Origin of the sequence: Candidatus Litorirhabdus singularis, assembly GCF_026262625.1 — a bacterium.
Taxonomy (GTDB): Bacteria; Pseudomonadota; Gammaproteobacteria; order Pseudomonadales; family Halieaceae; genus Litorirhabdus; species Litorirhabdus singularis.
In genome coordinates this window covers 1-115,343 of sequence record NZ_SHNN01000007.1, presented here as the reverse complement: position 1 = coordinate 115,343, position 115,343 = coordinate 1, and the positions used below count along the sequence as shown (strand labels likewise).

102 protein-coding genes, 1 tRNA gene and 1 riboswitch (1 of these 104 running past the window's edge) are annotated in these 115,343 nt (G+C 54.0%); of the genes, 43 read left to right on the top strand and 60 right to left on the bottom strand.

Annotated features, from left to right (window positions below; all coding sequences use genetic code 11):
- Together EYC98_RS21400 and EYC98_RS21395 are read left to right on the top strand one after the other, a co-directional pair.
- A protein-coding gene (locus EYC98_RS21400; protein WP_279247449.1) for a leukotoxin LktA family filamentous adhesin crosses the window boundary here: on the top strand, positions 1-12,682 show its 3' portion. 6,293 nt of this gene lie to the left of the window's left edge; 12,682 of the gene's 18,975 nt are visible here — the last part of the coding sequence; its start codon lies off the left edge, out of view; the stop codon is at positions 12,680-12,682.
- Positions 12,683-12,755: 73 nt separating this feature from the next.
- On the top strand, positions 12,756-14,444 hold the full coding sequence (locus EYC98_RS21395) for a ShlB/FhaC/HecB family hemolysin secretion/activation protein (RefSeq protein WP_279247448.1): 1,689 nt from the start codon (positions 12,756-12,758) through the stop codon (positions 14,442-14,444).
- A gap of 44 nt (positions 14,445-14,488) precedes the next feature.
- Here EYC98_RS21395 and EYC98_RS21390 read toward each other — a convergent pair whose 3' ends face one another.
- The 6 genes from EYC98_RS21390 to EYC98_RS21365 all read right to left on the bottom strand — a co-directional run bounded on the left by EYC98_RS21390 (position 14,489) and on the right by EYC98_RS21365 (position 19,747).
- On the bottom strand, positions 14,489-15,034 hold the full coding sequence (locus tag EYC98_RS21390) for a type II toxin-antitoxin system HipA family toxin (protein ID WP_279247447.1): 546 nt from the start codon (positions 15,032-15,034) through the stop codon (positions 14,489-14,491).
- Positions 15,035-15,077: 43 nt separating this feature from the next.
- Entirely contained in the window at positions 15,078-16,157 is a 1,080-nt protein-coding gene (locus EYC98_RS21385; RefSeq protein WP_279247446.1) for an integrase core domain-containing protein, read from the bottom strand.
- Positions 16,158-16,433: 276 nt separating this feature from the next.
- Positions 16,434-17,531 (bottom strand): tellurite resistance TerB family protein, encoded by a 1,098-nt coding sequence (locus tag EYC98_RS21380; RefSeq protein ID WP_279247445.1) that lies wholly within the window; start codon positions 17,529-17,531, stop codon positions 16,434-16,436.
- Positions 17,515-18,009, bottom strand: coding sequence for a hypothetical protein (locus EYC98_RS21375; RefSeq protein WP_279247444.1), 495 nt, complete (start codon positions 18,007-18,009; stop codon positions 17,515-17,517). The genes EYC98_RS21380 and EYC98_RS21375 overlap by 17 nt, the downstream gene beginning before the upstream one ends.
- 44 nt (positions 18,010-18,053) lie before the next feature.
- Complete coding sequence (locus EYC98_RS21370) at positions 18,054-18,482, bottom strand: hypothetical protein (RefSeq protein WP_279247443.1); 429 nt, start codon at positions 18,480-18,482, stop codon at positions 18,054-18,056.
- A 989-nt stretch (positions 18,483-19,471) separates the two neighbouring features.
- Positions 19,472-19,747: a hypothetical protein gene (locus EYC98_RS21365; RefSeq protein WP_279247442.1), complete on the bottom strand. Its 276-nt coding sequence runs from the start codon at positions 19,745-19,747 to the stop codon at positions 19,472-19,474.
- Between the two features lie 861 nt (positions 19,748-20,608).
- Here EYC98_RS21365 and EYC98_RS21360 point away from each other — a divergent pair.
- Both EYC98_RS21360 and EYC98_RS21355 read left to right on the top strand, forming a co-directional pair.
- Entirely contained in the window at positions 20,609-22,429 is a 1,821-nt protein-coding gene (locus tag EYC98_RS21360; RefSeq protein WP_279247441.1) for a tetratricopeptide repeat protein, read from the top strand.
- Entirely contained in the window at positions 22,416-23,438 is a 1,023-nt protein-coding gene (locus EYC98_RS21355; RefSeq protein WP_279247440.1) for a hypothetical protein, read from the top strand. The genes EYC98_RS21360 and EYC98_RS21355 overlap by 14 nt, the downstream gene beginning before the upstream one ends.
- A 395-nt stretch (positions 23,439-23,833) precedes the next feature.
- On the opposite strand, the gene EYC98_RS21350 is transcribed toward EYC98_RS21355, so the two are convergent.
- From EYC98_RS21350 to EYC98_RS21310, 9 genes are all read right to left on the bottom strand, one after another.
- A complete protein-coding gene (locus EYC98_RS21350; protein ID WP_279247439.1) occupies positions 23,834-24,148 on the bottom strand; it encodes a hypothetical protein in 315 nt (104 codons plus the stop codon).
- Between the two features lie 272 nt (positions 24,149-24,420).
- Positions 24,421-25,596, bottom strand: a complete 1,176-nt coding sequence (locus EYC98_RS21345) for a site-specific integrase (RefSeq protein WP_279247438.1) — start codon at positions 25,594-25,596, stop codon at positions 24,421-24,423.
- Positions 25,597-26,132: 536 nt separating this feature from the next.
- A complete protein-coding gene (locus EYC98_RS21340; protein WP_279247437.1) occupies positions 26,133-28,106 on the bottom strand; it encodes a PriCT-2 domain-containing protein in 1,974 nt (657 codons plus the stop codon).
- A 99-nt stretch (positions 28,107-28,205) separates the two neighbouring features.
- Positions 28,206-28,961 (bottom strand): hypothetical protein, encoded by a 756-nt coding sequence (locus EYC98_RS21335; protein WP_279247436.1) that lies wholly within the window; start codon positions 28,959-28,961, stop codon positions 28,206-28,208.
- A gap of 273 nt (positions 28,962-29,234) precedes the next feature.
- Positions 29,235-29,654, bottom strand: coding sequence for an antirestriction protein (locus tag EYC98_RS21330; protein WP_279247435.1), 420 nt, complete (start codon positions 29,652-29,654; stop codon positions 29,235-29,237).
- Between the two features lie 72 nt (positions 29,655-29,726).
- A complete protein-coding gene (locus EYC98_RS21325; protein ID WP_279247434.1) occupies positions 29,727-29,957 on the bottom strand; it encodes a hypothetical protein in 231 nt (76 codons plus the stop codon).
- Between the two features lie 29 nt (positions 29,958-29,986).
- A complete protein-coding gene (locus EYC98_RS21320) occupies positions 29,987-30,160 on the bottom strand; it encodes a hypothetical protein (RefSeq protein WP_279247433.1) in 174 nt (57 codons plus the stop codon).
- Positions 30,161-30,165: 5 nt separating this feature from the next.
- The gene (locus EYC98_RS21315; protein ID WP_279247432.1) at positions 30,166-30,339 is read right to left on the bottom strand and encodes a hypothetical protein; all 174 of its coding nucleotides are present in this window, start codon (positions 30,337-30,339) and stop codon (positions 30,166-30,168) included.
- A 191-nt stretch (positions 30,340-30,530) separates the two neighbouring features.
- Positions 30,531-31,052, bottom strand: coding sequence for a hypothetical protein (locus tag EYC98_RS21310; RefSeq protein WP_279247431.1), 522 nt, complete (start codon positions 31,050-31,052; stop codon positions 30,531-30,533).
- Positions 31,053-31,643: 591 nt separating this feature from the next.
- Between EYC98_RS21310 and EYC98_RS21305 the strand changes: the two genes are divergently transcribed.
- The 7 genes from EYC98_RS21305 to EYC98_RS21275 all read left to right on the top strand — a co-directional run bounded on the left by EYC98_RS21305 (position 31,644) and on the right by EYC98_RS21275 (position 37,486).
- Positions 31,644-32,429: a hypothetical protein gene (locus EYC98_RS21305; RefSeq protein WP_279247430.1), complete on the top strand. Its 786-nt coding sequence runs from the start codon at positions 31,644-31,646 to the stop codon at positions 32,427-32,429.
- Positions 32,430-32,518: 89 nt separating this feature from the next.
- A riboswitch (SAM-I-IV-variant riboswitch) is annotated at positions 32,519-32,622 on the top strand.
- A 270-nt stretch (positions 32,623-32,892) separates the two neighbouring features.
- On the top strand, positions 32,893-33,840 hold the full coding sequence (locus EYC98_RS21300) for a DUF3293 domain-containing protein (protein WP_279247429.1): 948 nt from the start codon (positions 32,893-32,895) through the stop codon (positions 33,838-33,840).
- 83 nt (positions 33,841-33,923) lie between these two features.
- Entirely contained in the window at positions 33,924-34,388 is a 465-nt protein-coding gene (locus tag EYC98_RS21295) for a GIY-YIG nuclease family protein (RefSeq protein ID WP_279247428.1), read from the top strand.
- 28 nt (positions 34,389-34,416) lie between these two features.
- Complete coding sequence (locus tag EYC98_RS21290; protein WP_279247427.1) at positions 34,417-35,094, top strand: thermonuclease family protein; 678 nt, start codon at positions 34,417-34,419, stop codon at positions 35,092-35,094.
- 42 nt (positions 35,095-35,136) lie between these two features.
- Entirely contained in the window at positions 35,137-35,280 is a 144-nt protein-coding gene (locus EYC98_RS21285) for a hypothetical protein (RefSeq protein WP_279247426.1), read from the top strand.
- Between the two features lie 52 nt (positions 35,281-35,332).
- Positions 35,333-36,712: a hypothetical protein gene (locus EYC98_RS21280; protein ID WP_279247425.1), complete on the top strand. Its 1,380-nt coding sequence runs from the start codon at positions 35,333-35,335 to the stop codon at positions 36,710-36,712.
- Positions 36,713-36,841: 129 nt separating this feature from the next.
- Positions 36,842-37,486 carry a DUF6988 family protein gene (locus tag EYC98_RS21275; protein ID WP_279247424.1) on the top strand — a complete coding sequence of 215 codons (645 nt, stop codon included), beginning with the start codon at positions 36,842-36,844 and terminating at the stop codon, positions 37,484-37,486.
- A gap of 146 nt (positions 37,487-37,632) precedes the next feature.
- On the opposite strand, the gene EYC98_RS21270 is transcribed toward EYC98_RS21275, so the two are convergent.
- From EYC98_RS21270 to EYC98_RS21835, 5 genes are all read right to left on the bottom strand, one after another.
- Entirely contained in the window at positions 37,633-38,478 is an 846-nt protein-coding gene (locus EYC98_RS21270; RefSeq protein ID WP_279247423.1) for a DNA/RNA non-specific endonuclease, read from the bottom strand.
- Between the two features lie 241 nt (positions 38,479-38,719).
- A complete protein-coding gene (locus tag EYC98_RS21265) occupies positions 38,720-39,292 on the bottom strand; it encodes a hypothetical protein (protein WP_279247422.1) in 573 nt (190 codons plus the stop codon).
- A 1-nt stretch (position 39,293) separates the two neighbouring features.
- A complete protein-coding gene (locus EYC98_RS21260) occupies positions 39,294-41,069 on the bottom strand; it encodes a coiled-coil domain-containing protein (RefSeq protein WP_279247421.1) in 1,776 nt (591 codons plus the stop codon).
- Between the two features lie 704 nt (positions 41,070-41,773).
- Complete coding sequence (locus EYC98_RS21255; RefSeq protein WP_279247420.1) at positions 41,774-42,703, bottom strand: hypothetical protein; 930 nt, start codon at positions 42,701-42,703, stop codon at positions 41,774-41,776.
- Between the two features lie 876 nt (positions 42,704-43,579).
- Positions 43,580-43,705 carry a carbon storage regulator gene (locus tag EYC98_RS21835; protein WP_420887208.1) on the bottom strand — a complete coding sequence of 42 codons (126 nt, stop codon included), beginning with the start codon at positions 43,703-43,705 and terminating at the stop codon, positions 43,580-43,582.
- A gap of 169 nt (positions 43,706-43,874) precedes the next feature.
- Between EYC98_RS21835 and EYC98_RS21250 the strand changes: the two genes are divergently transcribed.
- The 4 genes from EYC98_RS21250 to EYC98_RS21235 all read left to right on the top strand — a co-directional run bounded on the left by EYC98_RS21250 (position 43,875) and on the right by EYC98_RS21235 (position 46,975).
- Positions 43,875-44,510, top strand: a complete 636-nt coding sequence (locus tag EYC98_RS21250) for a VPLPA-CTERM sorting domain-containing protein (protein WP_279247419.1) — start codon at positions 43,875-43,877, stop codon at positions 44,508-44,510.
- A gap of 61 nt (positions 44,511-44,571) precedes the next feature.
- Positions 44,572-45,030 carry a VPLPA-CTERM sorting domain-containing protein gene (locus EYC98_RS21245; protein ID WP_279247418.1) on the top strand — a complete coding sequence of 153 codons (459 nt, stop codon included), beginning with the start codon at positions 44,572-44,574 and terminating at the stop codon, positions 45,028-45,030.
- 12 nt (positions 45,031-45,042) lie between these two features.
- The gene (locus EYC98_RS21240) at positions 45,043-45,669 is read left to right on the top strand and encodes a hypothetical protein (RefSeq protein ID WP_279247417.1); all 627 of its coding nucleotides are present in this window, start codon (positions 45,043-45,045) and stop codon (positions 45,667-45,669) included.
- Between the two features lie 97 nt (positions 45,670-45,766).
- On the top strand, positions 45,767-46,975 hold the full coding sequence (locus tag EYC98_RS21235; RefSeq protein ID WP_279247416.1) for a hypothetical protein: 1,209 nt from the start codon (positions 45,767-45,769) through the stop codon (positions 46,973-46,975).
- 56 nt (positions 46,976-47,031) lie between these two features.
- On the opposite strand, the gene EYC98_RS21230 is transcribed toward EYC98_RS21235, so the two are convergent.
- Positions 47,032-47,379, bottom strand: coding sequence for a hypothetical protein (locus tag EYC98_RS21230; protein WP_279247455.1), 348 nt, complete (start codon positions 47,377-47,379; stop codon positions 47,032-47,034).
- On the opposite strand from EYC98_RS21230, the gene EYC98_RS21675 reads away from it, so the two are divergent.
- The 3 genes from EYC98_RS21675 (at position 47,355) to EYC98_RS21215 (ending at position 49,980) form a co-directional block, all read left to right on the top strand.
- Entirely contained in the window at positions 47,355-47,717 is a 363-nt protein-coding gene (locus tag EYC98_RS21675; protein ID WP_320415572.1) for a helix-turn-helix transcriptional regulator, read from the top strand. The two genes, EYC98_RS21230 and EYC98_RS21675, sit on opposite strands and share 25 nt — an antisense overlap.
- A 176-nt stretch (positions 47,718-47,893) precedes the next feature.
- Positions 47,894-48,694 (top strand): HNH endonuclease, encoded by an 801-nt coding sequence (locus EYC98_RS21220; RefSeq protein ID WP_279247415.1) that lies wholly within the window; start codon positions 47,894-47,896, stop codon positions 48,692-48,694.
- A gap of 95 nt (positions 48,695-48,789) precedes the next feature.
- Positions 48,790-49,980 carry a hypothetical protein gene (locus tag EYC98_RS21215; RefSeq protein ID WP_279247414.1) on the top strand — a complete coding sequence of 397 codons (1,191 nt, stop codon included), beginning with the start codon at positions 48,790-48,792 and terminating at the stop codon, positions 49,978-49,980.
- A 156-nt stretch (positions 49,981-50,136) separates the two neighbouring features.
- Here EYC98_RS21215 and EYC98_RS21210 read toward each other — a convergent pair whose 3' ends face one another.
- From EYC98_RS21210 to EYC98_RS21195, 4 genes are all read right to left on the bottom strand, one after another.
- Entirely contained in the window at positions 50,137-50,508 is a 372-nt protein-coding gene (locus EYC98_RS21210) for a glutaredoxin family protein (RefSeq protein ID WP_279247413.1), read from the bottom strand.
- 119 nt (positions 50,509-50,627) lie between these two features.
- A tRNA-Ile gene (locus EYC98_RS21205) sits at positions 50,628-50,704 on the bottom strand.
- Positions 50,705-50,839: 135 nt separating this feature from the next.
- Entirely contained in the window at positions 50,840-51,763 is a 924-nt protein-coding gene (locus EYC98_RS21200) for an LLM class flavin-dependent oxidoreductase (RefSeq protein ID WP_279247412.1), read from the bottom strand.
- A gap of 72 nt (positions 51,764-51,835) precedes the next feature.
- Positions 51,836-53,023, bottom strand: coding sequence for an alpha/beta hydrolase family protein (locus EYC98_RS21195; RefSeq protein WP_279247411.1), 1,188 nt, complete (start codon positions 53,021-53,023; stop codon positions 51,836-51,838).
- Positions 53,024-53,224: 201 nt separating this feature from the next.
- Between EYC98_RS21195 and EYC98_RS21190 the strand changes: the two genes are divergently transcribed.
- Both EYC98_RS21190 and EYC98_RS21185 read left to right on the top strand, forming a co-directional pair.
- Positions 53,225-55,000 (top strand): ABC transporter ATP-binding protein, encoded by a 1,776-nt coding sequence (locus tag EYC98_RS21190; protein WP_279247410.1) that lies wholly within the window; start codon positions 53,225-53,227, stop codon positions 54,998-55,000.
- Entirely contained in the window at positions 54,997-56,832 is a 1,836-nt protein-coding gene (locus EYC98_RS21185; protein ID WP_279247409.1) for an ABC transporter ATP-binding protein, read from the top strand. Before EYC98_RS21190 ends, EYC98_RS21185 begins: the two co-directional genes overlap by 4 nt.
- Before the next feature lie 60 nt (positions 56,833-56,892).
- On the opposite strand, the gene EYC98_RS21180 is transcribed toward EYC98_RS21185, so the two are convergent.
- The 6 genes from EYC98_RS21180 to rpsU form a co-directional block, all read right to left on the bottom strand.
- On the bottom strand, positions 56,893-57,354 hold the full coding sequence (locus EYC98_RS21180) for a hypothetical protein (RefSeq protein WP_279247408.1): 462 nt from the start codon (positions 57,352-57,354) through the stop codon (positions 56,893-56,895).
- A 110-nt stretch (positions 57,355-57,464) separates the two neighbouring features.
- On the bottom strand, positions 57,465-58,679 hold the full coding sequence (locus tag EYC98_RS21175; RefSeq protein WP_279247407.1) for a phytanoyl-CoA dioxygenase family protein: 1,215 nt from the start codon (positions 58,677-58,679) through the stop codon (positions 57,465-57,467).
- A gap of 87 nt (positions 58,680-58,766) precedes the next feature.
- Positions 58,767-60,614: an RNA polymerase sigma factor RpoD gene (rpoD, locus tag EYC98_RS21170; RefSeq protein ID WP_279247406.1), complete on the bottom strand. Its 1,848-nt coding sequence runs from the start codon at positions 60,612-60,614 to the stop codon at positions 58,767-58,769.
- A 166-nt stretch (positions 60,615-60,780) separates the two neighbouring features.
- Positions 60,781-62,604 carry a DNA primase gene (dnaG, locus tag EYC98_RS21165; protein WP_279247405.1) on the bottom strand — a complete coding sequence of 608 codons (1,824 nt, stop codon included), beginning with the start codon at positions 62,602-62,604 and terminating at the stop codon, positions 60,781-60,783.
- 89 nt (positions 62,605-62,693) lie between these two features.
- The gene (locus tag EYC98_RS21160; RefSeq protein WP_279247404.1) at positions 62,694-63,146 is read right to left on the bottom strand and encodes a GatB/YqeY domain-containing protein; all 453 of its coding nucleotides are present in this window, start codon (positions 63,144-63,146) and stop codon (positions 62,694-62,696) included.
- A 15-nt stretch (positions 63,147-63,161) separates the two neighbouring features.
- Positions 63,162-63,377 carry a 30S ribosomal protein S21 gene (rpsU, locus tag EYC98_RS21155; protein ID WP_279247403.1) on the bottom strand — a complete coding sequence of 72 codons (216 nt, stop codon included), beginning with the start codon at positions 63,375-63,377 and terminating at the stop codon, positions 63,162-63,164.
- Positions 63,378-63,597: 220 nt separating this feature from the next.
- Between rpsU and tsaD the strand changes: the two genes are divergently transcribed.
- Genes tsaD through folK form a run of 3 tightly spaced genes read left to right on the top strand, consistent with a single transcriptional unit; the run spans position 63,598 to position 65,482 of the window.
- Complete coding sequence (gene tsaD / locus EYC98_RS21150) at positions 63,598-64,632, top strand: tRNA (adenosine(37)-N6)-threonylcarbamoyltransferase complex transferase subunit TsaD (RefSeq protein WP_279247402.1); 1,035 nt, start codon at positions 63,598-63,600, stop codon at positions 64,630-64,632.
- Position 64,633: 1 nt separating this feature from the next.
- The gene (folB, locus tag EYC98_RS21145) at positions 64,634-64,990 is read left to right on the top strand and encodes a dihydroneopterin aldolase (RefSeq protein ID WP_279247401.1); all 357 of its coding nucleotides are present in this window, start codon (positions 64,634-64,636) and stop codon (positions 64,988-64,990) included.
- Positions 64,991-65,482, top strand: a complete 492-nt coding sequence (gene folK, locus EYC98_RS21140; protein WP_279247400.1) for a 2-amino-4-hydroxy-6-hydroxymethyldihydropteridine diphosphokinase — start codon at positions 64,991-64,993, stop codon at positions 65,480-65,482.
- Here the strand turns inward: folK and EYC98_RS21135 are convergent.
- Genes EYC98_RS21135 through EYC98_RS21105 form a run of 7 tightly spaced genes read right to left on the bottom strand, consistent with a single transcriptional unit; the run spans position 65,466 to position 73,667 of the window.
- Positions 65,466-66,215, bottom strand: coding sequence for a pteridine reductase (locus EYC98_RS21135; RefSeq protein WP_279247399.1), 750 nt, complete (start codon positions 66,213-66,215; stop codon positions 65,466-65,468). The genes folK and EYC98_RS21135 overlap by 17 nt on opposite strands.
- A complete protein-coding gene (locus EYC98_RS21130) occupies positions 66,208-67,320 on the bottom strand; it encodes a tRNA nucleotidyltransferase/poly(A) polymerase-related protein (protein ID WP_279247398.1) in 1,113 nt (370 codons plus the stop codon). The genes EYC98_RS21135 and EYC98_RS21130 overlap by 8 nt, the downstream gene beginning before the upstream one ends.
- Positions 67,307-68,167 carry a symmetrical bis(5'-nucleosyl)-tetraphosphatase gene (locus EYC98_RS21125; RefSeq protein ID WP_320415571.1) on the bottom strand — a complete coding sequence of 287 codons (861 nt, stop codon included), beginning with the start codon at positions 68,165-68,167 and terminating at the stop codon, positions 67,307-67,309. The genes EYC98_RS21130 and EYC98_RS21125 overlap by 14 nt, the downstream gene beginning before the upstream one ends.
- Positions 68,160-68,951, bottom strand: coding sequence for a 16S rRNA (adenine(1518)-N(6)/adenine(1519)-N(6))-dimethyltransferase RsmA (gene rsmA / locus EYC98_RS21120; RefSeq protein ID WP_279247397.1), 792 nt, complete (start codon positions 68,949-68,951; stop codon positions 68,160-68,162). The genes EYC98_RS21125 and rsmA overlap by 8 nt, the downstream gene beginning before the upstream one ends.
- Positions 68,948-69,937, bottom strand: coding sequence for a 4-hydroxythreonine-4-phosphate dehydrogenase PdxA (gene pdxA / locus EYC98_RS21115; RefSeq protein WP_279247396.1), 990 nt, complete (start codon positions 69,935-69,937; stop codon positions 68,948-68,950). The genes rsmA and pdxA overlap by 4 nt, the downstream gene beginning before the upstream one ends.
- Positions 69,938-69,949: 12 nt before the next feature.
- On the bottom strand, positions 69,950-71,227 hold the full coding sequence (locus EYC98_RS21110) for a peptidylprolyl isomerase (RefSeq protein ID WP_279247395.1): 1,278 nt from the start codon (positions 71,225-71,227) through the stop codon (positions 69,950-69,952).
- The gene (locus tag EYC98_RS21105; protein WP_279247394.1) at positions 71,220-73,667 is read right to left on the bottom strand and encodes an LPS-assembly protein LptD; all 2,448 of its coding nucleotides are present in this window, start codon (positions 73,665-73,667) and stop codon (positions 71,220-71,222) included. Before EYC98_RS21105 ends, EYC98_RS21110 begins: the two co-directional genes overlap by 8 nt.
- A 103-nt stretch (positions 73,668-73,770) precedes the next feature.
- Here EYC98_RS21105 and EYC98_RS21100 point away from each other — a divergent pair, with 103 nt between their 5' ends.
- From EYC98_RS21100 to trpC, 7 genes are all read left to right on the top strand, one after another.
- Entirely contained in the window at positions 73,771-74,784 is a 1,014-nt protein-coding gene (locus EYC98_RS21100; RefSeq protein WP_279247393.1) for an aminoglycoside phosphotransferase family protein, read from the top strand.
- Positions 74,781-75,461, top strand: coding sequence for an N-acetylmuramate alpha-1-phosphate uridylyltransferase MurU (murU, locus tag EYC98_RS21095; RefSeq protein WP_279247392.1), 681 nt, complete (start codon positions 74,781-74,783; stop codon positions 75,459-75,461). The genes EYC98_RS21100 and murU overlap by 4 nt, the downstream gene beginning before the upstream one ends.
- A 29-nt stretch (positions 75,462-75,490) precedes the next feature.
- Positions 75,491-76,162, top strand: coding sequence for a ribulose-phosphate 3-epimerase (rpe, locus tag EYC98_RS21090; RefSeq protein WP_279247391.1), 672 nt, complete (start codon positions 75,491-75,493; stop codon positions 76,160-76,162).
- Between the two features lie 206 nt (positions 76,163-76,368).
- Entirely contained in the window at positions 76,369-77,877 is a 1,509-nt protein-coding gene (gene trpE / locus EYC98_RS21085; protein ID WP_279247390.1) for an anthranilate synthase component I, read from the top strand.
- 1 nt (position 77,878) lies between these two features.
- A complete protein-coding gene (locus tag EYC98_RS21080; protein WP_279247389.1) occupies positions 77,879-78,472 on the top strand; it encodes an anthranilate synthase component II in 594 nt (197 codons plus the stop codon).
- A 12-nt stretch (positions 78,473-78,484) separates the two neighbouring features.
- Positions 78,485-79,525: an anthranilate phosphoribosyltransferase gene (gene trpD, locus EYC98_RS21075; RefSeq protein ID WP_279247388.1), complete on the top strand. Its 1,041-nt coding sequence runs from the start codon at positions 78,485-78,487 to the stop codon at positions 79,523-79,525.
- Positions 79,522-80,325: an indole-3-glycerol phosphate synthase TrpC gene (gene trpC / locus EYC98_RS21070; RefSeq protein WP_279247387.1), complete on the top strand. Its 804-nt coding sequence runs from the start codon at positions 79,522-79,524 to the stop codon at positions 80,323-80,325. The genes trpD and trpC overlap by 4 nt, the downstream gene beginning before the upstream one ends.
- A gap of 26 nt (positions 80,326-80,351) precedes the next feature.
- On the opposite strand, the gene crp is transcribed toward trpC, so the two are convergent.
- Positions 80,352-80,984 carry a cAMP-activated global transcriptional regulator CRP gene (gene crp, locus EYC98_RS21065; RefSeq protein WP_279247386.1) on the bottom strand — a complete coding sequence of 211 codons (633 nt, stop codon included), beginning with the start codon at positions 80,982-80,984 and terminating at the stop codon, positions 80,352-80,354.
- A 128-nt stretch (positions 80,985-81,112) separates the two neighbouring features.
- Between crp and EYC98_RS21060 the strand changes: the two genes are divergently transcribed.
- Complete coding sequence (locus EYC98_RS21060; protein ID WP_279247385.1) at positions 81,113-81,538, top strand: OsmC family protein; 426 nt, start codon at positions 81,113-81,115, stop codon at positions 81,536-81,538.
- 12 nt (positions 81,539-81,550) lie between these two features.
- On the opposite strand, the gene coq7 is transcribed toward EYC98_RS21060, so the two are convergent.
- From coq7 to EYC98_RS21005, 11 genes are all read right to left on the bottom strand, one after another.
- Positions 81,551-82,195, bottom strand: a complete 645-nt coding sequence (gene coq7, locus EYC98_RS21055) for a 2-polyprenyl-3-methyl-6-methoxy-1,4-benzoquinone monooxygenase (RefSeq protein ID WP_478219255.1) — start codon at positions 82,193-82,195, stop codon at positions 81,551-81,553.
- Between the two features lie 20 nt (positions 82,196-82,215).
- Positions 82,216-83,514 (bottom strand): phosphoribosylamine--glycine ligase, encoded by a 1,299-nt coding sequence (purD, locus tag EYC98_RS21050; protein ID WP_279247384.1) that lies wholly within the window; start codon positions 83,512-83,514, stop codon positions 82,216-82,218.
- 17 nt (positions 83,515-83,531) lie between these two features.
- Positions 83,532-85,106, bottom strand: coding sequence for a bifunctional phosphoribosylaminoimidazolecarboxamide formyltransferase/IMP cyclohydrolase (gene purH / locus EYC98_RS21045; RefSeq protein WP_279247383.1), 1,575 nt, complete (start codon positions 85,104-85,106; stop codon positions 83,532-83,534).
- A gap of 38 nt (positions 85,107-85,144) precedes the next feature.
- Positions 85,145-85,474, bottom strand: coding sequence for a DNA-binding transcriptional regulator Fis (gene fis, locus EYC98_RS21040; RefSeq protein ID WP_478219254.1), 330 nt, complete (start codon positions 85,472-85,474; stop codon positions 85,145-85,147).
- On the bottom strand, positions 85,471-86,457 hold the full coding sequence (gene dusB / locus EYC98_RS21035; protein ID WP_279247382.1) for a tRNA dihydrouridine synthase DusB: 987 nt from the start codon (positions 86,455-86,457) through the stop codon (positions 85,471-85,473). Before dusB ends, fis begins: the two co-directional genes overlap by 4 nt.
- Positions 86,458-86,544: 87 nt before the next feature.
- A complete protein-coding gene (locus tag EYC98_RS21030; protein WP_279247381.1) occupies positions 86,545-87,204 on the bottom strand; it encodes a DUF3426 domain-containing protein in 660 nt (219 codons plus the stop codon).
- Positions 87,201-88,073: a 50S ribosomal protein L11 methyltransferase gene (prmA, locus tag EYC98_RS21025; RefSeq protein ID WP_279247380.1), complete on the bottom strand. Its 873-nt coding sequence runs from the start codon at positions 88,071-88,073 to the stop codon at positions 87,201-87,203. The genes EYC98_RS21030 and prmA overlap by 4 nt, the downstream gene beginning before the upstream one ends.
- A 13-nt stretch (positions 88,074-88,086) precedes the next feature.
- On the bottom strand, positions 88,087-89,427 hold the full coding sequence (gene accC / locus EYC98_RS21020; protein WP_279247450.1) for an acetyl-CoA carboxylase biotin carboxylase subunit: 1,341 nt from the start codon (positions 89,425-89,427) through the stop codon (positions 88,087-88,089).
- Positions 89,428-89,458: 31 nt separating this feature from the next.
- Positions 89,459-89,914 carry an acetyl-CoA carboxylase biotin carboxyl carrier protein gene (gene accB, locus EYC98_RS21015; RefSeq protein WP_279247379.1) on the bottom strand — a complete coding sequence of 152 codons (456 nt, stop codon included), beginning with the start codon at positions 89,912-89,914 and terminating at the stop codon, positions 89,459-89,461.
- Between the two features lie 13 nt (positions 89,915-89,927).
- A complete protein-coding gene (gene aroQ, locus EYC98_RS21010; protein ID WP_279247378.1) occupies positions 89,928-90,371 on the bottom strand; it encodes a type II 3-dehydroquinate dehydratase in 444 nt (147 codons plus the stop codon).
- Between the two features lie 252 nt (positions 90,372-90,623).
- Entirely contained in the window at positions 90,624-92,366 is a 1,743-nt protein-coding gene (locus EYC98_RS21005; RefSeq protein ID WP_279247377.1) for a protein-disulfide reductase DsbD family protein, read from the bottom strand.
- Between the two features lie 175 nt (positions 92,367-92,541).
- On the opposite strand from EYC98_RS21005, the gene EYC98_RS21000 reads away from it, so the two are divergent.
- On the top strand, positions 92,542-93,006 hold the full coding sequence (locus tag EYC98_RS21000) for a copper chaperone PCu(A)C (protein WP_279247376.1): 465 nt from the start codon (positions 92,542-92,544) through the stop codon (positions 93,004-93,006).
- A gap of 67 nt (positions 93,007-93,073) precedes the next feature.
- Entirely contained in the window at positions 93,074-94,117 is a 1,044-nt protein-coding gene (locus EYC98_RS20995) for a DUF2333 family protein (protein WP_279247375.1), read from the top strand.
- 8 nt (positions 94,118-94,125) lie between these two features.
- Here the strand turns inward: EYC98_RS20995 and EYC98_RS20990 are convergent, their stop codons facing one another.
- Positions 94,126-94,470, bottom strand: coding sequence for a pentapeptide repeat-containing protein (locus EYC98_RS20990; protein WP_279247374.1), 345 nt, complete (start codon positions 94,468-94,470; stop codon positions 94,126-94,128).
- 53 nt (positions 94,471-94,523) lie between these two features.
- Here EYC98_RS20990 and EYC98_RS20985 point away from each other — a divergent pair, with 53 nt between their 5' ends.
- Positions 94,524-96,887, top strand: a complete 2,364-nt coding sequence (locus tag EYC98_RS20985; protein ID WP_279247373.1) for a DNA polymerase II — start codon at positions 94,524-94,526, stop codon at positions 96,885-96,887.
- Between the two features lie 20 nt (positions 96,888-96,907).
- Here the strand turns inward: EYC98_RS20985 and EYC98_RS20980 are convergent, their stop codons facing one another.
- Positions 96,908-97,909, bottom strand: a complete 1,002-nt coding sequence (locus tag EYC98_RS20980) for an adenosine kinase (RefSeq protein WP_279247372.1) — start codon at positions 97,907-97,909, stop codon at positions 96,908-96,910.
- Between the two features lie 85 nt (positions 97,910-97,994).
- Between EYC98_RS20980 and mrcB the strand changes: the two genes are divergently transcribed.
- Complete coding sequence (gene mrcB, locus EYC98_RS20975) at positions 97,995-100,238, top strand: penicillin-binding protein 1B (protein ID WP_279247371.1); 2,244 nt, start codon at positions 97,995-97,997, stop codon at positions 100,236-100,238.
- Positions 100,217-100,594: a tetratricopeptide repeat protein gene (locus tag EYC98_RS20970; RefSeq protein ID WP_279247370.1), complete on the top strand. Its 378-nt coding sequence runs from the start codon at positions 100,217-100,219 to the stop codon at positions 100,592-100,594. The genes mrcB and EYC98_RS20970 overlap by 22 nt, the downstream gene beginning before the upstream one ends.
- Here EYC98_RS20970 and EYC98_RS20965 read toward each other — a convergent pair.
- A complete protein-coding gene (locus EYC98_RS20965; protein WP_279247369.1) occupies positions 100,591-102,054 on the bottom strand; it encodes an ATP-binding cassette domain-containing protein in 1,464 nt (487 codons plus the stop codon). The two genes, EYC98_RS20970 and EYC98_RS20965, sit on opposite strands and share 4 nt — an antisense overlap.
- A 71-nt stretch (positions 102,055-102,125) precedes the next feature.
- Here EYC98_RS20965 and EYC98_RS20960 point away from each other — a divergent pair, with 71 nt between their 5' ends.
- Positions 102,126-102,746, top strand: a complete 621-nt coding sequence (locus tag EYC98_RS20960; protein ID WP_279247368.1) for an NUDIX hydrolase — start codon at positions 102,126-102,128, stop codon at positions 102,744-102,746.
- Here the strand turns inward: EYC98_RS20960 and EYC98_RS20955 are convergent.
- From EYC98_RS20955 to EYC98_RS20935, 5 genes are all read right to left on the bottom strand, one after another.
- A complete protein-coding gene (locus tag EYC98_RS20955) occupies positions 102,743-103,351 on the bottom strand; it encodes a delta-aminolevulinic acid dehydratase (protein ID WP_279247367.1) in 609 nt (202 codons plus the stop codon). The two genes, EYC98_RS20960 and EYC98_RS20955, sit on opposite strands and share 4 nt — an antisense overlap.
- Before the next feature lie 4 nt (positions 103,352-103,355).
- The gene (gene hemB / locus EYC98_RS20950) at positions 103,356-104,366 is read right to left on the bottom strand and encodes a porphobilinogen synthase (RefSeq protein WP_279247366.1); all 1,011 of its coding nucleotides are present in this window, start codon (positions 104,364-104,366) and stop codon (positions 103,356-103,358) included.
- A gap of 11 nt (positions 104,367-104,377) precedes the next feature.
- The gene (gene hemL / locus EYC98_RS20945) at positions 104,378-105,667 is read right to left on the bottom strand and encodes a glutamate-1-semialdehyde 2,1-aminomutase (protein WP_279247365.1); all 1,290 of its coding nucleotides are present in this window, start codon (positions 105,665-105,667) and stop codon (positions 104,378-104,380) included.
- Between the two features lie 94 nt (positions 105,668-105,761).
- Positions 105,762-106,181 (bottom strand): CopD family protein, encoded by a 420-nt coding sequence (locus EYC98_RS20940; RefSeq protein WP_279247364.1) that lies wholly within the window; start codon positions 106,179-106,181, stop codon positions 105,762-105,764.
- A 9-nt stretch (positions 106,182-106,190) separates the two neighbouring features.
- Entirely contained in the window at positions 106,191-107,900 is a 1,710-nt protein-coding gene (locus tag EYC98_RS20935; RefSeq protein WP_279247363.1) for a chloride channel protein, read from the bottom strand.
- Positions 107,901-108,015: 115 nt separating this feature from the next.
- On the opposite strand from EYC98_RS20935, the gene argC reads away from it, so the two are divergent.
- From argC to EYC98_RS20910, 5 genes are all read left to right on the top strand, one after another.
- Positions 108,016-109,044: an N-acetyl-gamma-glutamyl-phosphate reductase gene (gene argC / locus EYC98_RS20930; protein WP_279247362.1), complete on the top strand. Its 1,029-nt coding sequence runs from the start codon at positions 108,016-108,018 to the stop codon at positions 109,042-109,044.
- Positions 109,044-109,757 (top strand): DUF6776 family protein, encoded by a 714-nt coding sequence (locus EYC98_RS20925; protein WP_279247361.1) that lies wholly within the window; start codon positions 109,044-109,046, stop codon positions 109,755-109,757. Before argC ends, EYC98_RS20925 begins: the two co-directional genes overlap by 1 nt.
- A 6-nt stretch (positions 109,758-109,763) precedes the next feature.
- The gene (locus EYC98_RS20920) at positions 109,764-110,198 is read left to right on the top strand and encodes a bactofilin family protein (protein ID WP_279247360.1); all 435 of its coding nucleotides are present in this window, start codon (positions 109,764-109,766) and stop codon (positions 110,196-110,198) included.
- Between the two features lie 71 nt (positions 110,199-110,269).
- Positions 110,270-110,623 (top strand): iron-sulfur cluster insertion protein ErpA, encoded by a 354-nt coding sequence (erpA, locus tag EYC98_RS20915; RefSeq protein WP_279247359.1) that lies wholly within the window; start codon positions 110,270-110,272, stop codon positions 110,621-110,623.
- Positions 110,580-111,071 carry a DsrE family protein gene (locus EYC98_RS20910; protein ID WP_279247358.1) on the top strand — a complete coding sequence of 164 codons (492 nt, stop codon included), beginning with the start codon at positions 110,580-110,582 and terminating at the stop codon, positions 111,069-111,071. The genes erpA and EYC98_RS20910 overlap by 44 nt, the downstream gene beginning before the upstream one ends.
- Positions 111,072-111,081: 10 nt before the next feature.
- On the opposite strand, the gene EYC98_RS20905 is transcribed toward EYC98_RS20910, so the two are convergent.
- Positions 111,082-112,191: an anhydro-N-acetylmuramic acid kinase gene (locus EYC98_RS20905; RefSeq protein WP_279247357.1), complete on the bottom strand. Its 1,110-nt coding sequence runs from the start codon at positions 112,189-112,191 to the stop codon at positions 111,082-111,084.
- A 6-nt stretch (positions 112,192-112,197) separates the two neighbouring features.
- Positions 112,198-113,625, bottom strand: coding sequence for a peptidoglycan DD-metalloendopeptidase family protein (locus tag EYC98_RS20900; RefSeq protein WP_279247356.1), 1,428 nt, complete (start codon positions 113,623-113,625; stop codon positions 112,198-112,200).
- A 153-nt stretch (positions 113,626-113,778) separates the two neighbouring features.
- Between EYC98_RS20900 and tyrS the strand changes: the two genes are divergently transcribed.
- On the top strand, positions 113,779-115,080 hold the full coding sequence (gene tyrS / locus EYC98_RS20895; protein ID WP_279247355.1) for a tyrosine--tRNA ligase: 1,302 nt from the start codon (positions 113,779-113,781) through the stop codon (positions 115,078-115,080).
- Positions 115,081-115,343 lie beyond the last annotated feature (263 nt).

Below are 115,343 nucleotides of genomic sequence, written 5' to 3'. Positions count from 1 at the left end.
TGCTGAAGTTGAGGCACAGAATGACATCAAGGTTATCGCCGATGCGAAGGAGACCGCTACCTCGGTAACGGCTGCCTTTGCCGGCGGCGGTAATGCCGGCGTCAGTGGTGCAGTGTCTGTAGTAGTGAACAGCAGTGACGTTTCTGCGGTCATTGCTGATGACGTGCACAATGACGCCACCAACAAGGCGACGGAAGTGCACGCCGGTGGCGATGTGATCGTGGATGCGGATGAGGCCTATCTTGGTGTCATGATCGCCGGTTCCGGTGCGGGTGGCGGTACTGCGGGTGTCGGTGGCTCTGTTGCTGTGAGCACATTGGTGAATTCGACCAAAGCACAGATCGGCGATAACGCTGTTGTGTCTGCTGGCGACAACGTGAAGGTCACCGCAGACGGAAAAGAATTTGTAACCACTGCCGTGATCAGCGGAGCGGGTGGTGGTACCGCAGGTGTTGCGGGAATGCTTTCGACCAATGTTCTGGTGACCCATACCGAGGCCTCCATTGGGGAAGGGGCTGATGTGGATGCGGGCACCGATGTCGATGTCACAGCGAGCGACGACACGCTTATCATCGGCGTGGCCGCCGGTGGCGCCGGTGGTGGTTCGGCGGGTGTTGGTGCGGGCATGGATGTCGGTGTCTTTGTCAAAAACACCAGCGCTTTTGTCGACGATGGCGCAACTGTGGATGCAGCGACAGGTGACATTACGCTTGATGCCCAGGCAACAGACCTGCATGTGTCGACTGCGGCCACGGGAGCCGGCGGCGGCTCTGCCGGGGTGAGTGGTTCGATCTCAACCAGTGTCATGGTCAATACCACCGAGGCCTACACAGTGGGCGACGCTGAGTTGTCAGCGGGTGATGACATAGCCATCAACGCACAGAACGATTCCACGACCGTCGCGACACTGGGCGCAGGCGCGGGCGGCGGTGCTGCCGGGGTAGCAGGCGCAGTGTCGGTGGTGGTCAATACCAATGCGACCAGGGCGTATACCGGAGCCGGCTCCAAACTGAATGCGCAGGATGACATCGACGTCACCGCTGCCTCCAAAGAAAATGTAATCACTACAGCGATTTCTGGCGCCGGTGGCGGCGCCGCTGGTGTTGCCGGGTCGGTGGGCATGAAGGTGCTGAGTACCACCACCCAGGCCTATGTGGGCAATGGCACGCAGGTGAACCAGAGGGCTGGATTTGACGGTGGCGCCGGGCAATCCCTGAATGTGTCCGCCGATGACCAGATCCTGATGGTGGGTTTGGCGGGATCGGGTGCAGGCGGCGGCGCTGCGGGAGTCGGCGTGGGCGCCGATGTGAATATCGTACGCAATTCCACAACCGCCTATATAGGCGATGGTTCCAATATTGATGTCGGTGGAGATGTCACTGTAAACGCAGATTCAGACAAGTATGTGAACAGCTTTGCCGGTGCGGGTGCCGGTGGCGGTGCCGCAGGGGTTGCTGTGGCAGTTTCTGTTGTGGCTGTTGGTGCACTGCTCGATAGCGATACGCAGGGCGGGCTGACTAACGAAGGGGAGAATGGCGAAGACGTTACCGTGCAGGGGTATGCCCAGCAGCAAACGTCGGGGGATATTCTTGGCGATTCACTGGGTGATTCCGAGCGTTCCGCCGCCACGAAAGACATCGTGACAGACGCCACCAGCAGGGTGTCGCTGGTGGATCCTGACGATACAACAGCGATTGATCTTGGCAATGTACAGGCCTTCATTGGCCCCAGTGCCCACGTCGATGCGGGTAACAACCTGGATGTCACCGCAACGGACAATACCATGGCCATTGTGGCAGATTTTGCGGGGGCCGGCGGCGGCGCGGCGGGTGTGGCCGGACTTATTGGGGTGGCGCTGGTGCACAACGATGCCGAGGCCTTCATCGCTGGCGGTGCGCAAACCAACGCAGCGGGTAAAACGAACGTAGAGGCGAGCACCAGGGAAGACGTGTTCATGGCCGGTATCTCGGGTGCCGGGGGCGGCGCAGCGGGTGTTGCAGGTGGCGCTATGTTGACGGTGGTGAACTCCGATACGGTTGCCTACATCGCCAATGACACGATGGTGAACCTCGGTCTGGGCAATGCCGATGCCGTGGTAGTGGTCGCCGACAGTGAAACCAATATCACCAATCTGGGCGCCACGGGCGGCGGTGCGGGAGCCGCTGGTGTAGGCGGTATCGCCGACGCGGTTGTTATCGTCAAGACAACGAAAGCGTCTATTGAGGATGATGCCAGGGTTCATGCTGATGAAGATGTTGCTATCGAGGCGGAATCTTCAGAGCAGGTAACCTCCGGCGCGGTAGCCATCTTCGGTGGTGGTGCCGCCGCGGTATCCGGCGTGGCGTCTGCGGTTGTGATCGCCAACGAGACAGAGGCGTACATCGGTGCTGACGCTACGGTCGATTCCGACGGCAACGTGAAACTGTCAGCGGTGGACGATGCACTGATTCTCAATCTGGGCGCGTCAGGCGCGGGGGCCGGCGCTGCCGGTGTGACCGGTGTGGTCAATGTCAATACGGTGACTAATAACACCAGTGCCTATATCAAAGACGGGGCCACCGTGAACGCGCGCGGTAATGCCGCCGGAACAGACGCCTATACCGGCAAGCTGACAGACACGGCTTCGGGCCTGGCACTGCCAAGCTGGGATCGCGCATTTGATGTCGATACCGATAATGACCCGGATACGGACAATACTATCGCAGCCAATGTCGACACCAGTCCCAATAGAAACACCGAGGAGGGGGCCGGGCAAAACAATATCGATACCTCTAATGGTATCAATACTAACGTCAGTAACGGCCTGGAAGGCGACGATGCCGCCAGTACCAGCCCCTCCATACCGGGTGTGGGTATCAACGAAAAAGAAACGATGACGGTTACCGGTCTTGCTGTAGCGGCAGTCTCCAATGAAAAAGTAGCCACTGTTGCTGCGAGCGTTGGCGGGGCTGGTGCGGCAGCGGTTGCCGGGGCTGCCATCGTGACGGTGATAGCGACTGAGACCAACGCGGGTATTGGTAGTAACGCGACCATCAACGACACCAGGGCCGGAGCGGGACAGTCTGTCTCCCTGCTGGCAGCGGATAACACCGACCTGGGTCATATTGGCGGCACTGTGACAGGCGCCGGCGCGGCGGCTGTCAGTGGTTCGGTTAATACGGCCATTGTTGCCAAGACCACAACTGCACGGGTGGCGAATGGCACCGATATTCTCGCCGGCGGTAGTGTCGGGGTAGACGCGATGTCGACAGAAAAAATCGATTTGTACACGGCCAACGTGTCTATAGCGGGCGCAGCCGGCGTCGGTGGTGCTGCCGGTGTTGCCGTTGTGAGTAACACAACGACCGCCGAGTTGCAGAACGAGACGAGTGTTGATGCCAGTGAAGACCTGGGTGTCAACGCAGTGAGTGACAGCGATATTAATATCGTGACGGTGAGTGGCTCTGGTGGTGTTGTCGGGGTATCAGGCGGCGCCTCGGTGGCAGTGATTAGCAACGATACGTTTGCCCGTGTTGGCGATAAATCCGAGCTGGATATCGGTGGCGATGCTGTCATTACTGCTGTATCGAAAGACAAGGCCAATACCGACACGGTCAGTGCGAGTGGCGGCGGCGTAGGCGTTGCAGGGGCGGTTTCTGTCAAGGTAATGACCGGTGAAACCACAGCCTCCCTCGGTGATCAGGTGATGTTCAACCAGGGTACGCAAATCGACAAGACCACACAGTCTATTTCCGTAGAGGGGAAAAACACCGTTGAACTCGATGGTATTGGTGGCTCGGCTGCGGCCGGTGGCGTCGGGGTTGGTGCGACTGCTGATATCAATATTGTGCGCAATTCCGTGGGCGCTCTGGTGGGGGATGGTTCCATGTTGCAAGCCGCAGGGGATATTTCTGTGGCAGCGGAGGCGGATAAAAATGTCGACTCCTTTACGATTGCGGCAGCAGGCGGTGCTGTTGGCGTTGGCGGCGCAACCAGTATTACGGTGATTGGCGCCGCGCTTGATGAGGACGCCCAGAATAGTGTTGGGGAGAACAACGAAACGGCCTCATACGCCGATGAAAAAATGACCGAAGACAAGACAACCGGCGCTATGGGCGACTCTGTCTACCTTAAAGACACCGAGTCGGATATTGCAGCGCGTACCAGCAGCCTGGGCGTGTCATCGGATATGAATGCAACCGTTTCCACCAATGACAGAACAATCGCTTCTGTGGGTGTCGGTGCCACGCTGGATGCAGGCAATACGCTTGCGATCAAGTCCACCGATTACACCACAGCAACGACAAAAACCGGCGGTGCTGCCGTGGGTTCTGTCGGTGTAGGCGGTGCTGTGGGTGTCACCACTATCACCAATACTACCGAGGCGGCGGTGGCTGAGGATGCGAACCTGAGCGGCGGGAATATGCTGACTATCGCCGCCAAAAATACTCAAAAAACCGATGAAGACACCCGCGTTATTGCCTTTGGCGGCGCGGCAGGTCTGGTGGGAATTGGTGCGGCCGTGGCTTACGTGGATACAGACAACACAGCCAGGGCAACAACAGGCAGTAATGTCACGGTATCCGATACACACACCGTGCGCATCATGGCGGAACAGGATGATGACATTCGCACCGAGGCGGTAGGAGCAGCGGCGGGCGCAGGCGCTGTCGGTGCCTCCCTGTCGCGATCGGGTCGTGATGGCACTGTTGAAGCCTCGCTTGGCGATGACAGTTCAGTGGTCAGCAATGTCGACAATGTCTTCATTGACGCTGACAGCTCAGGGCTGGTGAAAGCGAAAACAATCGCCGGGGCCGCCGGTACGACCTTTGCCGCATCCGGTGCAGTGGCCATTGCCCGCGATGACAGTGACATCACCGCTAAAACCGGGAACAGAGCTGAGGTGACTGTCTCTGATGCGATGAGATTGTCGGCCAGTAGCACGCCCGAAGTAGACGCCGAGAGTATCGGCGTCAGCGTTGCCGGTGGTATTAAAGTCGGTGCCTCTGTGGCTGATGCGGATTCCAGCCAAACCATCAAGGCCTACACCGGTGTGAGCAATATCATCAGCGCAAATACCCTGAGTATTAATGCGCGTCATGCTCGCAATGGCGCCAGTAATTCTGTCAGGGCGAAATCGGTGGGAGCCGGTGGTGGTTTGCTGGTGGGCCTGAATGCGACATCCGGCGATGCGAAAAGCATTATCAACATGGATAGCTACCTGGGCTCCGGCAGTACGGTGTCTATCCTGAACGATTTGATGGTTGGGGCTGATAACGACAGTCGACAGAGTGTCTACGTGACCGGTGTCAATGTAGGAGGGCTTCTTGCGGCCGGGTTCAATGAGGCAAGTGCAGAGTCCAACACGGTAGTGTTGGCACATGTAGACGACAATGCGGTGATTTCTGGCGGTAATGTAAGCATTGCTGCCGACAGTACAGACGACAATCAGGCTCAGTCCATTGCCGGTTCGGGTGGCATGGTGTCCGGCTCTGCCTCAGAGGCCGACACGAAGACGAGCAGTATTACCAAAGCCTATATTGCCGATGGCACCGCAGGTAAGGCAATCAATGTAGAGGCTATCGCTATTGCAGCGCAGCACCATTCGAAATTTAACGCTCAGGTTGACAGTACCAATGCCTCTCTCGTGGGCGCCAGTGGCGCGACTGCCAGCAATGTCAGTGACGCCACCGTGGAAGCGGGCTTTGGCGACGGCCTGACCGTAGGCGCGACGGCTGTAGATGTGGACGCTGGCAGCGAGGTTACCAAAACGTCCGGAGGCTGGACGGTGAATTCCGGTTCCGGTGGTCTGCTGGATCTGCCCGCCGCAAGCAGCACCACAAGCATCAGAAATTTCACCACCACCTCGGTTGGTGATGGCACGGAGATTACGCAGCTGGGCGATCGCAAAAATCCTGGCATGTTCGCCTTTGATGCACAGAACAAGGTGACCGCTGCCGACAAGGTGAGAATGAACGCCGGCGGTGCAATCGCCCTGGCAAAAGCCCGGTCAACGATAAGTGCCCTCACTAACCACGCCACGGTGAATATTGGCGCGGGATCGGAGCTCATGGCGCTGGGTGACATCGGCATGGGAGCCAAAGCCGATGCCGATATTTCCACCACAACTGCCGTGGATGTTTTTGGCCTGGCCGGTGAACCCTTCGGTGACGCGGTATCACGGTTTGGCGCGAACAACAGCATCAATGTTGAAGCGGGCGCCACAATTGTAGCGCTGCGGGATTTACACCTTGGCGCGGGCATGAATAGCGCCAGCGAAGAGAGCAACATTCACGTCGCGGCGCGCACAGATCTGTGGAATAACTCGGCGTTACCACTGCTGCATGACCCCGTGGCCGACACCTACGTCAATACCAGCAACAACATTCACGTGGCGGGACCGGCGGGGGCCGTCGCGGGTGCTGACGTGGCTGCGGCGCGTCATTTGTTCATGACCGCTACCCGGGGTAATACCACATTGTCAGGCGTGGGTATTGGCAAGGATATTTACAGCGAGACACTGGCGGCCATTGTGAATGGTATTGGTGGCATCTTTGGTGCGGAGGAGGTGTCCTTTGATCGCCACGGCGGTTCAGAAGTTGAGGTGTCTTCCACTAATGTCACTGTCGATGGCAGTGCAAGGGTGGGTATTCAATCCAGGCTGGAGCTTGAAATTGACGAAAATGGCGACATCACCCGCTGGATCAATGGTGAGGTGACCTACGATCTGGACGAGGGCATTCGTTTGGGTACAGCGGAGCAGATTAGCCTCTTTGGCGACATCCAGGCGCGTATCGATGCCCTGAAAGACCTGATCGCAGAATATGATACCAATGGGCAGAACACAGAAGGTGCACTCGCCGTGGCGGCGTACGAGGCAGAAATTGAGTTCCTTGAGCACAAACTGGTAGAGCTGGGCTATGTTGCAGCGGATGACCAGGGTGGCTTCAGTGGCTCCCAGAAGACAGAGCTGCAGCAAAAGAGGGATTTTATCGCTGCCAGCCCTGAAATAGAGGCGACCTATACCAGCGACAAAACTGACTTTGAAGGGGACCGAACAGTCTACGAACAGGCGAACGCGGGTTTGGTCACGCAGAATGAGGGTTTGCAAACTGACGTAGATACGCTTGCGGGCGAGGTCACTGTCCTGACGATTGCCAGGGCAGCTCTTGATCCGAACGATACAGATTATGCGACTGACTATGCGGCATACACCAACCAGATCAATACCAAGAATGGTGAGATAACCACGAAAAATGGCGCGATTTCTACCAACGAAGGCATCATCAGTACGAACAACACTGAAATTGTTAACCTCAATGGCCAGATTGCAGGTGTAGAGGCGGACCTTGTCACACTCGAGGGCCGGGTCACTACCACGAATGCCGAGATTGCAGCGATCGAAGCGGCCATCGCCAATGGTACCTATGTCGACAAGACAGCCGGCCCCCTGATCGATGTGGTGGTCATTGAAGATACCGTCGCACAGTTGGGCAATATCTATGTCAAAGGGGATAGCTTCGGCGGCGTGGGAGCGTTGTCGGCACCGGGTGACGCGGAAATTAAAATCACCAACCGGAGTAATAATTTCCTCAAACTGCATGATCTGATTATTCCCAGTACTGCCGGCGGCAAGGTCTTTTTCAACAATGTTGATGTGGTTGATAACGCGGCTGTCAATGCAATCAGTAACACGAACACCGCCAATTTCAATACCCTGTTGACGGCCGAGGGCAGCACCGCGCCGAATATAGAAGTCACCAGTACTTACGATCCACTGGATGCGTCCAATATTCAACGAGCGGCTGATTCGCTGGCCAGTGGGGAATACCCCCCGTATGCGAATATCGGGCCGGACATTATTGTGGTTGCGGGCGAGTCTGTTAACGAACTGACGCACATCAGTAACTCTCGAGGCTCTATCAAGGTCAAGAGCGCGGGCGGCAATATCCGTCTGGAAGAGAATACGCTGGTCAGCGGCGCGACGGTTGAAATCAAGACCAGAAATGGCGATTTCATACAAAGTTATACGGACGCTTTCAGCCATATAGTAGGCGGGGAGCCTTTAACTTTTACAGACGCTGATTCTGCTAGCAATACGTTGGCGAACATTTCCAAAAATACCGCTGAAGGCAGCGGCAGTGGCATCGTCGCCAATGGCAGTGTTCTCCTTGCAGCGCGTTACCTCAATATTAACGGCACGGTGCAAAGTGGCATTCCTGAGTGGGGTGTGGTCATTTCGGAAGGTGCCCAGGTCGATGTGCCCACCGTACCGGGATTACAGACGTTTACTCAGGCACGTGATTACTATGCGGCGCTAACTGATGCCCAGAAGGCAGAACCTGGCGCTGAGTACTTCCACGTCACTGGTGCCTCTGTGACGGGGCTTGATGCAGCCGCATCCGGGGAGTGGGAGCAAATTTCTGTCGAGTACAACGCTAAAGATGATCGCCTGGAACTGGGTGGTGTCGAGGTTAAAGGCGGCTATATACAGATTTTCGGCCAGGTGTTTAATACCAACGGTAACGCTGTAGCGGGCGAGGGTCGTCTGCGGGTGCTGGATGGTTACGGTGAAATTCAGGTTGATAACCGGACCACCAAAGCACTGTATTTGAATGCGCTGGATGCCGGCCAGGGTGTTGAAGGGAAGATCAGCATCACCAATGTGGAAGGCCTGAATGCGGACGGCAGTCCGAAGTTGAATACCACCATTTTTACCCGTAACGGCGCAGATCGATCGCAGCAGCTGATGTTTGACCCGGACGCTTACTTGGGCTCCGGTCATTTGCAGTACAGCATGACCAAGGGTACGGATGTTGGCGAGCAGAAGACGTATCTGTACCACAACAACAGTTGGTTTAATGTTGATGCACTGGGTACAGCCCAGATACTGGCATCCACGCTTATCAACTACCGCAACCTGTCTGACGACCCGCTGTCGAAGGGTGAGTACCTCAAGGTGGCGGGTACCGCCAGTTATAATACTCAGGGCATCGAAACGAAATCTGACACTGAGTTACTGTCCCTGTCGGTTGCTGAAGGCAGGAGTTGGGCGGATTGTAACTGGTGGACACTCTGCGCCAATGCAGATCACTATCAGGAATTTATTGTAACGACAGGCAGTAAAACCGTAGACACCTACAATATTAATGCGGGCAACCCCATTAGTATTGAATATATCGGCCACGATAATGGCATCGTTAACATCGCTTCCAGTGGTGATGTTTTGATCGCCGGCGGTGTCTACAACCGCAACGGTGACACGTCCATTACCAGTCGCGATGGCAGCATTCAGCAAATTACCGACTTTGCGACGGTGCAGGGCAATAGCATTGGTTTTGCAGCGGCAACCGGTATAGGCAGCATGGAGCAGGCCATTGACGTCGTTGGCCTGCAGGACACGTTCTCGGCAATAACGCAGATGGGTGATATTAATATCCATCAGGCGACCGGTGATATGGATGTCGTGAAAGTCGCAACAGGCAGTGGCCGTGTACTGCTGAATGTTGATGGCAATATCAACGGCACGGGTGTCGGAGCCGGCTTTGGTGCTGATATCAAGGGCGATCGCGTTGCACTGATTTCCCGCAATGGGGGTATCGGCACTGAGCGTACCCTGAATATCGAGACGGGTTATACCACTGACCTGCTCAAGCTGGCTGATACCGGTCTTGAGGCATTGGCGCGTAACAGTATCGATATAGAGAACCACGCCTCTGCAGGGAACGAAGATGGCCACCTGATGGTGGTGAGCGTTGAATCTCTCGCCGGCGATGTGAGTCTGAAAACCCCCGGCGCCATCATCGACAATAACCAGGTGGAGCGTACCGACACCCGGGCAATCGATGAGCTGGTGGCCCTGTGGGATGATATTGGACTGCGCGGTGACAGTGCCGATGCAAAAGATATCCGGGAAATAGAAATTCTCGAAGACAGTGTGACGGCCGAATACCGACGTTATTGGGAGACCCGTGGGGAGCAGGCGGGTATTGCGATTACTGACGATGCCTTCAAGGTTCTCGATGCAGAGGGCAACCTGACCAGCGAGATCAATTATGCCGCGTACAAGAACGCATTGAACAGCAGCAGCTATGATTCGAAGTATCAGGTTGCCTTGTCGACAGATCAGGAAAACGTGTTACGGGATCAGCTGGCATTGCGCGACAACGACCGCAACGGTGTGCCTAATACGCCGGACGAAGTTGATGCCCTGGTTCAGGGTTATATAGACGAAAGAACGAGTGAGTACCACGCGCAGCATGCACGCCTGTATGACCCGTCCAGTGACAATGCTGTGCAGGGGAATGTGGCCTCTATTTTCGAAGACGACTTCCGCTACGAGGCTGCTGAGAGCGAAATCGACAACCGCACCGAGGGTTCGCACTGGTCTGATTTCCAGTTGGCGGTAACCCTGTCTTCCAGCTTGTTGAAGGAGCTGACGGATACCGTCGCTGTGGTTGAAGAGCCGAATGTGATCGGCCGGAATGTGACCCTGGAGGCGGGGCAGGATATCGGTAATGTCAGGCCGGTTCTGGTTGATCTCAGCCGCAACGATGCGCTGGACTTCACCGTGGAAGAAAAAGCGGCGCTGGCCGCCGCTGAACGCGGTGATGTCGACGTGTACACGGATTATTTGACCATCAATCAGCGCGACGACGTGGATGTCGGCCAATTGGACGGTGGTAGCGTTTCGGCAGTAGCCGCCGGCGAAAACGGCAGTGACGGGGATGTCTACCTGGGGTCGGAAGGCGACCTGGCTCTGGATCGTATCGTGGCCGCCAACGAGATCCGGGTGAAAGTGGCCGGGGGCCTGATTAACGGCAATTCATCCATCGGCACACTGTTTGAAAACATCGTCGGTAAGCGCACCATTCTGGAAGCGGCCCATGGGGCTATCGGGTCAGTCGACAAGGCCATGATACTGCGGCTGGAAGAGGGCGCGCCGGTGACTGCGCGTGCGCGAGATGATATCTACCTGACTAACGTCGACGGGGATTTTTACATCGACACGCTGTATTCGCGCAGCAATATCACACTGGAATCCAATGACTCCATTGTTGATGCCTTTAGTGACGATGCACTGAATGTCCGCGCGGAAAATATCACCCTGACTGCCGGTAATGCTGTGGGGGCCGATGATAATGCCCTCGATGTACTGAACAGCGCTGAGGGTGAGGTGGTCGCCACATCCAATACCGGCGGCATCTACCTGCGCGTACCCAATAGCACTGGCAACTTTGGTCGCATCGATTCCGCTGACGAAGTCAGTCTGGCAGCGGCTTATGGCTACAGGATTTCAGATGCGGTGACAGGGCTGGCCAATATCAGTCTGTTGGCGGACGGTGAGGCAATCATTACCAGTACCGGTTCTGTCACTGGCCAGCTCGGGGATTTACAGGTCACGGGCACGGCACTGCGGGTAGAAGATGGCGGCTGGATGAATGCCGGTCTGGGACGGCTTGTCATGGACCTGGATGGGGATGCGATAGTGACCGGTCTTTACTCTGGTTACGCAGGGCCCGGGGCGATCGATATTCGAACCGGCGGCCGTGTGCTTGACGGCGGCGACACCCGCACTGACATTACCGCTTTAGCGGACAACAGCAGTGTGAGCATTCGCGCCGGGGGTGTCGGCAATGCGTCGGTCACCGAGGACGGCATCGTTGATACGCCCAATGCCCTGGAAGTTGATGTGCTGAGGGTTGAGCAGATAACCGCGGTCAATGATATCCATGTGAGTTCTGCCACAGGGCTGACAGCAGGCAGTATTGAAAGCCTGCAGGGCGGCGTTGACGTTCGGGTGACAGGAGGCAACGCGGCAGTCGAGAGCCTGCTGGCGCAGTATGACATCCTCCTTGAAGTGACAGGAGAGCAGGGGGGCTATACAGGCGATGTGATTGAGAGTCGAGAGGGCGGAGTGAAAGCGACGATCGACGGCGATATTCTTGTCGATCGTGTGCTGGCGAAGACTCATGTCGAGCTTGAGAGCAAATCTGGCGATGTCGGGCTGAGAGACGTCACTGGCAATTCGGTATCGCTGGCCAGCCTGCGCCAGGGTGGCCATGTGACCGTGGAAGAACTTGCTGTGGCGCAGTCACTGGCGCTGAAGGCTGACCATAGTCGTGTTGCATCCCTGACGCATACCGAGCCAACAGGTGTGCTGCGCCTTACCAGTGTCGGTAACAATGGTGGTATGGGTGACACGCTGTCCATGTTCGCCAGTCAAAATGGCAAGGTACTTGCGGATGATGTCGCGGTAGACCGGATGAACCTTGAGCTCAGTGGTAATCAGATCAAGTTCCGGGGTGTTCAGGTGGGCAGCAAAGCGGAGATAAAAACACCGTTGCATTCCGTGGTCATCGATAATACGGAGCCCAGAATCTACCCTGAAACAACATTGCAGGTCTCTGGCAAAGGCCCTCTTGATCTGGAGTTGTTTGCCGATCGCAGGGCGACAACAACAGGCAGAGTCATATTTTATGACCCCGAATACATTATTAATTCGTACAGTGGGTCTAACAGCCTTGATCGCGTTGTAGCAAACAACCTCAAGGTTCCCGAAGCCACCAATGAAATACTGCAACGGAATATCAGCCTGCTGCAGAGCTATATGCTGAAGGACGATGCCCTTGCGCACAGACAACGTTCAACGCTTGAGCTGATCAACTACAACGAAGACAACCTGGTGAATCTGGGTGAGTGATTTGGGGGCGGTTCAATGTTGCAAACAACGAGGCGGTCGAGTTCACTATTTTCTTACGGGGTGGGATCAGACAATGAGTAAAATAGCCTTTGCCTCGCTGGCCCTTGTGCTGGCCACTCTCACGGTGTATTCCAGTGGCTCCTGGGCCCAGGCTGCGGAACTGGAGCGTTCCCGGCAGATTCGGGAAGCGCGCGAGCAGGAACGCCGGCTGCAGGAAGAGCTGGAACGTCGCCGCAGTGCGGAGGACGAACCTGTCATTGTCGATCAGGAGCAGATGAAGGATCAGCCCGTCCCGGAGGGTGGCGAGGCGGTAAAAGTCACGGTAACGGAGTTTGTCACTGGCGACTCGGATATCCTGTCCAGCGCTGAGCTGGCGCAAATTCTCGACCCGCTGAAAGGCAAGACGGTAACACTGGCGGAGTTGTTTCAGGCAGTGGACCGGATCAACGCGCTGTACAAGGAAAAAGGATTTCTGGCGGCGAAGGCCCTGTTGCCGCCACAAACGGTAAAGGGCGGTGTGGTCAAAATCCAGTTGGTTGAGGGGCGGGTTGGCAGCATTGTTGTCGAGGGTAATGCCTATACCCGGGATAGCGTGGTTATTTCCCGTATCCAGAATCGACCGGGTGAGTTGGTGCAACTGGATCAGCTGGAAGAATCACTGTCAGACTTTAATATTATCAATAATGTCGCCTTGCGAGCGACGATCAAGCCCGGCGAAACGGTCGGCACCACGGACTACTTTATACAGGTGCAGGAGCCCAAGCGGCAGCAGGGCCTGTTCTTTGCCGATAACTCCGGTACGGACGATATCGGTGAGTACCGCGTGGGTTTTAACTACAGCAATAACGGCTTACTGGGCTATCTCGACCGGTTTACGCTGGGCTTTCATGCGGCAGAGGGGACCCTGTCCGGCTTTTCCGCTTACGATTTTCCGATTAATACGCTGGGTACGCGCATGTCGCTACTCTACGATATTTCAGCGATAGAGATCATCGATGGCGATCTGGAAGACCTCAATGTCGAAGGCGATTCCTGGAACGCCGGGGCGGAAATAAGGCACCCGTTTATTGTCGACCCCGATATGATCGTGAATGGCTTTGCGACCTATTATTACAAATCATCTTCGACCGAGTTTGATGGCGTGCAGCTGTTTGATACCACGGTAAAAACACTGTCGGCTGGCGGTGATGTGCAGGCATTTACGGCGAATGGATCGTGGTATATGCAGCACACGCTGACGTTTATCGATGGTGAGGACCTGCTCGAGAACGACGACTATTTTCGCTACAACCTGAGAGCGAACTGGTTGCACCTTTTTGCCAACAGCCACTCGATGAGTGTGCGTTTCTCGGGTCAGGCCAGTCAGGATGACCTGTTGCCTTCCTCCGAACAGTTCCAGATTGGTGGTGCGTACACGGTGCGCGGTTATGACGAGGGATTGTTGCGGGGCGACCAGGGTTATACCCTGAGTATGGAATATGACTTGCCGTTGCCATTTTTGCAAAGTGCTGTCGGCAATGACCCCTTTGCGGGTCGCTGGCGGCTGTTCACCTTTCTTGATCACGGCGGGGTCTTTCCGTACAAGGGTAACAACAAGGGAACAAACAGCGATGATTTCCTGACCAGTCTCGGAGGGGGTATCACTATCAATCTGTCGGAGCGATTACGCGGCAGGCTCAGCCTGGGGGTGCCCCTCTTCAGTCGCGATGACGGTGAAGATGACCCGTCACTGCATTTCTATCTGGAGACCGTTGCCTTTTAAAAGGGGGCTGCCCCCTTTTTGCCACCAGCCGTCGGGTGCCGGAACTATAGTTCAAGGCGATGAAATCTCTGTATCGATTCAGCCCATGTGGGAACGTCCGGGTCGTGCTCAGGCACAAAGGGCTTGCTGGTTTTGGGATCAAGAACCGGTTTGTTTTCGGGGACACCGGCCTGTTCGGCGAACTCAGGCCATCGCTTGACGGTATCTATCACAGTGGAAATGATTTTGGCTGCCTTTGACGGTTTGATGTCAGCATGTTCGGCCACGCGCAACAGGTCAGCCATTTCAAAGTTGTCTGTTTTCCCATTGACGGTCATCTGGTGTTTGCTGGTCCAGCCTGCACCATTGCAGTAGGTAATATCGTAAGCGGGCGACAGTGACCATTGGCCCTTGCGGTCCATCAGGAAGCTAATGTTTTTTGTGTGATCATCCTGGTTTCTGGCGACAACATTAAAAACCATTCTGCGAAAAAACTGCTCCATCTCGGGCGCAGAGAGCTTTAGATCTCTCATTACCCCGATGGCCTGCTCATAGGAGTAAGCACCTGAATCATTGAAGTCGAAGTGCGCCATCCCGCAGAGTGACTGCATATGCACTTTGTCTCCATCCTCCTGTCCCTGGCGAATTCGTATTTCAGGCCGCTACTGGTAGCTCAAACAAACCGCGGCAATGCTTTTCCCATCGGTAGTCGTTGATGTCGACGACCTTATTGCCCGCTGATTCTATGGGTGTCGCACCTTGCCGCCCAGAATGAGTCCGTTTCTCGTTGTAATAGCACTGATATTCCTGCAGCTTGTTCTCCAGGTCAGTCGCTGTCCAGAATAAGGTCTGATCAAGTAACTCTCGCCGAACGCTACCAATCAGTCTTTCCACAAATGGATGAGACATGGGCACATGTGGCAGCGATTTGATTTCATCAATATCAAGTACGCGAAGGTTGGCTTTCCATCGGTGATATTGAAAAAGCGGATCATTATCCGAGCTGAGATTTTTTGGCCAGTCGTGTCCAGATGTTGCTTCATTGAACATGCGGCAAAGAGCGGGTCCATCAACATTACCAGCATGCACACCAAAGCCGATGATCCTGCGGGTGTACTGGTCCATCACGACCATTACCCAGTGACTTTTCAGCACTATGGATTCGCAGCGGAATAGATCAAGGCTCCACAAGCTGTCTTTGGCGTTTCCGATAGTTGTAAGCCAGGACGGTCCACGATTGTTGGGATCTGGTTTTAAATGAACAGCGAGCACCCTGCGAACTGTGTCCTTGTCCAACTCAAGACCGAAAGCGCGGTTAATCTGCTGTGCAATTCTGGGGCAGCCGAATCGTGGGTTGCGTTGCTTCATCTCGACGATGGCATTGATGACTTCGGCTGACGGTCCCTTGGGTCCAGGCTTATGCTCACCGTCTGGTGAATACAGTAGTCGGTATTTTCGCTTTTTCAGTGCGTTGTGAAAGCGGAGGAGGGTAGATGGCTTGATTATAATGGCCGCTCTGACAATACGTTTAGGGTTCAGAAACAACGACCAAAAGCCGAGTATCGCACGATCCTGTGTTGATAGGTTGGGTGCTCTTTGTCTGGTTCTACTGTGAATTATCAGCTGCTGCTTTAGAAGTAGGTTCTCAGCGATGAGAGTTTTACCGCCACTAGGTCGAAGCAGCTTTGCGATGGTGGTGAGCAGTTGAAAAAGTAGGTAAATGACATCTTTCATGCTGTCCGAGAGTAATATCTGTCGGCGAAAGCCGCAATAGCTAACCTTCTGATACTATTGGAGAATTAGTATTTCGCCATGGACAGGTGAAGGGGGAGGTACCCCCTAGGGCGGGTGCGTCCAGGTCAGGGGTTACATTTGGCTGATTTCAGGAAGTTAACTTGTCAGTACCTTCTGATACTATTGGAGAATTAGTATTTCGCCATGGACAGTTTCCTTAACGTGTCAGTACCCATGCTCCACATGGCGATACGCGCTATTATCAGTCAGATCCACTCAGGTTGGTTTGTCCTCGTCTTTGGGCTTTAATCGATTCCAGAGAGATTTTGCCTTGGAGGCGGCGAACTCTCCTGCCTCTGAGGCAACTCTCTTACCCTCTTTCAACCCCGAGGAGGCAGCTTCACCAGTCATAGCCGCCATTTGACTGGCCTCAGTTAGGAGTACTTTTGCAGTGTCTGATTCCGACGCTTCCTGCAATAGCTTTTTGGAGTTTTTTAGAGCCAGTGAACCAGTGCTTATGAAGTAATCTGTTCCTGTGGAAATGCCCCTGGCGGCATTAGATAGCGCGTCCGTTACAACCGCTCCGGCACCGGCACTTTGAGCCTCCGAAATTAGCAGTCCGGTCATATAGTCAAGCTGCTCCTGCTCGTCTGCGTCGACAACTCCATCAGCTTCGATTACCTCGCGCAGATGAGTGACGAATCCCGACATTATTGCTTCTTTGTCACAATCTTTACTGTCAGCACAATAGACACCGAGTGATTCTGCCAAGCGTTCGTAGGATACACTATCTAGCTGTTCCTGATATTCTTCGACGAGCCGAGATACAAAGCCCGAGGAGTAACCCCAGGAGTCGGCAAAGTATGCCTCGATGGCTTTTCTCTCTGCGCTGGTCATCCCGCCGCCGGTATGCGCCATTTTTAGGCTAACCGGGAGCATCAGTTCGATGAGAGCCACTGCTATTACGTCTAGGGGAGTGTTGATGTATTTCGGAACTATAACTAAGCCAGTGTCCTTACTCTTCTCGAACATTCGGGTCACGCCAACGTAAGCTCCGCCTGAGATGACGCCGGCAGCGATCACCCAGCCTATTGGTGTTGCGGCGGTAAAGCCTATACCTATTGTCGATAGTGTGCTGGCCATAAATCCACTGCTGGCGAAGAATGTGCTCGCCACGGCACCGCTGGCAGCTACAGAAGAGGCCGTCGCTCCAACCCCAATAGCCTCACTGAACGTTGACATATGCTCTCTGGTTCTCAAGAGTCCATAGGCGCGTTCGCCTATTCCTAGCATGGCTTTGAATTTGAGAGGCTCCTGTACCAGAACCTCATTCCCTACCTCGAAGAATTCATCGAGTTCATTCGCCAGCGACATGGACTTCTCCGCTTAGCGGATTGAACATTGCCGACGCCGCCGCAATCTTTTGTCTTAGATTCTCGTCTCTGATATCGTTCATATATCCGGTTGCAAGGCCGAAGGCAGCCGCAATTGGTAAAACAAAAGCGCCCAGTAAACCTCCGATTAACGGAATAGCTGAGACTAGGGCGCCGACTAGTAGTCCTAATATCAATCCAAATGTCGCATTTGGGAATTTGGAGGCAATCAAGATAACGATCTCAACTATTCGCTTACCAACCCGAATTACCATCTCACCTAACTTGACAGCTTTGCTTAGTATTGACGCGATCAATGCCTTTGCGTCGGCTGATAAATCTAGATTGTCAATGTAGCCTTGAAGTTTTTCATCGCTGACTCTGTCTTTCGCAAGAGACTCCAGTTCCTTTAGGCTTTCATCAGAAATATCTACTTCGATTTTTTCTCCGCTAACCAAATCTTCCGCTATTGCCTTCATATGGTCTTCCTCATTCAGTAGACGTTCTTTTCGCAATTTTAGTTCTAGCCTTGAGATTGTAGCTTTAACCTATTATTTAGCAGAGTAGCCAGTAGTCCTGCAATGATGAGCGGCCCACCAGAAGCAAGGTATGGCAGCGCTGGTAGAGCCATCCCCGCGGACAGTAATAAAGATCCCAAAATAAAACATACGAGTGATAATTTGCTGAACCCTATCTGATCCCGCGCCCTCACAAGATCTTTCTTTGCGTTGTATCTTATAAGTATCGCCAACATAAGAGGAAATACAAGAATGCTCCCCAGGTTTGGAAGACTTTCCTGGTTCATATTGGCGCCCTTTGAAATCCAATACATCGCCTCTGTAAACTGTGCTCCAGAAACTAAGGCAAATAGCACAGCGACGTGTGGGAGTGTGTTCAGGCGGCTGAGGGCAGTGATGTCCTGTTTTATCCGCAAGCTCAGTGTTTTTATCATAATTTCTTCAGTCCTTGCATATGGTGCCGGGTGGGTACGCTTTTGACAAAGCGTGTTCATGCCCCTTCTCGATAGAGGTGCCTAAAAAGTTTGAGGCTCTGTAGGCGATTCCCGGGTTTTCGAGTAGTTCCGTTGCAGCTTATACCTTCAGTTTATGGTTAGCGTTTATCTTCATTTTTCTGGTGCTTTTAATGGTCCTGTGGAGCATCAGCCTCATCCGCGGGAGAAACCCTAGGTCCACTTGAGTCCTTGCTGCTCCCCCTTCTGCTCTTGCACCATTCACACATTAGAAAGTGATGCTGGCAAGTTCCCTCACGGTCATGCGCTGGCGCTACACAAGTCAGGTAAGGCTGACCGGAAGTACACTATTTGGCCGCAATTTTGTACTTATACATAAGGGTTTATCGCTTGTGAGTTCCACTTTTTCAGGGAAAATAAGTTAACTTGTCAGCACCCTACTAATCGATTTAAGAAACATGAATTACTCTCCGTAATAAAGTAATCCGTTATCGTACATACAACTCTTGTGATTATCGCCTTGAACCGCTAAGGCTGCACCCCAGCCTACCAGTAAGCCGTTTAGGCCTCCTGTGTAAAAACCGGCGCTTACTAGATCTCCTCCTTCATCGAAGGCCACCTGTCTGCAATGCTCATGTATGAGCTTTATGGTTTTTGCATCATCAGCCGTGTGAGACCTCAGGCTTTGATAATCGTAGTGGGATACGGGAGGCATAATGCCACCCCCCGTACAACCCGTTAGTATTGATATTAACGGCAGTATTATTGCGCTTCGGATGTATAACACCGGGCTAGTCTACCCCCTTGCTTTAAAAATCAACCGAAGGAACAAACTAGTCCTCTGAATCGACTGGTACTGGAAGCTGGAAAAAATCTGAAAATACTCCTAAGCCATTTGCATTGGGTTGGCTCAACAACAGTTTGTCAACTCGTAGGTCCCTCTGAAGATTCCATCAACCCACGCTATTAGGCTAATTAAAAATCGGTTTCAGTGTTTTGATTTGCGTCAAAATGTTTTTGACAAATTCAATGCACGAAATCGCTAGAATATGCTCATCAATACATATAGATGCCACCGATTGTTGTCCGATATCTTCAATGAAATCAATCAGGCGGACAGACAGGGTCTCCAGCACCAAGATCGCCTGACGAACCTGACGAACCTGACGAACCTGACGAACCTGACGAACCTGACGAACCTGACGAACCTGGTGCGTGGCTAGCGTTGTTTTATAAGCGTCTGACAAGCCGCCACCGGGGTTTTTCGATTGTTGTTGGGGCTTCGGGGCTGGCTTAGAGGATTGGCTCAGGGGTTTAATGCTGTCTGATTTTTCTTCACGCAGACTTGATGAGGTGTGGTTTGGGGAAAGGGGGGTAGTACCCCCTTAGGTGACTAGTTCAAGGGCGACAGATATGCGCCGATTTGCGACATGTATATGCATACACTGAGGAAGTCCTCGCTAGCAGGCGATATACTTTTTCCTGAATTGGTCTTGGGAGGCCAGACCATGGGAAGAATCGCTATACTTCGGATCGCAGCATTTTTGTTCCTATCTACCGTTTTCGTGTCCAGCTCGTTTGCCTCTGGTGTAATCGCTAAGTCTGGCAGTAAATGTCCGAGCGGGTATCGCAATGGGCAAGGGGCATACTGTTATAAGATATCAACCAAGAACTATAACAAGGTCCTCGCGAAGGCGGGCAGTAAATGTCCGTTTGGCTATCGCAATGGGAAAGGTGCTTATTGCTATGGAAGCGAGCGATCCAAGAATGTCCTGGTCAAGGAAGACGGCGGTTGTCCGACAGGATATCGGGATGGGGCAGGAAAGTACTGTTACGGAAGATAGCCTCAAAATTATTATGATTATTGAGTTTTTACGCCCGGCCTGTTTGCAGAAAAATTCGTACTTGTCGTTAGTTAGGTAATGCCGGCTATAGGTTCACTATTGTGAGTAGCGTTGATTTGGCTCAACTCTCGCCGGCAAGGTCTGAGCCATTATTAAAATTGGCGGGAAAGGCGAAAATGACGTTCTATCTCTGTTAGCAGAAAGAAATTTTTGGTAATAGGTTTGGCAGCGAAGTAACTGTTAGCGGAGTGGTGGGGAAGAGGTATGAAAATTGGCGGGCTAAGAATATTCATTTTTATCACAATGATTCTAATACCTTGCACATCTCAAGCGGAGGAGGAAGCTCGCAAGAATCTTCGTTGGGATGCAGGAGATCCGATTTTTGTCTCAAGCGAAGGTGGTTCTGAGCTTGCTATACGTTGTCCTCCGGTGACGGAAAGATGCCGATTTGAGCTTCTTGCGCCAGGTCAGGACTGTAAACAAAGCAAGACCTATAAGTGGACTTTGGTATCAGACAAAGGGAATCAGGACATTCAAGTTACATGTTTAGATGCGAGCGAACGATTACTGCTAGAGCCGTATGGCTCGATTGAAGACCTGGTCCGAAAAGCTAACTATGTTCAACTAGAAATTCCAACAGAGAAGAATGAATCATATTCGGCCAAATTTGAACTGGCTGGTTCATCGGCAGCGATTGAATTAGTGAAGGAATATCGTAGCCGCCCACACTGCAAAAAAATTCCAGATCAGAAATTGAGTTCAATTAAATCCCGTTTTCCAGCCTATCTTCGACCCGATAAGAAATTCACATTTTCGGAATTGTACCCAACACCATTCCATGACACCGACGAGTTCAACTATCTGCTAATAGGCGGTTCAATGGCTGCAGCGGCTGCTATTACATATGCTACTGCAGGAGTAGGGGCGCCAGCGGTTATCCCGGGAACGAGTGCTTTGATAGTGGCTGTAGGGGGCGGTAGTCAGGGCGCCTACATGGCCGGACTCTCGACCATCGGCAGTTTAGTAGGAAGTAATGCTATCGGTGGTGCAGCCGTCTTGAACGGTTTGGGTGCGGCTGTTGGTTTAAGTGCCACGGCCAAAAATGCCGCTGTTTTTGGTATAGCACTAAAGAGTATGACTGGGATTGGCTTGGCGGCTTATGACGGTATTTTGATCGCAGAAGACAAAAAAACGGGCGACCTAATATTGGTTTCTGAGCTTCGTATGCCAGAAGAAATTGATGGATCTGACTACGTAAAAAGCCTGGCGAAATCGATTAAAAATAACGAGAAAAAAATCGCTGAGGCTAGCAAAGAAAATGATCTGATCAGCGCTCGCGCTTATCTAGAATATCGCAAGGCTGATCTTTCAAATGCGGTTGAATTACTGGAGTGCATATTGCTCACAGAAAAATTTGGCCAGTCAGAGGTTACCCCGGAAGACCTTATACTGTTGTCGATAATGGCGCACAAGGCTGGAGATTTCGATGCTTTTCATCAGGCGGTTAAGGTGCTAGAAAAATCCCGCGGGAAGTACGAAAATACGTCTTTCATCGATTACCTTATCGCCAGTTCTTACTTTACTCAGGGGCAGTTAGACCAGGGCGCGAAATCCCTTCAGTCCTCGATTGGCGCAGAACCAGGTATTCCTGAGCCGACCACGCTTCAGCTGGTCTATCTTTCGCGGGATGGTGAAGCCTTCGCACAAAATGAATCAAGAATGTCCTCGTTGATCGGTTTACTCGAGAAGGATTTCAATGAGGATAGATATAATTCACCTCACACTAAAGCTTCTGTGTATTTCCGTCTGGGCACTATTTATCTTAGGTATGATCGGCCAGCCAAGGCGATTAGGTACTTCGAAAAGGCTCGGGAAAACCTCAGCGCCATCCAAGAGATGGAAGTGTTTGCTAGGTTTGTTGAGCAGAACTTTAAAAATGATATCGATGTATACATTGCAATTAGCTATGCAAAAGATGGGAAGGTAACGGTAGCTGAGAAAAAGATGAATGCTTTACTCGACTCACTGAAAGAAGACGACGAGCGTCGTAAAGTATATAGGAAACAATACGATGACAGTGTCTAGAGGATTCGCAGGGTTGATCATAGGATCAATCTTTTTGCTGAATTCCGCAGTCCTTGCCGTTGGTAGCCCGGCAGGGGCCGTAAAAATACTCAAAGTCCCCAAAGCCACTCATGGTTCTTTTCGAAGTAGAATTGGAACTGCGCCGCTATCCGCTATTCGGCTTTCTGATCTTCCAGTCAATAATGCGAGGGTCAACATTTCCCAGCTACTAAAAGTGGCTGTGAAGGAGGAGAGAGTTAATGAGATAGAAAGTATGGAGTATCTCAAGAGATTTCACGAGGTCAGCGAGCGGGGCGACGCCGTCCTTTTGGAATGTCTCAGACACGCTGGTTGTGATGTCTCTGCCTATGCCAAATCACCTGCATTGAAACCCGCGTCGTCAAATCAGCTCCATCTTATGCATTTGGCTAGGTGCCCAGAATGCAACTTCGAAAACTTAGCCAAACGGTCCGGTGATACAGCTGAAAGCATCATGGCGAGCTTCTATAGCCGTGGAGGTTGGATCAAGATAAAAGGGGAAGTAGGCGTTACAGGTATAGATGGATTGTTTGTGAAGTTCCGCGGTGATGGGGCTATTAGCGAGGTTTTGGTTGTTGAATCGAAATATAACACTTCCCAGTTAGCGCACACCTCACGCTCAGGCATGCAAATGTCGCCGGAATGGATAGAGGCCAAGGTTCGAAACCTCATCACATTTTCCGAGACGCAAGGAACGCCTGCTGATATCCGTAATTACGAGCAAGTTCTTGAGCACATAAAGGGGAAAAACTACCGAGCGCAGCTTTGGAAAGTTCTGGTAGATGGTGATCGCATCAATGTTGATAGGTATAAGGTTTTGGCTAAGGGCGAAGGCTTGGAAATTCAAAATCTAGACATGGAAGATGCGACCCGCGACCTGGGCCTCGCGAGCTATACGGTAGATATATTTCAGCCGAAAACTAAGATGGATACTATGTTTTCGAAGGCTTTTTGGTCGTCATTGGGCGAAGGTAATAGCGCTGTCCGATAATATGTCTGTTGCTGTTTTGCTACCGGCATTTCTCGAAGAACTGGTCTAGCTATTTGTCGGCCGAGTTGTATTGAAATTAGGCAGGCTTTTCCGATTGCTACCCTAATAGCTCAAGCTAGCGGTCAGATTTCATCGAAGATGCAAAAACATAGCCCAAGCTATATCGCTGCCCGCGCGTGATCAAACCAAACACCGACTTACCGCCCCAGCACCAATACCACCCGACGAACCTGACGAACCCGATGCCCTATCATCCTCAAAAGCGCTAGCGGTCCCGTGGCTGGCCATCGGCTGCGTCGAGAACGTCGATTAGCCTCCGTGGTTTAATCATCCCAGTCCGATTCCACACGTACTCGAATAAGCCATTACCACCCAAAGGGGGTAGTACCCCGGGGCTATTTGCCATAGTCCCAGTATCCGTTGTCAGCCATACAGCTCAATTGATGACTGCGTACCACCGATTGCCCGATGACAGTGCCAGCCAATAAACCATTCAGCCCGCCAGTAAGCAGCCCAATTTTGATGTATTGGCCGCTGCGGTGGTAGGCAGTCTGTAAGCAGGCTTCATGGACAGCCTCTACCTGAGCTCGGGTAACGGTGTTGAGCTGGTGATAGTCGAATCGATCGGCAGGCAGGGTGGTGCAGCCGCATAGCAGGGCTGTGGTGAACAGCAACGCTGATGATCGGGCAGTTAATGTTATTTCGCGCATAGTGATATCTCCTGGTTAATGGTTGGTTGGGTAAAACTGGTGTTGTGGCGCTGAATGAGTAGCTCTGGGCTTCTCTAACTCTGCTGGTGGATCGTTTGGCGATTGCCTATGGGGATGCTATGGGGTGGGTTTCTTTAGACCTGAGCAAGCTCTGGCATACAAGTTTGATAGCTGAGGGTGATTGAGCGCAGAAATTGGGAAGCGGAAAAAAAAAGAGTGTGGAAATTGCCACCCCACCCATACCCCTTGCGAGGCTGGATGAGGCGGCGGGGTCAGGAGCTGGCTTTGGCCTGCTCCAGGTGCTGGTCGACGCTGTTGGCCGCTTCCTGAAGACTTTGCGTCGACAGGTGGGCGTAGCGTTGGGTGATCTGCGGGTCGCTGTGGCCAAGGATATGCTGGACCTCATAAAGCGTCCTGCCGCTGTTGACGAGCATAGAGGCATAGTTATGCCGTAGATCATGCAAACGCAGTTTGGGCAGGTCGGCTGCATTGCGCAGTCGATCCCAGACCTTGGCGATAGTGGTGAGAGGTGCCTTGCGCCTGCTGCTGATGAACAGGTGGTTATGCTTACCCTTTGTACCCAGTTGATCCAGCACCTCCAGGGCTGCGTCGTTGAGCGGTATCGAGCGCCGTTTCTTGCTCTTCGCCGTTTCAGACCGGATGCCCCAGACTCGATTCTCGAGATTGATATCTGACCACTGGGCAGACAAGGCTTCATTAACCCGCGCCCCGGTATACAGCAGGAACGAAATGACCTGGCATACCGGACGATTGCTGTCCGTAGCCAGTACCTTGAGCAGTCGCTGCAACTCGTCATCGTCTAAAAACCGCTCGACCTTGTTGTCCGCCAGAAACAGCGGTACCCGAGTGGCTGGGTTCTTTTCCAGCAAGTTCCAGTCCACCGCCAGATTCAACGCATGCCGCAGAATCTTGATGTGATGGTCGGCTGTCGCTGGCTGCAGGCCCTCTGCCAGTACCGCATTGTGAAAAGTCATGATCTGATGCCGCGTCAGCCTGTTGAGCTTGAAGTGGCCCAGAGTAGGGCCGATGCGGAGTCTGATCATGGACTCGTCGTTCTTGATGGAGCGCTTGCGCGGTTGGACATAGGGTAAGTACTTATCATCCAAGAACTCCTGCAGGGTGATAGATTGCCGCTGTTGCCGCAGCTCAGCCTGCGGGTCACGGCCAAGAGCGATCTCAGCCTTCAGTCGTTTGGCCTCCCGACGCGCATCCGCCAACGATATCTCCGTAGAACGCCCGATCTTGGTATAAGCAGTTTTGCCTCCTGACTTGTATCGCAGCTTAAAAGTGCAAGCCCCCGGGCTGGTTGATTGAACATCTGCGATGAAGCCTGGAAGAGCTTGGTCACAGTACTCGGTGTGCGTTTTACCCTCCGGGCATTTCAGCCCGGTTTTGATGAATTTTTCTGTAAGGCTTACTTTGGGCATGGTTGGTCTCCTTCTGCTGATTGCAGGGTATCGGTTAGGGGTTTGTCGTCACCATGGATTGACGGGATACTTGATGGGATGAAAAAGTAGGTATTGTGTCGGGATTTGTTAAAGGTCTGGGTGGATACAAAAGGCACGAGGCCTGCGCCAGCCAGCCAGCTGAAGTATCGTCCAGCAAGTTTGTGGGACTGCGTGCTGTAGATCAGCCAGTCGGGCCCCATGATCTGCTTGAGAGTATAGATTGCACCTGGTATTAGATGAGGTGCTCTGGCAAAGGTAATGTTGACGACTGCTTGTTGGGCGGCGGTTAGCGGCGGGTGCTTACTTCCTGACATAGTTTTTCTCCAAAAAGGCGAAGTGATTACTCTGGGGTGATTTCTGTTGTGCTGACCAGCCTGCAGTGGCGTGCTAGTAAAAGGCACGTTGGGGTGATACACCTGACCCGCCAGCGAGGCCCGCACCTGTCGCGACGACGGGCCCTGGTGGCGGTGGTAGCGCTTCACGGAAATTGCGCTGCAGGATCCAGGTTTTCAGATTTACAGATCTGCGGTGTCTGGTAGCGGGGAGCTGTCAGACAGCAGCATTGCATACATTTTTACGCCGCGATCACCGACCGTGTACTGCCAATGGTGTAGCTTGGGATCGCTGCCCGAGTACTTCTCTATTACGCTCAGGACCTGTCTTTGGCTGACTCCGAGACGAGCCACCACCTGCTCTTTCAGTGCGGTTTTGGCCGTAGGCTCATCCGACAAAATTTGAGTGATACCGTCAATGATGGGCACCTCGCCAAGGTCAAATCGCTCCTTTGACTCGCGCAATTGCGCCAGTTCGGCGGCATCGACGGCCTCTACAGAATCCAGTAGTCCTTGGTAAGTCTGCCCCTCGGCTATGCTGTAGCGATAGCCAGCCTTATTGGCTACAGAGCCGCGGTTCTTCTCGTTGGTGAACTCCACAGTACGCCTGTCATCGGCATCTTCCATGATGTCCAGCATGTAGGCGCAGTCACAATCATCCTTGATATCACTGGTGCCAGCGTGAATCAGGCTGCCGTCGTAGCCCCGATTCTTGTTGACGTGCGCTAGGGTGAGTATTGTTCCGCCCTTGGCGGTGAATTCACGGGCGACATTGCCGAAACTGGTGGATTCGCGCTTATCCATTAAATCGGCAAATTTTTTGAGAGTGTCCAGCACTACAATGATCTCGCGTGCGTTATCCATATCTGCCAGAAGCTGAAGCTTCGCCTGTAGGTCCTGGCTGCGAAAGCCCTCGTACCCTGGCGCGAGCATATGAAACCCGTGTGACTCTGCCAGTTTGAGCTTTGCGGTCAAACCCTCATGGTTGTCATCAGCATTGATGTAGTACAGATTGTCGGGCTCGAACACTTGGTCCTTAATGCCTTGAATTAGTAGCGAAAGGACCAGTAGCGTCTTGCCAGTATTCGGTGGTGCGTAGATCACGGTCCATTGTCCCAATACAGCAAGCCTGCCAAGAAACAATTTGTGCGCCATCGATTCAAGCTCGAACTGCTGGCTTTTTCCCTGCAGGGTATGAGGACGCAGCGGGTGTTCATCCGGCGGGAGGGCAGCGGTGGGGTTGTTCAGGGCTTGGCACAGCGCTTCTGGGGCCACACCGGCATCGATGGCTTTATGCCGTAAGCTTCCCATAGTCAGTGGCGAACCGGCGCCGTTTGTGAAAGAGCGCCATTTTGTCTCCAGCTCACGACGATCTTTGTATTTAGCGCCCTGCATGCTCCAGTCATGGAAGAGTGTAAAGCCATCTTCGCTGCCCCTTGTTTCGTGGTGGATGGCCATGCCGACAGCGAGCCAGTCGTCGTAGCCAAAGTCTGGGTCCAGGGACGGCAACAGGATGGCTATCTGTTCTAGTACCTTATCCCGGTTAGCGCTGGGTGTCTGCGCCGTCTTCACGTTGGTCGGTAAATTATGACGGCCGTTGTGGACAGAGACTGCATCAATGAAGCCCTGCCGAGCCTCGGAAAGGTCACTTGCCGTTTTCGCTCTTCGAACCGCAATAGTTTTGCCGGTGCTCGGTGGCAAAACAATCATTCCCCGCCCGGTTTTTACATCGAGGCGACAGGGATGCGTAGTCGTATCATGCGAGTCTGATTTGGCTGTTGTCCCCGGGGCCCTTTTGAAATAGTAGTGCATGCCCTTGCGAGTTTTTACGGTCAGATCGCAGGTAGTACCCTCTTTGACCAGCAGGTTTTCGAATGCGGTGATCGCCTCCGGGCTGTCGGCGTCGTAGACAATAAGTTCGTCGCCGACAATGCAGGCTACTTCGTGATCGGGGTTTTGCTGCCAGTAGGACGAAATAGCATATTGATCTAGCTTTTCCAACCAGTCATCCCACGTAACTGCTGGCTTTTTCGATAGGGGGTAGATAGGGATTACGTTAAAGCCATCGGCGAACCATTGTTGTGCAGCTGACTCGAAATCGAGCGGAACATCAGCGCTGGTGTTGGCGTTCTGGGCGGTATCTTGCATTGTCATCATCGTGACTCCTAGTGAGGTGTTCACTACGGAGCTTGCACCAGATTTGTGGGCGAAACATATTTCGCCTGGCGAAAACGAATTTCGCCCAAAGCACTCTCTTTAGCCGTTCTTCTCCTGCTCTTTTAGCGATAGACCCTTACCGATATATTCGCGTATTGTCCGCTTATTCTGCCCGTTGATATTCTCCTCCTCGATGTCAGCGCCGATGGCCGTGGCGTTGGGCCTGTCGTCGTTTTTGCCATATTTATTCGCGGTTTTCTGCAGTGCTTCCGCCAGGGAAGCGATCGTGATGAGCAAGGATCGCTCTCGCTTTTTTCTTTCTACTGGTATTGATTCAACGGTAGGCTCCTGACTGCGCGGTGCGCTGACTGGTGCGCTGACTGGTGCGCTGACTGGTGCGCTGACTGGTGCGCTGACTGGTGGTGCCCACTCCGGCACTGATATACCAAAAGTGGTCAGAATCCAGTCATGCAGTGGATGAATTTTTAATGTCACTTTTCCAAGATCATCCGTGTTGTCCATAGCAATAACCAGCGGTGTTTCTTTCGATGATTCTCGGTGGGCAAGAAGCTGCCGTTCGAATTCATGCCAGAGTTGGTCGTGCAGTTTTTGTAGCGCGACCTTCAACGCGTAAAATGGGTCGAGTGCGTCAAAATTTGGCACAGAGAACCGCGCCCCTGGATTAATCCGGCTTGATTTGGCAGAGGTGGGGCTAGTCTTTTTTGGCAAGACCTTATCGGGTGGCGCCAGTGCATTTGAATCCATTTCATAGAGTTTTACTTCAACTATACGGTCAATAGCATCTTCAACTGCAATGGGATTGAGCACGTTGCTTCGGGTGTCGGGTGTGGTCACGTCGTTACTCCACTGTCGCTTGTGATTTGCTGAGTGTAACTGAAAGCGAGCCTGGGCTTGTAGTCATTATCGACGGTGTTAGAGCAGCTGACGCCGGGAGCAGAGCCAGTCGTTCACCAGGTGCAGGCATGGTGAGAGTCTGCAAACCTGAAAATCTGCAAACCTGATAATCTGTGTTATACACTTCACTGGCGCCATTGATACAAGGCGAGAGTGGACTGAGAATTACAGTTTTACAGGATTACAGGTTTTCAGAATCCCGGGGGGTAACTGCTAGTCTATGGCGGATAAGACGTTGGAAACTTCCGGGTGGTCGTACATGAATTCCCGTAGCATGTGATAGTGGTTGGCACACGTTCGGGCAAAGCTTTCCGGGCCGCCAAAAGACAGATGGCTGTACGCTGTAACGCAGACGACAATGCCCAGCGCATCAGCCGATAGCTGCCCTTGCCATTGGTTCATGCTGCTGACGGCGAAAGTCCGATCAGTATCGGGCGCCATATAAAAGCCGCCGTTGTCCAGAGTGTAAAACTCCCAGTAGCCGCCCTGATAATCCTCTGCCATATGGGCAGTGATGCCGTAGATAACTGGCTCGAGCTTTAGCGGCCAGTGCATGCCGAAGAGTTTCTCGGTGATGTCGAGGCGCTCGCTTTCAGGTACGTTGCTTCTTTTAACGCTGTTGATTGTTTCCATGATGGTGCTTCCTATAGGAGTGAGTAATGGGTAAGGCGTAAAGGGCAGCCGAAGCTGCCGGGTTAGGTGCGACTAGTTGAAGTTCGGGATCGTGCCGAGCTCCAACTGGCGCAGGTAAAGAAAAGTCATGAGGTATTCTTCAAGTAGTCCCGGTGCGAAGTGGTCGTGCTCACTGTCCAGAATCTGGATAGCCACCATCTCGCACCGATCGAACTCTTCTTGCGGGGTTGCGGGCTCGCCTGGAAGGCCTGCAACGATTTTTTCCAGGCGAGCGCGTACCTCCATCAGTGGATGGATCGTCATAGTGTTCTCCTCGTTTGTTGGTGTAGGTCTTACTGGTGGGGGGAGGGGATGCTGATATCGAAGTCAGTTTGCTCGGTGGGTTCGAGCCCCAAACCAGCCATCAGGCGGGCTTGATCGTTTACAGCATTGGCAAAGTCAGAATCTGCCACTTCCCAGCTATCGATCATAGCGATTGCATCTTGTAAGTAGTTTTCAAAATTCATAATGGTTACCTCTTCTGGTAGTAGTGAAATGCCCACACGCCTACAGCGCCGGTAACCAACAGCACGATGGCTATCGGGAACAGCGAGGCGAGGAAGGCGGTCAGGGAGAAGGCGAAGAGCCGGATTGAGCCAAAAAGAAAGCCCAAGCCGACTACGAGCAGTAGTGCCAGTGAAAGCATAATTAGTCCTTTTTTTCGAGTAAGTGGTTGAAAAGGTTGGGGAAACCCAGCATTGGGCAGTTGGTCCGTTATAGGCCCGTTATTGGGAATTGCCCGGAAAGCCGAAGTAATAAAGCGTTGCGCTTCAAGGGGTTATGGCTTCGTATCGGGAAAGACCATCCGACTGAGCTTCGGACGGTGGCAGTGGTGGCCTATTTTTTCTTGGCAGGAGCCTTCTTGCGGGGTAGGGCCTTCTGCTTGGCCTTGGCCTTAGATTTGGCCGCCGGCTTCTTCCTGGACGAGGACCGTTGTTGAAGCTGTAGCTGCTGTACGTCGGCCAGGAAGGGTTTGGGGTCGCAGGCCATATGCACACGTTTACGCTTTGGCAGTGGCTTCAGCAGCCCCTCAGCGCTCAGTGCTGCCAACAGGAACGCTGGCGTATTGACTGACTTACCTCGAAACAGTGGGCGCAGGGTCATGCTGTTGATGGGCTTGTCTTCAGGCCAGTCCTTGAAGGCCTGTTGTATGCCAGCAAAGCTCACCCACTCAGCAGAGAAGAACCCACCGCCCGTGTTAGCCGTGATCTTGAAATAGACGTCACCGTCATCGTCAGTGCCGATTTGGTAGGTAAGTTTTGCAGGTCCTTCCAGGGTCTTGCAGGTTGCCTCCTTGAGTGTGGTGGGGGTAGGGGACTCGGATTGAGTAACAGTTTTTGTAATGGGCTTCTTAGCCATAGTGAAAATCTCCAGTGTTGTAGTTGGTGTGATTTAAATCCAAAGACGAGAATCATCAGGACGATGGTCTCTATATTAGATACATGGTTTTCCTCAGTTTCTTGCGGGGTTTAATCGGGTCGGTTTGTTTCCTGACCAGGTGGTAGATGTTGTGTCAGGGCAAAGGGGGATATACCCCCCAAAATCAGAAGTCGATAGGCCTGCTGGCCGACAGCTACCCACTTCCGCCAGCCAGGTTTATACCTGTCGAACCTGAAGCCACGCAGGCTTATATAGTCGTCAGCATCCAGTCGCAGAAGAAGCGCAGAGATACCATCAAAATCCCGATGCTTTTCATCGGCTTAGTGAAGGGCGCAGCTCAATAGATCATTGGGATCGACAGTGGTGGCGGGGTTGGCGCGAGTTTGGCCTTTTACCAGAAGACTTGAGCGCCTGGTCAGGCGATTGGCTGAGTGGCCGGTAAGAATATTTTTATGACAATAATCATATTTATGGTGAATACCTGTGAGCCGCAACTGACACGCTCGAGAACTGCTTGTAGTATTACTCAGGTTCGGTAGTTTATTCAGCGATAAGCATGGAGCGCTTGGCATGGAAACAACTTTTTCGGAAGTACTTGGGACGTGGGATGAGCAACAGCTGTCTAATCTGGCCGTGTTGCTGGAACTCCCGCCCGGTAACTCTTCATTGGCTTCAATTGAAGAGCAGATCAAGTGGCTTTATCACTCGAAGGCACGTGCAAAGGTAAAGTCTGCCTTTGGGCAAGGGGCGGAATTTCTCAAATCAGTGGTTGCTAAAGAGCCAGTGAGTCAGCAGGTAGAACTTGAGTATAAGGTGCCTACCTACGACGAACTGATATATCAAGCGGCAGACAAATTGAAGGTCAATGACGGTCGACCTTCTTTAGAGGAGGCCGAAAAGTATATTTCGCATGCCGTCATAATTGAGGCGCTAACTAAGATGAGCCCTCGTGAAAGGATCAAGTTTTTCGAAACTCAGGTGAATCTCGGTGCCGTAGTTGATAAGGGCAACAACGTCGATGGCGGGCTAAAGGGTCCTATCAGTACACTGGCTGCATTAGGTGCAGCTCAGGCGGGCGGATTTTCACTATACGTGGCTTCGACAACTGCACTTGGCTTCGTCACACATGCAGTCGGAGTTACGCTACCTTTTGCGGTTTATACTGGTATGACTTCAACGATCGCGTTTGTGATTGGGCCCGCAGGATGGCTTGCGGCTGGAACCTGGCTTGCTTGGAATGCGACTGGGCCGGAGTGGAAGAAGCTCATTCCTGTGTTGCTCTACATTATTGTGAATCGTAGTGCTACAGAGCTAGGATTGGAGTCTGCTGGCGCTGAGGAGCCTCGTGCATCATGAGCAAATCAAAGGAAATTCAGAGCTTCCTATTAGAGCGTTGTAAGCCTGATTCGCGACTTGCCAAGCGTAAATCTATGTGTATACTCGGCTCCAAGCATCAAGAAGGACGAGGTCGTCCTGCCAACCTGCCTACCCGGGCAAGGTGGTTTTCCGAATCGGAGATGTGGCCTGCGAGGCAACCAATAGGGTCCCCGCTTTCCTCCTTTTTGATGCTCCCGATTAACCAATCAGGAGTATATTAATGAACACTTTTCATACCAAAATACACGCTCTTTTCTCGCAGGATGAGCTAGTTGTGCTCAAGCTCTTCTACTCAGGGGTGCATGCCAGGCTGTTAAGGAAGGAGCATACTGGGGAGCCATGGGAGATTGTCAGTCGACATCGAAAGCTACCGAAGGAGCTTTACGCAGCTTTGAATGATGAACTGGCTTTCGTAGAAGTAGTGACAAAGGGGGCGAAGTAGATGGTGAACCTCGATCTTTTCCGGGATACATCTGATGAAAACGATTCGGAGCCTAAGTCCGAGCCTAAGTCCGAGCCTAAGTCCGAGCCGAAGTCCGAGCTAGAGTTTTCTGAGATCACCGCGCGGCTGATTGAAGTTGGCCACGCTGCGATTGTAGGTGGCTTGGAATGGAGGGGGCGGTTGCAGGTTCTTAAGCCCTATCGGAATTGCAACTCATTGTTTTCACTGAGAGATAGAGGGGGAGACTTACTTCAAACTCTGGAGACGGCGGAACTCTGTGACTTGATACGCGGCCTCACGCTTGCTGAACGCGACTTGTGGTACCCACGTCTTCATTCGAACTCACCGGTCCAATTCTTTTGCATGTATCTTCGGGATCATCACACGCGAGAAGTTGTTGAGCCTATCGTCGATTGGGTTTACAGGGAGACAACGAATCCGTATCTACCTTTCGGGAGATCGTTTGGCTCCGATGCAGGCGTACATACTTATGCAGAATATTTGGTGTTCCGGGCTAGCGATCGTGCTCGCCTACCGCGAAAGCTGGTTGCAGCATACTTTGAGACCGACTTTGTTGTGGATCTGGAGGATGCACTCTGCACCGTACATGCTGGTAAAACGGTGCCGGATGAACTTACCCGCTTTGTTGAAGCCAAGAGTGCTACTTCATGGGCTATTGTTTCGGCCTACAACCCGTATTCTAAGGAGTTGGCTCCGTGGGAAAACAAGAGGCGTCACCAGAGGCTCAAGCAAGCGCTTTTGAATCGGCGGCTACAGCATTATCCAGCAGTAGGTCGCAGCCCTGATGAAGCCTGGGAAGAGCCGAGCTTTTTGGTGCTGGGTCTAAGCAGTGGGGAAGCAAGGGCCCTCGGAGTGGACTTTGAGCAGAATGCGGTGCTCTTTGGTAGAACCGAGGGTTATGTGGAAATGCTTTTCTGCAACCCATGAGCTCTACCGCGCTCTATGACATGCGGCATTAGGTATTCTATTCTTCGTTATGATGATTTTTCTGCAACGCAAGGACCCTGAGCATGCCTCAGAGTGAAATGCGCCTTATCAAGAGCGTACTGGAATACCTGCCGAGGGGTGATTGGCCAACTATCGATGCAGAAGTTCGTGGTTTCTACGTGCTATACAATCACAGAAAGCGCCGCGGTAATGATGACAACTTTGATTTCGTCTATGTTGGTATGGCGCAGAATAACGTCAGGGGAAGGCTCAAAAATCACGCGAACTCCTGGAAAAAATGGGGCGAATGGACGCACTTCTCTGTGTTTGAAGTCTGGGACAATATCAGCCTACAAGAGATCGGCGAGTTAGAGGGTTTGTTCCGGCACTTGTACCGGTGGGATAGCAAAGCGAATAGCCTGAACATACAGCGATCTTATAAGCCACTTCAGAGGCTGCGCAGGGCAACTCACACTGTTCAAGGGCGTAACCAATTCAGATGGGTTAAAAAGCATGATGGCACTAGGGGGCCAAAGGATCAGGCTTGAGAAAGCTCCAGCCTTTTCAGTCTATGTCATGAGCATCATCCGAGCTATCTCACTGGTTGCGCTAGTTATTGCCGCTAACCAGGCGCTCGCGGACATCACAGGCCGCGTAGTAGCAGTCACTGATGGCGACACCATCAAAGTCCTGGACGCTAACAACAATCAACACAAGATACGACTCACTGGCATTGATGCTCCCGAGAAGAATCAGGCGTTTGGTAATGCCTCCCGTAAAAACCTGAACTCCCTGCTCGCTGGTAAGCAGGTGCGAGTGGAATCAGACAAGACAGATCGCTATGGGCGTGTCCTGGGTAAGGTCTGGGTACAGCCGTCAGACTGCCCTAGCTGCGGTAAGACTCTGGATGCTAACTACGCTCAGGTCTTTTCCGGTATGGCGTGGTGGTATCGATACTATGCCAAGGACCAATCAGCAGAAGACCGGGGGCGCTATGAGTCAGCGGAGGACGAGGCTAGGAAACGTAAGCGGGGGTTGTGGGTCGATGCGAATCCAGTAGCACCCTGGGACTTCCGTAGAGGTGGTCGTGATACCAAGGTCAGTGATAGTGATCTGCCAGCAGGCTGCGGATCAAAGCGGTACTGTAAGGAAATGAATTCCTGCGAAGAGGCCAAGTTTTATCTGACTCAGTGTGGTCGGTCTTCCCTGGATGGGAACAATGATGGGATACCGTGTAATTCGTTGTGCAAATGATTGCGATAATAGTTGAACACTAGTCAGAAAGGAGCATTAGAAATGACTACTGAAATGAAAACCTACGTAGCTACAGACCAGCACGGCAATACTGTGCATGTGTCTGCCTACACTGAGTCAGAGGCAAGGCAGAAGGCCGAGGAGGCGCTTGGCTGGGGAAATGTGATCAGCTTTAGGCGAGTATAATGCTGGCCTAATCTTGCGGACGACATTGTGGCTGGGTAAATAAGGACAATCTATGAATTCGTACGAACTCCATCTTCGAAGAAAGGCAAGCCTGGCGCAGAAACTCGAGGCCGAAAGAGTCCCCAAGCGGGAGAAAGAGCGAGACGCAGAGGCGGCTAAGAACTTAGAGGAGGAGCGAAAGGCGATTGCTTTGCAGGCTGGATACAATGGCACCGCTACACACTCGCAGATTCGGGCGAGCAAGGGGATGTGCGCGTGTAAAGCTTGTATTGAATCAGGAAAAGCGCACTCCCCGCATTTGGTTGCAAGTTACAACGCTTCCAAACGCGACATGTTAACCCCCGACACTTACGTAAGGCCTCCGGCTGCCATTCCGGAAGATATGGAGAGTGTCGCAATTAGGACTTACGGAAAATTTTTCCCCGAGGGTCCCGAGTGTAGGATGGTGCAGTTGTCTGCTCTAGCAACGGGCGAGTTTAACGTGAATGTTTATACCGCATATCCCCCGGAGTATGAGGATGATGGTGGCGGATGGTATTGCAACGAGGGCAAGCCAAGCGAATGCTTTAGATTCAGGCATTACTTTGACGCACACAATAAGGTGCGCGAAGTGGCTAAAGGCTACATGGGTTGTCTTGAGCAGGATCTGGCGGACGCAGCGGCGCAGATAGGCGAAAAGCAAAATACACTTACTGCTTTGGAAAAAGCCGCAATAATGGAGGAGCAGGACCGAGAGGCTTATAGCTTGTTTGAGGGTGAACAGCGAGCCAGTCTTTATGATGAGTTTTCTAGAATTGATCAGGCTTCACCCTTATCTCCTGGCACAGAGCCATTCGTGGAGTCTTTAGAACAGGCTCCTCCTCCAGGGTTTGCTGTCGGGCCGACTTTGACCGACCCGACTAGTGTCGATGGACGCAGAAACGACGCATGGTGGCAGGAAAAGAAGATAAGGGAAGATTCAGCTCGTAAAGCTCTAGGAAATGTAAACGAGATTCCAAGTAATCTCGATTCGCGACCAGAGAATGAGCAAGAATACTTATCAGAGCATGAATACTTGTTAGAGCATGAATACTTGCTAGAAGAGCAGGCTAGACAAAGGGAGCGAGGCGCGAGACTGAAAAAAGAGCAACCGTTGATAGTAAAAGCAATTGAGATTGCAAAAAATTCCGATTCTTCTACATTAAGAGCTCTCGCAGAAGATATCAGCTTATCTATCGAGACTAGAAGAATTTACGTGCTTTTCTCGAGCGAGCGGCAAGTTGATAGCGCTCTGTATATTAAGGCCATAAGTAATCTCTTCTTAACTGCACCAGATAAACAGTTGAGGGGTATATGGGACGAGAGGCACGAGTTATACCCTGAGCTCGGTGAGATAGAAGAGGGTATTCTAAGGAATGCTTTGAGAGATCGCATCAAAGGCATTACTCCCTAATGGGTACTCGTTTCAATTTACACAGGCCGGCAGCTCTCCTCTGGATCGGAACAATGATTAAATTCCGGGTAATCCCTTGGTTGTTGCTATGCCTGCAATAAATGGCTTTTATGGTGAGTGACGAATAGAGTGGAACTTGGCGAATTACTAGACAGGTCGGATGAGTTTCAGGATCTACTCATTCGTACCTCGACTGACGCTCTCTTTGAAGAGTCAGAAAGATATAGGCTTAGTAGGTCGGCCTGTGATCTTGCCATGCAGCATGCGCTGAGTTTTAAGCTGTTGCTAGCGGATGAACTTTTTGCGTCTGCAATACCGTTGGTAAGACTCCAGTACGATCTAGTGGTTCGAGCATTTTGGATATTTTATGTAGCCACTGACAATCAAATTGGCAAGCTGGGAGCTGATCTTTCCAATAGCGCGATCAAACGCGCGGATAGACTCCCTGGATTATCCGAAATGATGAAGCAGCTAGAATCGGATGCGCCAAAGAATGCACAGCCTGTCGTGGCCCACCTTCTAGAGTTCAAAGAGTATTCCTGGAAGCCGCTTAGCTCATTTGTTCATGGTGGTATTCATGCGATAAACAGACATCGCAATGGATACTCCATTGAAATTGTCAGCGATCTAGTAAAAAACTCGAACGCCCTAAACCATCTTGCGGCGCGATTGGCGGCCGTTCTGGCAGGTGACAAAACACTTCTCGCTATGCTGAATGCTTGCTGGCGTGATTACATCGACTGCTTGCCGATCGATAAGCGTTTGATGGTCTGAGCTACAGTTTTTTTTCAGCGTTGACCAGTCCTCCAAGCGGTCTTCGGGAGGACTACATGCTTTCCAACTAAACTTACCAAGATCGTATAGTCATTTACTCAATAGCATGTGGGATCTTATTGCCTTGGCGATCGGTGACACTACAGTCAATCAGTAAACCAGTTGATATCGACCGCATTAAGCGAACTCGTCGCTGTTACCGATGGCAGTTGATTGAGGCCCGAGCGAGATCGCAAATTCGCTAAACTGACTACCTTACTCTCCCAGTCCGTGTTTCTAGTTGTGGTCTGCTCCATGATGACCCCGAAGACACTGGGTGCAGCGCCTTTGCAGTTAGTTTCAACCTTCGAGCAGGTCGCTATAACCTTCCAGAACCCAGAGGGAACTGCGTGAGGCTCATCGGTGTTAGGTAGATCATCCATAGCCGTTTCGTAGAGAGGGCCGGTGATGACCCAGACAGTATTACCTCGCTTCACGAATCTCCTGACAGCCTCCTCGAGGTCCTTCCAGGGGCCCTGGTTGAGCGCAGCTGCCTGAGGTGTGATGTTGGAATAGTAATTAACCGAAGACGCTTCTGCGGTGCCTTTGAATGAAGCTAATGGAGCCAGGTGGCCACGATCATATTTCAGTGGCTCTGAGTTTGCCCCCTTGTAGTCATCTGGGCCGCTCGGCTCCAGGGTTTCGTCTTCTTCGAGCCAAGGATCGGCTCGCCACTTTCTTGTTAGGTCGAGACTGCCCCAGACCTCTTCAGGTGTAAGCCGATAAGCAACCCAGTCAGCAAACTTAGTAGTCTCGTTAGCTGACATCGCGTAGGTGTCGCGAATGATTAGATCGCTGGAGGGAGATGTGCCGGTCGGCATCCCGTAAATGATGTGCTTGTTATGGATCTGCTCGTAGTTCTGGGCAGTCGAATTGGCTGATAGTAAGAGCAGAGCGCCCAGAAATATCGCGCGGAGTGTATACGCTTTTCCTAACATGTCCGTTTTACTCATGACTTTCTCCTGGGTCAATAATCAGGCTGCCATCTAGTGCGAGCAGGGTTATATCCGTAGTGATAACTCTCAGCAGGTCGGCATGCACAGGGTGAAATTTCGAATTTTCTGGTCAAGCACAGAAGCCTCTGATTACACACGCAACTGTTCAGGCTCTATTCAACCTCGGAAGGCACCTGCTGGGATTTCATTAAAACGAAAATTCGCAGTCAACCAACTGTTCGATGGCATACTGAATGGCTCACTGGAACCTACAGTAATCTCTGGCATAATCTAGCAAAAGAGCATTATCGGTTTGCGTAGTCAATACGCCAGCTCTGTCCTTTTTTGCTAGATCTACCATTACGGTTGAGTTTGATGGTGTTCCCTCCCGCTCGAGAACCTGGAGATAGCAGTATTGATTCTCCGGCTCTACAAAGTCCTGCTTGGTGAAAGTACGACCGGTCACAACGTACTCACCGCTCTGGGTGCCAACTTGCAGGAATACAGTGTATTTTTCATGTGCAGGGACCGAATAAACATCGTCGACCTGTGAGTTCTGTATTGTGCTTAGAGATTTAGTAATCTCGGGGTCGTAGGAAACCGGCTCGATTTTTTCTGTGACCACTTTGGTATATGAAAAGTCGGCTTGATATACCCTATAAGCCAAAATTATGATCAGAACTGCACAGCAGAATATTGCGAGCGCGACCATTTTGTTAATATGGACGCGAGAGCGAAGTACCTCTGATACTTGGGTGTGTTTAGCGAGCTCCGCCTCGATCGCTCTATCCACAGCGGAAAAATCTGAACGCGCTGAATCGAGGGATTGCATGTCAGACCTTACCCGATGAATTCTGTATGTTCAGGAGTTTTTCATCATTGGTATAGAATGGTACATGTACAATTTCCCGCTTGATGATCTCAACAGGAACTTCAGTTTTAACCACGCGGTCCACTGGCACTTCTTGCGTTACGTTTCGCACAACTTCCTTAATGATCGGCTTGCGCTGAACCCTTCGGCGCTGGACCATCAATCGCCGGGCAGAATCGATAAGTCTATGCATATCGTGTCCAAGCGACCTACGGCCCCTTGGAGCATAGTTTGGAAGCCTAGGGTCTCTTATGACCAAGGAGGCTGCTGCGAGCATAATCCCTGTCAAAGCTACGAGGGTCGCAAGGCTACCAAACCAAATCATTGCGATATTCATAACCTGGTCGCGTTTCAAGTCTGCTGCCGATTCTGTACCGTAAAACATTTGCGCTGTTCGATAGATCTGGTTATCCCCGACTCGCTGATTGATATCCTCTCGTAGAGTAAGCCTTTGGTCATTGAGGGTATCGATATCGGAATTCAAGTTGGATATCACAGCTGCATTGTCCGAGAGCTGAGCCAGCTCCCGCTCTCTGATCTCCTTGCTCTCTTTCAGCTGCTCGGCATACTTGTTGTCAATAAGCTTTAGTTCTTCGTCGTAACCGTTTAGCTGGCCTTGAATATCACCTTCACGGGTTCCAATGCTCTCGGTATAACTCTTGTTTAGTGTCCTAATCTCAGCCTGGACATCGGAGATCTGAGCATCATAACGCGCTGTAAGTTCTTGCTGCTCCTGGCGAGAGCTGCCTGAACTAGAGTTTACATTGCTGCGCGCAGACTCAAGTCGCTCGCGAGCTAGTTCTACCTTGCGGCTTTGGGTTGCAGTCTTCTCCTCGGCCGATTTTTTTGTGGCGGACTTCGAGAAAAAAGAAGCCTTATCAATTTCCTTGGCGGATTCGCTTTTGACTTCATCCAGCCTGATTTGTTCTCGTTCATAATCTTGCGCCAGCTGGCGGATTTCCGCTGAGCGGTCTTTCTCAGCTCTGTCACTTTCGGACGCTACTCTTTGCCTAAGTAAATCAAGCTCCTGTGCGCGCTCTGCACGAACGGATTGCAAGTCACTCTGCAGGCTGTCAATCTGAGACAATAGCCCTTCAGAATATTCCGTCTGAACACTGGCACGTATCTCCCGTTTCCTGTCCTCGGCTGTGCTCGCCCGACTCTGTCTTTCGCCAGACATCGAACGGTAGCGTTCGTCGTAGTCGCGCTCAATTTTCTCCGCGGTTAGCGTCGCGGCACGTTCGCGTCGCTTCTGCTTTTCAATTAGTGTTTCATCGGCCGTAACAAGCTGTTTCTGGAGGCTGTCTATGGAAAAGTTCAGCGCATTAAAGTTTCTCTCGAAACCATTCGCCGCTGATTCAAACGTAATAAAGGCAATGAAGAGAAGCGATATGAGAAATATGCTTTTCCACAACCTAGATGTCGTCTTGTAGAACGCTTCAACGAAAGGAATCTTGGTGATCTCAACCAAGGCTACCATTACAAACGGGACGGCCGCGATAAACATGTTTGTATAGTCAGCAAACCTTAGCTCACCGGCTTTTGCATGCTGCATCTCATCAAATGAAGTACCGAATTGCATCACGGCGATACCTAGACCGATTGCCACGGCGCAAATCTCTATCATCCAGGCGAAATAGTAAAGTCGCTTGCCAATAAACTTACGCTCCTCACTCACCTCTGCCAGAAAGCTAACTTCATCGTTCCCAACAGTTTCGTTTAGCTGCACTGAATCCAAAATTTTTCTCCATCTAGAGTTTTTTGCAGCTTCCCTTCGAAAGTCTGTTGAGCCTGGTTACAAAAAGTTGTTTGTTTCACGCTCACAGCCTACATGCACGAGGTAAATAGAAATATGGTTTTGCGCGCCAATCGCACGTCCATTGGCGACATTGTTCTGAGAGGCGCTAGTGAGCATAGATTTTTAGACTCGCATAAACCTCGCTGTTTCCTTTCTGGCGTCAACGGACTTATTCTATGGATTTCTTTCCGCTCAAAATTCCAACAGGCACGTAGCTGAGGTTGACTGTTGATGCGGTCTGAGAGTGAGCATGCTCGGACCAGGCTGCATCTCGGTGCGGACATCCTGGCGTTCACTTGGTCGCAGCTAGATTCGTCATCAACAGCCGCGCTCGGGCCCCGCACTGTTCAAGCAAGTGGACTCCATCGTCAGCAGAGGTCTGCCTTAGAGTCGGTCTCAGTAGGCATGTGAGTAGTTTCTTGTTCATAGCGTCCGTGCTCTCTTAGAACGAGGATTGAACACTACCAAAACCACGGAGTTTATACAAAATAGCGGTTTACAATATCTTGATCTACTCGCAACGCGCAAGAGTTGATGCTGTGCCACGCACAAAGTGTTCAGCCGCCCCGACAATCTCTGGAGTGCGCTGCATTTACTATCACAACAAGAACTAATATCGATTGATGTAGGAGGCCTAATAAGCGTCACCACTCTCCAATTTTTTCTAGAGATAATACCTTACGAGATTCATCAGGCATCAAGTAATCCCTTTCTGTAAACTCAACGAGTATCTTGTCGCATGAAGACCTCATGCTCCCCTCTACCCAACTTTGGCATACGCGCATCTTGAAAATATCGTTGCCAGCCCGCTCAACAATTTCATAAGTTATTTGATCTTGATCACCGGCAGGATAAGGTAAATTTGAAGCGATACACCCTCGCAATGATGCTCGATTCAAAAATATTGCTGCCACAGTATTATCGCCATTCAATTCGGTCATGAGTTGGCCAAAACAGCCAGCAGGAATCAGTCCCGCTGAAGTTGAAAATTTACCATCCGAAATTTTATAATCAAGTTCACTGCTGGAGTCCCAGTCTTTGCTTAACAGTCGATTTAGCCGCTTGAAACTACTTTCAATATTGGGCATTGTTAAGTCAATTACTTCTTTCGTAACTATTAGTGAACGCCCATCAGCGCGTCGATTAATCATCCTTTGGAAAGCCGCGCTCTCCAGAAATTCTTGTGCTAGCACCTTTTGTCCCGGAGATATCTTCTCAACCCCCAACGCTAGAACTTTGAAGCGTTCAGTCATTACAACTTCGCCTTGCTCCTCGCTGAGCCGTGCACTCTTGAACAACTCAAATTGATACTCCTGCGTTAACAACAGATTATTACTGAGATGCGTCGAAAACTGATTCACATCTTCATCAGTTTTCGCAATTTCTGCAATGGACGCCCAGAAATTTATGTGCATTTCCTCCGTAATATATCCATCTGCCTTCATGACAATCATCATAATAGCCTGAGCCTCGTCTGGGAGCTGCGCATATGAGGGCGCAGCACATAGAAGGGCAGTGAGAATAAAACCAAACAGAAACTTCTTAATTGTTTTTTCCTTTTGTAAAAAGGCCACAATAAACATCCCTACATCTTTTTAGCATGGCGGGCTGTGTGTTTAGTCAGTCAACGTGCAGCCTAAGTCCGCTAAATCAGTTACGGCGCATAACTCCGAGACTACCAGTGCGGCAAGTGTTGCCGCTATCATCTCGAGTAGTGCTCAGGCTATCTGTCCGCCACGTCTATCCAGTATTGCTCCGCGTTGTTCCCAGGCTATCTGTACGATAAGTGTTGCCGTGATTGTCGCGCGTAGTACCCAGACTGTCGGTGCGTCAAGTTACGGGCGTCAGTCCGAAGTGCAATGGAGAGTGTTATTGCCTACATCCCTGCAAGTAGACGTCTGCTGCTTTGGCTGCTGGCATATGACGGTACCGCTGGGAGAAGTCATAGGCGTTCCGCCACTCCTTACACAAGACGTAAAGCTGGCCTCATTTAATACCGAATAGATAGCAGTAGCGCTTTGCTTTCGCTGGGCGGCAACTTGTTCGGGCGCGGGGGCGTTGGCTTGTTCAATACGTTCTTTTTCTCGTTTCTCAGCGTATTCGGGGTGTTGTTGACTCACTATCCAGTTGTATCTGCCAGTTAAGCAACCATCAGACCCTTCTTTATGATTTGGAAATAGATTAGTGCAGTACTCTTCAGCCTCGCCCCAATAAACCGCTGTTTGGTCCATGGATGGGCCTTTGGGTGGTGCAGCACAAGCACCCGCAAGCAGACAGCTTAGCAGAGCGACAGCGAGTGTATTTATCGACCTCATGGCTTTGCCTTCTCCTTTCGCATTCCTATTTTCAGAGCGCATAAGCTACGCCTTGAACCGCAATGGCAACATGGCTGAGAGCGTCAGCAGCGAGGCCGAGAACGACAGTTAAGATATCCGGTATTAGGTGTGGATTCAATCGGTCAACGCAACCGCTTCCAGCAATTCTTCCCTGACAATCGCCACATCTTCAGGCGCATCAATGCCCAGCTTGACCTGATTGCCTGCACCGTCCTGAAGTACGTCACTGAATACACCGATGCTGTGCTGGCTGGACCCAAGTCTCTGTCAGGAAATCTTACAAACCCCCGTCTCCTACCAAGCCTTAACGGGCTAAGTTATTGATATGTATCAGTGGGCATAAATCTTGCATTGAGATGATGAATAGGCGCATATGAGTGCGTGCACTTTCAATCTTGAGGCATAAGAAATGAGAATAGCAAAGTCAATTTTACCCATTTCGCTGCTAGTTTTATTAATGACAGCTTCTTCTGTGCATGCTGCGCTGCAGTCTCGCCTAAATGGACAGGCCTATTACGATACGGATACCAATCTGACTTGGACAACTAATGCAAATATCTATGGAACGCCACCGCCAGATTCAGGGGGAGGAGGGCGCGCCACTTGGTATAACGCTATGGTATGGGTTGAAACTTTGAGAGTTGAGGGCGTGGGTGGTTGGCGTTTACCTATTTCCGACCCTGCATGTTACTCAGTAGAGGAGCTGTGCGCGGCGAGTGAACATTCGGTGCTTTACTACCAAACTCTCGGTAATTCGTACGGCGCCTTGGTAAACACTGGGCCATTCATTAATATTCAAACGACCTTCAGATACTGGACTGGAAGTCTAGACCCAGATTGGGGTGACAATTCCTATGGATTAAGCTATTTCATGTCTAGTGGCGAGCAGTGGAGGGACGTTAAGGCAGCCAATCTTTGGATGTGGGCGGTTCAATCAGGGGATGTTTCCAATGTCCCCATCCCCGCCGCAGCATGGCTCTTCGGCTCTGCGCTGATTGGGTTGGGTGCACTGAAGCGCAAGAAAGTAGCTACAAGTGCATCGTAAGTGTATAAGCGGTAGTTCATCGATATATTTCAGAATAATTGCAGTGGTGATTTTGCTTCTCTTGACGATAGAAGTACGTGCAGCCACCGTGGTTAGCAATGGGTTATACGTTGTTGGAATAACAAATTTTGAGTTCAATTCCGACACTTATAATGTCGTTTTTGAAAAAGGGTGCTTTACAGCATGCCTGAATGATGGGCTTTATCCGTTCTTCGGAGAGATAAGTTTGTCCGCAGAGGCTAGAGATCAGATCAATATCTTACTGGAGGGTGTTCACGCTTCAAGAGTAGGATCAACGGCCGGCGATGAGTACTTTATCCCTACTGGTAATTCGGGCCTCATCTGGGGAACGGTTGGTGGTGAAAAGACTGTTTTTGGCTGGGCTTCAAGATCAGGCAATGTAATACCTAATAGTCAAACGGTATCAGCTGCATTCCACGTCGTCCCGATCCCCGCCGCAGCATGGCTGTTTGCGTCGGCATTACTTGGGTTGGGTGTGCTGAAGCGAAAGGTAGGGTAGAGAGTTATGGTAGTGACAAAATTCAAGCGCAGTTTGGTATCTCTGGCGGTGCTCCTTATATCGACACACGCGAGCGCAGCTTTGTACGATCGTGGCAATGGGCTTATTTACGACGATGTTCTCAATGTTACCTGGTTACATGATGCAGACTTTGGTGCCGGCAGTTCTTCTGACGACGGCACTAGTATCTCGGATCGGCGATTTACGCACGCTTCTGCTTTGGCGTGGGCGCAGCAGTTAGTTTATTTGGGGCATAATAACTGGAGATTACCTAACGTCTTCTACTCTATCGATGGCGAGGTTTTGGGTGGAGAGATGAATCATCTCATGTATGAGACTCTTGGCTGGGTAGCTTCAAACTCTTATCCTGACATCTACATTGACGCGACTACTGGCCAGGAAAGGTCGATAGCTGCAACCAGTTTCGCTTGGTATGCTCAGGCAAAGCCCAACCCGTACTACACCTACACCTTTCAAAGTAATTACCAAGAAGTAGGCTTCCAGCCTACGATTGGAACCAATGCAAGCGCGTGGGCGGTCGCCGATGGTGATATTGGCGCCGTCCCGATCCCCGCCGCAGCATGGCTATTTGGCTCAGCTCTGATGGGGTTAGGTGCGCTGAAGCGCAAGAAAGCCTGATACAGACTGCGTTCTGCTAGCCCGCCAAGCAAGGGCTTTTTATTGGTCTGGACTCTATCTTTTCCGTATTGTGCGAACAGGAACAACAAGGAAGTAAATGATGAATGGATTTATCACTAAGCCCCTGATTATTATCTCTCTGGCAGCAGCAATGACGGGCTGCAAATTATCCGTTCTGGTTTCTTCGGGTGGCGCCGTTCAGTCGGGCTCTGGATCGATGAATTGCTCAGGTCCAGATTATTGTGAGTTTGAGATTACTGACCCAAATTTTAGCGAGGTATTTACAGCCGTTGCTAGACCAGGTTATGAGTTTGAAAAGTGGCAGCGTGGTTCAGGCTTCTATTGTGGTGATTCCACCGATCCTGTTTGCTCAATAAACATCGACGGTGGCTCACTAGGTGATGCAATTGTCGCAGGGTTTGGCAATGGCCATATCATGCCCGTATTCAAGAACGTTGGTATCGATACTGATGCTGACGGGGTTCGAAACGAATTAGATGATGATGACGATAATGATGGCACTCTTGATGGAGATGATCGTTGCCCTCTAGATGCCGAGGACCAATGCGCAAATGGTACGCCGAGTATGCCGTTTGTCTTGAGTTTGGGTACACCTAATCCATTACTGAGGGAAAAAATCTATAACTATTACAGTTATGGTGCAAAGGAAAATGAAAAGCTCATAATTCACGCAGAACTCGATGAGCCTATGAATGATACTGAAAAAGCTCGGTGTGGAGCATCGCCTGGTAGCGGAACCACGGCAAGCACCTATGATACACAAATTCATGTATACGATGATGCCCTCAGTCGAATTGGCGGAATCTGTGGTGAAAACCTGGTCTTTTCGTTCTCCGAAGCCGGTGATTACATAATTCAATTTGACTACCCAACAAACGCACCAGGTAACGCTTATGTTGCATCTATCTTGGGTTCATCTGCAATATCTGACCCCACCGGCGAAATAGGTACTCCTAGCGTACCGGCAAATTTAGAGCCCGGTGTAGAGCACCCTATTTCTGCGAACACTTTCTACAATTACTTTCAATATCAGGCGGGTACGAACGAGAGAATTATCTTGCAGGCCATACTAGATACACCGCTCTCAGGTCAGCAAAAGGCGCGATGTTCTGCGAACCCCGGATACGATACTCAAATTCGCGTTTACGATGCCAATATGGACTTAGTTGGTCTGGTCTGTGGTGAGACTTTAGATTTTACTTTCCCAGAGACCGGTACATACATTTTTCAGTTCAGTTACGCTGCGCAAAGCGCTGGATATTTTGTGGCTGCTATAGTTGATTAGAGCAAGGTCGATGGCGGCGTAAAACCGTGCCGGCTTGACGCTCAAGAGTCCTGCGGCTAACACCCACCCAGCACCACCACATCCCCCTGCATAACCGCCAACGCCACATCAGTAGCCACCACGCTCCTCAGGTCACCATCTTCATCACCATCGAGGTTGATGCAGAACCCCATCCAGAACTTGATCTGCTGAGCAGAGTTCCCTGCGTGCTGGAGGTATTGCTCGAGGGCTTCCTGGTGGCGCTGGACTTCACCTGCTTCGGCTTCCAGGTAGTCGAGGGTGAGTGTTGTTAGGTGGTTGATGGTCATGGTTTTGAGGATAGCAGTTGTAGGAGGTTTGGCTATGCTGGGTTTGTAGTCATACAACAGGAGCCAACCCCGTGCAGATTCAAAGCGAGATAACACTGAACATCCCTCAGCAGCTAATAGACCTGTTTGCTGCCCAAGTCGCTGATCAAGTTGTGGCAAGGATAAACAATCAGCGAGCAAGCGCCCCAGCTCAAGTGCCAAAACCGCCGAAACCAGCTAAACAAGATGATTACCCTGTCGAGGTGACGTTCCTGCGGCTGCCTGAGATCGTAAAGCGGGTAGGGCTGTGCAGGAGCTCTATCTACGCGAAGATGGCTGACGGTACGTTTCCGTTGTCTGTGAAGCTGGGGGGTAGGTCTGTGGCATGGCGGCGGGTGGATGTGGAAACGTGGGAGGCTGATCCGCTAGGTTATGGTGGCTGGCGACGGGGCTGAAGCAGCTTGGTCAGGGTGGTGAGCAGTTGAAAAAGTAGGTAAATAACATCTTTCATGCTGTCCGACAGTAATTTCTGTCGGTGAAAGCGGCAATAGCTAACCTTCTGATACTATTGGGAAATTACTAATTCGCCTTGCACAGGTTGGCGCTATTCGCAAAATGGGGATTGTAAACGATGAGTAGCTACGTATTTAAGTGGAACCCGAGCAAATGGCCTGTTGAGGAGTTTAAGGAATATGTGGCCCGAGCAAAGTCGGGAGAACAGCTACGTTTCAGCTGCGGCAACACTAGGAAGATCAAGCCTGGTGATGGTTTTTTCCTAATGAAAGTGGGGGAGGGTTATCGGGGCATAATCGGCGCGGGAACCGTCGCTAGCACACCGTATGAAAGTGAAAATTTTGAAGAGGATGAAGCGGGTAAACTAATACTCTATGTTGATTTGGATTTTGATTATCTTGGAGATCCAAGTAAGGCGCTTATAGTGGATAGCTCTGAATTGACGTTAGAACCCTTTACTTGCAACGCCTGGACAGTTCAAGGAACGGGGAAAACAGTTCCTGATCTAGTAGCAGAGTCTTTGAAGGCCCTTTTTGACCAGAGAATTGGAGTGAATCAGTTCGTCTTGGCCGACGAAATAAGTAATACGAAGGGGCTACCAGAAGGCGCAAGAACTAGCATTTTTGTAAACCGATATGAGCGGAACCCTGAGGCGAGGAAAAGGTGCTTGGAGCACCATGGTCACGAATGTAAAGTTTGTGGGGTCAGCTTCTGGAAGAGGTATGGTGAGATCGGTCGAAACTACATTCATGTTCATCACGTGGTACCACTTTCGACAGTTGGAGATGGGTACGAGGTGGATCCCGTAGCGGACTTGGTGCCAGTTTGTCCGAACTGCCATTCAATGCTACATAAAGGAAAGCCAAACCCTTACACAGTAGAAGAACTAAGAAAGATTTTTACGCAATACAATAGTTGAAATGTTTGGGCCTCTCGTTCCACAAAGTCCTGACGATAAACCTGCCAGTGTCTTGCTGGAGCGTATCCGGGCCAAACTAAGCTAAAAGGCTGTTTATGAAATCATCTACTCTACACGCTACTTTGACGGCCAAGGCCCTCTTCGATGAGGCTCACTCCCTTGTTGATTCCGGCAATGTCTATTCTTGCTCTGCGGGCTTAGTTTTGCTGCAGGATGCAGTTGAGTTAATTGTTTTAGGCCTCCTGGGCGAGATTGGTGTGGATGAGGCGAAAAACCTGGAAAAGAAAAGCTTTGATGAGCTTCTTGGCGAGCTAAAAAATACAGGCACACCGATGCCAAAGATAGGCACGGTAAAGGCGCTTAACAAGCAACGAGTTATAACCAAACACTATGGACAGTTGGCTCAACCCGACACAGTTAGGAACTATTTTGTTGCATCCAATATGTTGGTTGGAGCGGCGCTAAGGCACGTTCTGGGTAAATCTATTGACGAGATTTTGGTAACAGAGCTGTTGCCGGAATGTGAGGCAAAAACACTTTTAGACATGGCGATAGAGAAGAAAGATCAGGGAGACTACCTTGGGTGCCTTATAGATGTTCGGAGAGCTTTCTACGTCGAGTATGAACAGGAGTATGCAATACATCGATGGGCAGATGCGGAATCCAGTAGCGATGGCTTGTTTGCTGCACTTGCCCGAGGTGGTATGAAGGCGCCTTACTACACCAGGAGCAAGGATTGGATCGAGAAGAACGTCAAGACTCCAGGCGACTATGTACAAGTGGACTTGAACACCTTGCGTAGTGACTCTCTTGAGTGGGGCGTGAGTACCTCTCTCGTAGAGAATATTATGAGACTCACACCTCAGGTCTTTCGACCGGAAAAGGATTCCGAGTGGCGCGTTGAGTATGATCGACACTTTCCAGCAAATGAGGCAAATGAAGCTAACTGCAATTACTGTCTAGACGGTGCTATATCTATTCTTGGAAAGAAAAAAGAGCATGAGCAGGCGCGCCGTTGGCCGAGGCGGGAGCGATTTGATGCCCCTAAGACCATCTATATAGGTCGGTGTCTCTATAAGCTAGCTCGAGCTGATTCAGAGGTCGTGCACGAAATTCAGGAAGGATTTGTTTACAATGTAAGTATGTATGTGTCGGGCTTTTTGGAGGGAGAACAATTCCTTCATGTATCAGGAAATAGGCCCCCAAATGATGAAAATGAATATGGAAGTGATTTTGTTCGTGGTTACTTGCTTGACGAGGGGGACAATGAAGAGGACCCAGGGTGATTAGCATTTATTCAGTACTGGTTACGCGTTGTAACCCATCCCCCGGCATAGTCAGCCGCTCCAGACCGTAATAACTGGCTCTTCATCACTAACGGGGGAAACAGGCATCCATTAGACTGAGTTTGCGAAGATCCTGAATGGAGAGAATGCCAATCATTACCCCCCAACAGCAAACCGCCCCTCCAGATACCCCACAATATCCCCAGACTCATACAACCACTGAACCCCAGCCTCACCCTCATCAATCCGCAAACACGGCACCTTCAAGTCCCCACCACCAGCTAGCAATTCTGCCCGTGCAGTTTCACAGCGCTTGATATCACGGGTCTGGATATTCAGTTGTTGGCGTTTCATAGTCCGGCGCACCTTCACGCAGAAGGGGCAGGCGCGGTACTGGTACAGAGTCAGGCTGGCAGTTTGGTTGTCGATGGTGGCTTGCAGGGCTGCATCACGCTTGATGCTTCTGGGTGTAAATGCCCAGTTCAGCAATAGAATCAGTTGGCCGAGGATAAGGCGGATGAGGCGCATGGTGCTGTCCTGTCAGTCGCTATGAGTGACCAACCGACTCTGGGATCACAGGTGTTACCCCTGTGGCCAGCATAGTCGGATGCTCTAAGCAGTTATAACTCTATGATTTATATGAAAAATGGTGGGCCCGGAAGGACTTGAACCTTCGACCTGCCGATTATGAGTCGGATGCTCTAACCAGCTGAGCTACGGGCCCTTGTACGTTGCACAGCCAGAGTGTGTGCGAGAAGGCGCGATTATAAAGTAACTGCTGGCGGTGTCCATAGGCTGCTGTCGTTATGAGTCTGTGATATCCGTCTGACTGACGCTAGAAAACTGATTGATCTTCATCCTACGCGCTGAGTTCTGGTAGGACTTTGTCCGCAACTAGCTGCAAGGTTTCCCAACCCAGCTCGGGCGGGCAGCCGCCCACGAGGGGGTGCATCATTAAAGGTCCGGATTGCTCAATCATATCCAGAGCCTGCTGTGGGCTGAGGATACGATAAGCGGCATTTTGCTCGCGGATCTGATCCACCGTAGTGGCGAAACTGGTCACCGCAGTTCGGTCTTCTCCTTCCCACTCCCGATACATCTTTATATCGTGCAGCATGTGCGGCCCGATGTTGGCCCAGGCTTTATCCATGTCTTCGGCTACGAATACGCATTGCGCTGATCCTGGCTCGGGGACTGCGGCGGCACCGGGTTCATGCCCAGCATTGATAGAGGCCTCATTGAATACGTCGAGTAGCTCTGGAGTGCCGCCATTGGCAAAGAAGCCAAAGCCGAATTTGCCGGCGCGTCTAGCCGCCACCTTAGTATGTCCGCCATAGGCGATAGTAATGCCCGGTAGTGACTGAGGCTTGGGAGTGATCTGGATTTTGCGTCCCTCATGCTCAAATGATTCTCCGCTCAGGCCTTGTAATAACAGCGCAATTTTCTCCTCTATGATCTGTCCCCGGTCTGCCATGTTGACGCCAAACATGTCGTACTCTTCCTGCCGATAACCCAGCCCAATGATGTAGCTGACGCGGCCCTCAGACAGAATGTCGAGGACGGCCATGTCTTCCGCCAGTTTGATCGGATCATAGAAGTTGAGTAGCACCACACCTATCGAGATTGGCAGCGCTTGAGTATTGGCAGCGAAACTGGTGGCCAACAGTAATGGCGAGGGCAGGTAGTTATCCCATGCGGCGTGATGCTCAGAGATCATAGCCGTAACACAGCCGTTGCTCTCACCCCATTTGACCATGGCATTGGCTGCTTTGTACCGCTGCATGATCGCTACCCGATCATCCGTGGGTGCGCGCATATCGAAGCGTAGAATATACATCGCTGGTTTGAGCGCCCTTTACCGTTGTTTCAGGGCAATTTTAATTTTTGCGTTATAGATAACATCCGGCTCCGCTGCGGCCGCATTTTCGTCCAGGTACGCTTCATAGCCGCGTTCCTGAAATAAGTGCAGGCGGAAGAATGCAGCTGCGTAAAGGTTCTGCAAACGGACCGCTTTCTCGATGGGAAAGGCGTCTTCACTGCAAGTTTCCATGTAGGGACCGATCAAAGCGGCGGCGCCAATAATGGGCCAGATATCCATGGTAAGGCCGTTGTCTATCAGCCAGTTACCGATGCCACAGATATTGGCAAAGTGGGTATGGGTCGCGCCAATGATGTCGATCTGTATGACCTGCGGTGAGTTGACCAGAGACATGAAGGCAAAATCATTGTTCTCAATCGGCACAGAAGTATCCAGGGTGCCGCCCAACAGTAATACCGGTATCTCCACACCCGCCATATCTTCGGCGCTATAGGCGTCCAGAATTACACCGGAGATGGGCATTATTGCTTTGACGCGTGGATCGGCGGGGGTGTCTTCATAGCCGGCTGCAACGCCCATGGAGGTAAAGCCCCCGCCTGAATGGCCCAGTACGCCAATCCGCTCGGGGTTTATCGAGCCGCTGAACATCCCCATATCGGGGTCATTGAGTTCAAGCATCGAGTCGATGATAAAAGAGATGTCGGGCACTCTGTTGGCAGCGGCTACCGCGCCACTATCGCTGTTGTCGGAGCTGGTGTTACCGGTGTGTTCGGGCGCGACCACAACAAAGCCGTGGCTGGCCAGATGCTCCATTAGCGGAGTTGATTGGTCCTTGGTGCCGCCAAAGCCATGTGAAAATACGAGTAGGCCGCGTGTGGTTGAAGCATCGATGGGTATACCTTCAAACGCCATAGGTGACTCGATACCCGCATTACCCTGCAAGGGGTATATGGTTGCCATGGCACCTTCGGTATCGGCGGCATCAGCGGGGTACCAGATTTCGGCGGGTAAGACTCTGTTGCCGCGCAATTCATCAATAAAACTCATTGTGGTGTGGCCCACGGCGTAAATGCCGGTGGCGGCCGGGTCAGCCACTGGCACAGAGTTGTTGTTATCTGAGCATGCGCCAAGGCATAGCGTTAACGCCGCGGCTATAAGCAGGGTTACCGAGTTGACGTTAGTTGAAGATTCGCTGGGTGTGTGGCGGTAGATGAGTGAGCGCATGAATCACGGTTGTCCTGATGTTAAAGAGTCCCAGTGTATCCTTGAGATATTTGTAGTAGCAATCTTCTGTGGTGACATAGTTGGCCGTGGTCTGCAAAGTTGGCCGAGCTGGTTTCAGGAAAAAGCGATGGTTTTGGCCATCACGCGCTATAATAGCGTGCTCGCTACCCCGCTATTGACTGTAACCCCGACGGAATCATTTTGACCACTGCCAGAGAATCCAATTTCCGATTCTTCTCCAGCTATCTCCTACATCACAAGTGGGAGTATGGGCTGGGTATCGCTTTTATTTTTGCCACCAACTGGATAGCGGTCAATATTCCGCTTTATCTGGGTAAAAGCATCGACTTGCTAGGCGATGATACGCTGGTAGATCAGCAGGACGCGCTGATGCAGGCGATCGGTATGGTCATTGCATTGGCTTTAGTGATGGTGGTCACGCGCACGGTATCGCGCATTCTATTTTTCAACCCAGGTCGGGCCATCGAGCGTGAGTTTAAAGATGATGCGCTGGCACGGCTTACCAGTATGCAGCCGGATTTCTACCGCGAGCATGAAACGGGCACCCTGATTTCCATCGTTAATAATGATATCAATGGTGTGCGTGCGCTCGCGGGTATCGTTATGTTGCAGGTCTTCAATATTATTTTTGCGTTGTCGCTAACGCCGCTGAAGATGTTCCAGATATCACCGAGTCTGACTCTGTATTGCATATTTCCGGTGCTGATCACGTTTGCGATTGCGCACAAGGGTATCGCGTATATGCGTCTGATGATGCGGGCGCGCATGGGGGAGCTGCAGGAAATGTCGGCCTCTACGGTGGGGTTTCTGTCTGGCATTGAGGTTATCAAATCCAATCATATTCAGGGTTGGGCCGAAACAGCTTTTGCCGGCGAGAACGACAAGATTCTTGATCGTTCGCTGAAGCTGGCGCGAGTCCGCACGATTGTGCTGCCGGTTATCGCCTATACCGACCGATTGTTGAAAGTACTGATACTGGGTGTGGGCGGCAGTTACCTGATTAATCAGGATCTGTCGCTGGGCGATCTGACGGCGCTGCTGTCCTATGCGGCCTTGTTGGCCATGCCGTTTATATCATTAGGGTTGGTTTTCTCCGCCTGGCAGACCGGTATTGTCAGCCTTGAAAGCATGCGCCGTATTCTGGACCAGCCGCTGCACCCGCAGGATCAACAGCATAAGCAAGCGCCGCAGCGTGAGCAGTTGTTTTCTCACCAGCTGCGGGTAGAGAACTTGAGCTATACCTACCCTGGCAGTGCCTCGCCCGCGCTTACCGATATAAGTTTTGAGATTAAACCCGGCCAGACCGTGGGTGTGGTCGGTCAGGTGGGGGCGGGTAAAAGTACCCTGGTGAATTGCCTCAATCGTTATTTGGCTGTTGGCCCCGGTCAGGTTTTTCTGGACGGTGAGGATGTGACTGTTATGTCGCGCCAGGATTTACGTAGCGCGGTGCGTACGATCACTCAAGAGCCGTTTTTATTCTCCGACACCGTTAGTGAGAACGTCCGCTTTGGCGCGGCTGATCATGCTGAGGCGTTGTCGCTGGAGCAGGCATTGCATCAGGGAGATATGTTGGCCGAGGTCGAGCAGTTTCCCGAGCAAGAGCAAACGCTGGTGGGAGAGAAGGGCATTTTGTTGTCCGGTGGTCAAAAGCAGCGCCTGAGTCTCACCCGAGGGCTGTATACCCCCTGCAAGTTGCTGGTACTGGACAATGTGCTTTCGGCTGTAGATAACGAGACCGAACGTTTTCTGTTGGACCAGATCTTTAATCATGCGCGTGCCGCAGCCACCCTGATTGTGTCTCACCGCGCCAGCGTGCTCGAGCAGGTCGATACGATTTTGGTGATGGCCGATGGCAAAATTGTGGCTCAGGGCACACACGCAGAATTGCTGGAAATTTCCCCAGAGTATCGCCACAGCTGGCAGTTGCAGCAACAGGGCGATGGGGTGGATGCATGAGTAATCCAGCGACAGGCTCATCGACAGCACCGGTGACGGGGCATGCGCCTGAACCACCGGTTCAGGCACGTATCAAGTGGTCGGCCCTGACGCGTTTTTTGGGCCACTTTCTGCCCTATCGGCGTCAGGTGATTCTGGGACTGTGCCTGATTCCAGTGTCGGTGACGTTCAGTATCATGTTCCCCTGGTTGATTATGCAGGTGATCGATGAGCAACTGGTGCCCGGCCGCAGTGAAGGGTTATTGCTGATGTGCGGTGCGCTGGCGGCAGTACTGGTGGGCAACTATATTGCCGACGCGGTGTTCAGTTATTCACTGCAGTCGGCGGCCCAATACGCCATTCGTGATATTCGCGGCGAGATGTTCCGCCGCGTGCTGCAGTTTCCAAGGCACTATTTTGACAGAACGCCAATGGGGGTGACGTTGACGCGTCTCACCAGTGATTTGGAGGCAATCAGTGAATCCTTTGCTCAGGGATTACTGAGCATGATCAGGGATGTATTGGTCACTCTGGCTCTGCTGGTGTTTCTGATGTTCATCAGTTGGAAGCTGACGCTGGTACTGCTGCTGATAGGCCCGCTAATTTACTATATTACCGAGGTGTTGCGCCGCAGGCTGCGCGATTCCTATTTGCAAGCGCGGGTAGTGCTGTCAGAGGGAACCGGCTATTTGCAGGAGTGTTTGTCCGGTATCAAGACAGTGCAGCTGTACAATGCCGAGGCGGATGTGCAGCAACGCTATGCCACCTACACCAAAGATTTTTATCACGCCCAGTCGCGCTCTAACCTGTATGACTCGTCGCTCTATTCACTGATTGAGGGCATCACCACGGTCAGTATGGGGCTCATCATTTGGTACGGCTCTAAGGAGATACTGGCAGCCAGTCTTACGGTGGGTGTGTTGGTGGGTTTCATCAGTACACTGGACAAAATATTTGTTCCCATCCGTGACTTCACCTCGCAAATGGCGGCTATTCAGCGCGCGTTTGCCGCCTTTGATCATATTGAAGACATTTACCAACAAGACACAGAGTCAGAAGACGATGTCTTGATTGCACGCCTGAGCCCTGCCGAGCAAGCGCAGCTGCTGCGGTTTGACAGCGTAGTGTTTGAGCAGGTGAGCTTTCGTTATACGCAGGCTGGGCCCTATGTGTTGCGTGGGGTTAGCTTTAGTCTGAATAAGGGCGACAAGATTGCGCTGGTAGGTAGCACTGGCTCGGGCAAGTCCACCATTATGCGTTTACTGACCCGTACTTACGTCAATTACGAGGGCTCCATCAAGCTTAATGGCGTAGAGCTAAATCGTATTCCCAAGCCAGAAGTTGCCAAATTTTTCTCGCTGATGCAGCAGGAAGTATTTCTGTTCAATGAAAGCATAGAGTTCAATATTGGTTTGCAGCGTGAAACCAATGAGGCTGACTTTGTGCAGTCGGCAGCGCGTTACGTGTATGCAGATGCGTTCATTGAGCGCCTGCCGGGTCAGTATCAGTTTGTGTTACAGGGTAATGGTGACAACCTGTCCGCTGGGCAGGCGCAGTTGATTGCTTTCGCGCGCGCCATTGCTGGCGGCAGTGAAGTGGTGATGCTGGACGAGGCGACCAGCTCGGTTGATTCGGTCACCGAAGAGCTTATCCAAAAAGCCATTGACCATGTGTTCGAAGACAAGACGGTTATCGCCATTGCGCACCGTCTCAGTACAATCGCTCACTCAGACCAGATTCTGGTGCTGGACCAGGGGGTTATTATCGAGCGAGGCACGCATGCGGCACTAATGGCAGAAGCGGGTTTCTATGCCAATCTGGTACGGCATCTGGATCAGGAACCTGAGCACTAGTCCGGCCAGGGCGCTGGATCACCGGCAGCGTGATGTTGTCAGCCGTGGCTGTGCCTGATTTTAAAAGTGGTAGCCGAGGGCGAGCCCGAGTAGCCAGGTGCTGTCGCCGTTCTCTATCATATCAACCGAGGCTTCAGGGGCCAGAGACCAGTGGCCGCCAATATTAAATTCGTAACCGCCGCCCAGACGCCAGAGGTATTTTTCTTTGCTGCCATGCCATTCATAGCCAGGCCCGGTAAAAATACGCCAGTGGCCGCCCGGGTGAATGCTCAGGGGTAATATGACGGCCTGATTACGCACGGCATCTTCTCCCAGCTCTTCATACACTGCGCCAATGCCCAGCTTCGCGCTAAAGCGGTACTCGTACTCGAGGCCCGCCATCGAAGTGTTCTCGTCGTGATCACTTTTCTTTTCGACGCCGCCCGCAAGCACCACTGCCAGGTGATGGTAGGGTATGTCGCCCGCTGCAAGGGCTGTTTTTGAAGTTAGTACCAGAATCAACAGGAAGAGCTTTACGTACATAAGAGACACCCTGATAGCGGTTGTTTACCTGCCGAAGATACCGCACAGGCGATAGAGTGATGACGTAACTGAAGCGCGCCCCGCAGAATAACACGGGTAGGTGTTCAGCTCTATGAGCCCGCCCCGGCAATGCGATCCTGCACATCGGTGAGTTTGGCGCGCGCCTGGCGTTGCTGCGAGCGCGGTGGAGCCGGCACGCTATCACCGGGCAGTGGTGGCAGCTGAAAGGAGGTATAGACCACCTGTCGGGTGCGCTTGCTGGGGCTATGTGCGCGATGCAAGGTGTCGCTGCAATGGACCGTGATGTCGCCAGTCAGGGTTTCCAGTTTCACCGGCGCTAAATCGAGACTGGGGTCCAGTCGGGCAATTTGTACGTTGGCCCGGTGAGAGCCCGGGACAACGCCGAGGGCGCCACTGGCGCTATCAGCTCCGGTCACTGAGATACCAACGGTCAGGCCGTTGCACTGCAAGCTGTGACCGCCCTGGCCGCAATCCTTGTGCCAGGGTAGATCGGACAGCCCCTTGCGAATATGCAGGGGTTTGAGCAGGCCTTCGGCGCTCATGTTGCTGCCGTCGTGGCCATCGTCGGTCAGCGCTGCCAGCCATTGCAGGCGCTCGTCGTGCAATAGCTTCTGCAACATATCGGATTGCTCGTTGAACCAGAGTACGCGTACCGCTTGTTGTTTGCCGCTGGCGTCCTCCGCCCACCAGGAAGCACCATCATCCGGTGTGGCTCGCGATAGCGCACGATCCAGGTCAGTGCTGACCTGTGCCATCTCGGCGCCCGAGAACACCGACTGGATATGCAAAAAACCAGCCTCCTGCAATTGGTGTTGCATGGCACTGCGATCATCATCAAGGGTGAACTTGCGGGTGGTATCCAGAGAGTTGCCGTGTTGGTCGTGTAAGCTTATGGCGCCGGGCTCATGCACTGGACGGCCATCCAACAGGGCTCTGAACACCGGTTCCCAACTGATCCAGTGCTCAAAGTCGCCGCGGGTTATCTTGACCAGCGATTGCATGGCCAGGCCCATGGTGGTGCTTTGATCCTGCAGTAGCTTAGAGAGTGCCTCAGCTGACAGCTCAGCTTTAATGCAGTCACTATCATCACGCTCACTCAGCTCCAGGCGGTCGCCGTGTACCCGCAAGGTCAGGCCACGGTCGGCAACTTGCAGGCGTAAGCCAGTAATACTTCTGCTGGTGATGCCGCGCGCTGCTAAGCGGCTGTTGCGAGCGACGGCAGCTGGCAATACCTGTTCGAAGGCTTCCTCAATGCCAATCTGACGCAGGTCGATATGGCGGCGGGTGCGACAATCGATAGACATAAAAAAAGGCTCCGCATAAGGGGAGCCTTCAGTATAGCCAGGATAAACCGTTATTCGCCAGTGGCGGGCAACGGCTGTGGGCCAGGATTACTCGTCGAGGAAGCTGCGCAGATGATCAGAGCGCGAGGGATGACGCAGTTTGCGCAATGCCTTGGCTTCGATCTGACGAATACGCTCACGCGTTACGTCAAACTGCTTGCCCACTTCTTCCAGAGTATGGTCGGTATTCATATCGATGCCAAAACGCATACGCAGCACCTTGGCTTCACGCGCAGTCAGCCCTGCCAAGACATCTTTAGTGGCTTCATGCAGGCCAGAGCCTGTTGCAGAATCTACGGGTGATGCGATGGTGGCGTCTTCAATGAAATCACCCAGGTGCGAATCTTCGTCATCACCGATAGGGGTTTCCATGGAAATAGGCTCTTTGGCAATCTTCAGCACTTTGCGAATCTTGTCCTCAGGCATTTCCATGCGTTCGCCCAATTCTTCAGGCGTTGGCTCGCGGCCCATCTCCTGCAGCATCTGACGGCTGATACGGTTGAGTTTGTTGATGGTCTCAATCATATGCACCGGAATACGAATGGTGCGGGCCTGGTCAGCAATAGAGCGGGTAATGGCCTGACGAATCCACCAGGTAGCATAGGTTGAAAATTTGTAACCGCGGCGATATTCAAACTTGTCGACCGCTTTCATCAGGCCAATGTTGCCTTCCTGAATAAGATCGAGGAACTGTAGGCCGCGGTTGGTGTACTTCTTGGCGATGGAGATAACCAGGCGCAGGTTAGCCTCAACCATTTCTTTCTTGGCACGACGGGCCATAGCTTCGCCCATGGACATGCGGCGATTGATTTCCTTGATTTCCGCCACAGTCAGGCCGGTGCGGCTCTCCAGCATGGCGATTTTGCGTTGTGCACGCAGAATGATGTCTTTTTGCGCCATCATTTTTACTGCGTAATCTTTTTTGCTACGTGCGTATTTGGTGATCCACTTCAGGTCGCCTTCGCTGCCTTGAAAGCTCTTGATGAACTCGGCGCGAGGCATACCGCTATAGCGCACGACGGTGCGCATGATTTCACGCTCCTGATCACGGACACCGCTCAGTACGGCGCGTGCCGTTTCTGTCATGGGGTCAAAAACTCTAGGAGTCAGCTTGAGGAACTTGAACAGCTCACCCAGCTTTTCCAGGTCCTTAATAGCAGTTTTGCCACTGCGACCTTCTTTGGCGATCGACTTCTCGGCCTTGTTATAGGCGCGCTTAATGGCAGTAAAGCGTTTCTTGGCTTCTACCGGATCTGGTCCGGTGTCTGGCTCGTCCTCATCATCGTCATCGGCTTCAGGTTTATTGCCGGCGGCTTCCGCAGCAGCTGCAGCAGCAGCGGCAGCAGCGGCGACTTCCTGGGCAGAAGGCACGTGGTCGGCCGGGTCCAGGTAGCCGATCAGAATATCGGGCAGCTTGCGCTCTTCGGTCGCAACCTTGTCATACTCGTCGATAATCGATTGCACCGAACCGGGGAAATGCGCCAGCGCGGCCATGAGCTCGCGGATGCCTTCTTCGATACGTTTGGCAATGACAATCTCACCCTCACGGGTCAGCAGTTCCACCGTGCCCATCTCGCGCATATACATACGCACGGGGTCGGTGGTGCGGCCGGCTTCGGTCTCTACCGCGGCCAGTGCTGCTGCAGCTTCCGCTGCAGCGATGTCGTCGGCAGAACTATCGCCTTCGGTCATCAGCAGGGTATCGGCGTCTGGGGCAACCTCAAACACCTGAATGCCCATGTCGTTGATCATCTGGATGATATCTTCGACCTGATCCGGGTCAGAGATATCTTCAGGCAGGTGGTCATTGACCTCGGCATAGGTCAGGTAGCCCTGTTCCTTGCCCTTGGCAATAAGTTCCTTGAGACGGGATTGTTGCTGAACCGCGTCGTTCATTAAGTAATTACCTATGTAGTTGGAACACGATGCCCCTGCACTGTTCGCAGGTGAAAGGCCAAAAAAAATTAGCCGCGAAGTATAACCGATAAACACTAGCCGCGACTACTAAATAACGTACTACTGCTTAGAATAATGAATTGCCTGAAAGTTCGTTATGGCAGGCCTATTTGCCCCGTTTTTGGTCCAGTTGCTGCTTTTCCTGCAATGCGCGAACAATTTCCAGCTTTTCCAGATCGCTGATATCAGCGTAGTTCCTGTCCCGGAGTTTGTCGACTCGCGCGCCTAAAATTTGCCGTTTTGGGTGTTGGATAAGTAACTCAATGGTGTCGCTAAACTGTTTTTCAATGCCTGCGGCCGGAATTAACCTTTCCTGACCTGCCAGTTGGTTCAGTACCTCGCCGGCATCGCTGCCATACCAGTGCCCCAAAATCATGGCTGTAGTCGAGTCCGGGCGCCGCTGTAGCAATTCGAGTACCTCGACCAGCAGGGCTATATCGGTACCTGCCAGCTGTTTGAGGGCCGAATAATCGCCGGCTTGTTGGGCGATATCGGGTTTGTGTAACAACAGGGCCATAGCAGACTGCGCCAGGTTGCTAAACCCTTGGGGTTGTTGGTGCAGCACAGGGCGTTGGCGTGGCTTGCTGGACTCTGGAGGCGCCTGAGCCTGTTTCTGTGCCGGAACAGGAGTCGGCGCTGGTATGTCTACCAGCGCCTGCAGGGCGCCTTGTTCGAGCCCGGTGCGTTCGGCCAGGGCCTGAAACATCAATTGTCTGAAGACACCGTTGGGTAATTTTGAGAGTAGCGGTGCGGCCAGTTTGCTCAGGCGTGCGCGGCCGTCCATGCTGTCGATATCAAGCCCCTGACCGACACTTTCAAACAGATACTGTTCCAACGGCATGGCCTGTTCCACCAGTTGTAGAAAATGCTCGGCACCGCGGTCACGCACCAGAGTATCCGGGTCCTCGCCTTCTGGCAGGAACAAAAACTTGGCCTGACGGCCGTCTTGCATCGCCGGTAGCGCAGACTCCAGCGCCCGCGTGGCGGCTTTGCGTCCAGCCTCGTCGCCGTCGAAGCAAAACACAACTTCCGAACAGCGCCGGTATATTTTTTCCAGATGTGCGGTGCTGGTTGCGGTACCGAGTGTTGCCACGGCCCACGTGATACCGTGCTGGCCCAGGGCAATGACGTCCATGTAGCCTTCGACGACTACAATTCGCTGTAGCTGGCGATTGAGCTTTTGGGCATGGTATAGCCCGTACAACTCACGCCCCTTGTGAAATATCTCGGTTTCCGGGGAATTGAGATATTTGGGTTTGTCATCCCCCAGTACTCGTCCGCCGAAAGCGATAACGCGACCACGCTGATCGCGAATGGGAAAGACCACCCGGTTGCGGAAGCGGTCATAGACCCGCCCGTCTTCGTTTTTTATCACCATGCCGGCCTGCTGCAGCTGCAGCTTGCGTTCTTCGCTGGTGCCCAGCGTGCTAAGCAGGTTATCCCAGCCCGGCGGAGCAAAGCCCATGTCATACTGTTTGGCGACCTGACCGGTAAGGCCACGGCCTTTCAGATAAGCGACGGCCTGGTCTCGCTCGGGGTGGCTGCGCAGCTGCTTCTGGTAGTAGGAGGCGGCTTCTTCCAGCAGTGGGTAGAGCTCGCGCTGGCCCTTATCGACCTTTTGATTGCTTTCTTCCCTGGGCACCTGCATGCCGCAGGCGTCGGCCAGACTTTCCACGGCTCGCGGAAACTCCATGTTCTCGTAGTCCATGAGAAAGCCCAGGGAGTTGCCGCCAGCGCCGCAGCCAAAGCAGTAGTAGAACTGCTTTTCAGGGTTGACGCTGAAAGAGGGGGTTTTCTCATCGTGGAAGGGGCATCGTGCTGAGTAGTTCTTGCCGGTTTTTTTGAGCTTTACCCGGCGATCAATGACCTCGACGATATCGGCTCGGTCGAGCAAGTCGTCAATGAAAGATTGGGGTATACGTCCGGCCATAATCTATTCTAGCCCACTATGCCGGAGCATGGGGTTGGGTGTAGGAGGGAAATGTGTTTTAACTGGCCGAAAGTGCATCGGTCCAGAGGTCAGGCTAGTCGATCCTTAACCAGCTTGCTAACCTGGCCGATGTCGGCGCGGCCTTGCAGCTGCGGCTTGAGCTGTCCCATCACGGGGCCCATCCCTTGCATATCGGTAGCGCCAGTGCTGGCAATAGCAGCATCGATTAAGGCCAGAACATCCGCTTCAGACAATTGCTGCGGCAGAAACTCTTGAATAACGCCAATTTCGTAGTTTTCCTGGTCGGCCAGATCGGTGCGCTCTGCGTCGGTGTATTGCTGAGCTGAGTCGCGTCGCTGCTTGACCATTTTGTCGAGTACGGCCAGAGCGCGCTGATCGTCGACGCTAATGCGTTCGTCAACTTCTATGCGTTTGAATTCCGCCTGCATGAGGCGAATAGTGCTCAAACGTGGCTTGTCCTTGGCTCTCATGGCAGCCTTCATGGCTGCCTTGATTGTCTCGGTGAGGGAGGTATCACTCATGCGGGCAGGCGAGCTCTAGTAAAGACGAACGCGCTTTTTGTTTTCCCGTGAGACTTTCTTGGCATGACGCTTGACGGCAGCGGCAGCGGCGCGCTTACGCACAGTCGTCGGCTTTTCGTAGTGCTCACGCTTGCGTACTTCGGCGAGAACACCGGCTTTTTCGCAAGAGCGCTTGAAGCGGCGCAGCGCGATATCAAAAGGTTCATTTTCCTTGATCTTGATTGATGGCATTAAAGCGTTACCTGTCTTGGCTTTTCGTTGTGTTTGAATGTTTCCCTGCAGGCCACTAAATTCGGGGTCTACAGGCTTAAAGGGCGCGCATTTTATACCTTAATTGCCGATATTGCAAAGCCCCCTTGAGGGTGAAGGGGAAGGCAGCGCGCCGGTTTATCGGATTGTAGCCAGCCGGAGCCTCCATTATCATGCCCACTTTGTAAAACTGAGGCCTCCCATGCTGGTACTGGGGATAGAAACATCCTGTGATGAGACCGGGGTTGCGTTATACGACAGCGATCGTGGCTTGCTGGCTGACGCATTATACAGCCAGGTTGCCGTGCATGAGGAATACGGTGGCGTGGTGCCGGAGCTGGCTTCGCGTGACCATGTGCGCAAGGCGCTGCCACTGATTGAGGAAGTCATTAGCAAAGCTGGCGTGGGGCGTGGTGAGATTTCAGCGGTGGCGTATACCGCCGGCCCTGGACTGGTAGGCGCTTTGATGGTCGGAGCCACTCTGGCCCGCGGTCTGGCCATGGGCTGGGGTATTCCGGCGCTGGGTATTCATCACATGGAGGGGCATTTACTGGCTCCTATGCTGGAGCCAGACAAACCCGCTTACCCTTTTATTGCGCTGCTGGTATCTGGCGGTCACACCCAGTTGGTGCGCGTTGATGGACTGGGTGAATACAAACTGCTGGGTGAATCACTGGACGATGCGGCGGGTGAAGCCTTTGATAAGGTGGCAAAAATGTTGGGAGAGCCTTATCCGGGTGGACCGCATGTCGCGCGGCTGGCTGAGTCGGGTGATCCGGCCCGCTTTACCTTTCCGCGGCCCATGGTGAATCGCCCGGGGTTAGATTTCAGCTTCAGTGGCCTGAAAACGTTTACGCTCAATACCCTGGCGCAAAATGGGGGTCGCGATAATGTGGATCAGCAAACTCGCGCAGATATTGCCTGTGCGTTTCAGTTAGCGGTGGTTGATACGCTGGTTATCAAGTGTCGCAGAGCCCTGCAGCAAGAGCAGCTGCAGCGGCTGGTTATCGCCGGCGGTGTCAGCGCCAATACTGAGCTACGTGAGCGCCTGAGTGCGGCTCTGGCCAAGATACAGGCCAGGGTTTATTACCCGGCATTGCGTTTTTGCACCGATAACGGAGCGATGATTGCTTACGCCGGTTGTCAGCGTTTGTTGGCAGGGGACACCGAGCGCGCGGATACGGCCGTGCGTCCGCGTTGGCCCATGGACGAGCTCGCGGCACCCGGAGCAGCATAGTATGGATATTATTTATATATCTCAGTTGCGTATCGATACCTATATCGGTGTGCACGAATGGGAGCAGCAACAGCGGCAAACCGTTGTTATCGACCTGGAGTTGGGCAGTGATGTAGCGCACACGGCAGCTACTGATGACCTGAGCACCACCGCCGATTACGCGGCGATCAGCGCGCGTCTGTTAAACATGATTGAGAATCAGCATTTTCGCCTTTTGGAAACGCTCGCCGAACAGATAGCGCAGGTATTACAGGAGGAATTTGGAGTGCCCTGGCTGCAATTGCGCTTGGGCAAACCTGGTGCGGTGCCTCAGGCCGACGATGTCGGCGTTATTATTGAACGTGGTGAGCAGTCCTAAGTGGCCCTGATTTCCCTGAATGTGGGCAGTAATATCGATCGCGAGAACCAGCTGCGTGCTGGCGTGAAGGCATTGCGGGCGAAGTTTGGTGAGCTGCAGCTGTCCTCGGTCTATGAAAGTGCAGCGGTCGGTTTCAGTGGTGAGGCGTTTTTGAATCTGGGTGTCGTGCTATCGAGCTCACTGCCGTTGGCAGAGCTGGCAAGCTGGTTGCGCGAGTTAGAGTATGCCCATGGTAGGCCCGCAGATGCCGGCCCGCGCAGTGCCCGCACATTGGATATTGATATTCTGACGTTCGATGACTTGGTGGGCCGGTTTGGTAAGGTGGAATTGCCACGGCCAGAAATACTGTTTAATGCTCACGTATTGGGTCCCATGGCCGAATTGCAGCCTGCGGTTTTACATCCTGTGGAGGGCATTAGCTACGCCCGTTTGTGGGAGCAGTACGAGTACCAGGGGCGGGTTCGTACCATACCGTTTAACTGGCAGGGGTGAGACTGGCTCCTCCATCTACAGCCAGTATTTGGCCGGTAACATAGGGCGCTTCAGCCGCCAGAAATAGCACACAACGGGCGATATCCTCACACTCCCCGAGGCGACCCAACGGAATAGCCCGCAGTAGGCTTTCGCGCTCCGCCTCGCTCATCTCTGCATCACCTGGCTCTGGCCACAGGATGGCGCCGGGCGCGACGCCGTTGACTCTTACTGCCGGTGCCAATTCCAGCGCCAGCTGTCGCGTGAGGCTGGCAAGACCATTTTTCGCGGTATTATACAGGGCGTAACCGGGCTGCGGACGTGCGGCGAAGGCGTCGATAATGTTGACGATGTTGCCACGGTTCTGGCCCAAAACAGGCGCCAGCGCCTGACTCAGTAACCAGGGTGCGCGTAAATTGGTATGCATCAGAATATCCCAGTTTGTGGGGTTGGCCTGATCCTGAGGCGTCGGTAAATAGACGGATGCATTGTTGACTAACAACCGCAGGCGGGAGTGGTCAATCTGTTCAGTTAGCTTGGCGATCTGGTCGCTTTCGGCCAGGTCTGCCTTGACCAGCGAGCATGAGTCAGGACGCAGTGCGTTTAATTGGGCAGCGAGGGCAGTGGCGCTCTCGCTGGAGCTGCGGTAGTGCAGCACCAGGTCATAATCGGCCTGATGCAGTTGCCTGCAAATAGCAGCGCCTATGCGCTGTGCCGCGCCGGTTATCAAGGCCAGGGGATTGCGCTCAGGCATCTTGCCTGCCTGCCGGCTGGGCCAGTAATTGTAGGCGACGAGCACGTATCTTGGCGCCTATTTCAGCACCTGCCACCCCCTCTTTAAGCCATTGTGCAGTATCAATGCGATGGCAGATTTTACGTGCCTCCAGCAGTCTGCTGGCGAGGACTGCACTCAGTCCATGGCAAATGACACAGCAGCCGATGAAGTCCTCAAAGCGTTGCTCACGGCGCCATGCATCGCTGCTTTCCAGCAACTGCAATATGGCCTCTGGGTCGGTGGCGGCGTTGACGGTTGGGCCCAGATTACCGCATAACTCGGCGAGCTCACGGTGTTGTTTGGGGCTACCCAGTTGACGGCAGATACTGCCAATAAGGTCACCAGGCAGGTTGCCCAGCAAGCAGGCAAAGCGCTCGGAGGAGCTGCTGCCCTGTGCTGCAGCTGTCTGCAGATTTGACAGGTGATGTTGCTCTAATGGCCATTGTGGCACCAGTGCCTGTAGGGCCCCGCAGTCCTGTAATGTGGTGAAAAAGATGTGTGGAGATTGCTCGCCCATTGAACGCTCAAGCTCCTGCCAGATGCGTTCAGTAGGCAAATGCTCTAACTCGCCACTGGCAGCAATGGTACACATGAGTTCCTGGGTTTCGGAGGCAATGGTGAAGCCAAGATGGTGAAAGCGTGCGGCAAAGCGGGCCACTCTGAGTACTCGCAGCGGGTCTTCCACAAACGCCGCAGAGACGTGGCGCAGCAGGCGTTGCTGCAGGTCCTGCTGGCCGCCATAGGGGTCGTACAGGTTTCCTGCGCTGTCTTGGGCGATGGCATTGATCGTCAGGTCACGGCGCGACAGATCTTGTTCCAGCGTCACATCGGTGTCGCTGTAGCAGGTGAAACCATTGTAGCCATGGCCGCTTTTACGCTCGGTGCGCGCCAGGGCATATTCTTCCTTGGTGTCGGGATGCAGATAGACCGGAAAGTCTTTTCCAATCTGGCTATATCCGGCATCCAGCATTTGTTGGGGGGTGGCGCCGACTACGACCCAGTCTTGATCACCACGCGGCTGGCCCAGCAGACTGTCGCGGACAGCGCCTCCCACTAGATAGACGTCCAGCTCAGCTGCAGTCACAGCGGTGCCATTGCTGAGTGTCCAGACAGTACATGCTCAATGTGTTTCCCCATACGCAACCGGTGTCGGTAGCATACAGGTTTTCGCCAACGGCCCTGCCGTCAAGCGCGGCCCAATGGCCGAAGATGATGCGGGTATCGCGAGTGCGCCTGTCCATGTGGTCGAACCAGGGGCCGACGATTTTGCCGGGGTCGGGGGTGGCACCTTTACTTGTCAGGTCTAGCCCGCCGTCGGCGTCTATAAAGCGCATCCGTGTCAGGTAATTGGTAATCAGGCGCAGTCGCGGCATACCGCTAAGACAGTCATCCCAGGTGTTGGGCACGTCGCCATACATAGACGCAAGGAATTGGCGATAGTCAGCGCCGCGCAGCGCCGCCTCTACCTCTTGTGCGCAGCCCTGAGCCTGCGCCAAATCCCACATCGGCGGAATACCAGCATGCACCATGGTATAGCCCTGTTCGGTGTGCAGCAGGGGTTGTTGGCGTAACCAGTTCAGCAACTTGTCACGGTCGGGTGCTACCAAAATTTTATGCAGGGTATCGCCCGCGCTCATGGGGCGCAGGCCGTTCGCCACCGCCAGTAGATGCAGGTCATGGTTACCCAGCACACAGGTGATTTGTTTGCGGTGTTTATAGAGGTAGCGCAGCGTCTTGAGGGACTTGGGTCCGCGATTAACCAGGTCACCAACCAACCACAAGCGGTCGCGGGACCAGCTGAACCCAGCGTCCTTGAGCAAACACTTGAGCGGCTTGATGCAGCCCTGTAAATCGCCTACCGCGTACGTCGCCATATTGTTTTGTAGGTTGTCCTTTTGATTGTCCTGGGCCTGCTCGCAGGCACTAGTCATTAGGCTCCAGCAAAGCACTGATCGCCAGAAACTGGTCCAGGCTGAGAGTCTCGGCCCTGGCGCCAGGTTCGATGCCTACGGACTCCAATTGTTGCACGCTGACCAGGTCACGCAAAGTGTTGCGTAAGGTTTTACGGCGTTGCGCAAAGGCGGTGCTGACCACCCGGCGCAAGCGGGCTTCAGTAATAGCGTCGGTGCTGCCAGCGGGCTTTGGTTGCAATCTGACGATGGCCGACTGCACCTTTGGTGCCGGACTAAACGCGTGAGGTGGCACTTCAAACAGCGAATCAACCTGGCAATGGTATTGCGCCATAACGCCGAGTTTCCCCCAGGCTTTACTGCCCGGGCTGGCGGACAGGCGTTTGACCACTTCCAGTTGCAGCATGAAGTGCATATCAGTGATCAACCCGACGTACTGCAAAAGATGGAAAATAAGCGGTGTGGAAATATTGTAGGGCAGGTTGCCAACCACGCGCAGGGGTTGCTGTGCTTGCTGCAATTGAGCGTAATCAAAGCTCAGGGCATCGGCACTGTGAACAGTGAGGTTGTCGGCGTTGGCGAAGCGTTGCTGTAGCAGAGGCACCAGGTCGCGGTCCAGCTCAATCACATCGAGCTGTCCGGCGCTGTCCACCAGTTCAGTGGTCAGCGCTCCCTTGCCGGGCCCAATTTCAACCACATGCTGGTCAGGCCGCGGGTTGATGGCGCGGGCTATCTGGCGGATCACGCCTGCGTCGGTCAGAAAATTCTGGCCGAATCGTTTACGCGCGCGATGTTTGTCGCTCATGTTACCGCGCCCGCAGTGACCATCTCGCTGGCGACGCTGAGTGCATAATGTAGCGAGCCGCTGTCGATCTGACCGCTGCCGGCCAGGTCGAGCGCGGTGCCGTGGTCAACTGATGTGCGCACTATGGGTAGGCCTAGCGTAATGTTGACTGCATTGCCGAAACCGGCGTATTTGAGTACTGGCAGTCCCTGGTCGTGATACATGGCAAGTACCGCATCGCATGTTTTCAACACTTTGGGATTAAAAGCAGTGTCGGCAGGCAGCGGGCCGCGTACATCCATGCCGCCGGCGCGCAACTCGTTTAGTGCAGGTTCGATGATGGTTTGCTCCTCAGTGCCCAAATGGCCATCCTCTCCAGCGTGGGGGTTTAGGCCCAGTACCGCAATGACAGGGTTGGGCAGCCCAAACCGGGTCTGTAAATCCCGATGCAAAATTTCGCAGACGCTGGTCAGCTCGGCCGCGGTGATTGCAGCGGGCACTGCCTTCAACGGCAGATGCGTTGTCACCAGAGCAACGCGCAGGCCCTCGGTAGCAAGCATCATCACTACTTTTGGGGTGGCGGTCAGCTCTGCCAGATATTCAGTATGCCCACTAAAAGGAATACCGGCGGCGTTAATGACCGACTTTTGCACCGGAGCGGTGACCATGGCATCAAAGTGGCCCAGCTCAATACCGGTTACTGCGCTTTGTAAGGTCTGCAGCACATAGTTCGCATTGGCGCTATTGAGCTGTCCGGCCACGCAAGGGGCCGCGAGAGGCACGTGCAGAACCTGCAGTGAGCCGGCTACAGACGCTGTGTGTGGCGCGGCCGGGTCAAACTCCTGCAGAGTCACCGTAATGCCTAGCTGGGCGGCTCGTTGCTGCAGGAGCGAGCGGTCGCCGATAGCGACAATATGATCGTTCTGCGCTGTCCGACTCAGCAGCAGCGCAAGGTCGGGACCAATGCCGGCGGGTTCGCCGGTGGTCAGGGCCAGACGGGCTATCACCGGCGTTGCCAGTTACTTGATGTCCACAAAGGCTTCATCGCGAATTTTACGCAGCCAGGCATCGAGTTCCTCCTGGTATTTGCGTTGATGCAAAACTTCACGGGCCCGGTTCATGGCTACAATTTCCGTCATATCCTCCTGACGGCGGTCCTCTACCTGGAGAATGTGCCAGCCAAACTGAGTTCTGAAGGGCTCCGATACTGCACCAATCTCAACATTTTGCACCATCTGTTCAAACTCTGGCACCATCTGGCCGGGGTTGGTCCAGCCGAGCTCGCCACCTTCCTGGGCAGAACCAATATCTTCAGAGTTGGCCCGCGCCAGTTCGGCAAAGTCAGCACCATCTATGATCTGCCGGCGGAGTCTGGCGACAAACTCGCGCGTCTGTTCGTCGTTGCGAATAGTCGACGGCTTGACCAGAATATGGCGAACCTTGTTTTGCCCAACAATGGTTGTGCCGCCGCGCTTTTCCGCCATGATGACGAGGTGAAAGCCGCTGGCGCTGCGAATAGGCGGTGAAGATTGACCTATTTGCAGCGTTGGTGCGACCTCGGCAAACAGGCTGGGGACTTCATCGCTTTTACGCCATCCCAGATCACCGCCTGTGAACAGGTAGGGTTCTCCACTGCTGGCAATAACCGGCCCAAATTCCTCGCCTGCCTTGATGCGTTGATAGAGCTTTTCAACATGCGCTTTGGCGGCGGCTTCGTTTAGTGAGCTGCCCTCGGGTATGGGCAGTAACGCGTGAATCAGATGGTACTGCTCCGCTGTTAGAACCTCGCCTTCCTCAGACTCCAGATAGTTGAGTGCTTCCTGTTCGGTAATTTGAATACGCTGATTGACGTTTCCCGATTGGACCCGCTGTAGAATCAATTCACGTTCAATGCTGTTGCGCATGGAAGTATAGGATTGCCCCTGCGCCTCCAGCTGAACTCGAAATTGCTCAACGCTCATACGGTTTTGCGCTGCCACCCTGGCCACTGCATCGTTGAGTTGGGCATCGCCGATGCGCACGCCAGCCCGCGCCGCCATTTGCAATTGGATGCTTTCCAGCACCAGGCGGTCCAGGGTTTCACGCACCAGTAGGTTCTGGTCCGGTAACTCCTGCTGCTGCGCCTCCAGATTAGCGCGCACCCGGTTCAGGCGCTCGCGCAGTTCGCTGGACATAATGACATCGTCCTCAACAATAGCCACCACTGAGTCCAATGGCTGAAAGTCGGCACTGCTGGCCATGGCTGTACAACAAAATGCGATTGCCAGCGCCGCTTGACGCCACGTTTTCCTAATCATCTTCACTCTCATAGCCACGAATAAACTCTTCCAATACTTTGGTTACACGGGTGCCAACGCCACCTAGCCCTTTGAGCTGGAACTCGACGTAGGTTGCCTGTTTGGTCTCTACGTCACTACCTACGACAGTAGAGCCGCTAACTTGGTTCAGGCTGCGCTGATGCACTAGCCGCAGACGCCAGCAGCAATCATTATACTCTATGCCAAAGATGTCATTGATACTGTCCTTCTCGTCAAGGTCATACAGGGCTTGGAAGAATACCCCCCAGTTGTCTGCTATCGGCAGATAAGTAGAGAAATCGACCTGACTGATGTCTTGATTGGCATTGACGACACCGGTATCGTTGGCGCGCCGAAAACTATAGCCCAGGTTAAAAATACGGCCCTTGGGCGCCATATAACTGACGCGGGCGTTGGTCTGGTCAAGCTCGTTGGTGTTGGTGTTAAATAGCCACGACGAGTCGAAAGAGAGGGCGTTGGTAGGCTCCATGCCAAACTGGGCAGCAATTGAAGAGCTGCCCTCCATGTTATCTATTTCCGGTGTGCCATCATTGACCAGACGGTCATCGAAGTAATGAATCTGACCGATGCTGGCACGCAGTGTTTGATTGCCCGTTTCCTGATCAATAAGACGAGTGGTTATGCCCACCGAAACCTGATTGGCGTCGTCGATACGGTCATAACCGGCAAAACGGGTGTCGCGAAACAGCTGGCCGTAGCTGAAGGTCAGCTCGCGAGTGTCAAAGTTAGGTAAATCATCCTGTTCTTCGTAGTCAGCCCACAGGTAAAACACCTGTGGCTCGAGTGTATGCAGGAATCGCTTGCCGCCCCAGTCCATGTCTCGCTCAAAAAACAGACTGCCATCGATACTGGCCAGCGGTGCGCCTACGCTGGGGTTGTTGTCTTCGCCGTCGTTGAGGAACTGTTTATCGAGGTTGTAGTTTATGTGTCGATACTTGATGGTGGGGGTGAGGTTGCCCCAGATCCAGCTCATCGGGTAATTGACGCCGGCCTCATTGAAAAGTCGCTCGCCGGTTTGCAGAGTCTGGTGATCGAAGGCGGTTAACCGGCTCTTGAACAGCACATTCGGGCTGAAATCCTTTTGCCTGCGAACGTGGTCCAACGCAATTTCCGGGAGCTTCTTGTAGGGTTTGTTGACGATGTCCTTGTCGATGGTCTGGAATTGCTGAAACCGGATTTCGGCTTCCCAGTTGTCGCCCAGGTAGTTCATGCGTGCCAGCTGATCGAGGTGAGTGTTCTGGCGTACGTCCAGCGAAGAGGTGCCGATGTCGGCCAGATAATCGATATCACTGATTTCGGTATAGTCGATTTCAGAGCGCCAGCGGTCATTGACAAGACCGCGCTGGTCTATAGAGCCTAGCCAGCGGTCGCCACTGGTCCCCGGGTTCTCGTCCTTATAGCGCTTATCACCGTCGATATAACTGACACCAAAGTCCCACAGTCCAAGCCAAGTGCCCAGATAGCGAGCCTGCACCTCAGCCTGCGCGCCACGATCGGCGATCAAGCGCGGGGTGAGCAAAAGGTCGTAGTTGGGCGCCAGATTTAAATAGTAGGGCACGGCAAAATCAACCCCACCACTGGAGTCGCGCCCAAATTCTGGCCAGAGGAAGCCACTTTTGCGCCGATCATCGATCGGAAACTGCAGATAGGGGAAATAGAATACCGGAGTGCCTTTCAATTCCAGGCGAGCCGAGCGCGCGGTGCCAGTGCCAGCCTCAGTATCCAGCTCTAGCTCTTTACTGATCAGCGACCAGAACTCGGCGCTTGGTGGGCAGTAGCTGTAGGCTGCCGACTCCAGCTCAATAATTTCATCGGCGCGACGATAGATTTGCTCGGCGCTGCCCCTGCCGTGCTGCTCGTGCATCAGAAAGTGGCCGTTATCCAGCCTGGCCTCGCCGGTATTGGTATCCACCCACGCGCTTTCGCCGCGCAATAAGGCCCCCGGCTCGCGAAACTCTACATTGCCATTCATAGTGCCGGTGCCGTTGCTGCGATCGTACTCGGCCCGGTCAGAGCGCAACTGGCGATAGCCCTGATTCAGGCTTACATCGCCTTCCAGGCGCACCAGATTGCCTTGTAGTTCAGAGCTGTCGGCGCTGCCGAGAATTTCCTGCGTGCTGGGGTCTATCGATGTGTCCACTGCTGCGAGCGGATCAACGTAGGCGCCGCCGCAATGCATCGCGCGCGCCTGCTTTTGATTTTCTGGCAGTAGCTGATAGGCGACCCAGTCAAGCGTATCGGGTTGCATCTGAGCGCTGGATGTCGGCGCCGCGGCGCCGCAGCTTGCCGTGTTCGGTTCACAATCGACGGGCATCGTTTGCGCGGCCAGGGCTGGAGCCCACAGCGTCAGAGCCAGCAATATGCCGCGGGTCATACAATGACGACGGTAAGCGATGGTGAATAATGCGCCCGGATTCATGAACAGGTAATGTATTTGTGCTGCTGTCAGTGGATAATTGGCGGATGATAAAGCATTACGGGCTGGCTTGCCCGCGAATAATGATGGCGGGGAGTTCACCTTAATGGATACGCGAGAGCGTGAGCTGCACGGTTGGGTGCTGGCTGCTTTGAACCTGGATGCACGTGGCACTGACTGGCAGCCGGTGGCTGGTGATGCCAGCGCCCGTCGTTATTTCAGGTTACGGCATGAAAAGCGTGCCTGGATAGCGGTAGATGCGCCGCCTGCCAGTGAGAAAAACCGCGAATTTCTGGCGGTTCGAGAGCTGCTGGCTAACGCCAACGTGCGCGTGCCAGAGTTGCTCGACAGTACGCTGGAACAGGGCTATCTATTGCTGGAGGATCTTGGCGAGCAGCTGCTGTTACCGATGCTTACGCCGGCTACCGTAGATGGCCATTATCAGCAGGCACTGCAGGTGCTGGCCTCAATTCAGTCGATCGATACCGCTGCCGCTGCCGCGAAACTGCCAGCGTATGATAGTGCGGTGTTGGCGGAGGAACTGCAGCGCTTCCCGGAGTGGTTTGTAGAGGGGCTATTGCAGATAACCGTGACAAGCGCTTGGTCTGCACAGCTGCAAGATTTTTTCCAGATTCTAATTGAGAGCGCCGCCGGGCAACCGCAGGTGGTGGTGCACCGCGATTTTCACAGCCGCAATCTCATGCCCCAGGACGACGGCTCACTGGGGGTGATTGATTTTCAGGATGCAGTGTTGGGCCCGGTCTGTTACGACCTGGTGTCGCTGCTGCGCGACTGCTATATCCGCTGGCCCGCCCCACAGGTGCGTGGTTGGGCGCTGGATTACTATCACCAGAGCTCGCAGACGAGTCGTGTATCTGATGAGCAGTTCATGCGCTGGTTTGATCTGATAGGGCTGCAGCGTCACCTGAAAGTGCTGGGTAATTTTTCACGGCTGGCCCTGCGTGACCAACGCGATACTTATCTGTCTGATATTCCTATGGTGTTGGACTACGTCGTCGAGGTGCTCGCGGTATATCCCGAGTTTGAGTGGTTAAACGACTGGTTTCGGGTTGAGGTGCAGCCCAGGGTGCTAGCACAAGTGTGGGAAGCGTCCCCATGAAAGCGATGATTCTTGCCGCCGGGCTGGGTGAGCGCATGCGCCCACTTACCGACCTTACGCCCAAACCCCTGTTGCCCGTGGGCGGCAAGCCACTGATTCAGTGGCATATAGAAAACCTGGTGGCGGCGGGTTTTACTAATGTTGTGATCAATACCTCCCACCTGGGCGAGCAGATAGAAGCCTTTTTGGGCGACGGCGGTAGCTGGGGTTGCCAGATTGAATACTCGCGTGAAGCGCAGCCGCTGGAGACTGCCGGCGGTATTGTGCAGGCGCTGCCGCTGTTGGGCGCCGGGCCATTTGCCCTGGTCAACGGCGATGTCTGGTGCGACTACCCTTTATCGCATCTGCGTGACTTGCCAATGGCAGCAGCGCATTTGGCGCATCTGGTGCTGGTAGACAACCCGGCGCATCACGATGGTGATTTTGTTCTTGAAGGTGATGCGGTGCGTTTGGTGGAGCAGCCGGGTGGAGCGCCAGCGTTGACCTACGCCGGTATTGCCGTCTATCGACCCGAGTTTTTCGCTGGTACTGCGCCTGGTAAGCTGCCGCTGCGGCCCCTGTTAGATGCGGCAATTGCCGCCAGCGCCGTCAGCGGAGAGCATTTTAGTGGGCGCTGGACCGATGTCGGTACTCCCCAGCGACTCAAGGAACTGGATGCAAGTCTGAGCATCCTTTAGAATGCCGCATTTTCCGGAGCGCCCTGCCCATGTCTGATTTCAAGATTGCCCCGTCCATTTTGTCCGCTGATTTTGCCCGTCTGGGGGCAGAAGTAGATGATGTACTGGCAGCGGGTGCCGACATTGTTCACTTTGATGTAATGGATAATCACTACGTGCCCAACCTGACTATCGGCCCCATGGTCTGTAAAGCACTGCGCCAGCATGGAGTGACCGCCGAGATTGATGTGCATTTGATGGTCACCCCTGTGGATGCGTTGATCGAGCAGTTTGCAGATGCCGGAGCCAGCTACATTACCTTCCATCCGGATGCTTCCACTCATGTTGACCGCTCGCTGCAGATGATCCGTGCGGCGGGTTGTAAGGCGGGTTTGGTGTTCAATCCCGCGGCGGGGCTGGATGCGCTCAAGTATGTGATGGACAAGGTCGATATGATTCTGCTGATGTCAGTCAACCCTGGCTTTGGTGGGCAGAAGTTTATTCCGTCGACGCTGGACAAGCTGCGCGAAGCGCGGGCTCTTATCGAGGCCAGTGGTCTGGATATTCGGCTGGAAATTGATGGCGGCGTAACAACGGCCAATATTGCTGAGATTGCTGCGGCGGGCGCCGATACCTTTGTCGCCGGTTCTGCGATCTTTAATCAGGAAGATTATGTGGCGGTGATTAATGAAATGCGCGCGCAGCTCGCAACGGTAGGCTAGATACCTTCAGTTTCGGTTTGGCGTAACAGCGCGCTGGGGTTACACTATAGCTCTGGGCAACTTGGAGATAGCTGTGTTTACAGCGATATATACAAAAATCGGCGCTCTGTCGATGCGTAAGGGTACTTGCTGGCGATGGTAGCCGGAGACTGCTAACGACCTTTTTTCGTATTTGTATGTAATAGAATTATCTTTGAGGAAATCTCATGACCCCGCAAGAATTTGCCGCACTGGCTGCGCAGAACTATACCCGTATACCCTTGAGCCGCGAAGTACTGGCTGATTTTGAGACGCCCCTGAGCGCCTATCTCAAGCTCGGCGCTGGTGCTTATTCCTATCTGTTTGAATCGGTACATGGCGGCGAAAAATGGGGCCGCTACTCTATTATAGGAACACCCTCGCGCTGTTTTCTGCGCGTCTGTGGCTATCAGGTGGAAGTGGTAGAGGATGGTGTTGTCGTAGAATCCTCAGAGGTTGAAGATCCGCTGGCCTTTGTGGAATCCTTCCAACAGCGCTTTAGGATTCCGGAGGTGAGCGGGTTGCCGGTTTTTCACGGTGGGCTGGTGGGTTACTTCGCCTATGACACGGTGCGTTACGTGGAAAAGCGCCTGCGTGACAGCGCACCGCCAGACCCGCTGGGTAATCCCGATATCCTGCTTATGTTGTCTGATGAGGTGCTGGTATTTGATAATCTGGCCGGTACTCTGCGGCTGATCGTCAATGCCGACCCGCGGCTGGAAAACGCCTATGAGCGCGCGCTGCAACGTCTCGATGAGTTGGTAGAGCTGTTGCGTACTCCGCTGCCGGCGCCGGCACCTATAGATCTGGCTGCCGCAGATGCCGAGGTGTCCCGCACGGTAATACCAGAAAGTGAGTTCCGTTCAGATTTCAGCGTCGCTGAGTATGAGGCTGGGGTCGATAAGATTAAGGACTACGTACTCGCCGGCGATGTTATGCAAGTAGTGCCGTCGCAGCGTTTCAGCGTGCCTTTCAGTCAGCCGCCGATAGACCTGTACCGCGCTCTGCGTAATCTCAATCCTTCTCCCTATATGTTTTTCCTTAATCTGGGCGATTTCCATATTGTCGGTTCTTCGCCGGAGATTCTGGCTCGCCTTGAGGACGGCGTCGTCACCGTGCGGCCTATTGCCGGGACCCGGCATCGTGGCAGTGACGAGGCCGAGGACCAGCGTCTGGAAGCAGAGTTGCTGGCTGATCCCAAAGAGTGCGCCGAGCATCTGATGCTAATTGACCTGGGGCGTAATGACGTCGGTCGTATTGCCGAGATTGGCAGCGTTGAGCTGACTGATAAAATGGTCGTCGAGAAGTATTCCCATGTGATGCACATTGTTTCCAATGTCACAGGCAACCTGAAGCCGGGTAAGACCGCGGTCGACGTATTGCGTGCGACGCTGCCCGCCGGCACTCTTAGCGGCGCGCCCAAAATTCGCGCCATGGAAATTATCGACGAATTGGAGCCAGTTAAGCGCGGCGTCTACGGCGGCGCGGTTGGCTACATCTCCTGGCAGGGTGATATGGACACTGCGATTGCGATTCGAACCGCAGTGATCAAGAACGATACACTCTATATTCAGGCAGGTGGCGGCGTGGTGGCCGACTCCGACCCGCATTCTGAATATCAGGAGACCATGAATAAGTCGCGCGCTGTGTTCAGGGCTGCCGCTATGGTGAAGTCCGCTGCGCAGGAGGCACATTAATATGTTGCTGATGATAGATAATTACGACTCCTTTACCTATAACGTGGTTCAGTATCTGGGTGAGTTGGGCGCCGAGGTGCAAGTGGTGCGCAACGATGAGATTACGGTGGCCGAAATTGCTGCGCTGAACCCGGAGCGCATTGTGATTTCCCCGGGGCCGTGCACGCCCAATGAGGCCGGCATTTCGATGGCTACTATTGAGCAGTTTGCCGGACAGATTCCCCTGCTTGGGATTTGTCTGGGGCATCAGAGTATCGGTCAGGTATTCGGTGGCAAGGTGGTCAGGGCCAGGCAAGTGATGCACGGCAAGACTTCGCCGATTTTTCATCGCGGTCAGGGAGTGTTCGAGGGTTTGAGCAATCCACTGGAAGCGACCCGTTATCACTCGCTGATTGTCGAGCGCGAGTCGCTGCCAGACTGCCTTGAAGTGACTGCATGGACTCAGACCGAGGACGGCGGTGTTGATGAAATCATGGGTTTGCGTCACCGTGAGCTGGATGTCGAGGGGGTGCAGTTTCATCCCGAGTCGATTCTTACCGCTCATGGACATGACCTGCTGCGTAACTTTCTCAAGCGCGGCGCAGCTACAGACTAGGAGAGCGGTACCATGGATATCCGACAAGCATTGGCGCAGCTGGTAGAGGGGCAGGATTTGGCTGCCGCCGATATGCGCGACGTTATGACCGAGGTTATGGGCGGTGAAGCGACTCCGGCGCAGATCGCCGGCTTTCTGGTAGCGCTGCGTATAAAAGGCGAAACGATTGATGAGATTACCGCTGCGGTAGAAGTCATGCGTTCTTTGGCGGCGCCGGTCGCTGTGCAGGGCCCGCATCTGGTCGATATCGTAGGCACCGGTGGCGATGGGGCCGATCTGTTTAATGTCTCGACTGCTGCAGCCTTTGTGGCCGCCGCTGCAGGGGCGCAGGTTGCCAAGCATGGCAATCGATCAGCCTCGAGTGCCTGTGGCAGCTCCGACTTGTTAGAAGCGCTGGGAGTGCCATTAGACTTGTCGCCTGCTGCGATTGCTCGTTGTATCGAGTCGGTGGGGATGGGTTTTATGTTTGCTCCCGCACACCATCCTGCGATGCGGCATGCGGTAGGGCCGCGTCGAGAAATGGGTTTACGCACTGTGTTTAACATGTTGGGGCCGATGACCAACCCCGCGGCAGTCAAGCGACAATTGATTGGCGTCTATGCGCCTGAGCTGTGCCGGCCGATGGCGGAAGTGCTCAAGCGACTGGGGAGTGAACATATTATGGTGGTGCACGCTGCCGACGGTCTCGATGAAATTAGTCTGGCGCAGCCAACAACCGTGGTAGAACTGCGTGATGGCAGTATCTCCGAATACACGATTCGTCCCGAAGATTTTGGTATAGCCAGTCAAAGTCTGGAGGGTTTGAGCGTCACCACGGTGGAGGAATCCATGGCGCTGATCCGCGCTGCGCTTGCCGGTGAGCAAACGGGTGCTGCGGGCAAAGCTGCTGCCATGATAGCGCTGAATGCGGGCGCCGCTATTTATGTGAGCGGTGTAGCAGCCACCTTGGCTGACGGCACGCAGATGGCAGAGGACGCCATGGCCAGCGGCGTGGCTGCCGAGAAAATTAAGGAGCTGGTAGAGTTTACCCAGCTGGCAGGGGCCGCTTCGTGAGCTCGACGCCAACTATATTAAAGAAAATTATTGCCCGTAAATGGGAAGAAGTAGCGGCACGGCAATCGCAGGTGAGCCTGGCGGCGCTTGAATCGCGTGCCTCAGAACAGGGGCCGGTGCGCGGGTTTAATGTGGCGCTGCAAACCTGCGCCGGGCAGGGTCGCGCGGCCGTTATTGCCGAGGTGAAGAAAGCCTCGCCCAGTAAAGGCGTGATTCGTGAAAACTTTCAACCAGCGGAGATTGCGCAAAGCTACGAGCAGGGCGGCGCGGCGTGTCTGTCGGTACTCACCGATGTCGACTTTTTTATGGGCAGTGACGACTACCTGCAGCAGGCGCGTGCCGCCTGTGATTTACCAGTGATTCGCAAAGACTTTATGGTTGATAGTTATCAGGTGGTCGAAGCTCGGGCACTGGGTGCCGATTGTATTTTGCTGATTGTGGCGGCGCTGGATGATGGTCAGATGCGTGAGCTTGATCAGACGGCGAGAGAGTGTGGCCTTGATGTGCTGGTTGAGGTGCATGACCGGGCTGAGCTAGAGCGGGCACTGGAGCTGAATAATCCGCTGGTCGGCATCAATAATCGTGATTTACACACGTTTGAAACCAGCTTAAACACGACCTACGCGCTGTTGCCGCATATTCCTGAAGAGCGCATGGTGGTCACCGAAAGTGGTATTCATACTGTGGCAGATGTTGCTGCCATGCAGGCCCAAGGCGTGCACGGGTTTTTGGTAGGCGAGGCCTTCATGCGGGCTAGTGAGCCCGGTGAGCGACTGGCGGAGATGTTTTTCAGCTCATAACGGTATGAGCGGGTATCGGGGCCGCTTTAGCGGGTGCCGTAAACCACCATGGTTTTACCCGCCACAGCCACCAGACCCTGTTCTTCCAGTGTTTTAAGAACTCTACCCGCCATTTCTCGGGAGCAGCCGACGATGCGGCCCAGTTCCTGGCGTGTGATTTTAATCTGCATACCGTCCGGGTGCGTCATGGCATCCGGTTGCGCGGCCAGGTCGAGCAGGGTGTGGGCGACGCGGCCAGTCACATCGACAAACGCCAAGTCCGACAGTTTGCGAGTGGTGGTGCGCAGTCGGTCAGACATCTGACGGCCGATAGAGAACAGAATATCCGGGAACTGACTGCGAATCTGATGAAAGCGCTCATAGCTAATTTCGGCCACTTCACATTGGGTCTTGGCCTGAATCAGCGCGCTGCGTGGCTCATCGTGATAAAGCCCCATCTCGCCAAAGAAATCGCCAGGGTTGAGATAACTCACTACCATCTCATGATTGTCGTCGGCTTCCACGATGACAGAGACCGAGCCGTCGATAATGAAGAACAGCGAGGTGCTGGGCTCGCCCGGTAAAATAATCTGGGCTTTGGCCTTGTAGTCTTTACGTTGGCAATAACGCAAAAATTCTTCGATGGTAGGTAGCTTTTCCAAGATGTGCGGTCTGATCACTGCGGAATTTCCTACTGACGTGGCTTTATTGTGACACTGATTCTAGCGCAGCTGGCGCGAAGTAAAAAGCAGAACATTGTGATAAGCTCGCGGGCGTTTTCTGGATACAAAAGTGACGGGTAAGTAGCATGCAAGCGGTAGTGAAGTGGGTGGACGGTGCCATGTTTATTGGCGAAGCAGGCAGCGGCCATAGTGTCGTTATGGATGGTCCGGAGGATCAGGGTGGTCGTAACCTGGGGGTGCGCCCGATGGAGATGCTGCTCTTGGGTATGGGCGGTTGCTCAACCTTTGACGTGATGTCGATGCTGCGTAAATCACGGCAAAAAGTGGTTGATTGCCGGGTTGAACTAAGCGCCGAGAGGGCGGATGCAGTGCCAGCCGTATTTACCCGCATTCACCTGAAGTTTGTAGTGGTCGGAGAAGGCCTGAAGGAAACGCAGGTGGCGCGTGCGGTGCAGCTGTCGGCAGAAAAATACTGTTCGGCATCTATCATGATGGAGAGCGCTGGTGTTGAAGTCACGCACAGTTACAGCATTGAAGAATTTAGTGCGTAAACAGAAAGCCGCCTACAAGCGGTAGCTGGCCCCAGTCATCACTTTAGCCACATGGGTCATTAACTGCTTTACCGGGCTGGGTAAGTGAGCCCCGCCAGCTTCCAACGCCTGGCTGCCGTGCCTTTCTTCATCGGCCAGCATCTGCACTATTATTTGCCGTGACTTGATGTCTGCTTCGGGCAGCTTCTCCAGATGCTCGCGCAAATGGTCGCAAACCCGCTCTTCAGTGGCGGCTACAAAACCGAGGCTCCATTTGTCCCCCGCCAGACCTGCGGCAGCACCCATCAGAAAAGACATGCCATAAAATGCCGGGTTGAGCAGGCTGGTATGACTGCCCAGTTGTTGCAGGCGTTCTTCGCACCAGACCAGATGATCAATTTCTTCACTGGCGGCCTGCTCCATGTCGGCGCGAACTTCTGGTAGATCAGCAGTCAGCGCCTGGCCCTGGTACAGCGCTTGGGCGCAGACTTCGCCAGTATGATTGACGCGCATCAACCCCGCGACATGTTGCCGTTGCCCGGCATCCAGTTCGGTGTCTTCAGTATCCTGCGCAGGCGAGGGCCGCATGGCTTGATTACTGCTATCACTGAGTGTGCGCAATACGCTATCAGCGCGTTCAATGAATCTATCCAGTGGTGTCAGTCTTCGTTGCATCATGACGCCATTATAGTCGACTCTTACTCACTATTACCGGTGGCCTCGCGGGCCATGGCGCGCCAGCCTATATCGGTGCGGTAGAAGGCGCCGTCCCAGTCTATGGTTTTAACGCCGGCATAGGCGCGTTGCTGCGCTTGGGCCAGGGTGTCGCCTACCGCGGTTACGCACAACACGCGGCCGCCACTGGTCACTGTGGTGCCGTCTTCGCTGCGGGTGCCGGCGTGAAAGACTTTGCAATCAGTTTGGGTATCGGCGTCCAGCCCACTAATAGCCTTGCCAGATTCATAGCTCTCGGGATAACCACCAGCGGCCATGACCACGCCCAGAGCCGGGCGCGGGTCCCACTCGGTTTTGGCCTGGTCGAGGGTGCCATCAAGTGCTGCATTACAGAGCTGACCGAGGTCAGACTGCAGCCGCATCATGATGGGCTGGGTTTCCGGATCGCCAAAGCGGCAGTTGTACTCAATCACTCGCGGTGCACCACTGGCATCAATCATCAGGCCTGCGTACAGAAACCCGGTATACGAATTACCCTCAGCTGCCATGCCGCGTAGCGTTGGCATTATCACCTCATCCATCACCCGTTGGTGGATCTCGGCTGTGACCACGGGCGCGGGAGAGTAAGCCCCCATGCCGCCAGTATTGGGACCGGTGTCGCCTTCGCCAACCCGCTTATGATCCTGGCTGGTGGCCATGGGTAAAGCATGTACGCCGTCGGCAATCACAATAAAGCTGGCTTCTTCACCGGCGAGGAATTCCTCTATCACCACCCTGCAGCCAGCATCGCCAAAACGGTTGCCAGCCAGCATGTCATGGACTGCGTCCTCAGCTTGCTGCAAGGTCTCGGCGACAATAACGCCCTTGCCCGCCGCCAGGCCATCGGCCTTGACCACAATGGGCGCACCTTGTTCCCGGAGATAGGCCAGAGCGGGTTCCAATTCAGTAAAGTTAGCGTAGGTGCCAGTGGGAATAGCGTGACGTGCCAGAAAATCTTTGGTGAATGCCTTTGAGCCTTCGAGTTGAGCGGCGCCCTTACTGGGCCCGAAGCAACGCAAGTCGCGATCCGCAAAATAGTCGACCACGCCATCTACCAATGGCTGCTCGGGTCCGACAATGGTCAGCTCGACGCCGTTTGCCTCGGCAAAATCCGCGAGCGCAGCAAAATCGTTGACCGCGATAGGAATGTTTTTCATACCCGGTTCTGCGGCGGTGCCGGCATTGCCGGGGGCGATGTAAACCGTGTCCACGCTAGCGGCTTGCGCCGCCTTCCAGGCCAGGGCGTGCTCACGCCCGCCACCACCGATGATCAAAATGTTCATAGTCGGCTCCGTATGAATTAGTGGCGGAAGTGGCGCATGCCAGTAAATACCATCACCATGCCGTGTTCATTGGCAGCGCTGATGACTTCTTCATCGCGAATCGATCCGCCGGGCTGGATTACCGCAGCGATGCCAACACTACCAGCATTGTCTATGCCGTCGCGAAACGGGAAAAACGCGTCAGAGGCCATGACTGAACCTTTGACCTGAAGTCCTGCGTGCTCCGCTTTGATGGCGGCGATGCGGGCCGAGTTGATGCGACTCATCTGACCGGCGCCAACACCTATGGTTTGGCCCTCATGAGCGTAGACAATGGCATTAGACTTGACGAACTTGGCGACCTTCCAGGCGAACAGCAGATCATCCAGTTGCGCTGCAGAAGGCTGCAGCTCACTGACAATTTTGAGGTCGTCTGCGCCTACCATACCCAGGTCACGACTCTGCACCAACAGGCCACCGTTGACACGTTTGTAGTCCAGCGCCGGTTCGGATGGCCCCCATTCCCCGCAGGCCAACACGCGGACGTTCTGCTTGGCTGAGGTTACGGCAAGGGCCGCCTCTGAAATACTGGGCGCAATAATCACCTCGACAAACTGCTTGGCCACAATGGCTTCGGCGGTCGCTGCATCCAACTCACGATTGAAGGCAATAATGCCGCCAAAAGCCGATTCAGGGTCGGTGGCAAATGCGCGTTCATAGGCCGCTCCAATGGAGTCGGCTACCGCGACGCCGCAGGGATTGGCATGTTTTACAATGACGCAGGCTGGCGCGGAGAAGCCCTTGACGCACTCGAGTGCGGCATCGGTATCGGCAACATTGTTGTAGGACAGCGCCTTGCCCTGTAGCTGGTTTGCAGTCGCTATGCCTACCTCGCGTGGTGCAAGCTCCTTATAAAAAGCGGCCTGCTGATGCGGGTTCTCGCCGTAGCGCATTTCCTGTACGCGGTGAAACTGGGTGTTATAGGTGCGCGGGAACTGCTCGCCGCCACCTTCTACCAGCCGGCCGAAATAGTTGGCTATGGCGCCGTCGTAGGCGGCTGTGTGTTCATAGGCACGAATAGCCAGGTCGAAGCGTGTTTGATAGGAAGTGGCGCCGTCATGGCTGTCCATTTCTTCAAGAATACGGGTGTAATCTTCGGCATTCACCACGATATTAACGAACTGATGATTCTTTGCCGCGGCGCGCACCATGGTCGGCCCGCCGATGTCGATATTCTCGATAGCGTCTTCCAGACTGCAATCGGGATTTGCCACGGTTTTCTCGAAGGGGTACAAATTGACGATGACCATATCGATGGTATCGATACCGTGCTCTGCGAGTACTGCGTCATCCTGACCGCGGCGGGCGAGAATGCCCCCATGCACTTTTGGGTGCAGTGTTTTGACACGACCATCCATCATCTCTGGGAAGCCCGTGTAGTCAGAGACCTCGGTGACATCGACGTCGTTTTCCTGCAGCAGCCGATAGGTGCCACCGGTGGACAGCAGTTCGACATTGCGCTGGCGCAGGGCGCGCGCAAATTCTACGATACCGGTTTTGTCAGAGACACTGATAAGCGCCCGTTTGATTGCAATATTGTTGCTCTGGTTCATGGTCTAAGGATGCTCTGGAATGGATACGGTGGCAGTGGTTACTCGGCTGATTCGTCCAGCAAGCCGCACTGTTTGAGTTTTTTGCGCAAGGTGCCGCGGTTCAAACCCAACATGCGTGATGCCTTGGTCTGATTGCCGCGCGTATAGTTCATGATTTCTTCCAACAGGGGGGCTTCGACCTCTGCCAGCACCATTTGATAGACATCTGTTGCCAGCTGGCCATCTAACTGCGACAGGTACTCTCGCACTGATCGAGTGACACTGTTGCGCAGCTGTGAATGACGGTTGGGGCTGTCTACGACGGGCGCGGTAGTGTCTCGCGCAATAGCGTCTGTGTTCCGCGTGAGCATCGGTTCTCCGATAGTCATGCTGCTAACTCCTTGTAAATTCTGGTATGAAAGTGGGCGCGAACGTTGTCTAGTTGCTCAGTGGCGCTAGTGAGCTGATTAAAGTGTTGTTTGAATGCCGCCTGCAGCGGATCTTTCTGCAGATACCAGCCTAGATGTTTGCGGGCAATGCGGACACCGCTGTATTCACCGTAGTAGTCATGTAAGTGTGTCAGGTGGCGTAGCAGTATGTCGCGTTGTTGCTCGGGGGTGGGGTCCGGTAGCAGGGTTCCGTGTTCCAGAAAGTGCGCTACTTGCCCGCATAACCAGGGCCGCCCCTGTGCCGCGCGGCCGATCATGACGCCGTCTGCACCCGTAAAAGTGCGTACGGCTGCCGCTTTCTGCGGGCTGTCGATATCACCATTGGCGAACACCGGGATGTTGCTGCTTTGACAAATTTTAGCGATGGTTTCGTATTCCACAGCGCCCGTGAACCTGCAGCTGCGGGTGCGCCCGTGTATTGCCAGGGCGGCGATGCCGCTGTCTTCAGCAATACGCGCAATGCTTTCAGCGTTGCGCTCAGTAGGTGACCAGCCAGTGCGAATTTTAAGCGTTACCGGAACCTCAACTGCTGCTACCACGCTGGACAGTATATTGCCGACCAGTACTTCGTCGCGCAGCAGGGCAGAGCCGGCGGCTTTGCGGCAGACTTTTTTGGCCGGGCAGCCCATATTGATATCGATGATTTGGGCGCCGGCTGCGACATTATGCTGCGCCGCCAGCGCCATCATTGCAGGATCACTGCCAGCGATCTGTACCGAGCGAGGTTCGCTCTCGTCCTTGTGTACGCGACGCTGACTGGATTTACGGCTGTTCCACAGCTGGCTGTCGCTGGATAGCATCTCCGAGACGACGAGGCCTGCACCGAGCTCTTTGCAAAGTAGGCGGAAGGGCAAATCAGTGACCCCCGCCATGGGCGCGAGTGCAACCGGGTTTGCCAGCTTGTAAGGACCTATTTGGAGCATGTAGGTGGTATATGTTCAGTGGCGCGAAGGGCCGGCTATTCTACTCGCTCGACTGCTGCCCGAAAAGCGCAATTGCACAATTATTCATCAATTTTCGCTGACGGCCGCTGGTACCACCGTGAGCGCATAATTGACCGCGCGGGCGCCGGGGTTGATAAGGCTCAGGCTAATTTGTACCCGTGTGCGTGGGGCCATGCCGGCGGCATCCGGTATATAGGGCAGATATTCGCCGGCCACAAAGCGGCGTTGTGCAGTCGCTTCACCGTACCGCGTGTCAAACCGCAGTAGGAGATCCGGGTAGGGTTGGTTGTCGACACTGTTGTTGATTAGCACGCTGTCCAGCTGCAGTGCATTTTCCAGATCCGGGTGCTGCCGGACAATAAGCTGTTTGATAGTGACTGTGTCAGCGCTGGAGCTCGTGGCGGGCCGCAGGTTGTGCCAAGCCACCTGTCCGCCTAGCGCCAATAACAAAATGAGTCCCAGCAGTTTCAGGCTGGCGGGCAGGGTGGGCTCCAGCGCTGGCGGGTCCGCTGCCTCCATCGGCGTCACAGTGATGCCTGTAAAGTCGGGTTCCGGGTCGTCACTGCCAATCCGGGGTGCGATAAAACCTACTTCGCCGGTGCCAGCGTCAAACACCTGCAGGCATTCGCCGCAGCGCACCTGACCCGCGGCCGTGCGCAATTGCTTGTCATTCACTTCCAGCTCTCGGTGGCAGCGGGGGCAGCTGGTCTGTACTAGCCGGTTCACTGACGCTGGCCGTATAAAACCACCCAGCCATCCTGTTCTCGCAGAACGCTAAGGTTCAGCCAAGGCTGATAGGCTACAACCAGCTCATTGACCTGTTCGGCGAGTATTCCCGACAGCAGCATTTCGCCCTCTGGCTCCAGTAGTTCGCACAGTGTGGGCGCTAACTGGCACAGCGGGCCTGCCAGAATATTGGCTACCATAAGCGGCGCCGGGGCGATGCTTAGTCCGGGCAGGCCGACTTCGATACGGTGTGGGTCGACGTGATTGCACTCGGCGTTGTTGCGGGTGGCTTGGACAGCCTGCGGGTCGGTGTCGATGCCAGTAACGGTGGCAGCGCCCAGTAGCAATGCAGCAATAGCAAGAATGCCGGAGCCGCAGCCGTAATCAATGACCTGTTTGCCGTGCAGCTCCATGTCTGCCAGTGCTGCCACGCACATGGCGGTGGTGGGATGGGTGCCAGTGCCAAAGGCTAGGCCGGGGTCGAGCATGACGTTGATGGCAGCCGGGTCGGGTGGCGTCAGCCAGCTGGGGCAGATCCATACCTGGGGTGTTATTTGCAGCGGCTGATAGTGCTGCATCCACTCCCGTTCCCAGTCTTTGTCCTCGAGAATTTCGGCACGATAGTGGCTGGCTTCCCGCAGTGTCTGTGGCAATTCTTGCCACAATGCCTGCGTATCAGTATCGGCAGGGAACAGACCGGTAATCCGGGTCTCGCTCCATAGTGGAGCCTGTTCCAGATCTTTATCGAACAGTGGCTGGTCAGCGTTATCCTGCAGCGTAACGGCGACAGCTCCCAGGGCCAGCAACTCCTCTTCATACTGCGGGGCGAGGCTGGCGCTGCTATCGATTCTCAGTTGGAGCCAGGACACCGAAATCGCCGACTCAAGTCTCGAGTTTCTTTTCGAGATAGTGAATGCTGACGCCACCTTTGCGGAACTCGCTATCTCTTACCAGATCTCGATGCAGATCAGCATTGGTCCTGATGCCTTCTATGACCAGCTCGTCCAGCGCCTGACGCATGCGGTTGAGAGCTGTTTCGCGGTCCTCACCGTAGGTGATCAGTTTGGCGATCAGGGAGTCATAGTGAGGGGGCACGCTGTAGCCGCCGTAGAGGTGTGAATCGACGCGAATACCGTTGCCGCCGGGTGCGTGGAAGTGGGTGACCTTGCCGGGGCTGGGCATAAAAGTGCGCGCGTCCTCAGCGTTGATGCGGCACTCAAACGAATGACCACTCAGCTTTATGTCCTCTTGGCTAACCGATAGCGGCATGCCGCTGGCGATACGCAGTTGTTCCTTGACGATATCCATGCCGGAAATCATTTCGGTAACCGGGTGCTCCACCTGAACACGGGTATTCATCTCAATGAAGTAAAAACCGCCGTCTTCATAGAGGAACTCAAAGGTGCCGGCGCCACGGTAATCAATGGCAATGCAGGCATCGACGCAGGCTTTGTAAACACCCTCGCGGACGTCCTCGGGAATATCTGGTGCCGGCGCTTCCTCCAAAACTTTTTGGTGCCGACGCTGCAGTGAGCAGTCGCGGTCGCCCAGATGTATGGCGTGGCCCTGGCCGTCTGCAAGCACCTGAACCTCGACATGCCGGGGTCTCTGTAAAAATTTCTCCAGATAAACCACATCGCTACCGAAGGCAGCGCCTGCTTCTGACTGGGTCAGTTGAATGGAGTTAGCCAGCGCTGCCTCAGTGTGAACAACGCGCATGCCGCGACCACCACCGCCTGCCGCAGCCTTGATGATAACCGGGTAGCCTATGCCGCGAGCGATTTCCATGGAGCGTTCATGATCGTCATCCAAAGGGCCATCGGAGCCCGGCACCGTCGGCACACCGGCTCTTTTCATGGCCTGGATGGCTGACACCTTATCGCCCATCAGGCGAATCGTGTCGGCGCGAGGGCCAATAAAAATGAAGCCGCTCTTCTCGACTTGTTCGGCGAAATCCGCGTTTTCTGCCAAAAAGCCATAGCCCGGGTGAATGCCAGCAGCGTCGGTGACCTCGGCTGCAGATATAATAGCGGGGATATTCAGGTAACTCTCAGACGAGGGTGCGGGTCCGATGCAGACCGACTCATCGGCGAGGCGTACGTGCAGCAAGGAGGCATCTGCCTGGGAGTGGACGGCGACTGTCTTAATGCCGAGTTCTTTGCAGGCGCGCAAGATGCGAAGGGCAATCTCACCGCGGTTGGCGATAACAACTTTATCGAGCAGGGCCATAACTGTGTCCTCTAACGGTTGCGTTTCAGACAATTGTTACGAGCGGCTGATCGAATTCAACGGCTTGACCATTCTCCACCAGGATACTTTCTACCACACCGGCCTTGTCCGCTTCGATTTGATTCATCATCTTCATGGCTTCGATGATGCAGATTACGTCGCCAACCTGGACGGACTGTCCAACCTCCACAAATGAGGGGGAGGTGGGTGCTGGCGAGCGATAAAATGTGCCTACCATCGGCGACTTGAGTGCATGTCCGGCGCTGATCGCGGGTGCTGCAACTGGTGCTTCTGGTGCTGCGGCAATCGGCGCGGGTGCTGCCACTGGCATTGGCGCAGCCATCGGATGTGCCATCAGATGTTGCATATTGGCACCATTGCGGCTGATGCGGACAGATTCCTCACCCTCTTTTATTTCAATCTCATCGATGTTGGATTCTTCCAGCAACTCGATCAGCTTTTTTACTTTACGAATATCCATGTCAGCTCTCTTATTAGGCGTCTTGAAGTTTTTGAATAATAGCGCTCAAAGCTAGTTGATAGCCTTGAGCTCCGAGACCGCAGATGACTCCCTCGGCGGCATCAGAGAAATAGGAATGTCGGCGGAAGTCTTCGCGCCGGTGAATATTGGACAGATGTACTTCGATAAATGGGATCGCCACGGCCGCGAGCGCATCGCGAATAGCAACGCTGGTATGCGTATAGGCAGCGGGGTTGATAATGATGAAGTTGACGCCCTCATGACGCGCCTCTTGAATGCGCTCCACCAATTCGTACTCGGCGTTACTCTGCATGGAAAGCAGGTGATGGCCAGCGGCATGAGCGTCCTGCTCAAGTGCAGCATTAATATCAGCGAGGGTCTCGCTGCCGTAGATATCGGGTTCACGTTCTCCCAACAAATTCAGATTGGGGCCGTGTAGTACCAGTATTGTAGCCATCCGCGGTACCTTCTCATGCCTCGGGTGAGGTGCAGCAATGAGAGCATTGTGCATGATTTGATTGGCAGCGTCTACGGCCTCCGCTTAATATCAGCACGTTAAAGTATGATGGCGGCGTTTTCGCAGAATATGGCCACTTTTATGCCGTATTGACGAACTTGGCGACGATTTCGGCGAGAATCTGGCAAAATCGGCTAAAAACAGTAAAGAATGCTAAATATGGACGAAAATAGTGACAACTTCGGCGAAAATCTAATTTATGCGCTCGAGCGCTTCGATCACTGTCGCAGGGGTGAGTAGCTGCGGCAGAATTTCCGGTTTTTGGGGCTGCTTGGGATCGTAAACCAGATACAGTGGGATGCCGGTGCGACCGTGACTGGCCAGATAATCGGCGATTGCGGGATCATAATTGGTCCAGTCTGCTTTCAGGTAGACGATACCGCGGCTGGCAAAGGCGTCCTGCACCGCATCGGTAGACAGGGCGATGCGCTCGTTGGCGATGCAGGTGATACACCAGTCTGCCGTGACATTCACAAATACCGGCTGCCCGGCTCCCATCAATTGTTGTAAGTAAGCCTGCGAAAATTGGTTGCTGTTGGCAGCAGCAGGCTTGGTTGACTCGGGTGCCCGGTTAACCAGCGGACTGGCAATGGCCGACAGCGCCAGCACCGTGAACAGAGCGCTAAATAGACGCGGCCAGCCGGCATAGCGCCACAGCCACAGGCCCAGGGCCAGCAGCAACATACCAGCCAGTAATATACTGATGCCATTGACCCCGGTCTGGCGCCCGACTACCCACAATAACCAGATCGCAGTGGCGTATAAGGGAAATGCCAAGATTTGCTTGAAAGTCTCCATCCAGGCACCGGGTTTGGGCATGGCCTGGCGCAAACGCTGGCTGTAACTGAGTGCTAGTAATGGAGCGGCCATGCCCGCGCCTAATGCGCCAAACACCAACAAAGCAATCGGAGCTGGCTGAGTCACGGCAAACCCAAGGGCGACGCCCATAAAGGGAGCGGTACAGGGGCTGGCCACCACAGTGGCCAGAACGCCAGTGAAAAATGACCCTGCGTAGCCGCCCTTATCGGCCAATTTACTACCCGTTCCCATCATGCCAGAACCCAGCTCGACGAGCCCTGAGAGTGCCAGTGCCATTGTAAAAAACAGGAAGGCGAGCGCGGCAACAAAGCGCGGTGATTGTAGTTGGAAGCCCCAGCCGATGGCTGACCCCGCCTGTTGCAGGCCAATTAATAGTGCGCCTACCAGAAGAAAGCTGGCGACCACACCCACTGCATAGACCCAGCCATGGGTATGGCGCGTTGAATCGTCGCCGGTGGCAAAGCTGTATACCTTGAGCGACAGCACGGGGAACACGCAGGGCATAAGATTAAGGATGCTGCCGCCGGCAAAAGCCAGCAAGACCATGGTCAGTATTTGTAATAATGACGCGGGCGCCGCTGTGGTCAGCGGTGCCCCAGGTGCAGCAGTCTTGCGGGTGCGTGGTGCGGGTTCCAGTGGCGCGATTTGAGCGGATTGCAGGCCTACACTGAAGCGCTCGGTTTGCGGGGGGTAGCAGAGCCCGGCGTCGGCGCAGCCCTGACTAGTCACGGTGAGTATGCCGGAGCTCGCCGCATTGCCAAGTTGCAGAGTAATATCGGCGTTGTGATAGTAGACTTCAGAGAGGCCAAAGTACTCGTCATCACGCTCTATCCCTTTGGGAAACGTCACTTCCAGTGGGATGCTTTGGTCATCCTGCTCAAATTTGAAATCGAAGCGCTTTTTGTACAGGTAGTACTCGGGGGCGATCTGCCAATAGAGGCGCAGAGATTGCGGAGAGCTGACTTCCAGAGACAGCTGATAGGCCTCTTCTACCGGCAAAAAATCGATCTGGGTAGCGCCGTCCAGACTCACACTGCTGCTCAGCTGTAAATCATTGGCCGCGGCGTTGAGAGGCAGTGCGAGCAGCAATAGCGTGAGTACAATGTGGCGCAACATAGTGTTTTTCCAGAGGATGGGTGGTGTTTGACAGCGCTCAGCCGTGAAGTTTCAAAGTGCCGCTATATAGGGAGTATTGTATCAGTGAACCGCAGCGGTTGATGTTATAGTGTCGCACTCTTTAAACGCTTGGCAAAATGAGCCGAGCCGGTTTTTTTCAGTGACAGGATCAGGTGTGAGACAGACAAACTTTTGGCGCGGGTTGGCTTTGGTTTTCATTTTATTGGCGGCGGGTGTCCGCGCCGGTGAGGCGATTACGGTGAGCGATGCCTGGATGCGTGAAATGCCACCAGTGGTACCCAATGCGGCGCTGTATATGACACTAACGAATAGTGGTGCGCAGCCGCGGCGAGTGTTGGCGTTGGAAGCCGACTGGGCTCGGTCTCTGGAATTTCATGAGTCACGCCAAGTGGACGGTATGTGGCAAATGCAGGCGCTTGACGCGCTTGATATTGGCCCGGGTGAGGAGCAGCTATTGGCCCCGGGTGGTGTTCATATTATGGTGTTTGGTGTGCACAGCATGCCACGCGCTGGCGATCGGGTTAGCGTACGTTTGTTAATGGACCAGGGACAGACCCTTGAGGTTGAGATTGAAGTCAGGGCGGGAGCGGATGCCTCGCACGCTCATCAACATCACTAGAATTGCGGCTTGATGCGCTGTCTGCAAAGCGCTGTTAGCCGCCTGAGAAATACATAGGAGAATAAGCATGAGTCAGCTGACGATAAAGGAACGGTTGGCGTCCATTGGGGACCGCGTGTCGGAATCACGGGGGATCACCCGCTGGCTCGCGATTGGCCTGGGCGTCTATTTGTTGCTAGCAACGGTGGTCGGCATGTATTGGAGCATAACGCCGAGCCGGTTTGATGTGGTGGCGCGCAGCGAGGTTTATGTAGCTGCCAGCGGTGGCCGTGTGGTTACCGGTTCCGTGACTACCGCGGCGCTGATGGGGGTGATGGAAACACTACTGGATAAGCCCGGTGGGTTTCTGCGCAATGACATGTTTCCACCTGGACTGTGGCTCGACAATATGCCGAACTGGGAATACGGCGTATTGATTCAGGTGCGCGACCTGGCACGTGCCATGCGCGAGGTGCACAGCCGCTCGCAATCGCAATCCAAGGAGGACCAGGATCTGTCGGCAGCCGAGCCGATGTTCAATTTCTCCGCCGATAGTTGGGCGCTGCCACAATCGGAAGGCGAGTATCGCAGGGGGCTAAAGCACGTGCACAGCTATTATGATCGCTTGTCCGATGCCAGCGACCGCGACGCCCAGTTTTATGCCCGCGCCGACAATTTGCGCTATTGGTTGAGCACGGTGGAATCGCGGCTGGGGAGTCTTTCCCAGCGCTTGAGCACGAGTGTGGGCCAGCGCCGGCTAAATACAGATCTGGCTGGCGATGTATCGTCGAATCAGTCTACCTATGCGCCATCAGAGGAAGATCTAAAGACGCCCTGGCTTGAAATTGATGATGTTTTTTACGAGGCGCGCGGAGCATCTTGGGCGCTGATCCATTTTTTGAAGGCAGCGGAAGTAGATTTTGCCGATGTTCTGGAGGGCAAGAATGCCCGAGTATCACTGCAGCAAATTGTGCGCGAACTGGAAGCGACACAGGAGCTAGTCTTTAGCCCCATGATTCTTAATGGCAGTGGCTTTGGCTTGGTCGCCAATCACTCATTGGTGATGGCGTCATATATTAGCCGGGCCAACGCAGCCATTATTGATCTGCGCCGCTTGTTGGAAGACGGGTAAAGCGGCGTTCAGACGTGCTTGTAGCGGAGCCGGGTGCCGGTTTCCAGCGACAGGCGTATCTCTTCGGCGCTGAGCGCCTCGGGAAAGTAGGTGCCCGAGACCTTGGCGTCGATCAGGCTGGCGCCTTCCAGATTAGACTGGCGAAAATCAATGCCGCGCAGGTCGGTGTTGCGAAAATAGGAGTCGCGGAAATCCAGCCCTTGCGCCTCCATATTGCGCAAGTCCCTGCCGCGGTAATCGCCACTGCGCAGGTTGTCGGCGTTCATGGTATTGCGCTGTTCATTAAATTCTTTGATGTCTTCATTGCGCAGCAATTGGTAGAGCGGGTCATCGCTGATTGTAGGCTTGCCCATGGATTGTTTGCTCGTGTGGTAGTGAACGGTGCACATAGAGTAACGGAGCTTGCGTGACAAGCAAAGCTGAACCCACGATCAAAGATCAGTTCGGGTTTATTCTGACGCGCAACTGGCGCGATACCGAGCGGGGCGTCGAGCTGGAGTATTGGCTCAGCACTGACTCCGGGCCGCAGTGTGTGCGCATACCCGAGCAGGAGGTGGTGTTTTTTTTGGCGAGCACTCAGGTCACCAGGGCGAGTAAGCTGCTAGCGCCTGATATTGCCCACAGTATCCGCGAGCTGGACTTGCAAGATTTCACTCGGCAAGCGGTGGTTGGCGTATATTTTAGCAGCCAACGCATGTTGCGCCGAGCCCGCGATCGCCTGGAGGCGGCGGGTCTGGAACCTCTTGAGGCAGATATCAACCCCGCAGCACGCTATCTGATGGAGCGTTTTATCGCCGGCTCGCTGGGTTTTCATGCCGACGGGGCCCAGACCCGACTGCGGGCGCATGACTGGCAGCCGCGCTTACGTATGGTTTCGGTTGATATCGAAACTGCCATGCAAGGTGTGCAGCTGTTCTCAATAGGGGTATATGCGCGTGATGGCGATGAGGTCATAGGCAAAGTTTTTATGCGCGGTGAAGGCGCCAGCGTGGATTTTGTTGAAACCTATCCCGATGAGCAGTCACTGCTTGCGGCCTTCTGTGACTGGTTGGCGGATTACGACCCGGATGTTTTGATTGGCTGGAATGTGGTCAATTTTGATCTTTGGTTCTTACAGCGACTGGCGGACAAGCTGGGCGCTCGCTTGCCGCTGGGGCGCAATCGCACCAGTGTGCACTGGCGGCAGGTCAATGATGATAGTGAGCGCAGGATTGCTAGCATCCCGGGCCGGGTGGTGCTCGATGGTATCGAACTGCTGCGCACGGCCACTTATCGTTTTGAAAGCTTCTCGCTGGAGTATGTGTCCCGTGAGTTACTGGATGATGGCAAGCTGCTGCATGGCAGCGGCCGCGGCGCTGAAATTACGGAACTGTTCCATCGGGACAAAGACGCGCTGGCCGAGTACAACCTGCACGACTGTGAGCTGGTGTGGGAGGTATTCGAGAAGACAGATTTGCTCAATTTCGCGATTGCGCGCAGCCAGATGACCGGTCTCAATATGGATCGCCAGGGCGGCTCGGTGGCAGCCTTTGATTTCCTCTATTTGCCGCGCCTGCATCGTGGCGGCTTTGTGGCGCCCAATGCGAGTCCCCAGCTACAGGCGAGCCCGGGGGGCTTCGTGTTGGACTCTACGCCAGGTATTTATCGGCATGTGCTGGTACTGGATTTTAAGAGCCTGTACCCCAGTATTATTCGGACCTTTTGCATTGATCCGCTAGGGATGGCCTTGGGGCTGACTAATGAGGGTGAGGGCGAAGCTAACGGTGTCGACAAGAAGACGATTGCGGGTTTTGATGGTGCAGAATTTGATCGAAGCCGACACCTGCTGCCAGAAATAATTCGTCAGCTTTGGCAGCGGCGTGACGAGGCTAAGGCTTGCGGTGATAGCGCTCAGTCCCAGGCTATTAAAATCATAATGAATTCCTTTTACGGTGTACTGGGTACACCGGGTTGCCGTTTCTTCGACAGTCGTCTCGCCAGCTCTATCACTCGTCGCGGCCATGAAATTATTCAGCAGACCGCGGAGCGGATCGAGAGTCTGGGTGAGCGCGTGATCTACGGGGATACCGATTCGGTATTTGTCTGGCTGCAAGGGGTTGAGACAGAGCCACAGGCTCAGCAGCGCGGGCGCGAGTTACAGCAGCAGTTGAACCAGTGGTGGACCCAGCGCGTGGCTGACGAGCACGGCGTGGAGTGTGTGCTGGAACTCGAGTTTGAAACCCACTACGAGAGTTTTCTGATGCCGACGGTGCGCGGCTCGGATAAAGGTAGCAAGAAACGTTACGCCGGCGTGGTCCGGGATAACGGGTTGCCGCGTCTGGTGTTTAAAGGTCTGGAGAATGTGCGCACGGACTGGACACGGCTGGCTCGAGATTTTCAAATGGAGCTGTATCGCAGGGTATTTTTTGATGAGCCCTATATTGACTATGTAAAGCAGGTGAGCGCCCAGCTAATGGCAGGCGAGCTCGATGGTGAGCTGGTTTATCGCAAACGTCTGCGGCGTAAACTGGATACCTATGAGCGTAATATTCCACCGCACGTGCAGGCCGCCCTGATAGCGCGTGAGCGCGGTCTGGCCGCCACGGCACGTGGCGACTGGGTAGAATATGTAATTACTGCGCAGGGTCCGGAGCCAGCCAGCGACGCGCAGGGTGCGCTGGACTATCAGCATTACCGTGAGCGGCAATTAGCGCCGGTAGCTGACGGCGTGCTGCACTTTCTGGGTACATCCTTCGCCGCCATTACCGACCAGCAAATTTCGCTGTTCTAGTAATCCCTGTAACCGCTGACTCAGCTGAAAAATTCGCCAATCAGTTCGTCGTGCTCAACCGCGCTCAGACGCGGACCAAAGCGGCTGACCACACGTGCAGCTGCGAGGCTGGCAAAATTTCCCGCCACACGGTGATCGTGACCTGCTCCCAGCGCATACAGGAAGGCACCGGCAAACATGTCGCCAGCGCCGTTACTGTCAACCGCGGTAACGCTATGCCCGGCAATTTCAAAGGAGGCTTCGCCATCGTGGATGAGTGCGCCGCGAGCGCCTAGCGTGATAACGAAACTGTCGGCTACCTGCTTGAGTGCTTCCGCCGTAGCTTCCAGGTCATCGCTGCCGGCCCAGGTCATGGCTTCCTGTTCATTGCAGAACAGCAGGTGCAATTTCTGTTCCCCGAGCATCTCTTGCATGCCATCGCGGAAAAACTCGACCATGCCCGGGTCTGAGAAACTCAGCACGGTTTTGACACCGGCAGTTTCAGCGATGTTGCGGGCTTCTACTGCGGCCGCGCGGGCCGTATCAGAGGTGACCAGGTAGCCTTCCAGATACAGGTATTCAGAATCACGTATCGCATCCGCATTCAGTTCACTGGTGGCCATAGTGCCACTGATGCCCAGAAATGAGTTCATGCTGCGCTCTGCATCCGGTGAAATCAGCACCAGACAGCGACCTGTGGTGCCCGTTTCGCGATCATGCTCCCAGTTGTGATCGACGCCTGCCGCCTCCAGGTCTTGCAGGTAAAAATCGCCATTATCGTCGTTGGCGACCTTGCAGGAGTAGAACGCGCTGCCGCCGAAGCGGGTAGTCGCAATGACTGTATTGGCGGCGCTACCACCACTGGCGCGCTTGGCTGCAACCATGTGCCCCTCAAGATGATCGCTGAGCTCCTGTTGCCGCGTCTCATCTACCAGAGTCATTAGCCCTTTTTCGACACCCATGGCGGCCAATTCCTGATCTTCCACCTGAATCTCTGTATCCACCAGTGCATTGCCGACACCATATACCGTATATTTTTTCACTGTCGCGCCTTCTACCGTTGCTTTAAAGGGGCGCTATTATGCGCAAAGCCTGAGTTGACTGCCACTCTCATGTACACTCTGCTGGATGAAAACGCTGCGCCAAATACTGTCCAAATTGCTGCTGGTAGCGCTGGTGTTGGTACTGGGCCTGCTGATTTACCTCGACGCGCTGGTCAGCACCACCTTTGCAGATCGCAAATGGGAGATTCCCGCCCGCGTCTACAGTCGGCCGTTGGAGTTGTTTCCCGGGCTGCGGTTGGCCAAGGAAGAGTTGCACTATGAGCTGAGCCTGCTGGGCTATCGGAAAGTGACGCGCCTGACCCAACCCGGTCAGTGGGTGGAGGGGCGCAACCGCCTGGATTTTTATGGGCGTAGTTTTCGCTTTCCCGATGAAATGGTACCGGCAGCGCGTCTGGAGGTAAGATTTTCCGGCAATAGAGTGACGTCGATCCGCTCTGCTGGCCGCGCCCTGGAATTGGTGCGCCTGGAGCCCGTGCATATCGGCGGTATTTATCCCCGGCACCGCGAAGACCGTTTGCTGTTGCAGTTGGACAAGGTGCCCAAGACTATGGTCGCGGGCCTGCTGGCGATGGAAGATCGTCAGTTTTACAGCCACTGGGGTATCTCAGTCACCGGCATACTGCGCGCTATGCAAGCCAACTATCAGGCCGGCCGGGTAGTGCAGGGTGGTAGCACTATTACCCAGCAGCTAGTGAAAAACTACTACTTAAGCAGTGAGCGGAGCCTGTGGCGGAAATCGCGAGAGGCGCTGATGGCGTTGCTGCTTGAGTTCCACTTTGACAAGTCCGAGATCCTCGAAGGCTATATCAATGAGGTGTTTCTAAGTCAGGACGGCCCGCGTGCGATACACGGCTTCGGGCTTGCCAGCGAATACTTCTTCGATCGTTCGCTGGCGGAGCTGGGTATTCACCAGCAGGCTTTGTTGGTAGGGATGGTCAAAGGCCCTTCGCTCTACAATCCATTGCGTAACCCGGAACGCGCGCTCGCGCGTCGCAATACGGTGCTCGATGTGATGTACCAGCAAGGTATTATCAATGATGTTGAGCAGACGGTGTCAAAGGCAATGCCGTTAGCACTGAGTCAGCGTACCCGGGTGGTGAATAGCTACCCCGCTTACCTGGCGTTGGTGCGGCGTCAGCTGCGACAGGATTACCACGAGCAAGACCTTGGCTCGCTGGGACTCAGCATTTTTACGGGCTTTGACCCGCTGCTGCAGAGGCAGGCAGAGCGCAGTGTGGAGGCGGTGCTGCCGCGATTACCCGGTGGTGAGCAGTTGGAGACTGCCATGGTGGTAACCAGTTTTGATAACGGGGAAGTGAAAGCACTGTTGGGTGGTCGCAAGCCGCGTTATGCCGGCTTTAATCGGGCTTTGGATGCGGTACGCCCGGTAGGCTCGCTGATTAAGCCAGCGGTTTATTTGACCGCGCTGCAGGACCCCGCGAAATATACATTAGCCACCCCGCTTAGTGATGCGCCCGTAACTGTGGCCAGCGCAGTAGGTGACGATTGGCAGCCGCGTAACTTTGACCGGCAGTCCCATGGTGACCCGCTGCTGCACAAGGCGCTGGCGCAGTCCTATAATCAGGCCACCGCTCGCTTGGGTATGCAGGTAGGCATTGAGGAAGTACTGGATACGTTGCGCCGCTTGGGCGTGGAACGGCGACAACCGGCAGTACCGGCGCTGATGCTGGGTGCAGGTGGATTGGCACCGGTAGATATTGCCGCTATGTATCAGACGATTGCGGCGGGCGGCTTTCGACTTCCATTGCATACTATTCGCGATGTAGTAGATGCGCGCGGCACAGTAGTGCAACGTTTCCCGTTGCACTACGAACGTGAGGTTTCCATACAGGCGATTCATCTGCTGCACTACGCGCTGCGTGAGGTTATGGAGGAGGGTACCGGCAAAAGCGTCCGTCGTTCTCTGCCCCGTGACTTTGCCGTGGCGGGTAAAACCGGTACCACCAATGATAACCGCGATTCCTGGTTTGCCGGCTTCAGCGGTGATTTGATGGCGGTATCCTGGGTCGGTAGGGATGACAACGGCGGTACTGGCTTGACTGGCGCTACCGGCGCTCTAAAAATCTGGGCTGATTTTATGAGTACCGCCAGTCGTGTGCCTTTGGCTTATCGTGTGCCCGAGGGAATTGAGCATTACTGGATTGACCCCGCCAGCGGCCAACTGTCTGCCGAAGATTGTGAAGGTGCCCGCTTAATGCCGTTTATTAGCGGCAGTCAGCCACAAAAGCGGGTAAATTGTGCGCAACGCAAAGACAGGGTGATGGAATGGTTTCGCGATTTATTTTGACACTGGGTGTGGCCGCATTGGTGAGCGCCTGCGCAGGGCCTTCAGTGCAGGCTCCCGCGCCGGAGCCAGCTGCCAGCAAAGAGCCCGAGGTCCGCGAGCAGACGCAATCGCAGGGCGGGGCCAGCCAGTCGTTATTGACGGAAGCTCGTCAGGCCAGACTCGATGGCGCTTTTGATAAAGCCGAGGGGCTGTTGCTGCGAGCGCAGCGTATTGACCCGCGCAATGGTGTGGTTTACCTGGAAATGGCGCGCCTGTATGCGACTACGGGTGCTACCGAAGAAGCGCGCAGAATTGCAGAGCGAGGTTTGTTGTATTGCACGGGTAGTACTTGCGAGGAATTACGCGAGGTACTCTAACGGCAGACCACGTCAAAGCCGTCGCTGCCCGGTACAAACGTAACCTGCTGATTGATACAGGCGGGCATCTCGCCACTGGAGTGGCTGACATAAATCACCTGAGTGTCAGAATTGTTGGCAATGTGGTCTATCGCTCGCAATACGGTTCGTCTATGAGGGCCGTCCAGTCCCAGGCAGGGTTCATCAAGAATTAATATCTGTGGCGATTTAACCATGGCGCGGGCCAGCAGGACCATGCGTTGTACGCCGAACGATAAACTGTCGAAAGATTCACGCTCATAAGTTCCGAGGCCCAGCGCCTGCAGCCAGTCGCTGGCGGTCTGGCGCTGTTGATCGCCCCAGTCATCATAAAGTCCAACGGTATCAAAAAAGCCTGATACCACGACCTCCAAAGCTTTCATGCCGCGGGCGAAGTTAAGGTGCAGCTTGGTATCGACCAGGCCGAATTTCTGTTTGATATCCCAGACACTTTCGCCGCTGCCGCGCAGCACGCCGAAGAGGGTAATGTCCTGTCCGTAGGCCTTGTGGTTGTCGCCGGTGACCAGACTGAGCAAGGTGGTTTTGCCGCAACCATTGGGGCCTGAAACACAACAATGCTGACCGTGGGCAAAGGTCCATTCCACATTGTGTAGAACGCGCACTCCGTCATAACTGACATTGACGGAGTGCAGGTCCAGTAGTGGCGCGTCAGGCGCAACGCTATAGGCGCGCTGTGCCGGCGCTGGCAAATTGCCGAGGTCTGCCTGTGGCGGGTTGAGCACAGCCTCGACCGCAGCACTGGCGAGCACCGTTTCGCGTTCGCCGCTGGCAATGATGCTGCCTTCGTTGAGTGCAAGAATATGGCTGACGCCCTTGGGCAGGTCTTCAGCCTGACGACACAGCAACATAACGCGCAGTGGGGAGGCCAGCAGGTCCTCTATCAACGTGCTCATCTCAGCCTGACTCTGAATATCCAATCCATCCAGTGGACTATCCAGAATCAATAAATCGGGGCCGCTGAGTATCGCGCGTAGCAGGAGCGTCTTGCGCATTTCGCCGGTGGAAATAAAGCGTATGCCGCGCTGCAAAATATGTTCAATACGGAGCCGCTGTGCCCATTTACTGAACTCGCCGCTGGCGTGTTCGCCGTTGAGAATAGCTTGCTCTACCGTGGTACCGGGGTCGTGCGCATCGGCGCGCATTTCCGAGTCGTCGAAGCGGTCGTCACGCGCACACAAGGCTTGCTGTTGCTCGAAACAAACGTAGGCGATAGTGTTCAGGTCGGCACTGGTGTGCAGTTCACCACTGGTTATGCGCAACTGCTTGCTGAGTAACTTGGCCAGCGTGGTCTTGCCGCTGCCATTCGGTCCCAGGCAGGCCCACTGCTCACCAGGCAACCATTGCCAGCTGATATCGTGCAGTACCGGTAAAGCGCGATAACTGTAGTTGAGCTTGCTGGCATTGAGGAAAAAAGCTGTCATGAGGGTCGCTATACTTGTGTCTGGTGATGCGCAATGGCTTAATAATCGGCCCAGCGTTGCCTGAGAACTTTGTGACTGCCGTCAATCTCGCCACTATCGAACATAAACTGTCCCGCTACAAGCACCGCAAAAAGCTGGCTCGGCCACTGCTTAAACGGTCTGCGGTGGCAATGATTCTGCGCGAAGATGAATCTGGCTTGCGCATTCTAATGATTAAACGCGCCGAACGCGATGGCGATCCCTGGTCTGGGCATATGGCCTTCCCAGGGGGCCGTATGGAACAGATAGACCGACATGGCTACGATGTTGCCGTGCGTGAAACCGAAGAAGAGATTGGGTTGGCTCTGACCAGTGAAGATCGCTGTATTGGCCGTTTCTCGGAAATAATGACCCATGCGCAATTACGTCGGCGCCCTATGGTGGTCAGCCCCTACGTGTTTCGTCTCGATCGCCACGCCACCTTTGAGCCTAATTATGAGGTGGCTGAGGTGGTTTGGATTCCCATGGATTACCTGCTTGACCTGGGTAATCGTGAGCGCATGGTCTGGAATCGTGGCAAGGTGGAAATTCCGCTGAGTTGTTATATGTACAACGGCTACCGAATCTGGGGGTTGTCGCTGATGATGATCGATGAAATGCTGGCTATGTTAGGCCGCAAACCGGGTTTGGCTGCCAGGGGTGGACGCCGCTAGCGCTGTTGGCGCAGAAAGCTGCGAGTGTCCAGCTGTAGTCGTTGCAGTTCCGGGTCCAGCTCACTGGCTTGTTTGAGCGCGTCAGCATCGATTTCGCCGGCAACGAAGGCGGCCACTAGCTCACTCAGTACGGGTGACATTTTTGGATTGTGTTCCCAGCGGGTGCCGCTGGCTAGATTCCCCGTTACCACCTCACCGTGCAGACTCAGCCAATAGCCGCCGCAACTGGAAAGCGTGTAATCGCCGACTCGGCCATAGCTGATATTGGGGGTGGAAGGGTTGAAACCGCCTGGCACCTGCTCATCAATACGTTGCAGCGCCATAACCCAGCTGCTCTCGAGCGGGAACTGCTCGACTTCAGGCCGGCACAACTCGCCGCTGTTCAGCCAAACCCTGATAGTGGGCTGATAATTGGTGCCACGCCAGGTTTCGGAGTGTTCAATATCGATAGAGTTACCCTGACTGGCAATCACCTGCCCGGTGACGACCAGGTCGGTGTGCTGTTGCACGCGGGTAAAAGGCCCCTGCCAGATGCACTCACACTCGGCCTGAGCTGCAGATGCAGAGCCTAGCAGACAGAGCCATAGCAGGTGGCGCGGTGTCATAGGCTCAGCCTTGCAGAGCCTGCGCCGCGGACTTGGCGAAGTACGTTAGTACCGCGTCGCAGCCGGCACGCTTGAAGGCGATCAGTGATTCCAGCATGACTGGCTCTGCCTCCAGCCAACCGTTGGCGAAAGCCGCCTGGTGCATCGCGTACTCACCGCTGACCTGATAGGCAAAAGTAGGTACCTGCAGCTCGTCTTTAACCCGGCGAATGATGTCGAGGTAGGGCATGCCGGGTTTGATCATGATCATGTCGGCGCCCTCTGCCAGGTCGAGGGCGCACTCATGCAGGGCCTCATCACTGTTGGCAGGGTCCATTTGGTAGCTGAACTTATTGCCACCTTTGATGTTGTCCGAGGATCCTACCGCGTCGCGGAACGGACCATAATAGGCCGAGGCATATTTGGCAGCATAGGACAGAATCAAGGTATTACTGTGATGCTCTGTCTCTAGCGCCTGACGGATGGCGCCGATACGACCGTCCATCATGTCTGAGGGTGCGACAATATCTACGCCGGCGTCTGCGTGGGACAGCGCTTGCCGCACCAGCGCTTCGCTGGTGGTATCGTTCAGCACGTAGCCGGCGTCATCGATAATGCCGTCCTGGCCATGGGTGGTATAGGGATCGAGAGCGACATCGGTGATGATGCTCAGGTCTGGTACGGCGTCTTTCAAGCTGCGAACGGCGCGTTGGACCAGCCCGTCCGGGTGCCAGGCCTGTTCTGCAAGAAGTGATTTGTGTTTGCCATCGATAACCGGGAACAAGGCGATAGCGGGTATGCCAAGATCAACCAGTTGTCGGGCTTCGGCCACGAGCAGGTCGATGCTGAGGCGCTCGATACCGGGCATAGAAGCGACGCTTTCGCGCTGGTCCTTACCGTCCAATACAAACATCGGGTAGATCAGGTCATCAACGCTTAGGTTGTTTTCACGCACCAGACGTCGGCGCTGCTCATCTGCCCGCAGACGCCGTAGGCGGGTAGCGGGAAAGGAGGCTCGCGTTGCGCTGAAACTCATGACTGATCTCCTCAGGATGTGGACAAGGTGGCGAAGGTAGCGCGGGCGGCGCTCAGGGTCTTTTCAATTTCAGCGTCGCCATGGGCCGCGGACATGAATCCGGCTTCGTAGGCTGCTGGTGCCAGGTAAATGCCGCGCTCCAGCATACCGTGGAAGAAGCGATTGAACAGATCTGTGTTACAGGCCATCACCTGCTGGTAGTTAGTAATCTGGGACTCTTCACTGAAGAAACCGCCAAACATGGTGCCAGCGTGATTGGTGGTGAAGGCGATGCCCGCGTCTTGTGCTTCTTTGCGCAGCCCCATTACCAGCTGTTCGGTGCGTGCAAATAGCGGTTCATAAAAGCCTTCTGCGGAGATGACGTCCAGAGTCGCTAACCCTGCGGCCATCGCGATTGGATTGCCCGACAGAGTGCCGGCCTGATAAACCGGTCCCAGTGGCGCAATTTGCTGCATGACTTCAGCGCGACCACCGAAAGCACCTACAGGCATACCGCCGCCTATGACCTTGCCCAGCGTGGTCAGGTCGGGTTGTACGCCGTAGAACCCCTGGGCTCCTTGCAAGCCAAAGCGGAAACCGGTCATGACCTCATCAAATATCAACACGCTGCCATACTCATCGCACACCTCACGCAGTGCCTCTAGAAACCCCGGCGCCGGCGGAATACAGTTCATGTTGCCGGCTACAGGTTCGACAATAATGCAGGCAACCTGTTCCCCAAGCTCGGCGAACGCCGCACGTACACCTTCGCTATCATTGTAGTTAAGGGTGAGAGTGTGGTCTGCCAGTGCGACAGGCACGCCTGGAGAGCTAGGCACACCAAGGGTTAACGCGCCAGAACCAGCCTTGACCAGCAGTGAGTCAGAGTGGCCGTGGTAACAGCCTTCAAATTTGACGATTTTGTCGCGACCGGTGAAACCTCTGGCGAGGCGAATCGCACTCATAGTGGCTTCTGTCCCGGAGTTCACCATACGGATCAGGTCCATGCCGGGCATGATGTCGCAGATGCGCTGTGCCAGTTGGGTCTCAAGTTCGGTGGGGGCACCAAAGCTCAAGCCATGGCTGGCCTGGGCTATCACCGCCTCGCGCACGTGGGGGTGATTGTGGCCCATTAACATTGGACCCCAGGACAAGACATAATCTATGTAGCCCTTGCCGTCATTGTCATAAATATAGGCGCCGTTACTGCGCTCTATAAAAACCGGCGTGCCACCAACGGCTTTGAAGGCCCTGACGGGTGAATTGACACCACCGGGAATATAGCGGTTGGCGGCGGCGAAGAGTTGTTCTGAAGAGGGCATAGTCAGGCTGCTTCTGTTGGTGTGAAAAAGGCGGCAATTATTGCCACTATGGTAGAGAATATCCAGTGTCAACTGGGACAGGTCCGGGACAGTATCAGAAGGGCTTTAGCACCACCAACACTACTATCAGTACCAGAAATAGCACCGGCACCTCGTTGAAGATACGAAAATACACGTGCCCATGATGGTTGCTGTCTTGTTGCATGACAGCCACGTAATGGCCGCAGACAGCGTGGTATACAACCAGCGCAACAACCCCGGCCAATTTCAGCCACATCCATTTTGCTTGCCAGTAATAGTCCAGATTAAATGCCATCAGGACCAAACCCAGAACAATAGCGATTACTGCGATGGGTGTGACAAATCGATATAGTTTGCGCGCCATGATAGCCAATTGTTGCCGCGTCTGAGGGTGCTCGCTGGCTGCGAAATACACCATGATGCGAGGCAGGTAGAAGATACCTGCAAACCAGCAAATGACGGCAATGATATGAAATGCTTTGACCCAGAGCACAGTGCCTCCCTAAAACCTACTCAAATAGAACTGATCTATAGTATCGCGGGTAACCACTCCGCGAATAGACGGCCCCTGTTTAGTCTTGGCGCCCTCTACTAACAGCGCTTCAACTGTGTTGTTGCGTAGCGTGTCCAGCGCCTCCCGCAAGGTCGCTCTGGGACCGAGATTGGCAATACTCCAGCGTCTCAGGTCCAGTTCTGTCAGGTCGACGCCAGCCGCCATATCCGTTTCCAGTAGTGCCTTTCTGAGGTCATCACCTTGAATCAGGTACATTGACTCGCCATCGCGCTGCAGCAAAAACCAGCCGCTGCCCTCGGCGACTTCCTCACTCTGGGCATCCAGAAAGTGCGGCAACACCTGTATATTTCTTTCCATTACCGTCAGCACGTTGGTTTGGTGCAACATTTGGCTGATAGGATCTTCCGGGATCGCTCGCTGCAAATGGATGAGTGCCACCTGGTGTGCGGCGGGCAACTTGAACGCGCTGCTGCGAGTCAACGTGGCAGCAATGATTGCCAGCATCGAAGGGAATGCCACACTTACACTCTGGCTTAGTTCTACCACCGCTAAAATGGCCGCCAGTGGGGCGTTGAGCACGGCAGCCATGGCTGCGCCCATGCCCAGCATGACGTAAATCACAGGATCGCTGGCACCTCCCGGCACCAGCAGGTCACTGACAATGGCCAGCGCTGCGCCCACGCAACCACCAATAACAAGATTGGGTGCAATGAGCCCGATGGGCATACCAGCCCCCACGCTGATTGCTGTGGCGAGCACCTTGGCCATGACAATAGTGACCAGCAGTACTAATGGGATATTACCGGCTACGGCTTGCTCCAGCGTGCCGTAGCCGAAGCCGAGCACCTGCGGCAGCTGGGTGGCGATCAGCCCGGTGATGAAGCCCGCCGCCAGAAATCGCCAGAAGATAGGGATATGGCTAGTGCGTAGAGTGCGCTTCATTACCGTGATAAAAAGCGCGACCACGCAGCCGCAAATAATCCCCAGCAGCAGGATAAAGGGAAGCTCTTGCAGGCTGACGCCCACGGTAGCGGGAAAGGCCATAATGGGCTCTTCAATGCGCACCAGGCGAGTGAATGTGGTGGCACTGATGGCGGCGAGTATCACCGGGGTAAATCCGATGACAGTGTATTCTGCAATAATGACTTCCATGGCAAAGATAACGCCAGCCAACGGCGTATTGAAGGCGCTGGCGATACTGGCGGCCGCACCGCAGGCAATCAGAATACGCTGACTATTATTCGGCAGCGCCAATCGCTGAGCGACAAAACTGTTGATAGCGGCGCCCAGGTGTACGCCAGGCCCTTCGCGGCCGCCTGACTGGCCGCTGCCCAGTGCCACAATGCCGCCAATGAATTGGACGATGGCATTGCGCCAGGGCAGTTGGCCGTAGTGACTGTGCATGCGTGACAGCACGTGGACGATCCCGACCTCGCGGTCGCTTGGTTTCAAAGACTGAAATATCAGGCCTAGTATCGCCGCGCCAGCCAAGGGCAGGCAGAACCGCGCCCACAGAGGCAATTCCATAAAGCTCAGTGCCTGAGTTTGCTGCAGCCAGAAGAAAGAGAAGGCAGTAATGGCATACTCAAACATTAGTACGACAACAGCGGCTACAATACCTGCCGCTATCCCCAACATGCCGTAGGGCAGCAGGGAGCGGTAATCAGCGAGCGAATCGCGAAGTTGGTCTAGCTGCATCAGTGAATTTCCGTCCGGGGCGGCAAAATTACCACCCCTGTGTTTGGCAAAATCTCTATACTATATGGCTTTGTGCGCAGGCTGGCGAGTGCTGGGTGTACGTTTGGAGAAGGTAATGATTAAGGCAGGTATTGTCGGGGGAACGGGTTACACCGGGGTGGAGCTGTTGCGGCTTTTGGCCGCGCACCCTGGCGTAGAGGTCGTGGCTATAACCTCCAGGGCCGAGGCCGGTCGCCGTGTGGACGAGCTGTTTCCAAACCTGCGTGGTGTTTATGACCTCAAGTTTACGGTACCCGACGTGGCCGAGCTGGGTGCCTGTGATGTGGTGTTTTTTGCGACGCCACACAATGTCGCCATGAATACGGTACCTGAGCTACTGCGACTCGGTACTCGGGTCATCGATTTGTCAGCCGACTTCCGTCTGCGTGATGCTGAGTTGTGGTCGCAATGGTATGGCGAGCCGCATGCCTGCCCAGAGGTTATAGAGCAAGCTGTGTACGGTCTGCCCGAAGTGTATCGGGAGCAGATAGCGACAGCGCAGTTGGTTGCCTGTGCCGGCTGCTATCCAACTTCTGTGCAGCTAGGCTTGTTACCGCTACTCCAGGCGGGTGTGGCTGATCCGACGTATCTGGTTGCCAACGCGGCGTCCGGCGTCAGTGGGGCGGGTCGGCAGGGTAAGCTGGACAACATCCTGTCTGAAGCCGCGGACAGTTTTAAAGCCTATGCTGTAGCCGGGCATCGGCATTTGCCGGAAATTGAGCAGGAACTGACCCGCGCGGCGGGCGAGAGCGTGCAGTTGACCTTTGTGCCGCATTTGTTGCCGATCATTCGGGGTATTCACGCCACTCTTTATACCAAAGTGGCAAAGGATGTGGATGTGCAGCAGTTGTTTGAAGACTTTTACCGAGACGAACCTTTCGTTGACGTGCTTCCCGCCGGTCAATTGCCGCAGACTCGCAGTGTGCGCGGTGCCAATGTTTGTCGTCTGGCCGTTGCGAGGCCGCAGGATCGCGATGTGGTGGTGGTAATGAGCGTGATAGATAACCTGGTGAAGGGTGCCTCCGGGCAGGCAATACAGGCATTGAATATCATGTTTGGGCAACCTGAAACAGCCGGCCTGGCAAACGTTGCCCTGCTACCCTGATGCGGCGCTCCGTTGTCGTTCAGCAGCATCCGCATCATCGCTACCGGCTGATATTTTTGACCGCCACTACTGCGGCTGCGCTGTTTATTGGCGGCTATTTTATTGGCGCTTACGGCAGCCTGAATCGGCTACTTACAGACAGCAATGAGCTGCAAACCTTGCGCGAGCGAGTCATGGCCACCGAGTCGGATCTGGAACAGCAACGTCTGTGGCGGGTAATGCGCGAGACGCGTGACGATATTGAGTCGGATGCGCTGGAATTGGTGCGTCAGGATTTGGCCGAGCAGCAGGCATTAGTGCTGGAGTTGGATCGGGCCGTGAAATTCTATAAAGGCCTGATGGCGCCGGACGAACTCGAGTCGGGTTTGAGTGTGCATTCTATCGACTTACGCGCGGGCGCATTGCCCGGGCGATATCAATTTCGAATTTTGGCCCAGCAGAGTGCACGTAAGCACCAGCTGCTGATCGGCACACTGCGGGTCGAGGTTGAAGGTGCGGCAGGCGAGGTTGCGACACAGTTGGAGTTGTCGGATTTGTCCGCCGAGGTCCCCAGCAGAGATATCAAATTGCGCTTTAAATATTTTCAGGCAGTCGAGGGCGAGCTAGAGCTGCCCGAAGGTTTTGTGCCGCGTAAACTGGTAATCTATGCGAAGGCGACGAAGCCCGCGAAAGTCGAGTTCAGCCGCGAGTTCCCGTGGGTTGTAGAGGAGTAGAATCAAATGTTAGGCAGTAAAGATAAATCCGGTTTTGGAAATTCCAGCACGACTACGTTGATTTCCAGCGAGTCTCGCATTGACGGTGACATTACGTTTTCCGGCAACCTCGATGTTGAGGGTATAGTCCGTGGCAATGTCACGGCAGTGCCGGACCGTGATGCGGTAGTCAGAGTGATTGATCAGGGTCGCGTTGAGGGCGAGATTCGAGCGCCATCGGTGATTATTAATGGTGATGTGGTGGGTGATGTTTACTCCAGCCAGCACCTCGAACTGGCCGCCAAAGCACGTGTGCAGGGTAATGTTCACTACACTCAGGTAGAAATGGCGATTGGGGCAGAGGTCAACGGCAGTCTGCGCCATGGCGCGGAAGATGCGGCTGCCGAGAGTGAGGCCGCGGTTCAGGATTCCTATGATTCTGAGTCCACAGCCAGCGATTAACGGTTGACGGCAAAAGTTGACTGTTTTACTCAGGTAATCCATAATTCCCGCTCGTTAATTGGGGAAGTAGCATGTCGGTAGCGGAAACATTCGATCCAACCACAGTTCAGCTGAGCGCTAACGCTGTGCACAAGGTGCAAGCCTTGATTGAGGAGGAAGGTAATACTGACCTCAAGTTGCGGGTATTCGTCACAGGCGGTGGTTGTTCAGGGTTCTCTTACGGATTTACCTTTGACGAACTGGTGGCAGACGACGACACACAGATAGAGCGTGATGGCGTTGTTGTGCTGGTGGACCCCATGAGCTATCAATATTTGGCGGGTTCTGAAGTCGACTATACCGAGGGCCTTGAAGGGTCCAGGTTTTTGGTCTCTAACCCCAATGCTACGACTACTTGCGGTTGTGGCTCTTCTTTTTCTGTCTGATTCACTGATTAGGCGTTGGTTTGCGATTTGCCTGCTGGCGCTGTGTTTTTGCGGGTCTATAGCGCACGCTGAAGGCGATGATGCGCGTCGTTATCTGGCCGAAATAGAACTGCACACTGAAGCTGAGTTGTTCGCCGCACTGCAGCGGTCGCAAGCATTGTTCGATTCTGGCACGCTGGCATTACACTCTGATCAACCGGTGCGTCTGGTGCTGCACGGTCCCGAGGTCTTTGTGCTGCTGTTGCAGAACTATCAGCAACACAAACAAACGGTGGATCTGGCGGCCCAACTTTCAGCGTTCGGCGTGGTCGATGTGAAAGTCTGCGAGACCTGGATGCGCGGTGCCAAAGTTAACGCTGCGGAATTGCCTCCGTTTATCGGTACCGTTCCGTTTGGCCCTGCGGAAGAAAAGCGGTTGCTTGATGAGGAAGGCTATATCTGGTTTTAGGCGCTGCGACCTAAGCGGGAAAAACGCCCCCCAGAACTCTTGGTCCGCTCGCACCAGTAACCCCTGAATTGTTGCCAGGTAAATGTTCCAGGCACTGGAACGCCAGCCAGGCAAACGCGGCAGCCTCTACCCATTGTGGATCTATGCCAAGTGCGCCGGTCGTAGTAACCGTTGCCGTGGGGGAGTGTGCCTGCAGGCGTTGCATCAGGTGCGAGTTCAGCGCGCCGCCTCCACACATGTAGACCTCTTGTACCGTTGCGGGTAAGCACTCGGAGATAGTAAGCGCAGTATATTCGGTCAACGTTGCCTGTACATCGACTGGCGCCAGCTGGTGGCAGGCGGCTACTGAAATCTGTTGGTCCAGCCAGTTCAGGTTGAAATCTTCCTTGCCGGTACTCTTGGGTGGCGGTAGGTGGAGATAGGGGTGTTGCAGTAACTGCTCTAGCAGGCGCGTACTCACCTGGCCCCGCGCCGCCCATGCGCCATTGTTATCGAAAGCCTGACCCTTATGGCGCGCGATCCATGCATCGAGCAAGGTATTACCGGGGCCGGTATCAAAGCCACTCAATTGCGTGTCGAGTAGACTGACATTGCTAAGGCCACCGATATTGACGCAGGCTCGCAATATACCTGGGGCATGAAAAGCAGCGGCATGAAAGGCTGGTGCCAGAGGTGCTCCCTCACCGCCGGCGGCAATATCGCGCCGCCGAAAATCGGCTACGGTGGTGATACCGGTCAGCTCTGCAATGCAATTGGGGTCGCCGATTTGCAGGGTGAAGGCGGGCCCTCCTGCCTGCGCCGATGGTGGTCGATGGCGGATGGTTTGGCCATGACTACCAATGGCGCGTACCTCCTGCTTAAGGATGCCTGTGTGTTCAAGCAGTGCTAGTGCAGCGGCTGCAAACAACTCTCCGAGCTGTCGGTCGAGACGTCCCAGTCGTTCAATTTCGTTGTCGCCGGCATGACTAATGGCGGCTATTTCTGCGCGCAATGACGGGGGGATCGGGTAGTTCAGGTGGCCCTGCAGGCTCATGCCATTGGCGCCAATCTTCAGCACAGCGGCATCTACCGCATCCAGGCTGGTTCCCGACATGAGCCCCAGCAGCAGAGAGTCTTTCATCCCCGTCTAGAGACTGTTGCTGGGCCCTGATTGTCCGCTGTTGCTGGCCAACTGGGTCTGACGAATGGATGCAAGCTGCATAGTGAGGCTGCGAGTCTGGTCTTCAAAGCGAGACATTTCTGCACTCGCCAGACTGACGGCCTTGGGCAGCTTCTTGTGGATGGTGCGCGGATTGCGATGCACCCCATTCATCAAAAATTCGTAGTGCAGGTGTGGCCCGGTGGCAGCGCCGGTGGATCCGACCGTTCCTATGACCTGCTGCTGGGTAACGCGGCTGCCCTTTTTGACGCTGCGCTTATGCAGGTGCAGATACTTGGTGGTATAGGCCTGGCCATGCTGAATGACAATGTAGTTACCATTGGCCTTGGTGTAACCCGCGGCGGTGACTTTGCCATCGCCGGCTGCAAATACGGGAGTGCCGCGCGGAGCCGCGTAATCAGTGCCGCGATGCGGTCGGGTTGTCTTATAGATGGGATGCAAACGCTTCAGGTTAAAGTTGGAGCTGACTCGGGTGAAATCAACCGGCGCTAGCATGAACGCCTTGCGCATGCTGACGCCGTCTTCCGAGAAATAGCCGACCTTGCCATTGGCATCGACGTAACGATAAGCGGTGTAGCGCTTGCCACGGTTAACAAATTCGGCCGCCAGAATTTCCCCGTCGCGCAGCTTCTCGCCTTCAAACCAGAGCTCTTCATAGAGTACGTGGAAATGATCGCCGGTGCGTGGGTCTAGTACAAAGTCGATAACACCGCCGAATATGTTGGCGAGTTCCATAATCGTGTTCTGGGTCATGCCGGCATCGTCGCCGGCCATGAATAATGACGACTTAATGGTTGCGGAAGCAAAGCTGCGATGGCGCTCAGGGGTCTGTGTTATCTGCTCTACGTCATAGCTACCACCCTGACGCCGATAAATGACGCTCTCCAGGCGTGATTTCTGGTACCTGAGTGCTTGCAGTTCGCCTTCCTCAGAGAGCTGAAAGCCAAGGCTTTGGCCGGGAAAGATGCGAGTCAGCGACTTGCCGCCTTCAGCTTTGTTAACAATGTGGTAGACATCGCCATCATCGAGCCCCGCGCGCTGGAAGACGATAGACAGGCTGTCGCCATTGCGAATTTCAAAGTCCTGCCAAGTCTCTATGGGCTCTACAGCTATGGCAGCGGTCGTATCAGGTACCAGAGTCTCCGGCAGGGCGATTTGCAGTGGAATAACCTTGCGCTTGTCGTCTGCCGCTGGCGAGCCTTGCTGGGCTGCGTCAGCGAGCGGTTCTGGGACCACCGCGGGGCTGCTATCGCCCGAGCTCAAGGAAACGATGGCGGAAAGACCGAGGGCCGCCGCAGATGCCAGCACCAGGTGCCGGCGCCGGAAAGCCGGAACCCCGTCGGTTTGTTCTACAGTGCGGCTGGTCGCTCCGCGTTTCTTATTCGCTTTGAACATAGTGTGTTGATATTGCAGCTAATATTTGAAAGTTAGTATAACAACATTTTGTGAACAGAAATATCGACTAATGTCACGGAAACTTGCATTTAATGCGGGTTTCTGTATCGTTCGCGCATCATCAAATCGACCGATTTTTGCCGGATACAGGCCATGGAAAGCAGTGCCCTTATTGAAGACCTTACCGCACGCGAGTTGATATTTCAGCTGGCGGGTGAGGATGCGTTGATTGAGCATTTGGCCTCCGGCTCGCGCACACTCTATTGTGGCTTCGACCCCACCGCCGACAGTCTGCACATCGGTCACCTGGTGCCGCTATTGATGCTGCGGCGCTTCCAGCAGGCGGGCCACAAGCCCATTGCTTTGGTGGGGGGCGCCACCGGCATGATCGGAGACCCCAGCTTCAAAGCTCAAGAGCGTTCTCTCAACACTACCGATGTAATAGCCGACTGGGCGCAGAAGATTCGTGATCAGGTTAGCCAGTTTATCGATTTTGATGCATCTACTAATGCCGCCGAGGTGGTGAATAACCTCGACTGGATGGCGGGCATGGATGCGCTGAGTTTTCTGCGCGACGTGGGTAAGCATTTTTCAGTCAATGCCATGATTCAGAAAGAGTCAGTCAAACAGCGACTTGAGCGCGAGGGCACTGGTATTAGCTTTACCGAGTTCTCCTATATGTTAATGCAGTCCTACGACTTTTCGGAGCTGAACCGGCGCCACGGTTGTACGCTACAAATAGGTGGCTCTGATCAGTGGGGCAATATCACCGGTGGCATCGACCTGACCCGGCGTATGAATGGCGCGCAGGTATTTGGCTTGACGGTGCCCTTGGTCACCAAATCCGATGGTACTAAATTCGGTAAGACAGAATCAGGCACGGTGTGGCTTGATGCCCAGCGAACTTCACCTTATGCCTTCTATCAGTTCTGGATGAATACCGCCGACGCTGACGTCTACAAGTTTCTGCGCTACTTCAGTTTTAGACCGCTCGCAGAGATTGCAGATATCGAGGCCGCCGACGCCAGTCGCGAAGGTCGTCCTGAAGGGCAACGGCTATTGGCGGAAGATGTTACTAGCCTGGTACATGGCGATACCGGCTTGCTCGCTGCCCAGCGCATTACCGAGGCCTTGTTCAGTGGTGATAGTGCAGCCCTGTCTGAGAACGATGTGCTGCAGTTGCGTCTGGACGGTTTACCTTCCTCACAATTGAGCCGCGCTCAATTACAGGAAGGCTCCTTGAGTCAGGTGCTAACTGACAGTGGTTTGGCGGGTTCTGGCAAGCAGGTTAAAGATGCATTAGGGCGTGAGGCTGTCACAGTCAATGGCAGGGCGCTGTGTTGGGAGGACAATATGAATCCCGCTGCCTGTTTTGGTGCCGACGAGGCGCTCTACGGGCGCTTTTATCTAGTGAAGTTAGGTAAAAAGAAGTACCACTTGTACGAAGTCAGCTGAAAGCCGAGTGATAGCTTAATTAGTAGTCAACTTGGTTATTAATTAAGCTATAAATTTCAATTGCTTAGCCTCACCTGCAGGTCTTTTTCGAATCTATTGAAATTAAGTTGAATTGGCTGTTGCCAAGCCCTCGCTTATACGTATAATACGCCTCCTTGGTTCGGGGCAATCCCTGAATCGAACTGCGGTCCCAGCGGCTTGCAGAGTTGTTTAACAAGAAGATAAAGACAGATGTGTGGGCACTTGTGGAGTGTATTTCTCTT

Bases quoted from the DNA above. Each gene is read 5' to 3' on its own strand.
- EYC98_RS21220 (WP_279247415.1), top strand. From the start codon at position 47,894: ATGAGTAGCTACGTATTTAAGTGGAACCCGAGCAAATGGCCTGTTGAG.
- EYC98_RS20920 (WP_279247360.1), top strand. From the start codon at position 109,764: ATGTTAGGCAGTAAAGATAAATCCGGTTTTGGAAATTCCAGCACGACT.
- EYC98_RS21350 (WP_279247439.1), bottom strand. From the start codon at position 24,148: ATGCGCGAAATAACATTAACTGCCCGATCATCAGCGTTGCTGTTCACC.
- rpsU (WP_279247403.1), bottom strand. From the start codon at position 63,377: ATGCCATCAATCAAGATCAAGGAAAATGAACCTTTTGATATCGCGCTG.
- EYC98_RS21180 (WP_279247408.1), bottom strand. From the start codon at position 57,354: ATGTACGTAAAGCTCTTCCTGTTGATTCTGGTACTAACTTCAAAAACA.
- EYC98_RS20970 (WP_279247370.1), top strand. From the start codon at position 100,217: ATGGTTTCGCGATTTATTTTGACACTGGGTGTGGCCGCATTGGTGAGC.
- EYC98_RS21125 (WP_320415571.1), bottom strand. From the start codon at position 68,167: ATGACTAGTGCCTGCGAGCAGGCCCAGGACAATCAAAAGGACAACCTA.
- EYC98_RS21345 (WP_279247438.1), bottom strand. From the start codon at position 25,596: ATGCCCAAAGTAAGCCTTACAGAAAAATTCATCAAAACCGGGCTGAAA.
- mrcB (WP_279247371.1), top strand. From the start codon at position 97,995: ATGAAAACGCTGCGCCAAATACTGTCCAAATTGCTGCTGGTAGCGCTG.
- EYC98_RS21295 (WP_279247428.1), top strand. From the start codon at position 33,924: ATGCCTCAGAGTGAAATGCGCCTTATCAAGAGCGTACTGGAATACCTG.
- EYC98_RS21370 (WP_279247443.1), bottom strand. From the start codon at position 18,482: ATGATAAAAACACTGAGCTTGCGGATAAAACAGGACATCACTGCCCTC.
- EYC98_RS21080 (WP_279247389.1), top strand. From the start codon at position 77,879: ATGTTGCTGATGATAGATAATTACGACTCCTTTACCTATAACGTGGTT.
- EYC98_RS21185 (WP_279247409.1), top strand. From the start codon at position 54,997: ATGAGTAATCCAGCGACAGGCTCATCGACAGCACCGGTGACGGGGCAT.
- folB (WP_279247401.1), top strand. From the start codon at position 64,634: ATGGATATTATTTATATATCTCAGTTGCGTATCGATACCTATATCGGT.
- EYC98_RS21265 (WP_279247422.1), bottom strand. From the start codon at position 39,292: ATGCAATCCCTCGATTCAGCGCGTTCAGATTTTTCCGCTGTGGATAGA.
- purD (WP_279247384.1), bottom strand. From the start codon at position 83,514: ATGAACATTTTGATCATCGGTGGTGGCGGGCGTGAGCACGCCCTGGCC.
- EYC98_RS21315 (WP_279247432.1), bottom strand. From the start codon at position 30,339: ATGCTTTCACTGGCACTACTGCTCGTAGTCGGCTTGGGCTTTCTTTTT.
- trpE (WP_279247390.1), top strand. From the start codon at position 76,369: ATGACCCCGCAAGAATTTGCCGCACTGGCTGCGCAGAACTATACCCGT.
- trpD (WP_279247388.1), top strand. From the start codon at position 78,485: ATGGATATCCGACAAGCATTGGCGCAGCTGGTAGAGGGGCAGGATTTG.
- EYC98_RS20910 (WP_279247358.1), top strand. From the start codon at position 110,580: ATGCTACGACTACTTGCGGTTGTGGCTCTTCTTTTTCTGTCTGATTCA.
- aroQ (WP_279247378.1), bottom strand. From the start codon at position 90,371: ATGGCTACAATACTGGTACTACACGGCCCCAATCTGAATTTGTTGGGA.
- EYC98_RS21340 (WP_279247437.1), bottom strand. From the start codon at position 28,106: ATGATGACAATGCAAGATACCGCCCAGAACGCCAACACCAGCGCTGAT.
- EYC98_RS20990 (WP_279247374.1), bottom strand. From the start codon at position 94,470: ATGGGCAAGCCTACAATCAGCGATGACCCGCTCTACCAATTGCTGCGC.
- EYC98_RS21005 (WP_279247377.1), bottom strand. From the start codon at position 92,366: ATGTTGCGCCACATTGTACTCACGCTATTGCTGCTCGCACTGCCTCTC.
- EYC98_RS21105 (WP_279247394.1), bottom strand. From the start codon at position 73,667: ATGAATCCGGGCGCATTATTCACCATCGCTTACCGTCGTCATTGTATG.
- tsaD (WP_279247402.1), top strand. From the start codon at position 63,598: ATGCTGGTACTGGGGATAGAAACATCCTGTGATGAGACCGGGGTTGCG.
- EYC98_RS20900 (WP_279247356.1), bottom strand. From the start codon at position 113,625: ATGTTCAAAGCGAATAAGAAACGCGGAGCGACCAGCCGCACTGTAGAA.
- EYC98_RS21380 (WP_279247445.1), bottom strand. From the start codon at position 17,531: ATGTCGCTGGCGAATGAACTCGATGAATTCTTCGAGGTAGGGAATGAG.
- EYC98_RS21135 (WP_279247399.1), bottom strand. From the start codon at position 66,215: ATGCCTGAGCGCAATCCCCTGGCCTTGATAACCGGCGCGGCACAGCGC.
- EYC98_RS21100 (WP_279247393.1), top strand. From the start codon at position 73,771: ATGGATACGCGAGAGCGTGAGCTGCACGGTTGGGTGCTGGCTGCTTTG.
- EYC98_RS20925 (WP_279247361.1), top strand. From the start codon at position 109,044: ATGCGGCGCTCCGTTGTCGTTCAGCAGCATCCGCATCATCGCTACCGG.
- rsmA (WP_279247397.1), bottom strand. From the start codon at position 68,951: ATGAGCGACAAACATCGCGCGCGTAAACGATTCGGCCAGAATTTTCTG.
- EYC98_RS21270 (WP_279247423.1), bottom strand. From the start codon at position 38,478: ATGAGTAAAACGGACATGTTAGGAAAAGCGTATACACTCCGCGCGATA.
- erpA (WP_279247359.1), top strand. From the start codon at position 110,270: ATGTCGGTAGCGGAAACATTCGATCCAACCACAGTTCAGCTGAGCGCT.
- EYC98_RS21200 (WP_279247412.1), bottom strand. From the start codon at position 51,763: ATGCAGCGGTACAAAGCAGCCAATGCCATGGTCAAATGGGGTGAGAGC.
- EYC98_RS21375 (WP_279247444.1), bottom strand. From the start codon at position 18,009: ATGAAGGCAATAGCGGAAGATTTGGTTAGCGGAGAAAAAATCGAAGTA.
- rpe (WP_279247391.1), top strand. From the start codon at position 75,491: ATGTCTGATTTCAAGATTGCCCCGTCCATTTTGTCCGCTGATTTTGCC.
- EYC98_RS20965 (WP_279247369.1), bottom strand. From the start codon at position 102,054: ATGACAGCTTTTTTCCTCAATGCCAGCAAGCTCAACTACAGTTATCGC.
- tyrS (WP_279247355.1), top strand. From the start codon at position 113,779: ATGGAAAGCAGTGCCCTTATTGAAGACCTTACCGCACGCGAGTTGATA.
- EYC98_RS21395 (WP_279247448.1), top strand. From the start codon at position 12,756: ATGAGTAAAATAGCCTTTGCCTCGCTGGCCCTTGTGCTGGCCACTCTC.
- EYC98_RS20935 (WP_279247363.1), bottom strand. From the start codon at position 107,900: ATGCAGCTAGACCAACTTCGCGATTCGCTCGCTGATTACCGCTCCCTG.
- fis (WP_478219254.1), bottom strand. From the start codon at position 85,474: ATGACTATCGGAGAACCGATGCTCACGCGGAACACAGACGCTATTGCG.
- murU (WP_279247392.1), top strand. From the start codon at position 74,781: ATGAAAGCGATGATTCTTGCCGCCGGGCTGGGTGAGCGCATGCGCCCA.
- EYC98_RS21110 (WP_279247395.1), bottom strand. From the start codon at position 71,227: ATGATTAGGAAAACGTGGCGTCAAGCGGCGCTGGCAATCGCATTTTGT.
- EYC98_RS20905 (WP_279247357.1), bottom strand. From the start codon at position 112,191: ATGAAAGACTCTCTGCTGCTGGGGCTCATGTCGGGAACCAGCCTGGAT.
- EYC98_RS21280 (WP_279247425.1), top strand. From the start codon at position 35,333: ATGAATTCGTACGAACTCCATCTTCGAAGAAAGGCAAGCCTGGCGCAG.
- EYC98_RS21285 (WP_279247426.1), top strand. From the start codon at position 35,137: ATGACTACTGAAATGAAAACCTACGTAGCTACAGACCAGCACGGCAAT.
- EYC98_RS21290 (WP_279247427.1), top strand. From the start codon at position 34,417: ATGAGCATCATCCGAGCTATCTCACTGGTTGCGCTAGTTATTGCCGCT.
- rpoD (WP_279247406.1), bottom strand. From the start codon at position 60,614: ATGAACGACGCGGTTCAGCAACAATCCCGTCTCAAGGAACTTATTGCC.
- EYC98_RS21160 (WP_279247404.1), bottom strand. From the start codon at position 63,146: ATGAGTGATACCTCCCTCACCGAGACAATCAAGGCAGCCATGAAGGCT.
- EYC98_RS21300 (WP_279247429.1), top strand. From the start codon at position 32,893: ATGGTGAACCTCGATCTTTTCCGGGATACATCTGATGAAAACGATTCG.
- EYC98_RS21355 (WP_279247440.1), top strand. From the start codon at position 22,416: ATGACAGTGTCTAGAGGATTCGCAGGGTTGATCATAGGATCAATCTTT.
- coq7 (WP_478219255.1), bottom strand. From the start codon at position 82,195: ATGATGCAACGAAGACTGACACCACTGGATAGATTCATTGAACGCGCT.
- dnaG (WP_279247405.1), bottom strand. From the start codon at position 62,604: ATGGCCGGACGTATACCCCAATCTTTCATTGACGACTTGCTCGACCGA.
- EYC98_RS20955 (WP_279247367.1), bottom strand. From the start codon at position 103,351: ATGACACCGCGCCACCTGCTATGGCTCTGTCTGCTAGGCTCTGCATCT.
- accB (WP_279247379.1), bottom strand. From the start codon at position 89,914: ATGGATATTCGTAAAGTAAAAAAGCTGATCGAGTTGCTGGAAGAATCC.
- EYC98_RS21320 (WP_279247433.1), bottom strand. From the start codon at position 30,160: ATGAATTTTGAAAACTACTTACAAGATGCAATCGCTATGATCGATAGC.
- EYC98_RS21175 (WP_279247407.1), bottom strand. From the start codon at position 58,679: ATGTCTATCGATTGTCGCACCCGCCGCCATATCGACCTGCGTCAGATT.
- EYC98_RS20995 (WP_279247375.1), top strand. From the start codon at position 93,074: ATGAGTCAGCTGACGATAAAGGAACGGTTGGCGTCCATTGGGGACCGC.
- hemL (WP_279247365.1), bottom strand. From the start codon at position 105,667: ATGCCCTCTTCAGAACAACTCTTCGCCGCCGCCAACCGCTATATTCCC.
- EYC98_RS21390 (WP_279247447.1), bottom strand. From the start codon at position 15,034: ATGCAGTCACTCTGCGGGATGGCGCACTTCGACTTCAATGATTCAGGT.
- EYC98_RS21195 (WP_279247411.1), bottom strand. From the start codon at position 53,023: ATGCGCTCACTCATCTACCGCCACACACCCAGCGAATCTTCAACTAAC.
- EYC98_RS21210 (WP_279247413.1), bottom strand. From the start codon at position 50,508: ATGCGCCTCATCCGCCTTATCCTCGGCCAACTGATTCTATTGCTGAAC.
- EYC98_RS21385 (WP_279247446.1), bottom strand. From the start codon at position 16,157: ATGAAAGATGTCATTTACCTACTTTTTCAACTGCTCACCACCATCGCA.
- EYC98_RS21235 (WP_279247416.1), top strand. From the start codon at position 45,767: ATGATGAATGGATTTATCACTAAGCCCCTGATTATTATCTCTCTGGCA.
- EYC98_RS21060 (WP_279247385.1), top strand. From the start codon at position 81,113: ATGCAAGCGGTAGTGAAGTGGGTGGACGGTGCCATGTTTATTGGCGAA.
- argC (WP_279247362.1), top strand. From the start codon at position 108,016: ATGATTAAGGCAGGTATTGTCGGGGGAACGGGTTACACCGGGGTGGAG.
- EYC98_RS21305 (WP_279247430.1), top strand. From the start codon at position 31,644: ATGGAAACAACTTTTTCGGAAGTACTTGGGACGTGGGATGAGCAACAG.
- EYC98_RS21250 (WP_279247419.1), top strand. From the start codon at position 43,875: ATGAGAATAGCAAAGTCAATTTTACCCATTTCGCTGCTAGTTTTATTA.
- EYC98_RS21325 (WP_279247434.1), bottom strand. From the start codon at position 29,957: ATGACGATCCATCCACTGATGGAGGTACGCGCTCGCCTGGAAAAAATC.
- EYC98_RS21310 (WP_279247431.1), bottom strand. From the start codon at position 31,052: ATGGCTAAGAAGCCCATTACAAAAACTGTTACTCAATCCGAGTCCCCT.
- EYC98_RS21360 (WP_279247441.1), top strand. From the start codon at position 20,609: ATGAAAATTGGCGGGCTAAGAATATTCATTTTTATCACAATGATTCTA.
- EYC98_RS21330 (WP_279247435.1), bottom strand. From the start codon at position 29,654: ATGGAAACAATCAACAGCGTTAAAAGAAGCAACGTACCTGAAAGCGAG.
- purH (WP_279247383.1), bottom strand. From the start codon at position 85,106: ATGAACCAGAGCAACAATATTGCAATCAAACGGGCGCTTATCAGTGTC.
- dusB (WP_279247382.1), bottom strand. From the start codon at position 86,457: ATGCTCCAAATAGGTCCTTACAAGCTGGCAAACCCGGTTGCACTCGCG.
- EYC98_RS21215 (WP_279247414.1), top strand. From the start codon at position 48,790: ATGAAATCATCTACTCTACACGCTACTTTGACGGCCAAGGCCCTCTTC.
- hemB (WP_279247366.1), bottom strand. From the start codon at position 104,366: ATGAGTTTCAGCGCAACGCGAGCCTCCTTTCCCGCTACCCGCCTACGG.